At 35.7% G+C, this 113,026-nt stretch carries 139 protein-coding genes and 3 tRNA genes (1 of these 142 running past the window's edge); 67 read left to right on the top strand and 75 right to left on the bottom strand.

Going from position 1 to position 113,026, the window contains the following annotated elements; translation table 11 throughout:
• On the top strand, positions 1 to 27 hold the 3' portion of the coding sequence (locus tag C0Q33_RS04790) for an NAD(P)/FAD-dependent oxidoreductase (protein WP_101477432.1). The gene continues 948 nt to the left of window position 1, outside the view; 27 of the gene's 975 nt are visible here — the last part of the coding sequence; its start codon lies off the left edge, out of view; its stop codon occupies positions 25 to 27.
• A gap of 31 nt (positions 28 to 58) precedes the next feature.
• On the opposite strand, the gene C0Q33_RS04785 is transcribed toward C0Q33_RS04790, so the two are convergent.
• Positions 59 to 1,531 (bottom strand): MFS transporter, encoded by a 1,473-nt coding sequence (locus C0Q33_RS04785; RefSeq protein ID WP_245867321.1) that lies wholly within the window; start codon positions 1,529 to 1,531, stop codon positions 59 to 61.
• Between the two features lie 12 nt (positions 1,532 to 1,543).
• Positions 1,544 to 2,065 carry a MarR family winged helix-turn-helix transcriptional regulator gene (locus tag C0Q33_RS04780; protein ID WP_101477431.1) on the bottom strand — a complete coding sequence of 174 codons (522 nt, stop codon included), beginning with the start codon at positions 2,063 to 2,065 and terminating at the stop codon, positions 1,544 to 1,546.
• A gap of 60 nt (positions 2,066 to 2,125) precedes the next feature.
• Here C0Q33_RS04780 and dps point away from each other — a divergent pair, with 60 nt between their 5' ends.
• Positions 2,126 to 2,701, top strand: coding sequence for a DNA protection during starvation protein (gene dps, locus C0Q33_RS04775; RefSeq protein ID WP_101477430.1), 576 nt, complete (start codon positions 2,126 to 2,128; stop codon positions 2,699 to 2,701).
• 106 nt (positions 2,702 to 2,807) lie between these two features.
• Positions 2,808 to 3,299, top strand: a complete 492-nt coding sequence (locus C0Q33_RS04770; protein WP_165776435.1) for an AAA family ATPase — start codon at positions 2,808 to 2,810, stop codon at positions 3,297 to 3,299.
• An 8-nt stretch (positions 3,300 to 3,307) separates the two neighbouring features.
• On the opposite strand, the gene C0Q33_RS09580 is transcribed toward C0Q33_RS04770, so the two are convergent.
• Entirely contained in the window at positions 3,308 to 3,439 is a 132-nt protein-coding gene (locus C0Q33_RS09580) for a hypothetical protein (RefSeq protein WP_281258822.1), read from the bottom strand.
• A 97-nt stretch (positions 3,440 to 3,536) separates the two neighbouring features.
• Between C0Q33_RS09580 and C0Q33_RS04765 the strand changes: the two genes are divergently transcribed.
• Together C0Q33_RS04765 and C0Q33_RS04760 are read left to right on the top strand one after the other, a co-directional pair.
• Positions 3,537 to 3,887, top strand: coding sequence for a hypothetical protein (locus C0Q33_RS04765; RefSeq protein ID WP_101477428.1), 351 nt, complete (start codon positions 3,537 to 3,539; stop codon positions 3,885 to 3,887).
• 377 nt (positions 3,888 to 4,264) lie between these two features.
• Positions 4,265 to 4,525 (top strand): hypothetical protein, encoded by a 261-nt coding sequence (locus C0Q33_RS04760; protein WP_101477427.1) that lies wholly within the window; start codon positions 4,265 to 4,267, stop codon positions 4,523 to 4,525.
• A gap of 24 nt (positions 4,526 to 4,549) precedes the next feature.
• On the opposite strand, the gene C0Q33_RS04755 is transcribed toward C0Q33_RS04760, so the two are convergent.
• From C0Q33_RS04755 to C0Q33_RS04745, 3 genes are all read right to left on the bottom strand, one after another.
• Entirely contained in the window at positions 4,550 to 5,395 is an 846-nt protein-coding gene (locus tag C0Q33_RS04755; RefSeq protein WP_101477426.1) for a CBS domain-containing protein, read from the bottom strand.
• A gap of 69 nt (positions 5,396 to 5,464) precedes the next feature.
• Positions 5,465 to 5,644, bottom strand: coding sequence for a hypothetical protein (locus C0Q33_RS04750; protein WP_101477425.1), 180 nt, complete (start codon positions 5,642 to 5,644; stop codon positions 5,465 to 5,467).
• Between the two features lie 211 nt (positions 5,645 to 5,855).
• A complete protein-coding gene (locus C0Q33_RS04745) occupies positions 5,856 to 6,266 on the bottom strand; it encodes a response regulator (protein ID WP_101477424.1) in 411 nt (136 codons plus the stop codon).
• A 166-nt stretch (positions 6,267 to 6,432) separates the two neighbouring features.
• Between C0Q33_RS04745 and C0Q33_RS04740 the strand changes: the two genes are divergently transcribed.
• Entirely contained in the window at positions 6,433 to 7,410 is a 978-nt protein-coding gene (locus C0Q33_RS04740; RefSeq protein ID WP_133121013.1) for a hypothetical protein, read from the top strand.
• 9 nt (positions 7,411 to 7,419) lie between these two features.
• Here C0Q33_RS04740 and C0Q33_RS04735 read toward each other — a convergent pair whose 3' ends face one another.
• Positions 7,420 to 8,346 (bottom strand): UbiA prenyltransferase family protein, encoded by a 927-nt coding sequence (locus tag C0Q33_RS04735; protein WP_101477422.1) that lies wholly within the window; start codon positions 8,344 to 8,346, stop codon positions 7,420 to 7,422.
• A 304-nt stretch (positions 8,347 to 8,650) separates the two neighbouring features.
• Between C0Q33_RS04735 and C0Q33_RS04730 the strand changes: the two genes are divergently transcribed.
• Entirely contained in the window at positions 8,651 to 10,129 is a 1,479-nt protein-coding gene (locus C0Q33_RS04730; RefSeq protein ID WP_101477421.1) for a hypothetical protein, read from the top strand.
• 260 nt (positions 10,130 to 10,389) lie between these two features.
• Here C0Q33_RS04730 and mgtA read toward each other — a convergent pair whose 3' ends face one another.
• Positions 10,390 to 12,903: a magnesium-translocating P-type ATPase gene (gene mgtA / locus C0Q33_RS04725; protein ID WP_101477420.1), complete on the bottom strand. Its 2,514-nt coding sequence runs from the start codon at positions 12,901 to 12,903 to the stop codon at positions 10,390 to 10,392.
• Positions 12,904 to 13,053: 150 nt separating this feature from the next.
• Here mgtA and C0Q33_RS04720 point away from each other — a divergent pair, with 150 nt between their 5' ends.
• Positions 13,054 to 13,431: a response regulator gene (locus C0Q33_RS04720; protein WP_101477419.1), complete on the top strand. Its 378-nt coding sequence runs from the start codon at positions 13,054 to 13,056 to the stop codon at positions 13,429 to 13,431.
• 556 nt (positions 13,432 to 13,987) lie between these two features.
• Here the strand turns inward: C0Q33_RS04720 and C0Q33_RS04710 are convergent.
• Positions 13,988 to 14,266 (bottom strand): hypothetical protein, encoded by a 279-nt coding sequence (locus tag C0Q33_RS04710; RefSeq protein ID WP_101477417.1) that lies wholly within the window; start codon positions 14,264 to 14,266, stop codon positions 13,988 to 13,990.
• Positions 14,267 to 14,364: 98 nt separating this feature from the next.
• Between C0Q33_RS04710 and C0Q33_RS04705 the strand changes: the two genes are divergently transcribed.
• The 5 genes from C0Q33_RS04705 (at position 14,365) to C0Q33_RS04690 (ending at position 17,095) form a co-directional block, all read left to right on the top strand.
• Entirely contained in the window at positions 14,365 to 14,592 is a 228-nt protein-coding gene (locus C0Q33_RS04705; protein ID WP_101477416.1) for a hypothetical protein, read from the top strand.
• A gap of 326 nt (positions 14,593 to 14,918) precedes the next feature.
• Positions 14,919 to 15,089 carry a hypothetical protein gene (locus C0Q33_RS09245; RefSeq protein WP_165776434.1) on the top strand — a complete coding sequence of 57 codons (171 nt, stop codon included), beginning with the start codon at positions 14,919 to 14,921 and terminating at the stop codon, positions 15,087 to 15,089.
• 96 nt (positions 15,090 to 15,185) lie between these two features.
• Entirely contained in the window at positions 15,186 to 15,578 is a 393-nt protein-coding gene (locus C0Q33_RS04700; protein ID WP_133121011.1) for a hypothetical protein, read from the top strand.
• Positions 15,575 to 15,781, top strand: coding sequence for a hypothetical protein (locus C0Q33_RS04695; protein ID WP_101477414.1), 207 nt, complete (start codon positions 15,575 to 15,577; stop codon positions 15,779 to 15,781). The genes C0Q33_RS04700 and C0Q33_RS04695 overlap by 4 nt, the downstream gene beginning before the upstream one ends.
• A gap of 597 nt (positions 15,782 to 16,378) precedes the next feature.
• A complete protein-coding gene (locus C0Q33_RS04690) occupies positions 16,379 to 17,095 on the top strand; it encodes a pirin family protein (protein WP_101477413.1) in 717 nt (238 codons plus the stop codon).
• Between the two features lie 19 nt (positions 17,096 to 17,114).
• Here the strand turns inward: C0Q33_RS04690 and C0Q33_RS04685 are convergent, their stop codons facing one another.
• The 4 genes from C0Q33_RS04685 to C0Q33_RS04670 form a co-directional block, all read right to left on the bottom strand.
• Complete coding sequence (locus tag C0Q33_RS04685) at positions 17,115 to 17,462, bottom strand: winged helix-turn-helix transcriptional regulator (RefSeq protein WP_101477412.1); 348 nt, start codon at positions 17,460 to 17,462, stop codon at positions 17,115 to 17,117.
• Positions 17,463 to 17,478: 16 nt separating this feature from the next.
• A complete protein-coding gene (locus C0Q33_RS04680) occupies positions 17,479 to 18,057 on the bottom strand; it encodes an NADPH-dependent FMN reductase (protein ID WP_101477626.1) in 579 nt (192 codons plus the stop codon).
• A gap of 95 nt (positions 18,058 to 18,152) precedes the next feature.
• Positions 18,153 to 18,230 (bottom strand) — tRNA-Arg (locus C0Q33_RS04675).
• Positions 18,231 to 18,286: 56 nt separating this feature from the next.
• Entirely contained in the window at positions 18,287 to 18,994 is a 708-nt protein-coding gene (locus C0Q33_RS04670) for an MIP/aquaporin family protein (protein ID WP_101477411.1), read from the bottom strand.
• Positions 18,995 to 19,082: 88 nt separating this feature from the next.
• Here C0Q33_RS04670 and bcp point away from each other — a divergent pair, with 88 nt between their 5' ends.
• On the top strand, positions 19,083 to 19,541 hold the full coding sequence (gene bcp, locus C0Q33_RS04665; RefSeq protein ID WP_101477410.1) for a thioredoxin-dependent thiol peroxidase: 459 nt from the start codon (positions 19,083 to 19,085) through the stop codon (positions 19,539 to 19,541).
• Here the strand turns inward: bcp and C0Q33_RS04660 are convergent.
• Positions 19,538 to 20,116, bottom strand: coding sequence for a hypothetical protein (locus tag C0Q33_RS04660; RefSeq protein WP_101477409.1), 579 nt, complete (start codon positions 20,114 to 20,116; stop codon positions 19,538 to 19,540). The two genes, bcp and C0Q33_RS04660, sit on opposite strands and share 4 nt — an antisense overlap.
• A 103-nt stretch (positions 20,117 to 20,219) precedes the next feature.
• Between C0Q33_RS04660 and C0Q33_RS04655 the strand changes: the two genes are divergently transcribed.
• Entirely contained in the window at positions 20,220 to 20,597 is a 378-nt protein-coding gene (locus tag C0Q33_RS04655) for a hypothetical protein (RefSeq protein WP_101477408.1), read from the top strand.
• Here the strand turns inward: C0Q33_RS04655 and C0Q33_RS04650 are convergent.
• Positions 20,594 to 20,824 carry a hypothetical protein gene (locus tag C0Q33_RS04650; RefSeq protein WP_101477407.1) on the bottom strand — a complete coding sequence of 77 codons (231 nt, stop codon included), beginning with the start codon at positions 20,822 to 20,824 and terminating at the stop codon, positions 20,594 to 20,596. The two genes, C0Q33_RS04655 and C0Q33_RS04650, sit on opposite strands and share 4 nt — an antisense overlap.
• Positions 20,825 to 20,934: 110 nt before the next feature.
• On the opposite strand from C0Q33_RS04650, the gene C0Q33_RS04645 reads away from it, so the two are divergent.
• Positions 20,935 to 22,377, top strand: a complete 1,443-nt coding sequence (locus C0Q33_RS04645) for a menaquinone biosynthesis decarboxylase (protein WP_101477406.1) — start codon at positions 20,935 to 20,937, stop codon at positions 22,375 to 22,377.
• On the opposite strand, the gene mqnC is transcribed toward C0Q33_RS04645, so the two are convergent.
• Positions 22,374 to 23,492 (bottom strand): cyclic dehypoxanthinyl futalosine synthase, encoded by a 1,119-nt coding sequence (mqnC, locus tag C0Q33_RS04640; RefSeq protein WP_101477405.1) that lies wholly within the window; start codon positions 23,490 to 23,492, stop codon positions 22,374 to 22,376. The genes C0Q33_RS04645 and mqnC overlap by 4 nt on opposite strands.
• Before the next feature lie 232 nt (positions 23,493 to 23,724).
• Here mqnC and C0Q33_RS04635 point away from each other — a divergent pair, with 232 nt between their 5' ends.
• The 3 genes from C0Q33_RS04635 (at position 23,725) to C0Q33_RS09240 (ending at position 25,786) form a co-directional block, all read left to right on the top strand.
• Entirely contained in the window at positions 23,725 to 24,507 is a 783-nt protein-coding gene (locus tag C0Q33_RS04635; RefSeq protein ID WP_101477625.1) for a 2-amino-3,7-dideoxy-D-threo-hept-6-ulosonate synthase, read from the top strand.
• Complete coding sequence (locus tag C0Q33_RS04630; RefSeq protein ID WP_101477404.1) at positions 24,500 to 25,555, top strand: 3-dehydroquinate synthase II; 1,056 nt, start codon at positions 24,500 to 24,502, stop codon at positions 25,553 to 25,555. Before C0Q33_RS04635 ends, C0Q33_RS04630 begins: the two co-directional genes overlap by 8 nt.
• A gap of 69 nt (positions 25,556 to 25,624) precedes the next feature.
• The gene (locus C0Q33_RS09240) at positions 25,625 to 25,786 is read left to right on the top strand and encodes a hypothetical protein (protein ID WP_165776433.1); all 162 of its coding nucleotides are present in this window, start codon (positions 25,625 to 25,627) and stop codon (positions 25,784 to 25,786) included.
• A 36-nt stretch (positions 25,787 to 25,822) separates the two neighbouring features.
• On the opposite strand, the gene C0Q33_RS04625 is transcribed toward C0Q33_RS09240, so the two are convergent.
• From C0Q33_RS04625 to C0Q33_RS04615, 3 genes are all read right to left on the bottom strand, one after another.
• A complete protein-coding gene (locus C0Q33_RS04625) occupies positions 25,823 to 26,047 on the bottom strand; it encodes a hypothetical protein (RefSeq protein WP_245867320.1) in 225 nt (74 codons plus the stop codon).
• A gap of 42 nt (positions 26,048 to 26,089) precedes the next feature.
• The gene (locus C0Q33_RS04620) at positions 26,090 to 26,929 is read right to left on the bottom strand and encodes a DNA-methyltransferase (protein WP_101477402.1); all 840 of its coding nucleotides are present in this window, start codon (positions 26,927 to 26,929) and stop codon (positions 26,090 to 26,092) included.
• Positions 26,930 to 27,042: 113 nt separating this feature from the next.
• On the bottom strand, positions 27,043 to 27,342 hold the full coding sequence (locus tag C0Q33_RS04615) for an AlbA family DNA/RNA-binding protein (protein WP_101477401.1): 300 nt from the start codon (positions 27,340 to 27,342) through the stop codon (positions 27,043 to 27,045).
• Between the two features lie 245 nt (positions 27,343 to 27,587).
• Here C0Q33_RS04615 and C0Q33_RS04610 point away from each other — a divergent pair, with 245 nt between their 5' ends.
• Both C0Q33_RS04610 and aroD read left to right on the top strand, forming a co-directional pair.
• Positions 27,588 to 27,899, top strand: coding sequence for a hypothetical protein (locus C0Q33_RS04610; RefSeq protein WP_101477400.1), 312 nt, complete (start codon positions 27,588 to 27,590; stop codon positions 27,897 to 27,899).
• Positions 27,900 to 27,914: 15 nt separating this feature from the next.
• Positions 27,915 to 28,595 carry a type I 3-dehydroquinate dehydratase gene (gene aroD / locus C0Q33_RS04605; protein WP_101477399.1) on the top strand — a complete coding sequence of 227 codons (681 nt, stop codon included), beginning with the start codon at positions 27,915 to 27,917 and terminating at the stop codon, positions 28,593 to 28,595.
• A gap of 47 nt (positions 28,596 to 28,642) precedes the next feature.
• Here the strand turns inward: aroD and C0Q33_RS04600 are convergent, their stop codons facing one another.
• Entirely contained in the window at positions 28,643 to 28,873 is a 231-nt protein-coding gene (locus C0Q33_RS04600; RefSeq protein WP_101477398.1) for a hypothetical protein, read from the bottom strand.
• 108 nt (positions 28,874 to 28,981) lie between these two features.
• Here C0Q33_RS04600 and C0Q33_RS04595 point away from each other — a divergent pair, with 108 nt between their 5' ends.
• The 8 genes from C0Q33_RS04595 to C0Q33_RS04560 all read left to right on the top strand — a co-directional run bounded on the left by C0Q33_RS04595 (position 28,982) and on the right by C0Q33_RS04560 (position 36,065).
• On the top strand, positions 28,982 to 29,263 hold the full coding sequence (locus C0Q33_RS04595; RefSeq protein WP_133121010.1) for a zinc ribbon domain-containing protein: 282 nt from the start codon (positions 28,982 to 28,984) through the stop codon (positions 29,261 to 29,263).
• 62 nt (positions 29,264 to 29,325) lie between these two features.
• Positions 29,326 to 30,147 (top strand): shikimate dehydrogenase, encoded by an 822-nt coding sequence (gene aroE, locus C0Q33_RS04590; RefSeq protein ID WP_101477624.1) that lies wholly within the window; start codon positions 29,326 to 29,328, stop codon positions 30,145 to 30,147.
• Positions 30,148 to 30,149: 2 nt separating this feature from the next.
• Positions 30,150 to 31,004: a shikimate kinase gene (locus C0Q33_RS04585; protein ID WP_101477396.1), complete on the top strand. Its 855-nt coding sequence runs from the start codon at positions 30,150 to 30,152 to the stop codon at positions 31,002 to 31,004.
• Positions 30,994 to 32,256: a 3-phosphoshikimate 1-carboxyvinyltransferase gene (gene aroA, locus C0Q33_RS04580; protein WP_101477395.1), complete on the top strand. Its 1,263-nt coding sequence runs from the start codon at positions 30,994 to 30,996 to the stop codon at positions 32,254 to 32,256. The genes C0Q33_RS04585 and aroA overlap by 11 nt, the downstream gene beginning before the upstream one ends.
• 81 nt (positions 32,257 to 32,337) lie before the next feature.
• Complete coding sequence (gene aroC / locus C0Q33_RS04575; RefSeq protein WP_177996803.1) at positions 32,338 to 33,435, top strand: chorismate synthase; 1,098 nt, start codon at positions 32,338 to 32,340, stop codon at positions 33,433 to 33,435.
• 3 nt (positions 33,436 to 33,438) lie between these two features.
• Entirely contained in the window at positions 33,439 to 34,809 is a 1,371-nt protein-coding gene (locus C0Q33_RS04570) for an aminotransferase class I/II-fold pyridoxal phosphate-dependent enzyme (RefSeq protein WP_177996802.1), read from the top strand.
• Complete coding sequence (locus tag C0Q33_RS04565) at positions 34,806 to 35,660, top strand: prephenate dehydrogenase/arogenate dehydrogenase family protein (RefSeq protein ID WP_101477393.1); 855 nt, start codon at positions 34,806 to 34,808, stop codon at positions 35,658 to 35,660. Before C0Q33_RS04570 ends, C0Q33_RS04565 begins: the two co-directional genes overlap by 4 nt.
• Positions 35,661 to 36,065, top strand: a complete 405-nt coding sequence (locus C0Q33_RS04560) for an NUDIX domain-containing protein (protein ID WP_101477392.1) — start codon at positions 35,661 to 35,663, stop codon at positions 36,063 to 36,065.
• On the opposite strand, the gene thiC is transcribed toward C0Q33_RS04560, so the two are convergent.
• A complete protein-coding gene (gene thiC / locus C0Q33_RS04555) occupies positions 36,048 to 37,376 on the bottom strand; it encodes a phosphomethylpyrimidine synthase ThiC (protein ID WP_101477391.1) in 1,329 nt (442 codons plus the stop codon). The two genes, C0Q33_RS04560 and thiC, sit on opposite strands and share 18 nt — an antisense overlap.
• Positions 37,377 to 37,431: 55 nt before the next feature.
• On the opposite strand from thiC, the gene thiD reads away from it, so the two are divergent.
• From thiD to C0Q33_RS04540, 3 genes are read left to right on the top strand one after another with little or no spacing between them, the layout of a single operon-like run.
• Positions 37,432 to 38,739 carry a bifunctional hydroxymethylpyrimidine kinase/phosphomethylpyrimidine kinase gene (gene thiD, locus C0Q33_RS04550; RefSeq protein ID WP_101477390.1) on the top strand — a complete coding sequence of 436 codons (1,308 nt, stop codon included), beginning with the start codon at positions 37,432 to 37,434 and terminating at the stop codon, positions 38,737 to 38,739.
• A gap of 48 nt (positions 38,740 to 38,787) precedes the next feature.
• Positions 38,788 to 39,489 carry a nucleotidyltransferase family protein gene (locus C0Q33_RS04545; protein WP_101477389.1) on the top strand — a complete coding sequence of 234 codons (702 nt, stop codon included), beginning with the start codon at positions 38,788 to 38,790 and terminating at the stop codon, positions 39,487 to 39,489.
• A gap of 8 nt (positions 39,490 to 39,497) precedes the next feature.
• A complete protein-coding gene (locus C0Q33_RS04540; protein ID WP_101477388.1) occupies positions 39,498 to 39,944 on the top strand; it encodes a GNAT family N-acetyltransferase in 447 nt (148 codons plus the stop codon).
• Here C0Q33_RS04540 and C0Q33_RS04535 read toward each other — a convergent pair.
• Positions 39,926 to 40,354, bottom strand: coding sequence for a hypothetical protein (locus tag C0Q33_RS04535; RefSeq protein ID WP_101477387.1), 429 nt, complete (start codon positions 40,352 to 40,354; stop codon positions 39,926 to 39,928). The genes C0Q33_RS04540 and C0Q33_RS04535 overlap by 19 nt on opposite strands.
• Positions 40,355 to 40,396: 42 nt before the next feature.
• Entirely contained in the window at positions 40,397 to 41,413 is a 1,017-nt protein-coding gene (locus C0Q33_RS04530; protein WP_101477386.1) for a galactose-1-phosphate uridylyltransferase, read from the bottom strand.
• Between the two features lie 150 nt (positions 41,414 to 41,563).
• Here C0Q33_RS04530 and C0Q33_RS04525 point away from each other — a divergent pair, with 150 nt between their 5' ends.
• The 3 genes from C0Q33_RS04525 to C0Q33_RS04515 all read left to right on the top strand — a co-directional run bounded on the left by C0Q33_RS04525 (position 41,564) and on the right by C0Q33_RS04515 (position 44,098).
• Entirely contained in the window at positions 41,564 to 42,118 is a 555-nt protein-coding gene (locus C0Q33_RS04525) for a hemerythrin domain-containing protein (protein ID WP_101477385.1), read from the top strand.
• A gap of 91 nt (positions 42,119 to 42,209) precedes the next feature.
• A complete protein-coding gene (locus C0Q33_RS04520; RefSeq protein WP_245867319.1) occupies positions 42,210 to 42,659 on the top strand; it encodes an FKBP-type peptidyl-prolyl cis-trans isomerase in 450 nt (149 codons plus the stop codon).
• A gap of 158 nt (positions 42,660 to 42,817) precedes the next feature.
• Complete coding sequence (locus C0Q33_RS04515; RefSeq protein WP_245867318.1) at positions 42,818 to 44,098, top strand: alkaline phosphatase family protein; 1,281 nt, start codon at positions 42,818 to 42,820, stop codon at positions 44,096 to 44,098.
• On the opposite strand, the gene C0Q33_RS04510 is transcribed toward C0Q33_RS04515, so the two are convergent.
• Positions 44,088 to 44,636: a DUF309 domain-containing protein gene (locus C0Q33_RS04510; RefSeq protein WP_245867317.1), complete on the bottom strand. Its 549-nt coding sequence runs from the start codon at positions 44,634 to 44,636 to the stop codon at positions 44,088 to 44,090. The two genes, C0Q33_RS04515 and C0Q33_RS04510, sit on opposite strands and share 11 nt — an antisense overlap.
• A 95-nt stretch (positions 44,637 to 44,731) precedes the next feature.
• Between C0Q33_RS04510 and C0Q33_RS04505 the strand changes: the two genes are divergently transcribed.
• Together C0Q33_RS04505 and C0Q33_RS04500 are read left to right on the top strand one after the other, a co-directional pair.
• A complete protein-coding gene (locus C0Q33_RS04505) occupies positions 44,732 to 45,088 on the top strand; it encodes an eS24 family ribosomal protein (RefSeq protein WP_101477384.1) in 357 nt (118 codons plus the stop codon).
• Positions 45,088 to 45,258 (top strand): 30S ribosomal protein S27ae, encoded by a 171-nt coding sequence (locus C0Q33_RS04500; protein WP_101477383.1) that lies wholly within the window; start codon positions 45,088 to 45,090, stop codon positions 45,256 to 45,258. Before C0Q33_RS04505 ends, C0Q33_RS04500 begins: the two co-directional genes overlap by 1 nt.
• 3 nt (positions 45,259 to 45,261) lie before the next feature.
• Here the strand turns inward: C0Q33_RS04500 and C0Q33_RS04495 are convergent, their stop codons facing one another.
• From C0Q33_RS04495 to C0Q33_RS04465, 7 genes are all read right to left on the bottom strand, one after another.
• Entirely contained in the window at positions 45,262 to 45,969 is a 708-nt protein-coding gene (locus tag C0Q33_RS04495) for a hypothetical protein (RefSeq protein WP_101477382.1), read from the bottom strand.
• Positions 45,970 to 46,075: 106 nt separating this feature from the next.
• Positions 46,076 to 47,239: a tRNA pseudouridine(54/55) synthase Pus10 gene (locus C0Q33_RS04490; RefSeq protein ID WP_165776432.1), complete on the bottom strand. Its 1,164-nt coding sequence runs from the start codon at positions 47,237 to 47,239 to the stop codon at positions 46,076 to 46,078.
• A 46-nt stretch (positions 47,240 to 47,285) separates the two neighbouring features.
• Complete coding sequence (locus C0Q33_RS04485) at positions 47,286 to 47,960, bottom strand: DnaJ domain-containing protein (protein ID WP_133121009.1); 675 nt, start codon at positions 47,958 to 47,960, stop codon at positions 47,286 to 47,288.
• A 58-nt stretch (positions 47,961 to 48,018) separates the two neighbouring features.
• The gene (locus C0Q33_RS04480) at positions 48,019 to 49,344 is read right to left on the bottom strand and encodes a signal recognition particle receptor subunit alpha (RefSeq protein WP_101477379.1); all 1,326 of its coding nucleotides are present in this window, start codon (positions 49,342 to 49,344) and stop codon (positions 48,019 to 48,021) included.
• On the bottom strand, positions 49,338 to 50,027 hold the full coding sequence (locus C0Q33_RS04475) for a diphthine--ammonia ligase (protein ID WP_101477378.1): 690 nt from the start codon (positions 50,025 to 50,027) through the stop codon (positions 49,338 to 49,340). Before C0Q33_RS04475 ends, C0Q33_RS04480 begins: the two co-directional genes overlap by 7 nt.
• A 263-nt stretch (positions 50,028 to 50,290) precedes the next feature.
• A complete protein-coding gene (locus C0Q33_RS04470; protein ID WP_101477620.1) occupies positions 50,291 to 50,698 on the bottom strand; it encodes a translation initiation factor IF-5A in 408 nt (135 codons plus the stop codon).
• Positions 50,699 to 50,784: 86 nt separating this feature from the next.
• A complete protein-coding gene (locus C0Q33_RS04465; protein ID WP_101477377.1) occupies positions 50,785 to 51,381 on the bottom strand; it encodes a hypothetical protein in 597 nt (198 codons plus the stop codon).
• Between the two features lie 145 nt (positions 51,382 to 51,526).
• Here C0Q33_RS04465 and C0Q33_RS04460 point away from each other — a divergent pair.
• Positions 51,527 to 51,650: transfer RNA gene (locus C0Q33_RS04460), tRNA-Tyr, on the top strand.
• A 38-nt stretch (positions 51,651 to 51,688) separates the two neighbouring features.
• A complete protein-coding gene (locus C0Q33_RS04455; RefSeq protein ID WP_101477376.1) occupies positions 51,689 to 52,195 on the top strand; it encodes an Lrp/AsnC family transcriptional regulator in 507 nt (168 codons plus the stop codon).
• On the opposite strand, the gene C0Q33_RS04450 is transcribed toward C0Q33_RS04455, so the two are convergent.
• Positions 52,188 to 52,931 (bottom strand): response regulator, encoded by a 744-nt coding sequence (locus tag C0Q33_RS04450; protein ID WP_165776431.1) that lies wholly within the window; start codon positions 52,929 to 52,931, stop codon positions 52,188 to 52,190. The genes C0Q33_RS04455 and C0Q33_RS04450 overlap by 8 nt on opposite strands.
• Before the next feature lie 121 nt (positions 52,932 to 53,052).
• On the opposite strand from C0Q33_RS04450, the gene C0Q33_RS04445 reads away from it, so the two are divergent.
• The 6 genes from C0Q33_RS04445 (at position 53,053) to C0Q33_RS04420 (ending at position 56,416) form a co-directional block, all read left to right on the top strand.
• Positions 53,053 to 53,712, top strand: a complete 660-nt coding sequence (locus C0Q33_RS04445; protein ID WP_101477374.1) for a chromosome segregation protein ScpA — start codon at positions 53,053 to 53,055, stop codon at positions 53,710 to 53,712.
• Positions 53,713 to 53,782: 70 nt separating this feature from the next.
• Entirely contained in the window at positions 53,783 to 54,364 is a 582-nt protein-coding gene (gene scpB, locus C0Q33_RS04440; RefSeq protein WP_101477373.1) for an SMC-Scp complex subunit ScpB, read from the top strand.
• A gap of 64 nt (positions 54,365 to 54,428) precedes the next feature.
• Entirely contained in the window at positions 54,429 to 54,809 is a 381-nt protein-coding gene (locus tag C0Q33_RS04435; protein WP_101477372.1) for a 30S ribosomal protein S8e, read from the top strand.
• 4 nt (positions 54,810 to 54,813) lie between these two features.
• A complete protein-coding gene (locus tag C0Q33_RS04430) occupies positions 54,814 to 55,113 on the top strand; it encodes a signal recognition particle subunit SRP19/SEC65 family protein (protein ID WP_101477371.1) in 300 nt (99 codons plus the stop codon).
• A 95-nt stretch (positions 55,114 to 55,208) separates the two neighbouring features.
• Positions 55,209 to 55,460 (top strand): H/ACA ribonucleoprotein complex subunit GAR1, encoded by a 252-nt coding sequence (locus tag C0Q33_RS04425; protein ID WP_245867316.1) that lies wholly within the window; start codon positions 55,209 to 55,211, stop codon positions 55,458 to 55,460.
• A gap of 2 nt (positions 55,461 to 55,462) precedes the next feature.
• Positions 55,463 to 56,416: a transcription initiation factor IIB gene (locus tag C0Q33_RS04420; protein ID WP_394336910.1), complete on the top strand. Its 954-nt coding sequence runs from the start codon at positions 55,463 to 55,465 to the stop codon at positions 56,414 to 56,416.
• 40 nt (positions 56,417 to 56,456) lie between these two features.
• Here the strand turns inward: C0Q33_RS04420 and C0Q33_RS09235 are convergent, their stop codons facing one another.
• The 7 genes from C0Q33_RS09235 to pstC form a co-directional block, all read right to left on the bottom strand.
• A complete protein-coding gene (locus C0Q33_RS09235; protein ID WP_101477369.1) occupies positions 56,457 to 56,645 on the bottom strand; it encodes a hypothetical protein in 189 nt (62 codons plus the stop codon).
• A gap of 186 nt (positions 56,646 to 56,831) precedes the next feature.
• Positions 56,832 to 58,037, bottom strand: a complete 1,206-nt coding sequence (pstS, locus tag C0Q33_RS04410) for a phosphate ABC transporter substrate-binding protein PstS (RefSeq protein ID WP_101477368.1) — start codon at positions 58,035 to 58,037, stop codon at positions 56,832 to 56,834.
• Between the two features lie 231 nt (positions 58,038 to 58,268).
• Positions 58,269 to 59,447, bottom strand: a complete 1,179-nt coding sequence (gene pstS / locus C0Q33_RS04405) for a phosphate ABC transporter substrate-binding protein PstS (RefSeq protein WP_101477367.1) — start codon at positions 59,445 to 59,447, stop codon at positions 58,269 to 58,271.
• A gap of 109 nt (positions 59,448 to 59,556) precedes the next feature.
• Positions 59,557 to 60,126, bottom strand: coding sequence for a phosphate signaling complex PhoU family protein (locus C0Q33_RS04400; protein ID WP_245867315.1), 570 nt, complete (start codon positions 60,124 to 60,126; stop codon positions 59,557 to 59,559).
• A 57-nt stretch (positions 60,127 to 60,183) separates the two neighbouring features.
• The gene (pstB, locus tag C0Q33_RS04395) at positions 60,184 to 60,993 is read right to left on the bottom strand and encodes a phosphate ABC transporter ATP-binding protein PstB (protein WP_165776430.1); all 810 of its coding nucleotides are present in this window, start codon (positions 60,991 to 60,993) and stop codon (positions 60,184 to 60,186) included.
• Entirely contained in the window at positions 60,990 to 61,910 is a 921-nt protein-coding gene (gene pstA / locus C0Q33_RS04390) for a phosphate ABC transporter permease PstA (RefSeq protein WP_101477365.1), read from the bottom strand. Before pstA ends, pstB begins: the two co-directional genes overlap by 4 nt.
• Positions 61,907 to 62,920 carry a phosphate ABC transporter permease subunit PstC gene (pstC, locus tag C0Q33_RS04385; protein WP_245867314.1) on the bottom strand — a complete coding sequence of 338 codons (1,014 nt, stop codon included), beginning with the start codon at positions 62,918 to 62,920 and terminating at the stop codon, positions 61,907 to 61,909. Before pstC ends, pstA begins: the two co-directional genes overlap by 4 nt.
• A gap of 94 nt (positions 62,921 to 63,014) precedes the next feature.
• Between pstC and C0Q33_RS04380 the strand changes: the two genes are divergently transcribed.
• The 4 genes from C0Q33_RS04380 to C0Q33_RS04365 all read left to right on the top strand — a co-directional run bounded on the left by C0Q33_RS04380 (position 63,015) and on the right by C0Q33_RS04365 (position 66,716).
• The gene (locus tag C0Q33_RS04380) at positions 63,015 to 64,067 is read left to right on the top strand and encodes a phosphate signaling complex PhoU family protein (protein ID WP_101477364.1); all 1,053 of its coding nucleotides are present in this window, start codon (positions 63,015 to 63,017) and stop codon (positions 64,065 to 64,067) included.
• Positions 64,068 to 64,152: 85 nt separating this feature from the next.
• Positions 64,153 to 64,785 (top strand): DUF47 domain-containing protein, encoded by a 633-nt coding sequence (locus C0Q33_RS04375; RefSeq protein WP_101477363.1) that lies wholly within the window; start codon positions 64,153 to 64,155, stop codon positions 64,783 to 64,785.
• A 9-nt stretch (positions 64,786 to 64,794) separates the two neighbouring features.
• Positions 64,795 to 65,784 carry an inorganic phosphate transporter gene (locus C0Q33_RS04370; RefSeq protein ID WP_101477362.1) on the top strand — a complete coding sequence of 330 codons (990 nt, stop codon included), beginning with the start codon at positions 64,795 to 64,797 and terminating at the stop codon, positions 65,782 to 65,784.
• A gap of 128 nt (positions 65,785 to 65,912) precedes the next feature.
• A complete protein-coding gene (locus C0Q33_RS04365) occupies positions 65,913 to 66,716 on the top strand; it encodes a CHAD domain-containing protein (RefSeq protein ID WP_101477361.1) in 804 nt (267 codons plus the stop codon).
• Here C0Q33_RS04365 and C0Q33_RS04360 read toward each other — a convergent pair whose 3' ends face one another.
• Both C0Q33_RS04360 and sixA read right to left on the bottom strand, forming a co-directional pair.
• Complete coding sequence (locus tag C0Q33_RS04360) at positions 66,717 to 68,186, bottom strand: Ppx/GppA phosphatase family protein (protein WP_165776429.1); 1,470 nt, start codon at positions 68,184 to 68,186, stop codon at positions 66,717 to 66,719.
• Positions 68,187 to 68,321: 135 nt separating this feature from the next.
• Positions 68,322 to 68,813 carry a phosphohistidine phosphatase SixA gene (gene sixA, locus C0Q33_RS04355; RefSeq protein WP_101477359.1) on the bottom strand — a complete coding sequence of 164 codons (492 nt, stop codon included), beginning with the start codon at positions 68,811 to 68,813 and terminating at the stop codon, positions 68,322 to 68,324.
• A 247-nt stretch (positions 68,814 to 69,060) separates the two neighbouring features.
• On the opposite strand from sixA, the gene tmk (C0Q33_RS04350) reads away from it, so the two are divergent.
• Entirely contained in the window at positions 69,061 to 69,732 is a 672-nt protein-coding gene (gene tmk / locus C0Q33_RS04350) for a dTMP kinase (protein ID WP_101477358.1), read from the top strand.
• 3 nt (positions 69,733 to 69,735) lie between these two features.
• A complete protein-coding gene (gene tmk / locus C0Q33_RS04345; RefSeq protein WP_101477357.1) occupies positions 69,736 to 70,467 on the top strand; it encodes a dTMP kinase in 732 nt (243 codons plus the stop codon).
• Positions 70,468 to 70,506: 39 nt separating this feature from the next.
• On the opposite strand, the gene C0Q33_RS04340 is transcribed toward tmk (C0Q33_RS04345), so the two are convergent.
• Positions 70,507 to 70,869 (bottom strand): putative quinol monooxygenase, encoded by a 363-nt coding sequence (locus C0Q33_RS04340; RefSeq protein ID WP_101477356.1) that lies wholly within the window; start codon positions 70,867 to 70,869, stop codon positions 70,507 to 70,509.
• Positions 70,870 to 71,057: 188 nt separating this feature from the next.
• Between C0Q33_RS04340 and C0Q33_RS04335 the strand changes: the two genes are divergently transcribed.
• Entirely contained in the window at positions 71,058 to 71,462 is a 405-nt protein-coding gene (locus C0Q33_RS04335) for a DUF6659 family protein (RefSeq protein WP_101477355.1), read from the top strand.
• Positions 71,463 to 71,785: 323 nt separating this feature from the next.
• Here C0Q33_RS04335 and C0Q33_RS04330 read toward each other — a convergent pair whose 3' ends face one another.
• On the bottom strand, positions 71,786 to 73,120 hold the full coding sequence (locus C0Q33_RS04330) for a hypothetical protein (RefSeq protein ID WP_101477354.1): 1,335 nt from the start codon (positions 73,118 to 73,120) through the stop codon (positions 71,786 to 71,788).
• A 175-nt stretch (positions 73,121 to 73,295) separates the two neighbouring features.
• On the opposite strand from C0Q33_RS04330, the gene C0Q33_RS04325 reads away from it, so the two are divergent.
• Positions 73,296 to 74,486, top strand: coding sequence for an AAA family ATPase (locus C0Q33_RS04325; protein WP_101477353.1), 1,191 nt, complete (start codon positions 73,296 to 73,298; stop codon positions 74,484 to 74,486).
• 90 nt (positions 74,487 to 74,576) lie between these two features.
• A complete protein-coding gene (locus tag C0Q33_RS04320; RefSeq protein ID WP_101477352.1) occupies positions 74,577 to 75,296 on the top strand; it encodes a hypothetical protein in 720 nt (239 codons plus the stop codon).
• 238 nt (positions 75,297 to 75,534) lie between these two features.
• On the opposite strand, the gene C0Q33_RS04315 is transcribed toward C0Q33_RS04320, so the two are convergent.
• The 5 genes from C0Q33_RS04315 to C0Q33_RS04295 all read right to left on the bottom strand — a co-directional run bounded on the left by C0Q33_RS04315 (position 75,535) and on the right by C0Q33_RS04295 (position 80,902).
• Positions 75,535 to 76,776, bottom strand: a complete 1,242-nt coding sequence (locus C0Q33_RS04315) for an ABC transporter permease (protein ID WP_165776428.1) — start codon at positions 76,774 to 76,776, stop codon at positions 75,535 to 75,537.
• Positions 76,766 to 78,982 carry a COG1361 S-layer family protein gene (locus C0Q33_RS04310; protein WP_101477350.1) on the bottom strand — a complete coding sequence of 739 codons (2,217 nt, stop codon included), beginning with the start codon at positions 78,980 to 78,982 and terminating at the stop codon, positions 76,766 to 76,768. The genes C0Q33_RS04315 and C0Q33_RS04310 overlap by 11 nt, the downstream gene beginning before the upstream one ends.
• A complete protein-coding gene (locus C0Q33_RS04305) occupies positions 78,969 to 79,709 on the bottom strand; it encodes an ABC transporter ATP-binding protein (protein WP_101477349.1) in 741 nt (246 codons plus the stop codon). Before C0Q33_RS04305 ends, C0Q33_RS04310 begins: the two co-directional genes overlap by 14 nt.
• 190 nt (positions 79,710 to 79,899) lie before the next feature.
• On the bottom strand, positions 79,900 to 80,061 hold the full coding sequence (locus C0Q33_RS09230; protein WP_165776427.1) for a hypothetical protein: 162 nt from the start codon (positions 80,059 to 80,061) through the stop codon (positions 79,900 to 79,902).
• 418 nt (positions 80,062 to 80,479) lie between these two features.
• Complete coding sequence (locus tag C0Q33_RS04295) at positions 80,480 to 80,902, bottom strand: DUF6659 family protein (protein ID WP_101477347.1); 423 nt, start codon at positions 80,900 to 80,902, stop codon at positions 80,480 to 80,482.
• A 130-nt stretch (positions 80,903 to 81,032) separates the two neighbouring features.
• Here C0Q33_RS04295 and C0Q33_RS04290 point away from each other — a divergent pair, with 130 nt between their 5' ends.
• The 7 genes from C0Q33_RS04290 to C0Q33_RS04260 all read left to right on the top strand — a co-directional run bounded on the left by C0Q33_RS04290 (position 81,033) and on the right by C0Q33_RS04260 (position 86,162).
• On the top strand, positions 81,033 to 81,365 hold the full coding sequence (locus tag C0Q33_RS04290) for a winged helix-turn-helix domain-containing protein (protein WP_245867313.1): 333 nt from the start codon (positions 81,033 to 81,035) through the stop codon (positions 81,363 to 81,365).
• A 37-nt stretch (positions 81,366 to 81,402) separates the two neighbouring features.
• Entirely contained in the window at positions 81,403 to 81,930 is a 528-nt protein-coding gene (locus tag C0Q33_RS04285; protein ID WP_101477345.1) for a hypothetical protein, read from the top strand.
• Between the two features lie 127 nt (positions 81,931 to 82,057).
• Positions 82,058 to 82,804, top strand: coding sequence for a hypothetical protein (locus C0Q33_RS04280; protein ID WP_101477344.1), 747 nt, complete (start codon positions 82,058 to 82,060; stop codon positions 82,802 to 82,804).
• 73 nt (positions 82,805 to 82,877) lie between these two features.
• Positions 82,878 to 83,441: a DnaJ domain-containing protein gene (locus tag C0Q33_RS09575; RefSeq protein ID WP_101477343.1), complete on the top strand. Its 564-nt coding sequence runs from the start codon at positions 82,878 to 82,880 to the stop codon at positions 83,439 to 83,441.
• 208 nt (positions 83,442 to 83,649) lie between these two features.
• On the top strand, positions 83,650 to 84,426 hold the full coding sequence (gene sufC / locus C0Q33_RS04270; protein WP_101477342.1) for a Fe-S cluster assembly ATPase SufC: 777 nt from the start codon (positions 83,650 to 83,652) through the stop codon (positions 84,424 to 84,426).
• Between the two features lie 293 nt (positions 84,427 to 84,719).
• Positions 84,720 to 84,818: transfer RNA gene (locus C0Q33_RS04265), tRNA-Leu, on the top strand.
• A gap of 117 nt (positions 84,819 to 84,935) precedes the next feature.
• The gene (locus tag C0Q33_RS04260; RefSeq protein ID WP_101477341.1) at positions 84,936 to 86,162 is read left to right on the top strand and encodes an aminotransferase class III-fold pyridoxal phosphate-dependent enzyme; all 1,227 of its coding nucleotides are present in this window, start codon (positions 84,936 to 84,938) and stop codon (positions 86,160 to 86,162) included.
• Here the strand turns inward: C0Q33_RS04260 and C0Q33_RS04255 are convergent.
• Both C0Q33_RS04255 and C0Q33_RS09570 read right to left on the bottom strand, forming a co-directional pair.
• Positions 86,159 to 87,412, bottom strand: coding sequence for an acyl-CoA dehydrogenase family protein (locus C0Q33_RS04255; protein WP_101477340.1), 1,254 nt, complete (start codon positions 87,410 to 87,412; stop codon positions 86,159 to 86,161). The genes C0Q33_RS04260 and C0Q33_RS04255 overlap by 4 nt on opposite strands.
• 44 nt (positions 87,413 to 87,456) lie before the next feature.
• A complete protein-coding gene (locus tag C0Q33_RS09570) occupies positions 87,457 to 87,579 on the bottom strand; it encodes a hypothetical protein (protein ID WP_281258821.1) in 123 nt (40 codons plus the stop codon).
• 189 nt (positions 87,580 to 87,768) lie between these two features.
• Between C0Q33_RS09570 and C0Q33_RS04245 the strand changes: the two genes are divergently transcribed.
• A complete protein-coding gene (locus C0Q33_RS04245) occupies positions 87,769 to 88,395 on the top strand; it encodes an HD domain-containing protein (RefSeq protein WP_177996800.1) in 627 nt (208 codons plus the stop codon).
• Here the strand turns inward: C0Q33_RS04245 and C0Q33_RS04240 are convergent.
• From C0Q33_RS04240 to C0Q33_RS04225, 4 genes are read right to left on the bottom strand one after another with little or no spacing between them, the layout of a single operon-like run.
• The gene (locus tag C0Q33_RS04240; RefSeq protein ID WP_101477339.1) at positions 88,392 to 88,703 is read right to left on the bottom strand and encodes a hypothetical protein; all 312 of its coding nucleotides are present in this window, start codon (positions 88,701 to 88,703) and stop codon (positions 88,392 to 88,394) included. The two genes, C0Q33_RS04245 and C0Q33_RS04240, sit on opposite strands and share 4 nt — an antisense overlap.
• Positions 88,700 to 89,680, bottom strand: a complete 981-nt coding sequence (gene hemB / locus C0Q33_RS04235) for a porphobilinogen synthase (protein WP_101477338.1) — start codon at positions 89,678 to 89,680, stop codon at positions 88,700 to 88,702. The genes C0Q33_RS04240 and hemB overlap by 4 nt, the downstream gene beginning before the upstream one ends.
• Before the next feature lie 34 nt (positions 89,681 to 89,714).
• Entirely contained in the window at positions 89,715 to 90,971 is a 1,257-nt protein-coding gene (gene hemA, locus C0Q33_RS04230) for a glutamyl-tRNA reductase (RefSeq protein ID WP_101477337.1), read from the bottom strand.
• Positions 90,968 to 91,621: a precorrin-2 dehydrogenase/sirohydrochlorin ferrochelatase family protein gene (locus C0Q33_RS04225; RefSeq protein ID WP_101477336.1), complete on the bottom strand. Its 654-nt coding sequence runs from the start codon at positions 91,619 to 91,621 to the stop codon at positions 90,968 to 90,970. Before C0Q33_RS04225 ends, hemA begins: the two co-directional genes overlap by 4 nt.
• 88 nt (positions 91,622 to 91,709) lie before the next feature.
• On the opposite strand from C0Q33_RS04225, the gene ahbA reads away from it, so the two are divergent.
• Entirely contained in the window at positions 91,710 to 92,723 is a 1,014-nt protein-coding gene (gene ahbA / locus C0Q33_RS04220; protein ID WP_101477615.1) for a siroheme decarboxylase subunit alpha, read from the top strand.
• A 20-nt stretch (positions 92,724 to 92,743) separates the two neighbouring features.
• Here the strand turns inward: ahbA and C0Q33_RS04215 are convergent, their stop codons facing one another.
• The 5 genes from C0Q33_RS04215 to C0Q33_RS04195 form a co-directional block, all read right to left on the bottom strand.
• Complete coding sequence (locus C0Q33_RS04215; protein ID WP_165776426.1) at positions 92,744 to 92,983, bottom strand: TrmB family transcriptional regulator; 240 nt, start codon at positions 92,981 to 92,983, stop codon at positions 92,744 to 92,746.
• 154 nt (positions 92,984 to 93,137) lie between these two features.
• Positions 93,138 to 93,668: a hypothetical protein gene (locus C0Q33_RS04210; RefSeq protein ID WP_101477334.1), complete on the bottom strand. Its 531-nt coding sequence runs from the start codon at positions 93,666 to 93,668 to the stop codon at positions 93,138 to 93,140.
• Positions 93,669 to 93,728: 60 nt separating this feature from the next.
• A complete protein-coding gene (locus C0Q33_RS04205) occupies positions 93,729 to 94,727 on the bottom strand; it encodes an aldo/keto reductase (RefSeq protein ID WP_101477333.1) in 999 nt (332 codons plus the stop codon).
• Positions 94,724 to 95,269 (bottom strand): DUF1802 family protein, encoded by a 546-nt coding sequence (locus C0Q33_RS04200; protein WP_101477614.1) that lies wholly within the window; start codon positions 95,267 to 95,269, stop codon positions 94,724 to 94,726. Before C0Q33_RS04200 ends, C0Q33_RS04205 begins: the two co-directional genes overlap by 4 nt.
• Positions 95,269 to 95,940, bottom strand: coding sequence for a chlorite dismutase family protein (locus C0Q33_RS04195; protein WP_101477332.1), 672 nt, complete (start codon positions 95,938 to 95,940; stop codon positions 95,269 to 95,271). The genes C0Q33_RS04200 and C0Q33_RS04195 overlap by 1 nt, the downstream gene beginning before the upstream one ends.
• Positions 95,941 to 96,281: 341 nt before the next feature.
• Here C0Q33_RS04195 and C0Q33_RS04190 point away from each other — a divergent pair, with 341 nt between their 5' ends.
• Together C0Q33_RS04190 and C0Q33_RS04185 are read left to right on the top strand one after the other, a co-directional pair.
• The gene (locus C0Q33_RS04190) at positions 96,282 to 96,650 is read left to right on the top strand and encodes a hypothetical protein (RefSeq protein WP_101477331.1); all 369 of its coding nucleotides are present in this window, start codon (positions 96,282 to 96,284) and stop codon (positions 96,648 to 96,650) included.
• An 85-nt stretch (positions 96,651 to 96,735) separates the two neighbouring features.
• A complete protein-coding gene (locus tag C0Q33_RS04185) occupies positions 96,736 to 97,035 on the top strand; it encodes a single stranded DNA-binding domain-containing protein (protein ID WP_101477330.1) in 300 nt (99 codons plus the stop codon).
• On the opposite strand, the gene C0Q33_RS04180 is transcribed toward C0Q33_RS04185, so the two are convergent.
• Positions 97,032 to 97,649 carry a hypothetical protein gene (locus tag C0Q33_RS04180; protein WP_101477329.1) on the bottom strand — a complete coding sequence of 206 codons (618 nt, stop codon included), beginning with the start codon at positions 97,647 to 97,649 and terminating at the stop codon, positions 97,032 to 97,034. The two genes, C0Q33_RS04185 and C0Q33_RS04180, sit on opposite strands and share 4 nt — an antisense overlap.
• Positions 97,650 to 97,813: 164 nt before the next feature.
• Positions 97,814 to 98,551 carry a hypothetical protein gene (locus C0Q33_RS04175; RefSeq protein WP_101477328.1) on the bottom strand — a complete coding sequence of 246 codons (738 nt, stop codon included), beginning with the start codon at positions 98,549 to 98,551 and terminating at the stop codon, positions 97,814 to 97,816.
• A 157-nt stretch (positions 98,552 to 98,708) separates the two neighbouring features.
• Between C0Q33_RS04175 and C0Q33_RS04170 the strand changes: the two genes are divergently transcribed.
• On the top strand, positions 98,709 to 99,020 hold the full coding sequence (locus tag C0Q33_RS04170) for a hypothetical protein (protein ID WP_101477327.1): 312 nt from the start codon (positions 98,709 to 98,711) through the stop codon (positions 99,018 to 99,020).
• Here C0Q33_RS04170 and C0Q33_RS04165 read toward each other — a convergent pair.
• Positions 99,009 to 99,668, bottom strand: a complete 660-nt coding sequence (locus tag C0Q33_RS04165) for a phosphatase PAP2 family protein (RefSeq protein ID WP_101477326.1) — start codon at positions 99,666 to 99,668, stop codon at positions 99,009 to 99,011. The genes C0Q33_RS04170 and C0Q33_RS04165 overlap by 12 nt on opposite strands.
• Before the next feature lie 144 nt (positions 99,669 to 99,812).
• On the opposite strand from C0Q33_RS04165, the gene C0Q33_RS04160 reads away from it, so the two are divergent.
• Complete coding sequence (locus tag C0Q33_RS04160; RefSeq protein WP_101477325.1) at positions 99,813 to 101,021, top strand: phosphoglycerate kinase; 1,209 nt, start codon at positions 99,813 to 99,815, stop codon at positions 101,019 to 101,021.
• Here the strand turns inward: C0Q33_RS04160 and C0Q33_RS04155 are convergent.
• From C0Q33_RS04155 to C0Q33_RS09225, 13 genes are all read right to left on the bottom strand, one after another.
• Positions 101,014 to 101,346: a hypothetical protein gene (locus C0Q33_RS04155; RefSeq protein WP_165776443.1), complete on the bottom strand. Its 333-nt coding sequence runs from the start codon at positions 101,344 to 101,346 to the stop codon at positions 101,014 to 101,016. The two genes, C0Q33_RS04160 and C0Q33_RS04155, sit on opposite strands and share 8 nt — an antisense overlap.
• Before the next feature lie 7 nt (positions 101,347 to 101,353).
• Positions 101,354 to 101,794 (bottom strand): Fe-S cluster assembly sulfur transfer protein SufU, encoded by a 441-nt coding sequence (gene sufU / locus C0Q33_RS04150; RefSeq protein ID WP_101477323.1) that lies wholly within the window; start codon positions 101,792 to 101,794, stop codon positions 101,354 to 101,356.
• Positions 101,791 to 103,035: a SufS family cysteine desulfurase gene (locus C0Q33_RS04145; protein WP_101477322.1), complete on the bottom strand. Its 1,245-nt coding sequence runs from the start codon at positions 103,033 to 103,035 to the stop codon at positions 101,791 to 101,793. The genes sufU and C0Q33_RS04145 overlap by 4 nt, the downstream gene beginning before the upstream one ends.
• Position 103,036: 1 nt before the next feature.
• Positions 103,037 to 103,348 (bottom strand): Rieske (2Fe-2S) protein, encoded by a 312-nt coding sequence (locus C0Q33_RS04140; protein WP_101477613.1) that lies wholly within the window; start codon positions 103,346 to 103,348, stop codon positions 103,037 to 103,039.
• 4 nt (positions 103,349 to 103,352) lie between these two features.
• On the bottom strand, positions 103,353 to 104,753 hold the full coding sequence (gene sufD, locus C0Q33_RS04135) for a Fe-S cluster assembly protein SufD (protein ID WP_101477321.1): 1,401 nt from the start codon (positions 104,751 to 104,753) through the stop codon (positions 103,353 to 103,355).
• A 28-nt stretch (positions 104,754 to 104,781) separates the two neighbouring features.
• Positions 104,782 to 106,182, bottom strand: coding sequence for a Fe-S cluster assembly protein SufB (gene sufB, locus C0Q33_RS04130; RefSeq protein ID WP_101477320.1), 1,401 nt, complete (start codon positions 106,180 to 106,182; stop codon positions 104,782 to 104,784).
• A gap of 227 nt (positions 106,183 to 106,409) precedes the next feature.
• Positions 106,410 to 107,579: a glycosyltransferase gene (locus tag C0Q33_RS04125; protein ID WP_394336913.1), complete on the bottom strand. Its 1,170-nt coding sequence runs from the start codon at positions 107,577 to 107,579 to the stop codon at positions 106,410 to 106,412.
• A gap of 56 nt (positions 107,580 to 107,635) precedes the next feature.
• A complete protein-coding gene (locus tag C0Q33_RS04120) occupies positions 107,636 to 108,430 on the bottom strand; it encodes a uroporphyrinogen-III synthase (RefSeq protein WP_101477612.1) in 795 nt (264 codons plus the stop codon).
• Positions 108,430 to 109,170, bottom strand: coding sequence for a uroporphyrinogen-III C-methyltransferase (gene cobA, locus C0Q33_RS04115; RefSeq protein ID WP_101477318.1), 741 nt, complete (start codon positions 109,168 to 109,170; stop codon positions 108,430 to 108,432). The genes C0Q33_RS04120 and cobA overlap by 1 nt, the downstream gene beginning before the upstream one ends.
• Complete coding sequence (hemC, locus tag C0Q33_RS04110) at positions 109,167 to 110,102, bottom strand: hydroxymethylbilane synthase (RefSeq protein ID WP_101477611.1); 936 nt, start codon at positions 110,100 to 110,102, stop codon at positions 109,167 to 109,169. Before hemC ends, cobA begins: the two co-directional genes overlap by 4 nt.
• Positions 110,102 to 111,376, bottom strand: a complete 1,275-nt coding sequence (gene hemL, locus C0Q33_RS04105) for a glutamate-1-semialdehyde 2,1-aminomutase (RefSeq protein ID WP_101477317.1) — start codon at positions 111,374 to 111,376, stop codon at positions 110,102 to 110,104. Before hemL ends, hemC begins: the two co-directional genes overlap by 1 nt.
• 61 nt (positions 111,377 to 111,437) lie before the next feature.
• Entirely contained in the window at positions 111,438 to 112,274 is an 837-nt protein-coding gene (locus C0Q33_RS04100; RefSeq protein WP_281258825.1) for an HYR domain-containing protein, read from the bottom strand.
• Between the two features lie 407 nt (positions 112,275 to 112,681).
• On the bottom strand, positions 112,682 to 113,026 hold a 345-nt coding region (locus tag C0Q33_RS09225; RefSeq protein ID WP_165776424.1), incomplete at its 5' end, for an HYR domain-containing protein.

Genomic DNA, 113,026 nt, shown 5'->3' with positions numbered 1-113,026 from the left:
ATAGGGGACACAGTATTTCATTACTAGTGACCATATCACGCATGCAACTAATTTTAGATTAATTTTCCCGGATAGGAAATTTAACAAGTTGCCTTCTAAGAGCAAATGCAAGACCTATTGAAACACATGAAATGAGAGCCGCAGTAAAAAATATTAGATTATATGAATCGGCCGTAGGAAAGGAGCCAATAATTCCAGTTATCGTGGTCTTGTGTGTTTGCATATACATTCCAGCCATGGCAGGACCAACAGATGCGCCAATAATTCGAATAAGTGTACTCATTCCAAGGGATACTCCAATATCTTTTCTCGGAGTGGTCAGCATGATCACATTCATTGCACCAACATTTGTCAATGAAAGACCTGTAGACAAGATTGCAAGATTTGCTGAAACTAGAAATTCTGTAGAATGATTAGTGTAAAGACTCACAAATCCAATTGCACTTATTATACTTCCCAATATGATGGGTTTTGTTGATCCAAGTTTTGACACAATAAAACCAGATGTAGGTCCAAAGATCAACAAAACAATTGCAAATGGAAGTTGCACATTACTAGTCATCAGAGGATCTTCGCCAAAGCCCAGAGGTGAAGGGCTTCTAACAAGTACTGGTATTGTCTGAAACACCATGAACATGGACATGCCTACAATCATTATCATTATGTTTGCAGGCAGAATAGTTTTGTTTGCCAGTATTTTCATACTAACAAGTGGAGAGATAGATCTTTTTTCAATGATTGCAAATAATATCAGGTAAACAATTCCAATAACAACAAGACCCATCATAGAAAATGAATTTGAATCATCACCGTTTTCCACCATGGTCAATGCCATCAAAAATGCACTAACAGAAATAGTCAAAGTAATTGCACCCTGAATATCTATTTTATTTCTAGAATTATTTCCGCTCTCATCGATTTTTCCATTAGTAAGTAAATGAGGTTCTTCCACATGTATGAAGCGTGCAATAATTACAAGTAATGCAATCGATACAGGAATTATAGAGTAAAAAGTTGCTTGCCAGCCAAAATTTTGTATCAGATGGCCACCAGAAACAAGACCAATCACGGCTCCGGTTGCAAACATTGATGAGATTATACCCTGACCAATTGCCAGTTTGTTTCGTGGAAATAATTCTCTAATTATACCAAATGCAATTGGGAACATAGACATGCCTATTCCCTGAATGATACGGACTAGGAGCATTTCATAGATATTTGTGACAAATCCTCCTAATGACACTCCAATTACATAAATTGCCATTATTATCAATAGAACTTTTTTTCTTCCATAGATATCAGAGAGTTTACCAGTAATAGGAGTCATGATTGCCCCAGCTATCAGATAAGTTGTAAGAATCCAGGATGACATACCGTATGATATATGAAAATCTTTGATCAAATCAGGAATTGCTGGAATCAGCATGGTTTCAGCATACATTACCATGGTGGCAATCAAACTTAGAATTGCAAGAGTCTTCCAGGCAGAGGCTGAAATTTTTTCTTGAGGGTTATTATTTGATTCTGACATTGTCATAAAAATTTAGACGATCCTTTTGTTTCCTTTAACAGATGAAAATGTTTTTTCTAACTCAAATGAAGTCGCTAGATTTTTTGATATTTTGCGAAGTGTGTCAAGAGTTATCTGGATATCACTTTCTAAAATATTTTTAGTTGAAGATTTTCTTATTTTTAGAGCACATTCAATCATGGACTCCCATAGAGAATCAGCTTTTGATGTAAGATAGATCCTATTTGCTCGCCTATCAGTTAAATCTGGTTTTCTTTTTAGCAGTCCTTCTTTTTCCATTTTATCAATAACTGGAACTAAAGTTGCACCTTCAATCCCCATCTTGTCAGCTATCTCTTTTTGTGTCAGTCCTGGTTGTAATACAAGAGCTCCAACTACGCGCCATTGGCTAAGAGTAACCCCAACATTTCGCCTTAGCTCAATATCAAGGGATCTCTGAAAAGATTTTGCGGTGGTATTAACAACAAACCCCACACTATTTTCAAAATCATATTTTGTCATACTTAGAGTACTAATTATTAGCATACTAATCATTATAAACCTTCATTGAAAAACTAGCGATTTGCTTATATCTTTAGCAAACTTGTACGCATTATGACTAAAGAACCTAATGTAATAGGAGTAAAAGTTCTGGAACAAAATGGTGTCAATGTAAAAGAGCTGATAAAAGCTCTAGTCTACAATGCATCAGTAGAGTTTACAGCTTACTATTACTTTACAAATCTAAGAGCACATTGTGTTGGAATGGAAGGAGAGGCACTCAAAGGAGTAATTGAGGATGCAAGAATGGAAGACCTAAGTCATTTCGAGTCCTGTCTGGCTAGAATTTATGAGCTTGGAGGAAAATTACCAATAAACGCTCAAGATTTCATAAAGATGTCAGGCTGTGAATTTCTACAACTTCCTACAAATCCAATAGATACAAAGGCAATTTTAGAAAAATGCTTAAAGGCAGAACAAGGAGCCATTGTCAATTGGAATAAAGTGTGTCTCATGACACATGGAAAAGATCCAGCTACATACGATGTTGCAAAAGACGTTCTAAGAGAAGAAATAGAACACGAAGCATGGTTTTTGGAATTACTTTATTCAAGACCATCTGGTCACATGAGAAGAAAATTCCCCGGAGAGAGACCTTACACCCATAAGCATTCAAGAGCTTTGGGTTAAACAATTTTTTTAATTTTTGAGTATATCATATTATTGTTCAGGTTTTCATGAAAGGATCAGATAAATATCTATGAACAAATTAAAGACATGATAATCATAATTGATAGTGATAATTTGCGGTTTACCTGGAGTTGGAAAAAGTACTCTTGCAAAAAATCTAGCTCCAATGATTAATGCTACCGTATTATCTTCAGATAAAATTCGAAAGGAATTATTTCCAAATCCCACTTACTCTCCATTTGAGCGAAAGTTAGTTTATGATGCAATGATCATCTTAGCAAAATATCTTAATGAAGTAAGATGTAATTGCATACTTGATGCCACTTTTAACAGAGAAGATTCTAGAGTAGAAATAAAAGAAAAACTACAACTCAATGACAGAGAATTTCAAATCATAGAGTGTTTTTGCCCAGAAGAAGTTGTCATCTCACGCCTAAAATCTCGGAAAGATGACTATTCAGATGCAACTATAGAAGTATATCAAAAAATGAAAAAGATCTATGAGTTGGTAAAAGTTGAACATATCAGTGTAGACACAACACTTGATCCACAAGAAAATTCTCATAGTATCATAGAAGAGATCAAGAGAAAACAATGAGTGCCAATCTATGGCAAGTCTTCAGAATTTGGTGCACAGTGTTTATGAACCCATTTGCCAGCTGGGTTTTTTGCAATCTCTGCGCCAGATTTAATGGGGGCATTGCATTCAGAACAAGTAGTCTTAAATTTTGCTTTCATACAATTACCACATAAGACAGATAGATAAACTATCAAAAATGTAAATAGCAGTCAACCTTAAATTACCTCAATTTGGTTTTTAATCAGACTACAATATATGGTAAAACCAATAGTTTATGGTGTAATTGGAGGAGGAGTTGCAGTGGCCATTGCAGTTATTGTTCTGGTAGTATTTCAGTCCCCAACTCAACAATATGCATTATCAGTCGATCCAAGAACCGAGATGGTCATGGGCGTAGGAAACGTGGTACGCATATATGTACAAAACACAGGTTCGTCACCACTAACTAATGTCACGGTAAACTATGGAACTACTTCTGAACCAGTATTACCGATTTTAAACCCAGGTGAAAAGCAAATGTTTTCACCGCCAGCAGGTACAAAGATGGTTACAGTAACTGCCAATCCAAACATCACTGTAATGAAACCCATCTCAGATTCAATGTAATATAATTAGAATTACATCTAAAAAATCAAAAATTTATTTCATTTCTTAAATCATGTTCACCATCAAAAAGAATTGCGTTTGAGGAGACGATGCTAAAGGCATGCCAAAATATTCAGCGTTATACGTACGCTAGGATTTGGTTTTGTGTATGGTAACCTTTTGGTATTCCTCAGGGTTTTCCTCTTTTAGTCTTTGGAAATAGACCTCTTCGTATGGCATTTCAGCAAGTTTTGCTAAATTTCTATTTAAATAAAAGATTCACAAATTTTGCTAGACTTGGTCAAATTTTTCACAATAAGCGTAGAAATCATAAGATGCAGCTAACATCAAAATAACTGATTTTTAACTGAGCATTTCCTACAAATCTCCTGAGAAAAATGATTGATCATTCAACAATTAAAAAAATCAAAGATAAAATAGACAAAGATGAACACAAACTAAGAAAATCTATAACAGAGGTAGAAAGAATTTGGGAAGATACTGGTCTTGAACCAAAGGACCCAACATATCTCGTTGAAAAGACAATGAGATTTGAGATGGTACATGAAAACATCACCAAAGTTTTTTCATCATTCAACGAAATAATTAATGATTATAAGAAACTCTGTTCCGAGTTAGAAAAATTAGATGAAGAATAATCACTTGTGAAACTAAAGAGTAGGTCAGTCCATAGTCGCGATAGCTTGGACAACATCAGTTTTGCTAATTATGCCAACAAGCGCATTTCTTGCAGATAGCACTCCAACACCGTGGATTTTTTTATCTAACATAATCTTACAAACTTTTGCCAGATCATCGTCATAGTTTACTGAAATTATCTTACCAGTCATAACATCTTGGGCCTTGGTAATCTTTCCAAAACCTGATTCAGAAGCAAACCCTTTCCTAAAAACAGTTACAGAAAGATTAGGTTTTTGTTCTTTTATGATTTTTTTATTTCCAGATTCAAGTGTTGTTTTGAAAAGATCTTTAAATGATAATACTCCTATCGGTTCTTCATTTTCGTCTCTAAGAATTATGCGCGAAATTTTCTTTAGAATCATTTTTGATAATACTTTGTACAGAGGATCATCGGCATACGCCCAGGAATACACCGAGGTCATAAATTCTCCTACTGTTCTTTTACCGACATAATTTTCTGCATAAAACTTTGTCAAATCTGTCTTTGTGATAATCCCTTGAACTTTATCACCAATACTGATTGCAAGAGAACTTATTTTTTCATCAAGCATCGTAGTAGCACATTGTTTGATTGTACTATTTGGACTTGCCATAACAAGACCCTTCATAATTTCTGCTACTGGGATTTCATCCATAGTTCGTTTTGTCTTGTCTTCTAGAAGGAATAAAGCCAAATCTTTTTCAGAGATTATTCCAAGCGGTTTTCCCTTATGAGAGACGATTATTCTGCTAATTTTATAGTCTAGTAGTTTTTTTATAACGTCGATGATTTTCTCATCTTTTTCAATTGTTATTGGAGTATTCATCAAATCCTTTGCTAGTTTCATTAATCATAATGATATAACATGTGAATAAAAGCATCATGGAAGTTATCAGATTTGAATGTGAATAGAAGTTTAGGATGTTTGTGGATCTCTGTTGTTTAGGTCATGGACTTTTTCATTAACTTTGGTAATTGCGGTGTATAATTGAAATAGTAATTCATTACTTGGGTGTGTCGCTTCCAATAGCTTACGGTCTATGCCATATTCTTCTATTTTGTCCCACATTTCATCAAGCGATAATTCAGAATTCAAATACTCCCCATCAAGTTAGCTAATCCGTATTTTTTAAAACTTTCTATAAATAGAATAGACATATAGAATCAATAAGATAAATAGGAAAACTATTAGTTTCCAAAATACGGAAAATTATTTATTAAAAAACAGCAAATCTATAATTACAAGATTTGATCTTCATATCAATTTTAGATTTTATGATACTTTTTCTAATTAAAATAACACAAAATCAGTTGAAGAATCTAATTTGACCAATATTTTCATCAGATTCAAGATCATTTACAATTTTTACAAGGTCGTTGATTTCAAATGGTTTGTAGACTACGGCAGTTGCTTTGAGATCCTCTAGTCGCTTTGCAGTATCCTCAGAAAGATCAGTAGTAATCATTATCACGATAGAGTCTGGGTTAATTTCTCTAATTTGCCTGAGTGCATACAACCCATCAGCATTAGGCATGACAACATCTAAAAATGTAATATCTGGCTTTAGCTTTTGAAACAATTCAACCGCATCCATACCATTACGACCGGTTCCAATCACTTTGAAATCTTTTAACTCCAAGAGTTCGACAAAAAGGGATAGAACATCAGGATTGTCATCAACTACAATAGCAGTTTTTAGACGTCGTTTCTTTTCCATTAATAATTTTTAATGTATTCCCTATTTAAGGTGTTTTTATGATTATATTTGCAAATATAAGAGAACTACTCATGATAGAGAATGGCCAACCATAAAAAACTCGCTAATTGGAAAAATATGAGTAGTATTTACCAAAAATGATATATTCAGTATTATTATTCTTAAATTGAAAGTCGTGAAGACAACCACTGTAAAAAATAGCATTGATTCAGGTACAACAAAAGTAGATGAAACAGTCGGACTTGCTTTAAAAGACGATTCTAAACTTTTATCACAACTAACTGATGTATTATCAGTTTTATCAAAAAATGACGCTTTGACAATTTTCCTCATGGCAGAAGAAGGAATGAGATCAGAATTGGATACACCAATAAAAATTGGTCTCACAAAAAAACAATACTATACCAGATTAAAACAGTTAGTAGATTTTGGATTAGTAGTAAAGCGTGATGAATCCTACACCCAAACTGCGTTTGGAAAAGTTGTATATCAAAAACACATTTTAGGACTAACAAACAATATCAAAAATTCAAAATACTTGCAAATGGTCGATGCTCTAAAAGATAATCCAAAGTTTAATGATAAAGACATTATGGAGTTTATTTCTAAAGTCGAACCACAAATTAATCTTGACTTACAAGAATCCTCAAAGAAAAAATCTACAGTTGTGTCATCGTATGAAGACATGGTTAGAAAAATTTTGGAAATGACAGAATTTGCTCAAAATGAAATACTGCTCATAACTAGATTCCAAAATGATCTTATCATAAATTCAATTTTGAAAAAAGCCAGCTCAGGAGTAACTGTTAAAATTCTTGCAGACATGGGAATGGTAAAAGAATATTTTGAGAAGGAGACTGAAATAAAATTAGATAAGAATAAGACAGAACGTGTTAAAGTGGTTTCAAATCCATTTTATCCTTCAAAAGCAGATAGAAGATACACGCAAGTTCCTTTCTGTCTTCTTGTAGTAGACAACAAACATGTGGGATTAGAAATCACAGATGCAATCGAACCAGGAAAGTTCAAAATGGCAATTTTTGCAGAGGATCAGAGTCTCTCATCATCCATGGTTACCCTTTTTAACAATTTGTGGCAAAAATCAGATGCAAATCCTCCCAGAATAGTCACAAAAACTATCTAAAAATACAATTTACGATGGAGAAACTTTATGCAATATCATACCGACGAGTATAGATATCTGAATTGCAAAGATTCCAAATCTCACAGCTGTTCGGGTTTGACTGAGTTTCTTTTTATTGTCCCATTGTAAAAATAATTTTTTTATTCTAAAGGCAAGAAATATACAGATTATCAATCCCAATGCCAATCCCACTAGATGTAGTCCAAAAAAGTAATAATTTGCAACAAGTATTATCGCCATTGAAGTTATCGCACCAAAAATTACCCCAAATGTCTTTTTTACACCCAAAACAATAGGTATTGTTCGTCTTCCACCTTTTCTATCTCCAGATATATCACCTATATCACCAAGAGGCCCATTTATGAAATACATTAAAAAGAATATGAGTGATGCCGATATTCCAACATATGAAACATTTTGCACTGCAAGAGCCCCCATCAATGAAGCAATAAATCCACCAGCCGCAGTAACTATTGTCTTTACAAGAAATATTTTCTTTAGATGTATCTTGGGGTGAGAATACACAATGGCAAGTCCTAAAAAGGCAAGTGAGCCTATGCCTGTCTGCATGTTAATTGAAAACGCAAGTAATATCGATACTACGAAAAAACCAATTGTCAAGTACAATATTTGATTATAGTTTGTCTTTTTTGAACTATAGTTAGTGTCACGACTATTTACTTTGTCCACGTCATAATCAGTAAGATCATTATAGAGGTATGTTGCAAGAGCAAGAAAAAACACAGATGGGATCAGCCGTACTAGCACTAAGAAATCCGGAATTTTCACATCAGAAGAAATAAGGAATGTACCCGTTGCAGCTAATGCAAAAGCATAGACCAGAATTCTTGATCTTATAATTAAAATAAATATTGAAAAAGACTGAACGATTTTGGCCCCTACATTGGATCCATGCAAGGTAGGAACTAGTGCCATGTAATTGTGCCTATATTTGATTCACATTTTTGAGTAAAATAACTATTATAATTCTCCACATATGGGTAATTATACTACCATATTATAACTTTTTAGATATTATGGCTTAAAAAGTGAAATTAATATATCATTATATTCATTTTTTGTGAAAATTTGTAATATTTTTAAAATTACATCATTATAAAAAATGTAAGTAAACAATAGCATTGCAGTAGACAGAAAACGTGATTTTAGCTAACAAAATTCGTACAAATTTTGAGGCCCACAAAAGACTCAAATTCTTTTTAAAACGATTTTTGTTTAATTGATCTTCAATCCGATTAACAAATATTCTCAAAAAATAATCGGCATTTCACTTTTCACAATACTTGCAATAAACAGCCTATTATTTTTCTCCAGCATGCCACCTGCAAATGCAATGGATCCACTTAATCCCAAAATAGAGCCAGTGGAGCACATCTCATCCAATCCCAATCTGTATGTATCTGCAGAAAATTCTTTATTTAAAAATTATTTTGCAGGACCTCAAGTAATCGAAGTCATAGTGATAGATCCTGACATGAACAGGTTAGACCAAGCATATGGCGAACCAGTTGTAACTGTCAATAGTAAAAGATTAAGGATGGCACAAACCACGGATGGCAGCTGGCATGCATATTTTGCAGATCTGAGTCAAGCACAGTATGCAGATGCTACACAGTTAAACAATTCAGGAAAAGGTCTAGACTTTGGACAATTCTGTTCAGCCGATTCTTCTATAGCAACAGGAGTCTCTTTTTCTGAAACAAAAGGAATTGCGGTGGCAAGACACTTTAGTGGAGCATCAAATGGCACACAAACACTTGGAACTTGTTTACCAGTAAATATAGGAGGTGTGACAAATCTTGCAGGCGGTACGCTACTAAATCATGTTGTCAGACAAAATCAAACTTTGAATAATATTGCACCTGGAAGCAGACTAGGACAAATTGCGAGCAATAATGTGGCATTTTCCAATGCTTGGCCAGTAATACAACTATATGATTTTTCTGGATTTCCACAGGTAGTCACAGTACAATATCAGAAAGCAGGAGGAGTACAATCAGTTGATCTTATTTTTGATAGGATCCCTGGAAATATTATAACGCCGGTGGCCATCAGGGCGGATTATCCTCAGGGGGCACAGGTTCAAGTTGATTTAATCGATCCGCAACTTAACATTGATCCGACATCAGAAGATTCTTGGACATGGGGCACATCACGTACAAACAATACATTATTTTATCAAGCGTTTGACAGAAATGGAAAACCAGATGCAGATGGAACTCTTGGAATGCAAAATGTCATCGGAAATCTTACAACCTTAATGTTTAATCATAATGGCAAATTAACTTTGAATCCAAGCCCTCAAGGTCTCAAAGTAGGAAAGTCGCAAAGCAATGGAATACAAACATTGTTTCAAGGTAGCAATGGACTGCTTAGGACCTCATCAATTAGCGGGGCTTCCATTCCACTAACATTACAAGAAGTTCAACCTAATACAGGAATCTTTGCTGATTATGACAATTCCGGTATAGCAGATATCAAGATACTAGATAACGCACAGAGAGACACATCAATCTTGGCAAAATATAACGACATATCATATAGCGTGGTAGTAAAGTTCCACACTGCACAATTAACAATGGGTTGGCCAAGCACTCAGACTAGTACAAATACAGAATATACAAATCAGCCAAAAGGACAGCCTAGTTTTATTTCGTTTGTGACAGAATATATTTTAAAAAATCTGTTTCTTTATTGAGACTACTTGCATCCCTTGTGGAACCATTGTTCTCCAAATATGATGTCGCCTTCTTCAAATCTCATTTGTGCATGACATTTTGAGCAGATTGGTTTTGACAGGATAATTGGGTGTGTCATAAACGTGTAATCCATATTGCAATAATATAACCATGTGTCTGTTCAAAAACCATACACAGTCAAGAAAGGTCACAGATTTGAAGAATTCAGTACTACGCATTATTCCTTTTTTAAATAGGCAGTAGTGGATATGAGATTATTTTACATTGTAATTTTTCTGTAGAAGAGTCTCTTTGCTATTTCAACAAAGGTGATGTAAATAGCAACAATAATCGTTATCAGTACAAGAATAGAAATAGAAATGGGAGTAAATCCAAATTCTTTACCTAGAATGGTATATGGTATAACAAAGATCATACATATTATTACAAATATGGCAAGAACTAGATATTTCCCTGGTTTTGATTTTATCAAAGGTTTGGTGGTACGAATGGCAAGAACAACAAGTGCTGCTGAAAATACATTTTCAATAAACCAGCCAGTTCTAAATTGATCCGGATTACTACCAAAATAAAGTAAAACACCAAAAGTAGCATAGTCTGCTACCGAATTTAAGAGTCCAAATACTATCATGAATTTTCTTATGAATTTCATGTTGAATTTGTGAGGTTTTGCTATCAATTCTTTATCTACATTGTCAGTTGCAAGGGTCATCTCAGGCATATCTGTAAGTAAATTAGTAAGAAGAATTTGTTTTGGTAATGCTGGAAGAAAAGAAAGAAATGTTGATGCTCCAGCCATGCTAAACATATTGCCAAAATTTGCACTGGTTGCCATAAACACATACTTGATAGTATTGGCAAAAGTTCTCCTTCCTTCTATCACTCCATGAATTAATACTTCAAAATTCTTTTCCAAAAGTACAATATCTGAGGCTTCTTTTGCAACATCTACTGCAGTATCAACAGAGATTCCAACATCAGATGCGTGAAGTGCGGTTGCATCGTTTATTCCATCGCCTATAAAACCTACAACATTTCCAGTCTTTTTCAACGCAACAATTATTCTCTCTTTTTGATTTGGTTCCACCTCTGAAAAAATATCAACCTCGTTTACATTATGAAAAAATGCTTCACTTGTCATCTGTCTCATCTCTTGACCGGTCAAGATTTTTGGATTGATCAGCCCGATCTGTTTGGCAACATTTTCTGCTACAAGCTTGTTGTCTCCTGTAATTATTTTCAAAGATATGCCAAGATCTTTGAGTTGATTTATTGTATCAATTATACCAGCCTTTGGCGGATCATAAAGAACTAGAAACCCTAGAAATATCATGTCAGAATCATCTTCGTTTTTTATGATTGTAGTCATTACACTCTTGTATGATACACCCAATACGCGAAATCCTTGTTGGCTAAGTTCCAAAAACTTTTGTAAAATCTGCTCTCGTACATTCTCCATCTTAACAATCTCTGCTTGAGATTTTGCGTGTGAACATGCTGATAATACATTTGATAATGCACCCTTTGTTATCATGATTTGCTCATTGTCTTTTGATACCAATATTGTGAGTTTTTTTCTAGAAAAATCATATGGAATCTCATCTAGTTTTTTGTAACTAGACACATCTAGGACTTTATAGGAACGAATTGCTTGGTCAATGGGATTGAGAAAACCAGTTTCGTAAACGGCATTCAGATAGGCATAAAAAAATACTTCGTCACTTTCATTTCCGCTTACATCTAGGTTTGATTTTATACGAACAATTCCCTCTGTTAGTGTTCCGGTTTTATCAGAGCATAGTACATTCATGCTACCCAAGTTTTCAATGGAAGATAGACGCTTTACTATGACTTTGCGGTTTGCCATTTGTCTTGCTCCATGAGATAAATTTATGCTAATTATTGCTGGTAGAAGCTGAGGAGTCAAACCAACTGCCAAAGCCAATGAAAATAGAATTGAATCAAAAAATGGCTTGGATAGATAGACATTGATTGCAAATATTGCAATTACAAGAATTAGCGTCACTTGTGTCAAGAAATAACCAAATTTTTTTACGCCTTGTTCAAATTCTGTTTCAGGGGCTCTAAATCTTAGACGATCAGCCACTTTGCCAAACTCTGTCTGAAGCCCAGTTTTTACAACGACTGCTTTTGAATTGCCGCTGATCACATTAGTGCCCATAAATAGCGTATTGGTTTTTTTGGCAGTTGCAAGTTCACTGTAGACTGGATCTGAATTCTTTTCAACAGGGAATGTTTCTCCTGTCAGAACAGCTTCATTTACAAAAAGATCTCTTGATTCAATAATGATACAATCCGCAGGTATCTTGCTTCCAGCCGAAAGCAAAACAATATCCCCAGGTACGATTTCTTCAGATGGAATTTCCTTTTGTACGCCATCTCGAATAACAACAGATGTTATTCTAACCATTTCAAGTAATTTTTTTACTGCATTTGTTGCACGATACTCTTGAAAGAAACCAAGCATGCTACTTACCAAAATTATAACAAATATGATTATCGCATCTGTCGAGTCCTGTAGAAACAAAGACAACGCTGCAGCAAAAAGAAGAAGGAGAATTATCGGACTTTTAAATTGTGAAAGAAAGAGAAAGATTCCTCCAGATCTTTTCTGTTTTTTTAATGAATTAGGACCATAATGTTCAAGCCTATCATCTGCCTCCTTGCTTGATATACCATCAGAAGAAGTATTGAGTTTTTGAAGCAGTTCTGATAGAGGAATTTGCCAGAAATCACTTATTAGATTTATCATAATTTAACACAAATACTAATTTTCGTTGTTATTTTAATAATCTCCAACAAATCATAATTTTCTTTATTACACAACAAGACTCTGTATACATGACAGATTTTAATTAAAAATGAGCAAGTTTGATTAGTTCAAACTGCATATTAGACTCCAATGAAAGTAGAAAGAGTCACCTCCATAGTAATAGATGATGATATTGATTTACGGGATGTTTTTGTAGAGTTACTTGAGATGCACAACATTGACGTCTTAGGTACTGGCAATAATGGCCTCGAGGCATTTGAACTGTATCAAAAATGCCAACCAAACATAGTCTTTTTGGATGAATTTATGCCTGAATTTGATGGGTTTTATGGATTGGAAAAAATTAGGAAATATGATCCGCATGCAAAGATAGTTTTGGTTACTGCAGCTACCGAAAAGGAATTAAAATTTGATAAAAACAACATTACGGCAGTGATAGAAAAGCCAATTGACATAGACCAAGTAGTGTCACTGGTTGATAAAATGATGTTAGGTAAAGTTTTATGATTTTAACAAAATGTTTATAAAATCGCCTATTTCTTCCGTAGCTAAATCGCCCAATTCCAACCTGATTTCATTTATGATAGATTTGTAATCTTCTTTATACACTTCCCGAAGTATAGTCTTCAAATATTCTGGGTGGTCATAGCAATCCCTAATCGTGCAATCATAATGAGACTTGAGTTTGGCCAGCACTAGGTTGTAATTTACATTACCTCTTCTCATCAAGACTACTTCCATACAAGAGATCAAAGCTAACTCATGCTGTTCCAAGTATAGACTCATCAAGGTATACAACATACTTATGTTTTTAAACTTGTCCGGTACTATTTTAAAATAAATAGAACCCCTTTTTGATCGCATGTTCTACATCTAATTAATGAATATTCTAGAACAGTTTAAAAAAATTGGTGTATTTTTGGCATGATCATTCTAAACATACGACATAAGAGCAATATTTCCATCCTTGTCCAGTCTCTCATAGATTGGAACCAGTAAGACTTGCTACAAAACTCCTTTCCTTAATTTTTCCAATTTAGTTTTATCAATTAAAAAACCAAGTCTACTTTCTTTTTGATTTTAAAACAACTGTCATTAATGGTACTCCATACATCATGCTGTTAATTCCGTAAAACAATACCCAATGCATGTCAGTCTTTTGTGTACAATTTTGATTACCATTTAGGCTTGTCTCATGAATATTTGTTGACGTATTTGCTCCTGCGCACTTGAAATTAGTCAGTTGGTCATACCACAAGTACGAAAATGGGACAAATGATGCTACTATTACAATTAGAATCAATGTTTTAACTTGAGGTGATTTTTTAGTTTGTTCCCACATGGAAAATCTCTTGACTTTATCTATCAGGTACCTAGGTTTGATAAATGTTCCAGTATTCAACAGATACCCGTATATCTTAGAATCACGTACTATACCCCATGTCATCATACACTGATTCGTATGAAACAAGAAAACAACATAGCGAATATCTCCCAATAGCAGTGGCAATAATGATTGCTACCTGCTTGGTGACGATATTTGTCATCAATCCCCAAAGTGGAGGATATGGAGGAGGCACAAATCAGCTTGCATTCTGGGAGGGTGCAGGATTGATCTGGGCTGGCGTCCTAATAGGATACATCGCTCTAGTCTTCCGAGCAGTCTAGAATAACTTTCAAAAACTGTACGTATGTATGTCAGATTATACCATGCAATTTTAAATTACTAAATCAGAATGTGTTGGAATGATTTTATGTGTTTAATAAAAAAAATAATTTATGATACTAACGGTCTTCCACATTTCGAGCAGACAACGTGAAACATTTCCATGTACACTTGCTGTTTTGTGTCAACCGCAACACATTGTTTGCCACCTTCTTTGCAAAAATGGCAAAATTCTTTTGTCATGATATAACTACGTGTTTCAAAGATAAAAATATTATCAGAGAAAAATTCTGATCAAGTTAAAATATTTCAAAGTGTATTATATTACATGGTACCAAAATCTCAACGCAGGATGTACGACAAGGCCGAGGCAGACTCGATACCCAGAATTGTTGATAGCGACAATTCTGAAAAGAAATCAATTACTGCACAAGATTACAAAAAGATGTTGCAAAAGAGATTGTATGAACTTGAATCAGAATCTATGCCGGCAACATAGGTTCTCTCACTTTTTGTGCAATCAGATTTTACACCGTAGGAAAATTATGATCAGCCTTATTAAGAAATGACACGTATTACTCCCAGTTGAAATAGTATGTCTCAAAATATCGAAGCCATGCACTTCGATGAACGTATGTTAGGGGATGGAATTGATTTTGTCGGTTTGATTACTAAAAACGGTCGTCTTGTAGACTGTAACAACAAAAACAGCCTTAATTTATCCAAAGAACAAAAGGAGATGTTTTTCATGTCGTGTTCTTTGCAACAAAAGATGAACCAAGATTACGATGATGATCTTGGTCAGGTCAGATATTCAGTAACAGAGAGGGAGAATACCAGAATAATTATAGTTCCGCAAGAATCAGACACGTTAATTTTTGTAATGGATAATGGTGGCGAATTTTTATCATGTGTAAAAAGAGTCTTGGATGCCATAAGACATGCAAGATCCCTGAAACAAGGTCCAAAAAGGTATGATATGACATGAACATATACGATACCAAGAGTATCCATTGTTCAAAGTGTGGCAAGTTCATAGGAGAAATTGAGTTTGACGCAGTTGTGATACTTCCAAAGTGTGGAAAATGTACAGACCCAATTCCGGAAGGAGATGACAAGGTTTCATATCTAAAATCCAGGTATTCAAATTCCCAGTCAGAAAATGCCCTCCGTGAATTGATACTTCAATAAACTACAATTAGAGTTTTTAGAAATTATTCAATTATGTAGGTTACGATTTAAAGAATCTTTAACATTAATGTTAACGTTATAATTGTGTGGAAAAATCAGTTATTACAATACTGATAATTTCAACAATAGTTGGAATAGGAATTTTAATTTCTATTGTACATTTATTCGTAATCCCACACATACCACAAGAACACATTCAATTACATTGTCTACAACACGAAATGGAATCAATTCCACATATGAAATGGAATTGTTATTATTTCACTCATTAAAGTGCAAGTGCAAATCCTGTAAGACTAGAACTATCTTCAGTTCGAGCCATACTTATTTTTGATAACAATTTTGCCAGTATGGTATGGGGTTGTAGTAAGTTTAATTAATTTCCACCAAAGATCCTAAATAATTAGATGAAATTTACTCTAAAATATAGTTTGGAAAAGGTTTCATTCATTTGTGGTATTGAACTAATTTTCATAAACCCATCTAAGACAAATCATGGATATCAGGTTAGTTTACACTTACCTAGTTAGGTCATCAATAACAACTAAGTAATAAATTACTACCAGATTTAAATATAATATTCACGTATACAATAACATGCAAGAATTAATCAAAGCAAATGAACATTACAAAAATGAGATGGATTGGCTCACAACATATCACCATTTCTCATTTGGAGAATACTATAATCCAGAAAAGCACGATTATGGTCCATTGAGGGTATTCAATGACGATACGATAAAAGCAGGTACAGGATTTGAATTTCATCAACATAGAGACATGGAAATTGTAACTTATGTTATTGATGGCGCACTACGTCATAGAGACAATCTAGGAAATGATGGAATAATCGAAGCAGGAGAAATGCAGAGAATGACAGCAGGAACTGGAGTCTTTCATTCAGAATATAATGCTTCCAAAACAAACCCATTACGATTGTTACAGATGTGGGTTTTTCCAGATAAGAAAGGACTCCGCCCATCATGGCAACAAAAGAAATACACTCAAGAAGACAGAAAAAACAAGCTACTTCAAGTCATAGGACCAATAAATAATTCTGGTTCTGAACTTTCAATACATCAAAATGCCTTGTTTTATCTCTCAAGTTTAGATTCTGGAAAAAAAGTAGAACATATCTTAGAATCAGGAAGAAAAGCATACTTGTTTGTAATTGATGGTAAAATATCCATGAATGGTAAGATTATGGAAACGCAAGATGCAGCTAAAATTGAAAATGCCAACACAGTTTCCATAGAGGCTGAAAAAACAACCGAACTAATACTGATTGATCTTCCAGAAAAATACAATCAATAAAAATCCATCAAAAACCAGACTATTTTTTGTTCTTTGTGATAGATTCTCTTTTTTTAATCCATCGTTCTAACTCTTCTAGTACTATTTCCAGATCCTTTGCATCCTTGGTCAAACTATATTCTACTTTCAATGGCACTTGAGCATAGATCTTTTTTATAATTAATTTTTCATGTTCTAATTCCCGTAACCTATCTGCTAAAACAGTATTACTTATTTCAGGAAGTATCTTTTTCAACTCATTAAACCGTATAGCTTCTTTTGTACTTAGATTTTTTAAGATCAAAAGTGACCATGCCTTACCAAGAACTTTCCAGATATCAGATACATCGCATTTTATCATGTTCGGATTTATTTTTGGAGAGTTCATGCAGTATTATATCAAATCAACTAGTTAATTTTATCAACAATTTAGAAACATTAGCACCAATCTTTTTCACTTGCTCTTCTTGTTTTTTATCTTTCAATGCACCATCAGTATCAAAAACTTCATGAGCTTTTGCTATTGCAATCTGCTCAGGAATGACAAGAACACCAATATTTTCAAGAATGGAACGGACATGAACCAATCCACGAAGACCTCCCAGTCCACCAGGAGATGTACTCATGATGCCTGCTACCTTTCCCTTAAAACAAGCCAAAGATTCCTCGCCTTCAGATTGACGAGATGTCCAATCAATCGTATTTTTAAGAACGCCTGTAATAGAGCTGTTATACTCTGGCGATGAAATAAGAAAACCTTGATGTGACTTCATTAGATCCTTAAGATTATGCGTATTTTGAGGAAGTCCATCTCTTTGTTCTAGATCACCGTCATAAAGCGGCATGGCAAAATCTCGAAGATCAATCACGGTAACATCTACACCTGCATCTCTTGCTCCAGCAGATGCGATTTTGACTAATTTTTTATTAAATGAATCAATACGGGTACTTCCTGCAAATGCAAGAATTTTTGGTTTTACCACGTATGAATTTTGTTTGAATAAATTTATACTTTTTCCATTTTCAAAGTTTTCACAAGAAGTTGTAATGAATCCTGTAAGACTCAACAAAATAGTTATGGCGGGCCCGGGGGGATTCGAACCCACGACCTGACGCTCCGCAAGCGTCCGCACTATCCAAGCTATGCTACGGGTCCACAAATAAAATTCAGCAAATGCCTGTTATAATACATTTCAAAAGTTATAAAAAAATCTAGGAAACTTCTTTTTCAGCCTTTTTTACAAAGATGTAATTCATCACCAGTCCTGCAATTACAGCGCCTACTATTGGTCCTGCCCAGTAAATCCAGTGATAATCCCAGTATCCGGATATGAGTGCAGGTCCAAAAGTTCTTGCAGGATTAACACTCGCTCCAGTCAATGGAACACCTATCAAGTGTATCAAAAAGATCATCCCACCAATTGCAAGACCATACATTCCTGCTGCTGCTTTTTTGTGTACCGCAGTCATGAAAATAACAGTTACCAAAAAGAATGTAAGAATAGCTTCAACTGTAAATCCAGATATTGCATTATAATGCAATAGAGCACTTGGTCCACCCTGTGTACCAAAGTTAACCTTTGCTCCAATATCTGGCAGAATTGCCTTGTATGAGGCAGCTGCTGCAATTGCTCCAATTAACTGAAATATTATGTAAGCAATGCCATCTTTGACATTGATTCGTTTTGTTACTAACATCGATATAGTAACAGCAGGATTGATGTGTGCACCTGAAATATGTCCAAACGTGTAAACCATAAGCCCTATCGCTGCACCATGTGCAAGTGCTATCATAACGATTGCAGGAATTGAGAGTCCAGAACCAAATGCAACAACTGCAAGTCCAATTGATACAGGTCCAAAGAAGACAAGACAGTATGTGGCTATTGCTTCTGCAAGCCAAGCACGCGGATTAACCATTGATCACTTTGACCTCTAAATATACAATATAAAAGATTCGAATCAGTCAGGCAAAAAATAAGTAGGGATCATTTGATCCTTTTGTTAGATGATATCGGAAGGAGAGACAGTTCCAGATTTTGCATTAAAAGATGTAGAAGGCAAGACTGTAAAAAAATCAGATCTCAAAGGAAAAAAATATGTTGTGTACTTTTATCCAAAGGATTTCACTCCCGGATGTACAACAGAAGCTGCCGAGTTTGCTCAAGATTACAAGAAATTCAAGACTGCAGGAATTGAGATAATTGGGATTAGCCCGGATGACGAAGAATCTCACAAAAAATTTGGAGAAAAAATGAAAGTGCCTTTCATATTGCTTGCAGATACTGAAAAAGAAGTAGCAAAGAAATTTGGCGTTTGGGGAAAGAAACAGTTCATGGGTCGCGAATACATGGGAGTAAATAGATCAACTTTTTTAATTGATGAAAAAGGAAAAATCTTGAAGGTTTTTGAAAAGGTAAAACCGGCAGGTCATGCACAAGAAGTGCTAGATGCCTTTAAGAATTAAGGCTTGAATCCTGCTGGAAGTGTAGTACGGATTGTAGATTTTGGTTTTGGTGGTTCTGGAGCTGGAGGAGCTGTTGTTGTAGTAGTTGAACTACCAGTGAACTGTTTGTCCATTGGATGATATGATAATCTCTTTCTTGTTGCAAAATACTTGTTACCAGTATATCCTGTTGAGCTAAGCTTAGCATATGCAGGTGCAACTTCTCCTGATCCTGTATCACTAGACACTTCATGCGCTGGTTCTGGTTTTGGTGCTTCTACTGGTTTGAATCCTGCTGGAAGTGTACCATGAGTTGGACCTGATGCTGCAGGTCTTGGTTGTGGTTTTGGCTCTGGTTTTGGAGCTTCAGATGATTTGAATCCTGCTGGTAAAGTACCATGAGTTGGACCTGATGCTGCAGGTCTTGGTTGTGGTTTTGGCTCTGGTTTTGGAGCTTCAGATGACTTTACCTGCGATGATAAATTAGAAAGCTTTGCTTCAAGCTCTGCTATTTTTGCTTCTAGTTCCGCGGTGTTAGATCCTTCTGTAACTTTTTTAATAGAACGTGGTTTTTTTGGTTGCGATTCTTTAGACATATAGTAGTTGTGAGATATAGCAGTTTATTTACATTTTGATCAAGTTCAGATCTGATAGGCTAGTCATAGAAGTTTTATATGAAGCAGGACCGTATTTTAGGCGTTGGACGACTTTGAGAAGGAATATCCAGGCTTTGACTGGAAAAATATTCCAGCATACAAGCACCCAGGAGGAAGAAATTGTCCATGTCCAAAGCATGAGTACATTCGAGAACAAATAGGCGTGGCAAAGACGGTAAGTCAGACATCAAAAGAGCCAAGCAATATCACACTCAAGTTTTGCCCCGATCATTACAACGTATACCTTAAGGAAGTCATTCCATCCATGCCACTAAAATACAGAATTTTGACAAAAATTGCACTCAAAATAGGTGCAATCAAGATAGAGCAACTCAAGTACATGCAATCAGACCAATGTTTTTACTGTAGATTTGGATCTGGAGGACACGATAAGAAGAATGAGCTTCCCCCTATCTTCTAAATTGGACTAATCAAGACTTTGGGTTTATTTGGCGTGTCATGATGACATTTTTTTCCACAAAGTGGGCATGTTATTCTATCAAGAAAGATACATTGACAGATATGAGATTTCATATAGCTGTCAGCAGTTTTAGAAAATTCGCCAGTTCCATTACAAAATGAGCATTGAGTATCAAGAAGGAGAATTTTTCCCTGACCTCCACAAACTGCACATTTTTGTTCGGTCAACTTGATGGCATTCCCTTCAGAGGATAATTAAAGTTCTTTTGTTAGAACTTTTTTTGGGCATCGAGTAAAAATCTAGTTAAGCTTATACAATATACAAATCCAGTAAAGACGTGCCTATTGAAGATCTTTCGGAGTTTGTGGAAAAATTAGAAAAAGCAGGAGAACTTAGAAGAGTAAAAACACAAGTTGATGCAGATCTGGAGATTTCTGAAATTCTAAGCAGAGTGATGTATTCTAATGGTCCAGCTATACTTTTTGAAAATGTCAAAAATCACGATATGCCAGTTCTTGCAAACGCATTTGGTTCTCTGAAGCGACTTGAGATAGGATTAGAGACTTCGGACTTTACAGAAATAGGTCAAAGAATAGTGGACATAACAAAGATGGAGATGCCGACTGGAATTTTTGACAAGTTAAGAAAACTTCCAGAACTTTCAAAGATGGCAGACATTGCACCAAAGTTACAAAAAAATGGTCCCGTCACAGAAGTCATAGAGGACGCACCATCATTTGATAGAATTCCAATTCTTAAAACATGGCCAAAGGATGCAGGTAAGTTTATCACATTTGGGTTAATTGCCACACGTCATCCTGAGACTGGTGTGAGAAATCTCGGAGTGTATAGAATGCAAATTCTCGATGGTACTCATGCACTTATGCATTGGCAAAAACACAAACGCGGTGCACATCATTATGATATCAAGAAAGATTTGGGAAGTAAAATTGAGGTTGCAATAATAATTGGTGGAGATCCTGCAACGGTATTTTCTGCAGTAGCTCCTGTGCCAGAAGGACTTGACAAGTATGTCTTTGCTGGGATTACAAGAAAAACAGGAATCAAGACAGTAAAATGTAAAACAGTTGATCTAGAAGTTCCTGCCAATGCAGAGATAGTATTGGAAGGATATGTTGATCCATCAAATATTAGAATGGAGGGACCTTTTGGAGATCATACTGGATACTATACACCACCTGAACCATATCCAGTATTCACATTAACTGGAATCATGCGAAGACAAAAACCGATTTACCTAACAACAATAGTTGGAAAACCAATACTAGAAGATGCGTTCATTGGAAAGGTAATCGAGCGTTCATTTTTACCACTCATCAAAATGTTCCATCCAGAGGTTGTAGATTTTTCAATGCCAGCTTCAGGATGGTTCCAAGGCATGGCAATAATTTCAATCAAGAAAAGATATCCAGGACAGGCAAAAAAAGTCATGATGGGCCTTTGGGGAATGGGTCAGCTTGCGCTAACCAAGATCTTTGTAGTAGTTGATGAAGATGTAAACGTGCATGACTTGAATGATGTAATTTGGGCAATTACTACAAGGTTCGATGCTGCAAGGGATACTACAATAATTAACAATACTCCAACAGATACACTTGATCCTGCATCTCCCCTAGTAAACTTGGGCTCAAAACTTGGAATTGATGCAACCCAGAAAACAAAAGAAGAAGGATATCAGAGAGACATACAAGAACTTGTAAAATCAGATGAGGTTACAAAGAAGATAGTTGATTCCAAATGGGCCAGCTATGGAATTTAATACGTTCTAACAACATTATAGAAATTATCGCGTTCATCAACGTCATAGCCGATTTGTTTTACAGCTTGAATTATTTTTGCACCAGTAAGTTCAGTAGAACGAGCCCCCGTACAGGATACAACTTCTTCACCAAGAAGCGTCCCACCAAAGTCATCAGCACCATATTGTAAGGCCATTTGTGCCATCGCAACGCCATTTGTAAGCCAAGAAGATTGGATATGAGGAATCAGTTCGTTATACACTATCCTAGATATGGCAATCATCTTCAAAAGTTGAGTTCCACCTGCAGGATATTGTACAGTTTCTTGTTTTTGCATCAAAGTGTTGTTTGGCTCAAAACTCCATGGAATAAATGCCATGAATCCATTTGTCTTTTCCTGTAATCTTGCAATTTTTAGAAAGTGTTCTGCTATGTTATCCTTAGTTTCAACATGTCCATACATCATGGTAGCAGATGCTGGAATCCCAAGGCCATGAGCTTCTTCCATGATTCTAAGCCAGGTATTACTTGAGATCTTTTTTGGACTGATAATTTGTTTTACTTCGTCAACTAGAATTTCAGCACCTGCACCTGGAATGGATTGCATTCCAGATTCTTTTAGTCTGGATAAAACCTCTTTTGTACTTGTGTGCTCAACTTTTGAAATCATATCAATCTCAGATGCAGACAGGCCGTGAACTCCAACTTTGGGGAATTTTTTTCTTATCAGTTTGAACGCATCTTCAAAATATTCAATCTTAAGAGACGGGTTGTGTCCTCCTTGAAACATCACTTGAGTTATACCAAACATTTCCCAAGCGGCTTTTACTCTTGATTCTATTTGATCAAGTGTAACAGTATAAGATTCCTCATGACCTGGAGGTCTGTAAAATGCGCAAAACTTACAATCAGTTATACACACATTTGTATAATTTAAAATCATATTATTTACAAAAGAAGATCGTCGTCCAAACTTCTTTCTTGTCAAGTAACCTGCAACAAGTCCCATAAGATGCACATCATTAGAATCCAATAGTCTCCTACATTCTTCAATGCCAGGTCTTTTACCACCAAGAGAATTTTCTAATATATCACCAATTTCAGAATGATGAAGTTGTTCTGTCAGCTGACTCAATTGACTGTGTTTTCCTTTTATTGTATTTAATCCTTTGAAAATAAAAAAGATTTTGATTCAAAAATAGACGTATTTCATCTTCTCTTAAGCATATTAAATTTTTGACAGTAAAGTTCAATTTCAAAATATTCGGAGAATTCTTATTTTGATCACGGTTTTTATAGTTGTCAAAATTGAAAGCCATTACATTTTCCCGCTATTTTTAAGTAGGGCACATCAACGATTAACTCCAATGGTAACTGGCCACCAGATTCGAATGAATCGCATTCTACGTAATGGCAAAATGCTTTGCATACCAATGGATCATGGAATTTCAAGTGGTCCACTAAAAGGAATTGAGGATCCTTATGCTTTAATTTACAATTGCCAACACTTTGGTCTTACTTCAGTTATAATCAATAAAGGAATTTTTAAGAATTTACCAAAACCCACCAAGATTGGACTCATTGTACATTTTTCAGGTAGTACTTCTCTTTCCATGTCACCAAACAGAAAGATGTTGACAGGCTCTGTTGAAGAGGCGTTACGATTAGGTGCAGATGGAGTTTCACTTCACATCAACATAGGAGGAAAAGAAGAACCAGAAATGATAGAGCAGCTTGGTAGAATTGCAGACGACTGTCATAAGTGGAGTATGCCTCTTTTAGCAATGATGTATCCACGAGGTGAGAATGTCAAGAATCCACATGACCCAGAGATAGTTGGACATGTTGCAAGAATTGGGGCAGAGTGTGGTGCTGACATAGTAAAGACATTGTATACAGGAGATGTAGATTCATTCAAAAAAATTGTCAAGAGCACTCCAGTACCTATTGTAATAGCTGGAGGTCCCAAGGCAAAGACAGACAAGGATGTATTACAAATGACTGAAGAAGCTATGGAAGCTGGAGCCAAGGGAGTAACATATGGTAGAAATATTTTCGAACACAAAGATCCAGGTAAGATGACTCATGCTCTTTCTGCAATAATATTTAGAAAAGAATCAGCAAAGGATGCAGCGAAGTATCTTGAGTAAGAACAGAGAATTAATTATAGCCCCAAAAATTTCAAGGGGTCAGATTGCTAAATTTGTATCAGAGATAGAAAAAGAAGGAATCAAGATTGTCAACATGGATCCTAGCAGCCTTAAAGGAATCAAGACAAAACTTTCTACAATACATACGTCCACAAATGCAGATTATGTCATAGTTGACAAAATCACCAAACTTAGAGGTAAAAAGACTGGAATGAAATTCAAAGTTCTTTCAAATGCAGATATAGAAAAAATACTACAACTTGCAAAGGCAGGATTAGATTTTGTTATAATAGAGGTAAAAGACTGGAAAATTATCCCCCTTGAGAACATCATAGCAAAATTACACAAGATTCACACAAAGGTATTTGCAGTAGCCAATACCCCAGACGAAGTCCGTAAAATGTTTTCTATCTTAGAGATAGGAGTGGATGGAGTCATATTTTCAACCAATTCGTTAAACGAGGTAAAAGAGACACTTGTCTATCTTGGAACAAAGAGTTTTGATCTCAAGTCTGCCAAAATTTTGGAGATAAAGGAGGTAGGAAATGGTGAACGTGTCTGTGTTGATACAGCCTCAATGTTACAACGAGGTGAAGGAATGCTGATTGGCAGTAGATCAAATTTCCTCTTTCTTGTACATAATGAGTCAGTTGGTTCATCATTTACTTCACCAAGGCCTTTTAGAGTAAATGCGGGAGCAGTACATTGTTACACTTTATCCCCAGATGGAACAACAAATTACCTATCAGAATTAGAAACTGGTTCAGAAGTTCTTGTCATAGATTCACATGGTAAAGCTAGAAGAGCTACAGTGGGGCGTTCTAAAATAGAGAGCAGACCCATGCTAATGATTAAAGCACAAATTGGAAATGAAATTGGCGGCATCATTGCACAAAATGCTGAGACCATTCGTTTTGTACGTCCAGATGGCCATCTTATCTCAGTCACACATCTAAAGAAAGGAGATTCAGTTCTCGCATATTCAAAACCTGCAACAGGAAGGCATTTTGGCATGGAAGTAGATGACGAATACATCATAGAAAAATAATTTTTCATACACAATACCAATTTAAAAAAGTTGTAAAATTCTTATACTAAGACATAATAAAATAATCTATTGAATCTTCGTTGTAATGTATGTTCTATAGAGATTGATGAAAAAGAAGTAGATTCCCATATAGGTACGCCTCAGCATTTAGAGAACAAGTCAAAAATTTCTACAAACGGAAAAGGTTTAGACAAGAGTGTTACAGACATGTGGTATAAATCATTAGGCTAGTAAAATATCATATTTTATAAAAATAAAAAAAATGTGTCACTCGAATTTCTTTTTAAGCTGAATTATTTCAGCCATCTCTTCTTTAAGATGTTTTTTCAAAAGAGATTCATGTTCCCTTTTATGTCGCCAGTACAAATTCATGATAGATTGTCTGGATTGGGCATGTTTTAATGCCGCAGTATATTTTCTGTGACTTTTTTCAACAATTCGAAAATACGATTTGCTGTTAGAAGTTACCATAGATGAATTTTCGATTCTCAATAGATAACCTTTCCTATTTAGTAAAATTATTCGCGTAAAAATTTACAATGGTTCTGGCTTTTTCCAGTTAGGAACCAGTTGCATCTTACGAAGAGAGTGAGGTTCCAGGGTTCTTTTCTTAGCAATTTTAACGTATTTTGATGATTTATCTACTCCAATGTATTTTCTGTGAAGGAATCTAGCCATCTTGGTAGTTTGACCGCTCCCAACAAATGGATCAAGTACAAGGTCACCCATATTACTATAAAGCTGAATTAGACGATAAGGTATCTCTTCTGGAAATGCCGCTGGATGAAATCTCCTATAGCTTGGAGGCATTGGAGCTATATGCCAGATTGAATTTGCAATTTCTTTTTTCATCAAATCGTTAAGGACCAGTTTACTTTTTTTGTCTTTGAAGTTATGAAATGGCATTTTTCGCAGAATTATAATTTGTTCATGCATGATATTTGGATAATAATATGTAGGATAAGGATGCTGAACTGTAACTCGAAATCTTTTTTTTCCACCAGTGACTTTGTTCCATATTATTTCTTCAAAGAAACTCCAGCCAATTTCTTTCTTGGTCAACTCTACAAGAAGTAATGCAGGAAGAGGAAGTTTACTTTTTCCTTCAATGATTTCATTTCCTATTACAATACAGCAAAATCCTCCAGGTTTGGTTACACGATAAACTTCAGAAAAAACACTTTTCATCTCTGCAATCCAATCTTCAATAGATATCGCAACAGTTCCACGATACCACTTTTCCGTATCCTGGTGTTCTTGGTAGTTTATCGCATTATGATATGGTGGAGATGTTACAGTTAATGCAACCGTATTATCTTGTAACTGAGAAAGATCTTTTGAATTGCCAATCATTATAGAATTTGGTTTCCACATTACTTTCCTCAATCGTTTTAATATTTAACAGTTGTAAAAATAGAAAAAACATTTTCATGTGAAATTAAAACAAAGAAAATCAGCTAAAACATGTCATTACATGTTTTAGACAATCATGCTGTTTTCTTTACCTCTATTTCTATGGTGGACACATTTCTTGCTCTTCCATCTAATGATTGAAGCTGTTCTGATCCTATTTTGATTTGTCCTATAGAATATCCTCCGGAATTATCAGTCCTTCTCGCAATTATTTGTGCAACGTCTACCGCTCTACCAATGCTAAGCCCTCTTGCTTTTATTGAGACTTGTGGGTTGTTAGCTAGCTGGATGAGTGCAGATGTTACATATGCCATAATGGGCTTTTTTCCGATAAAGACGGTGTCTTTTGATTCGTGTCGTTCGCCTGTACTCATGGATATCTTCTAGAATGATCGTTTCATAAAAGTTTCTTCCGTTAGCAGAGATCTATTAGACACATGATAGATCATCAGCCATGAGGCAGATCTCAATCACAAATAACATCAATACTCGTATCAACTTTTCAAAATAAAGCAGGCAGAATTGGATGAATTTTTAGATAAGATAATGAAAATTCTTTATTAAATTTACGAAGAATTTGATGCTAATCTAAATATAGTAGTGAAATGTAGTTCAACTAATGTCTAACCAACAAATTAAGGTAGGATTGGTTGCAATAGTATTAACAGTAGTATTGGTTTTTGCATCAGCCGCATTACCAGCTGTAAATGCATTAACACCAAGCACGGTATATTGGAAACATTCCCAGAAAACAGATAGAATTCCAGGTGGACAAAACATTTGTGGAGAAACGCTATGTTCTCCAGATGTGTGGGCAAAGATGAAACAATCACTTCATGTAGCACAAAAAAATCCGAATGTGTGTAGTGAGTTGAAAGGATGGAAATACTGTGGCCAACAAATTGTCGCACCAAAGACTTCTACAAATTAAAAAATCTCAAACCCAATGTCGACCAAGGTCTGTGTAACAATTGCAGAATCCAACCCTAGAAAAATTGTCAGAGATATAGAGAGCGCTCTCACAGACTCGAACTATGTAGAGATCAGATTAGATTTTTTAAAACCAAGTCAAATTCCTTTTTGTTTAACTCTTTCAAAAAAACATCTCAATCGTTGCATATGCACAGTAAGGCCAACAACAGAGGGCGGAAAATTTCAAGGTACTGAAAAAGAAAGAATTTCCATATTAAAGTTAATTTCTGAATTTGAACCACACCTTTTAGACGTAGAATACAACACACTAAGGAAAAATCAAGGATTACAAAAATATCTCAAAAGTACAGGAACTAACATACTTGTATCATGGCATGACTTTGTAAAAACTCCAAATGAGCAAACTCTCAGATTAATGCTTCAAAGAATGTCCAAGTTTTCCAACAATATCAAAATTGTTACTACTGCAAAGACGATAAGTGACACCATCAGAGTTCTTTCACTATACAAGAATCATACAAAGAAAATCAACCTAGTTTCCTTTGCCATGGGAGATTACGGTAGAATGTCAAGAATATTGTGTACAAAGCTAGGGAGTCCTTACACTTATGTTTCGCTAGGTAAACCAATAGCTCCAGGTCAATTCAGCCTCAAGGAAATGAAAAGCATATTGGCGTTGGAAGATAAAAATTAGAAAGATCCTCAATTATAACAGCTATATTTTACTGATTAATTATATAATCAATCAGAGTTTTTTTCCAACAATCTTCTAACAAAATCATATTCCGCTTTTTTAATTCTCGTAGAATCAGAAACCTCATGAGCCATATCTACAAGATCATTTTTGGTCAAATCAGTTACCACAACATCTTCTTTTTCAGATTGAAGAGAATAATCTATGTCGTTTAAAATATTCGCATTTTCATCTAGTAGTTTAACACATTCATCAATCATATTGATAAAATCATCCATATCTTCCAATACTGTATCAAAACATATTACATTAATTAATTAATCTGTCACGGTAGGCACCAAAGTCAATGCCACCATTATTATAAAAGAAACAAGAAAAACATGCCAATGAAACTCAAGTCGTCTCAGAATAACACACCACGAAATACAATAATTTTAGCTACAATTGTAACAATCCTATTAGGAATATTCAGATTAGTATTATTTTTGGTACTTGTATGGATAGCTGCATTGGTATTCATCATAATTTATCAATACAGAGCATCTAAATCAAATGCAGGTAATTTTGTTTGTTTAGATTGTGCTACAATCCATCAAGATTTAGCCTGTCCAAAATGCGGATCAAAACTTAAGAAAATATATTCTAAAGATAACAAGTATGGAATTTGACCTGCTGCAGTAACTACAAACGTCCATAATCGCTTAAATCACGATTCGTCGAGTAAAATATGATGACAAAAACCTATGCAGTTATAGGAGATCCGATTGATCATTCATTTTCTCCTGCACTTCACAATGCCGCTTTTTTATTCACGGGCCTTGATTGCACATATATCGCATATAGAATTCCAAAAGGAGAATTAGAATTTGGAATTGAAGCCTTAAAGAAGATAGACATTGCAGGATTCAATGTTACAATACCCCACAAGGTTGACATGATGAAATTTCTTGATGAGATGGATAACGAATGTAAATTAGTAGGAGCTACAAATACAGTAACCAATAATGCAGGATATCTCAAGGGGTACAATACAGATGTAGAAGGGTTCTTAGATCCTATAAAAAAGAGAAAAATTGATTCTAAGGATTCGGATGTTTTACTTATTGGTGCAGGCGGAGCTGCAAGAGCTATAATAGCTGGATTCAGTAAGGAAAAAGTTCGTAAAATCACTATTACAAATAGGACTCGTGAAAGAGCAGATGAATTAATTAAATTTGCCCAAAATCTAGGTTTAGAATCAGATTATTTGGATCTCCAATCAGCTGGCGAGACTGCCAACAAATACAAATTTGTAGTAAATGCAACATCAGTAGGACTAAAAGGAATGGGTTGTCCCATATCTACAAAAAACATTAACCGAGACTCGATAATCTATGACATTGTCTATGTGCCAGTTGAAACTCCTTTAATTGAACAGTCAAAAAATCAAGGTGCGACGATCATATATGGGTGGGAAATGCTTCTTGCTCAAGCAATGAAGTCATTTGAGATTTGGACTAATAGACAGGCACCATACGAAGCCATGAAATTAACCTTACTTGGGAGGTTTTAGAGATGCGCAAGGCAAAAGCAAGCATGCATGGTGCAGTGTCAATAGTAAACGCAATTGCCACAGGAAAGGGTTCCACCCTTGGCATAGCATTGGGCATTGAGGCAGTCGTAGAAACAGAGCCTGGCAAGGGAATAATATTTGAAAATAGAGAATCAAATCTTAGTTCTCGACTCATACGAAATGTCGTTGAAACATCAGTTCCAAAATCTGAACTTGAAAAAAATAAAATAATAATTTCTGTAAAATCAGAAATCCCTTCAGGATATGGACTCAAAAGCTCAAGTGCCATTTCATCTATAATATCACTTGCATGTGCAAAATTATTCAAGCCAAAAGCAACAGATCTTGAAATTTTAAAAGATGGAGTACATGCATCCATAGAATCTAAAGTAAGCATAACAGGAGCTTTTGATGACGCATGTGCATGTTATTTTGGTGGATTTGTTGTAACGGATAATTTGAACATAAAAATAATAAAATCAGAAAAAGCACCAGAAGATCTGTCTGCAATAATATTCATTCCAAAATCTAGAAGAAGAGGCAATGTGAAAAAATTAAAAACTCTAGAGGGGGTTTTTTCACAAGCATGGGATCTTGCTAACAAGTCAGACTATTGGAATGCCATGATACTCAATGGTCTTGCCACATCTGCAATACTAGGATCTGATCCAAAAATCATAACTGATCTCATAGATGGCGGAGCACTTGGTGCATCAGTATCTGGAAATGGACCTTCGATAGCTGCAGTGGTAAAAAATGACAAAATATCAAGTGTAAAAAAAGTATTCTCGTCTTTAGAAGGAGAGACTATAGTTTCTCCAATAAACAATAGGAAGGCAGAAGTTTATGAAATGTAGTGTTGACAAGTCACGTCTTTCTGGCGTCATAAGATGCCCTCCAAACAAGAGTTATTCTCATCGTGCCATTTTTCTGGCTACACTTGCCAATGGAAAAAGTACTTTAAGAAACGTTTTACTTTCTAGAGACACTCTGGCAACAATTAACGCATGCAAGGTTTTTGGGGCCAAAATAGAAATTAACAATTCAACCGTAATAGTCGAAAATAAAGGAGAAATAGTCCCACAGACTCGTGAAATAGACGCATCAAATTCAGGCACTACAATTAGAATTTCAACTGCAATTTCATCTCTTTCAGATAATACAATAATGCTTACGGGAGATTCAAGTCTAAAAAAGAGACCAATGCAACCACTTCTTGATGCATTAGAGCAACTCGGAGTACGATGTACATCAACTGATGGTAAACCACCAGTCACTGTGAAAGGAAAGGCAGTTGGTGGAACCACTCATATTTCTGGTTCAATCTCAAGCCAATTTATTTCTGCACTTTTGATTGCAGGTCCAAAGATGAAGAATGGACTTGCATTAGAAATCGATGGAGATCTAGTATCCAAGCCATATCTGGATTCCACCATTGCTACAATGAAAAAATTTAGTGTTACAGTTAATGTAATTTCTCCATACAAAAAATACAATGTTCCAAATCAAGAATACAAATCCACGGATTTTGTAGTTCCTTCAGATTTCTCAAGTATGGCACTCTTACTTTCTGCAGCAGTATTACTAGGAGAAGACATGTCAATCGAAGCATCAATTGGAGATTTACCCCAAGGAGATCAAGAAATAATATCATATTTAGAAAAATTGGGTGTCAAAATAAACATAGGAGAAAAAATAACCGTAAAATCTCCAAAACTTCTCAATGGAGGAAGATTTGATCTTTCAAACAATCCAGATCTTCTTCCACCAATGGCAATCCTAGCTCTTAAGACATCAAAACCAATTGAGATTTACAATGTAAAACATGCACGATTTAAAGAAACAGATAGAATTGCAATTTTGGCAAAAGAACTTGCAAAGATTGGAATCACAGTAACAGAAAAAGAAGACGGATTAATTCTAGAAGCCCCAAAAATTCTAAAGAGTGCAGAATTAGATTCTTCTGAGGATCACAGACTCTTCATGGCACTTGCTATTGCAGGCATGTTTGTTGGAAATTGCACTGTTACTGATCCTGATTCAGTAGATGTCTCATATCCGACATTTGTAGAAGATATGAAGAAAATTGGCGCAAAAATAATAGTTTAAGAAAAGATAGATTTTTTCAATAATTTCATCCTAAAGAGCCTTTCCTAGAAAGATTATAAACGCGTAAAAGAAAATTTCATCATGTCGTCAAGCTCCATAGGACAGCGTTTTGTTTTCACAAGTTTTGGGGAAAGTCATGGAAGATGTATAGGTGCAACAGTTGATGGATGTCCAGCAGGATTAGAGATTGAAGAAAAAGATATCCAGACTATGCTTGATTTACGTAAACCTGGTCAGTCAATTATTACAACCCAAAGAAAAGAGGATGACAAAGTAGAGATTCTTTCAGGAGTATACAAAGGATATACTACGGGCGCACCAATTACAATGATCATTTGGAATAAAGACCAGCATTCAAGAGATTATGACAATCTAACTCTAAAACCAAGACCTGGTCATTCTGATTATCCAGCATATATCAAGTACAAAGGATTTAACGATGTTAGAGGAGGAGGCAGATTTTCAGGAAGGTTAACAGCTACATTTGTCATGGCAGGAGCCATTGCAAGAAAACTTCTTTTGAAAACTTTAGGAATTGAGACTTTTTCATATACATGTCAAGTCGGAAATATACAAATGAAAGAGCACGCATCGTTAAAAATGAAAAATTCGGTATACAGTAATGAAGTAAGATGTCCAGACCCAAAGATTGCAGAAAAGATGCGTCAAACAATTCTTGCAGCAAGACGTAGTGGAGATTCAGTAGGCGGTGTTATCGAATCATTAACAGTGAATTTACCAGTAGGACTAGGTGAGCCCATTTTTGGCTCCTTAGAATCAGATTTGAGTAAAGCGCTTTTTTCAATCCCCGCTGTAAAAGGGGTAGAATTTGGATCTGGTTTTCATGGTTCCACATTACATGGTTCAGAGAATAATGATGAATTTCTAATTAAAAATGGAAAAATCCAAACCAAAACTAACAATGCGGGAGGAATCCTAGGTGGAATTTCCACAGGAATGCCAATTGTCTTGCGAGTTGCATTCAAGCCAGCATCATCAATATCAAAAAAACAGCACACTGTTGATCTTAAAACAAAGAAACCAGCTTCTTTGATAGTTCAAGGAAGGCATGATCCATGTGTAGTTCCTCGTGCACCCCCGGTAGTAGACTCGTTAGTATCAGTGGTACTTGCTGATCATGCAATCAGGGCAGGTTTCATTCCCATGGTCATTAGATAAGAAATGACAGACATCAACAACTTACGTGATAAAATAGACAAAATAACATTTGACATTCTAAAATTACTTAAGGAAAGAAATGATGTTGCAAAGGAAATTGGTAATTTAAAGAATAATCTAGGCATGGGGGTTACAGATGAAGAAAGAGAAAATCAACTGCGTGTAAGAGTATTGACGTTATGTAAAGAGATAGGACTTGATGAAAAGACTGCCATGATAATGTTAAATTTTCTATTAAACGAATCAGTCAAAATTCAATCTTCAAACAAGCAGACACATTTGTCGATATTTTTGAAAGCAAAGAAAATGGAGCAAGATGGAAAAAAAATAATTCACATGGAAGTGGGTGAACCAGATTTCTTGCCACCAAAGATTGTCAAAGATGCACTCTTTGAAGTGTATGATATGGGATATACAAAATATGGAGATTCAAAGGGAATGCCAGAGTTTAGAGATGCACTTGGAAAGTATGTCACAGAAAAATTCCAAGTCAAAACACCATCACAAAATATTCTTGTTTCCCCCGGAGCACGATTTTCCATATTTCTTGCAATTTCTAGTCTATTGAATCCAGGCAATGAGATCATAGTAATAGAACCAGCTTGGCCTGCATATCGTGATAATGCCCTCAATTCTGGCATAAAGATCAGAACTATTCATACCACACTTGAAGGCAAATGGGAACCAAATATCAAAGACATTGAGAGTGCAATAAATCAAAATACAAAGATGATAGTTCTCAACTATCCAAACAATCCGACTGGTAAGATTCTCCCAGTAGAATTACAAGATCAAATAATGGATTTAGCAGTCAAGAATGATTTGTATGTGTTAAGTGATGAGATTTACTCCACATATGCATACAAACCATGGAAGAGTATACTCACTTATGGGTACAACAAATCCATAATAACACAATCATTTTCAAAATCACATGCTATGACAGGCTTTAGAATTGGGTATGCAATATCCAGCCCTGAGATCATAGAAAAAATGTCAAAGCTTCAGGCTCTTGCATTAACAAATGTATCAGAACCAATCCAATATGTTGCCATGAAAGCATTAGAGGCCGATACAACTAACAATGCTATAACTATCAAAAATAGAGTAGAATCCATATCAAAAAAAGCAAAAACAATGCAATTGGACTTTGTAGAGCCAGATGGTGCCATGTACTTGTTTGTCAAGGTAAGACAAGATAATTTTGATTCAGTAGATTTTACAAACAAACTTTTGGATGCAGGGGTGGCAATAGCACCAGGAGAGGGGTTTGGCAACTATCAGGGATTTGTCAGAATATCAGCCTGCCAGCCAGAAGATACACTTAATCAGGGAATGCAAATAATAGAGGACAGGTTAAAGTGCAAACAATGAAGAAAAAAATTGCCATAATTGGGGCAGAAGGTCAAATGGGAAAATGGTTCTCAAAGTATTTTCTTGAGAAAGATTATGACATAATCGGATATGATTCTGAAAAAGAAATTTTGAATAAATTAGTTACAAAGGCACAGTCACTGGTAGGTGCCATCCTAACAGCCGACTATGTTATTTTATGCATCCCTGTAAAACGTACACCTGAGACGATAAGACTCATTGCAAAAGAGATGAAACGTGACTCTTATTTGATAGACATTTCTTCCCTTAAAACAAAAACTGCCGCCGCACTTTCTAAGATACCAGACAAGGTAAACCCCATTTGTATTCATCCCATGTTTGGTCCTGGAACTAAGAAACTAAAAGGACAAAACATAATCTCTATTCCAATTCGAGACGCAAAAAAAGAGATGGCCGTAACAAAATCATTGTTTGAAGAAGCAAACTTTGTTCAGATAGATGCAGCAGAGCATGACAAGAAAATTGCAATTGTACTTGGAATGCCTCACTTGGTAAATTTGGCACTTGCCAATATATTTGCAAAGGAAGAAAATTTCTCCCTAGTTGAAAAAATGGCTGGAACTACTTTCAAGGCTCAAAAGTATCTCACTACAGGCATAATGACAGAACCTCAAGAACTCATTGAAACAATAATTTCAAATCCTGAGATTAGAAGATACGCAGAAGAATTTTGGAAAGACATAGGTAGGATGCTCATTTTAATTCAAGAGAATAAGACAGAAGAGATGATAAAATACATCTCAAGTGCCAAAGAAAGATTAGCCAAGAATGTAGATTTTGATGAATCATACAAGAAGCTTGTTACAATGGTAAACGCTGTAGAAAAATAATTGAAATCTACTAAAATTGTAACCTCTTTTTTGATTCAGGACGATCAGTATCTAATTTTAAAACGAAGTGACAAAGTCAGGACAATGAAAGATCTGTGGGCAGGCATAAGTGGAATCATAGAAGGTAATGAGGACCCATTATACAGGGCAAAAAAAGAGATACTTGAAGAGACAGGCATTACAGAAAATCAAATTACTCTAGTCAGAGCAGCATCACAAATGAGAATAGATTCACCTCAATATGCAAACCATGAATGGTTGATCTTTCCATTCTTATTTTCTGTAAAAAAACCTCAAATTAGATTGAATTGGGAAAATTCAGAATATCAGTGGATATCTCCATCAGATATGAAAAAATTTGAAACGGTTCCAAGTCTTGAGAAAGTACTAGCTAGTCTGTTGTAATTTTTCTACTTCAGTTGTAGTGAATCTCTGTTGTGGAAGCATAATGTAGACACATGCACCACCGCACATTGTACATGGAACTGTGTTTCCTTTGAGTTGACCAGTTCTTGCATGAATGCGTGCTGCCTCTTCTGGATCAATTGAGAGCGCAATCTGTTTTTCCCAGTTCAATGTTCTTCTTGCTTCAGTCATCTCCATATCCCATTTGATTGCCTTGTCTCTTAATTTGACAAGATCTCCGGCATGAGCTGCAATTCTATATGCAATTAATCCTGCCTTTACCTCTTCGGCATTAGGTAATGCAAGATGTTCTGCAGGTGTTAGATAACATAGCAAATCAACTCCTTCACTTGCAGAGATTGCGGCACCTATCGCACTTGCAATATGATCATGTCCTGAAGCAACATCCGTTACGAGCGGCCCAAGAACATAATACGGAACCTCACCAATTAGTGATTTTGCCAATCTAACATTGGCTGCAACTTCATTGAGTGGTACATGTCCTGGCCCTTCAACCATCACTTGGACATCTTTTTCATGTGCAATTTTAGTAAGTCGTGAAATATTGATCATTTCTTGTACTTGGAGCTCATCATGAGAATCAAGAATAGAACCTGGTCGTAATGCATCTCCCAGACTGAAAGTAACATCATACTTTCTTGCAATCTCTATCAAATAATCAAAATGCTCAAAATATGGATTCTCCTTGTCATACTTTAACATCCATGCAGCTGTGATGGTACCTCCTTTGCTTACAATTCCCCCATGTCTTTTTACTGCAAGAATGCGTTTTGCTATATCCTTAGTTATACCCGAATGAATTGTGGTATAATCGACTCCATCTTTTACATTATGTTCAAAAGCATTTAGAAAATCATCCTCTGTAATATCAAGTGGATTTTTGTGTTTTTCTACGCCATAATTATATGCCTCATAAACAGGAACTGTTCCAAAAGCAATCGGTGCAACTTCAAGTAGTTTTCTTCTATACAATCCTACATCTCCTCCATCGCTAAGATCCATGATGGTATCAGCATGATATTTTATTGCGACCTGAGCTTTCTTGATCTCTTCCTCAAGATTCTGATTTAATGTAGAATTTCCAATGTTTACATTTACCTTAGTCTTCATACCCTTCCCTATTCCAACTACTCTGATCTTTTGGGGGCGAGCATTATTGTGAGGAATTATAATAGAACCATTTGCAATTTTAGGAATAAGCCAATCCAATGTCACATCTTCATCACGTGCAACGGCTTTCATCTCATCTGTGGCAACACCTCTTCGTGCTGCATTCATCTGTGTACTCAATTTACTATTTTTAGCGAGTAATTGGATTTAAACGTGAGTTTCCAAACCTAAGATCATGCATGTGCTATCAATTGCAGGATCCGATCCTTCCTCAGGGGCAGGCATTCAGGGCGATATGAAGACATTCAATTCATTTGGAGCAAATGGCCTAAGTGTAGTTACCGCAATTACGAGTCAGAATACATCAAGATTTTTTGGCGTAGAACCAGTTTCAGTATTACTTGTAAAAAGTCAGATAAGATCAATTCTGGAAGATTTTCACATAGACGCAATCAAGATAGGAATGGTATACGACAAGCAAACTGTTAGAGTAATACATTCAGAACTTGAAAAAATTAAAATTCCCATAATCCTTGATCCCATATTCAAATCTACAACTGGCGGAATTCTGCAAACGGCTAGTGCTTTTTCAGATTTCAAAAAGTTACTAGTTCCCCTTTGTTACATAATCACTCCAAACATTATAGAAGCTGAAAAAATCTCAGACATTAAGATAAAATCGCTAAAGGATATGAAAAATGCAGCAATGAAAATTCAGAAAATGGGAGCAAAAAATGTGATAATAAAAGGCGGACATTTTTTTAAAGGAGACAAGGTTACAGACATGCTCTTAGAGGATAAAAAATTTAGTATTTTTTCTCATGCTAGACTGAAATTTGAAAGTCATGGTGGCGGCTGTACTTTTTCAGCTGCGTTATGTGCAAACATTGCAAGAGGAAAAAAATTATCAGATGCAGTTGATTCCGCACGTCTTTTTACGGTAGAGTCCATTAGAAACGCTACAAAAACAGGAAGAGGTTTAGCGATTATCAAAACATCAAAAGGCGACGCGATTGAAAATCAGCTATCCAAAGCCATTTCAGAGTTTTGCTCAATAGAATCCATAAATGAATACATTCCCGAATGCCAAACAAATTTTGTATATTCAACATCAAATCCATCAACCCTAAAAGATGTAATAGGGTTAGAAGGTAGGATTGTAAGAACTGGAAGATTAGTAACAATAGCAGGTCATCTCAAGTATGGAGGATCAAAGCATGTTGCATCCGCAGTATTAGAAATGACAAGAAAGTTTCCTTCCATGAGATCTAGTTTGAACATAAAGTATGATGAAAAGATAATCAAAAAAGCAGTATCCAAAGGATTGAAAGTTTCATCTTATGATAGAAGAGAAGAACCGCTTGAGATTAGAGAAAAGGAGGGTAGTACCGTGTCATGGGGAATCAAGGCATCTATAACAAATTTGAAAACTCCTCCAGATATCATATTTCACAAAGGTGGTTTTGGAAAAGAAGCCATGGTCCTAATTTTTGGAAAAAATCCAGCCGACGTATTAAGAAAATTTTCGAAGATATCAAGATAGCATTCTTTCATCCTTCAACATAAATACCAGAAATTTAGAATAAAATACATGAAAGCTGTCATTTTAGCTGGTGGCCTTGGTACAAGACTTCAGCCATATACCACATTTCTTCCAAAAGCAATGCTTCCACTGGGGGAAAAACCACTATTAGAGCATCTAATAGAATGGATAAAACTAGGCGGTATAGATTCGTTTGTACTTTGTGTCAGCTATCTGAGAAAGACAATTGAGGATTATTTTGAAGATGGAAGCAGGTTTGGCGTAAAGATAGAATATGCTGTTGCAAACAGGCCTCTTGCCACAGCTGGTCAACTAAAAACTGCAGAAGATCTCATAGATGACACATTTGTTTGCATATATGGAGATTCGATATTTGATTTTAATTTGAAAAGTATGATAGCAGACCATCGTAGGAAAAAATCGTTTGTCACCATGGGATTATTTGAATATAAAACTAAATTACAATATGGATTCATAGAGATGGATAAAGTCAACAAAGTAAAAGCATGGCGTGAAAAACCAGAAGTTAAAGGAAATATCAACATAGGATGTTATGTAATGGAGCCAGGAATATTCAAGTTCATACCACCAAACAAACCATATGGTATGGATGACGTAATACGCAATGCCATTGCAAAGAAGAATAAGATAAGTGGCTTTCTCATAAAGAAAGGATTTCTGGATATAGGAGACAAGACTTCTTACAGACGTGCATACCAGCAGTACATTGCACGATTAGGTCAGATTTAGACCAAAGTATGTCAACTATCAAGATACGTAAATTACAAAGAAGAGACTTTTACAATGGGTTTTTACTTTCACTTGACTCACTTAGGAAATCAAGCCACATCAAACCAAAAAAAGCAAGCATTATTTTCAACAAGATCTCAAAGAATCCAGATCATGTAATTTATGTTGCAATATACGATGGAGAAGTCATAGGTTCAACAACCCTTTTGATCGAACAAAAATTCATCCATGACGGAGGTAAAGTAGGCCACATAGAAGATGTAGTAGTAAGAAAGGAATACCAAGGTAAAGGAGTGGGGAAAAAAATAGTCAATGCACTTTTAAAATATGCCGAAAAAAAAGGCTGCTACAAAACGATTCTTGATTGTTCAGATGATCTTATTCCATTCTATGAGAGTCTAGGGTTTAAGCGACATTCAAATTCATTGAGATTTGATCATCGGTCAAAGAAATAATCTCGTTTAGGTTTAGGTTTCAATCTAAACAATAACGAACCTATAATGATTACAGGAATTGAAGTTGCGATGAATACAAAAGGACCTATTGTAAGTTCCGGTACAAGATAGATATCCTGAATTTGTTTTATCAGAATAGTAACATAATACATTCCAATGATTGTAATTATTCCGCCAGTTATGATAACTGAACCAATAAATCGTGAACCGTATCTTCGTCCCAGCATGTAAGCTGTACCAGATAAAATTATCGCAGGTGCAATGCCAATAGATATGAATTCTTTGATCTCAGATGAAGGATCAATATCTTGTGATGGATGAGCAAGATATACAGAAATTGATATCATCTGAGCTACAAACATAATATACAAGCCAAGACTTGCAACAGATATCCATCTTTCAATTGCCATTACAACCCATCTCTTACTTCAATAAATAAACCAAATGATTGTCTAAACTATTCCGACAAGACCGGCAAGTTCTTTTCTACATGCAGAGCCAAGCTCTTCTGCAGCTTTTTCAGGAGGTATCTTGTTAAGAAATACTCCATACCCTCTTTCAAGTCCAGACCAAGGATCAGCTTGCGGATACACTTCAATATGCCAATGAATTTGCCTATTGTTTTTCTTTTCAGGAGAAAGATGAAAGACCATGTTATATGACAGGCTTTTCATCGTATTTGCAAGTCCGCCTAAAGTAGCACGTAAAATTAGTGACAAATCATTTATCTCTTTTTGAGTTATTTTAGAAAAACTCGTGATGTGTTTTTTTGGATAAATCCAAAATTCGTATGGATGTGATGGAGCCCATGGGCAGAATGCAACAAAACCTTCTGTCTGAAGTATTTGCCTAGGTCCTCCAGTTTCAGTACCCACGGTCTGACACATTGGGCATATTCCTTTTTCATTTAGAATTCTATGTGCGGCTTCAGCCTCTTGTTCTATAACAGGAGGAATTGTGGAAAAAGTTACAACGTTTAGGTGCGCATGATTAGTAGAGCCACCAGCTTCTTTTCCATGATTTACATATATTGAAACATATGTAACACCGCGTTGGGTGTATAGCCATCTAAGCCTATCTTGGATTACAACAAGTACGTTAGACCATTGTTCAGTAGATATACTTGCAAGAGAATCCTTGTGTTTTTCTGAAGCAACAACAACATAATGATATCCGTAAGCAGGTTCGCTGTAAAGTGGTCTATCGCTATAAGAGTTTTCAGAAGTAGTTGTAACAACAGGGTTTTTACTTTCAAATACTCTTACTGACCAATTCTGTACATAGTTATCTTCAGTATCTTGAAGTCTTTGTAACATCCCATCCTTTGCAACCAGAGAAAGTGTCGATGGATTGGTCATAGATTCGTTTCCAGGACAATAAGGACATTTCTTGGAATCGTTTACTGAGTTATTTTCAGGGGAGACGATCACAAATCTATCAATTGAATAATCCTTCCTTAAATCCCCCATACTGCTAGATTTTGAGCTAGCAATTTAAAACCTTTGCAAAGATCGGAAATAACCGCCAATACAGCATAATTTTGACTCCAATAGTCCAAAACAATCATTTTACTAAAAAATTAAACTTAAATTGGAAGATCAGATCTCTAAAATTGTTACATGTCAACAGTATCATTAAGACGAGATCACGACTTGATAGAGAAAGTACTAAAGTCAATGTGGTCTACAATTCCCTTACTACAATCTGGTAAGACCATACCCGAACCAATTCTAAACCAAGTGATTGATTTTTCAATGAACTTCACAGATGTGTGCCATCATGGAAAAGAAGAAAACTCTCTCTTTCCAGAACTTGAAAAAAAAGGAATGTCACGAAGTTCAGGTCCAATAGCTGTTATGCTCATGGAACATGAGGTTACACGCAAACTAGGAGCAAGAATGGAAGCCTCATCAAAAACATACCTGAAAAGTGGTGATGCAGCCCAATTAATTACAGATATGCAAGAATACATCAATCACGTGGTACAGCACGTATGGAAAGAAAACAATAGATTATTTGAAATGGCCGAGATGGCTCTAAGAAATGACGCAGAACACGTGAATAAGAGTTTGCTAGAGGTAGAGAATACAAAACTCAAGGAAATAGGTAAGACAAGAGAAGATTATGAGAAATTTGCAGATGAACTTGCAAAGCAATTTCCATCAAATGACTAGTTCAGGGTTTACTACAATACCAAAGGACTTTTCTAGTACACATTTGTGAGAAAAATATGAAAATAGTAAAACAATATTTTCACATGCAAGCATGGATAGTAAAACCTTGACTGCAAAGATGGGAGACAAGGTCAAGATAGAGTACACTGGAACTCTTGATGACGGAACAGTCTTTGATAGTAATGTGGAGGATGGAAACCTATTAGAATTTGAAATTGGAGGAGGTCAAGTAATAAAGGGATTTGATGATGCCATATTAGGAATGAAAGAAGGAGAAGAAAAACAATTCAGTATTTCTCCAGCAGAGGCATATGGAGAGCACGACCCAACCCTAATTCAAAAGGTACCAAGAGAGATTTTTCCATCAGATGCTGAACTTACTCCTGGATTATTGTTTGAAGCAGGACTTCCCACAGGAGAAAAGGTACCTGCAATCATAACTGTAATAGAAGAAAAAATAGTCTCAGTGGATTTGAATCATCCTCTTGCAGGAAAGAGATTAAACTTTAAGATAAAATTATCCTCTGTCACATCATCTTAATTTTCTTTCCAGTTATCAAGAATTCATTTTCGTCATTATAGGAAATTAATGTTAGAAATATTACCAACAAGTAGAAATTTGTTTCAGAATTTAGATCGCTTAAAAAATCAAGGTTTATGTGTGATATGAAAAAACTGAAGCTTGGGAGATTTAGAAAAATGGACAACTCAGATGTTCACATGATTTACGTTCTTCTTGATGGCATAGGTGACTTACCTCATCCAGATTTGAAGGGTTTAACTCCATTAAGTTATGCAAAAACTCCCAATCTTGATAGACTTGCAAGAAATGGAGCCATAGGAGAAGTTATTTCGGTAGGTAAGGGAATAGCTCCTCAATCAGATATCGCAGTTTTCAATATGCTCGGGTATAGATTTGAGAATACACAATATGTTGGAAGGGGAGTAATTGAGGCAATTGGGGTAGGAATTGATTTTAAAAATGGCGACCTTGCACTTCGTGGAAACTTTGCTACTGTAAACGACGAGAGGATTATCACAGATCGAAGAGCTGGAAGAAACATAGAGAAAGAAGATGCCAATGCAATTGCTCGCGAGATAGAAGAAAAACTCAAGTTTTCAAATCCAAAAGCATCAGTTGTTGTAGCCCCTACAATTGGACATAGATTAATTGTCAGAATAAGATGTGAGGGCATATTTCTTACACCTGATATTAGTAATACCGATCCAGCTTATGCAAGAATAGATGGCATGGGAGTTGCCAAGGCAGTTGGGGATTACATGGAGGTAGAAAGGTCGTTGCCCTTAAACGAGTCTGATGGTGCCAAGCTTTCAGCATTACTTGTAAATGAATTTACAGACAAATCGCTTCAAATTATGAAAGACAGTATAGTAAATAAAAACAGAAAAGAACAAGGTAAGAAGATGGTAAATGCAATCCTATTACGTGATGCAGGAAATAAATTTCCGGATGTTACTCCAATAAACAAGTTACATGAGATGCAGTTTTCATGCATAGTAGATATGCCAGTAGAGATAGGCATTGCAAATGTTTTGAAGATGAAATCATTTAGTGCAGGCGGTCTTACAGATTATGAAGAAAAGGCACGTGTTGCAGCCAAAGCAATGCAGACAGAAAATGCAATTTATGTTCATATCAAGGGACCAGACGAATTTGGTCATGATGGAGATGCAGTAGGCAAGATGCAAAACATAGAAGAAATAGACAAAAGATTCTTTGGGACTTTACTTGATAACATAGACACATCAAAAGTTGCAGTTATCATATCAGGAGATCACTCCACACCATGTATAAACAAAAGCCACAGTGATGATCCAGTACCTGTTTTGATTTCAGGAGATTTTGTCAAAAAAGATGGAACCATGCGATTCACCGAAGAACAGGCAAAGAAAGGTAGAATTGGACTAATCATGGGAGCTGATGTCATCAATACTGCAATAAAGACCATCAAATCATAAATGGCGCTATATTTTTAGAAGAGATCATTTTCTCAGTAGTTTTTCTAAACCTATCCATGTCCATATCATAATATACGCCAGAAGCACTAGAGAGTTTTTCCATTGCCCTCTTCATTATTGAAAGGCATATGTCATTTTCATTTTTTTGATAATGAACTAGTGCTGCTGCAACAAGAATAATTCCTTGAACAAGATCTTTTTCACCTTCATGTGTTTTTTTCCAAACACCTTCAAGGACTTCATGACATTCCCAATATTTTTCATCGTCAAAGTATTGCTTTGCTCTTTTTAATGCATCTTCTTTTTCAATTTTTTCTTCTATAACATGTCTTGCATCATTAAGAGATCCAATGGACTGGAATTTTTTTACAACTTGATCCAGTTCGTCTTTTTTAACAGATACATCAAATTCTAAATATTTAGTTGAGACTCTCATATCTCTTACAATTACATTCATCCCAGAAGTTAATTGATCAGCTTTTGCAAGTAGTGCTTTTGCATCTGTTGGAACATAACCCGAGTTTTTCAGGTGTACCATAAATCTGTCCACAGGCTTGGGATATCATGATTTCATAAATTTGTTGTCTAGTAGCCGTTAAGATTTATATGAACTATTAAAAGGACTTGGATTACATGTCCATGATCGAAATTACACGAGATGTAAAGAATCCCTTACTGTCAAGAAGAGAGATTACTTGTAATTTCAAAGGGCTTTCTGGTAGACTCAAGAAACTAGAAGCAGTAGACATGATCTCAAAAAAATTTAATCTAGAAGGAAAAATTGTAATACCAATACTTTTGAAAAATGAAACTGGAAGACCAGTAGTATCAGGAAGTTTCTACGTATATGAAGATGAAAAACTTGCTAAAGAGCATCTCAAGGCTGCGATTTTTGCAAGAATAGAAAAGGCAAAAGGTGCAGTTGCAAAACCAGAGGGTGCTGAATCCTCAGCCGCGCAAGTAGAAGCACCAAAGGAAGAGAGTAAATAATGGCAGGTAAAAAAGGCTCAAGCCCATTAGTATACAAGTATTACAAGGTGTCTGGTGATAAAGTAGAGAGAACAAAAAAAGAGTGTTCAAGATGTGGTAAGGGTGTATTCATGTCTAACCATAAAAACAGGCGTAGCTGCGGCAAGTGTGGATTTACCGAATTCGTTTAATAATTAATATAGTTTTTTCCTTCTAAGACGAGAAACTTTTTGTTCTATTTGATCTAATTTCTGTAAAAGATGTGGTTCAATCACAGTATTTGCAATCACTGTTGCTGGAATCTTGGCTATGTTGGTATCCATTGTAATATTTATGATAGGAAGTTTCTTTTCTATCCATAATTTTAGAACTTTATCCTCAAGTTTATAGTCTCTAAATCCTTCTGGAAATTTTTTAGTTATATGAGATAGAAGTGTTTTATCATCAAATACGGCCCTTGGTTCAAAAAGTCTGGTAGAATCAGAATAACTACTCTCAAAAAGATTTCCGCTTAGCTCATCAGACACAATATCCATCTTGGATATTCTTCGAATCAATTCTAAATAGTGTAGAAATTCATGTGCCAAGATAGCGTGAATTGTACCTTTGAGGCCATATGCTACAAGCGGGGCAGTGATCTGTATTATGACATTTAATTTATCATTAGAGACAACTGGAATTGTCCTTGCAAACAATATGCCATAATCAAAAGAGCCAGATGGTGGGTGCGATACTACTACTGACGGTTCTACATATGCAAGTGGAAAATTAATTCCTGATGCCTTTTCTATCCTCTGTATTCCAGACAGTGTCACCTCAAACCTCTTAATTATTAACGAGTGAATTTTCTCAGGAATTAGCCCATTTTTGTAAGATTCATGCACTCTAAGTAAAGGATCCAATCGAACAAGATTGAATTAGACTATAATAAAAGCTTGACATAAAATGACAAATTTCATTCATTCAAGGTCAGTTATGAGATTGTCCTGTTTTAATCACATCGTAAATTCAATTGTTAAGTACTATTTTATGAAAATCAAATGTTGTACACTTGCATGAATTTTCAAGAAGCATGCTTATGTTTGGTTCTACATTATTACCAGTCACTAATCTCTTGAGTGGAATTCCACCATCTAATTCTACAAGAATGGTAAATGATCTAGCATCCATTTTCTTGATCTTTACATTATAGATTCTTTTTTGGTTCTTCCAAGAAGTGTTTTCGCTTATTGAAATTGGCATGTCTTTTAGACCTTCTAATACATTCAATGCCCCAGGGGCAAGATCTTTTTCTGTGGATATATCCAACAGAACATCTGTCTTGAATTTGATTTGATCAGTCGGTACCTTTGAAACTGTTCTTAGATGTAAAATAGAGACACCGTCAAGTACAATATTTTCTGGTAAAGTGATTTTTCTTTTATGTGGATTTATCAATTTGGTAAAGAAAGGTCTCCCATTACCAAGAACAAGACTAGATTCATCCTCACCTCCAATCCAGGTCATTTTGGCTTGTTGAGCACCAAATTTTTCAAACAAAAACTTGGCAATCTTACCTTCTATACTATCAAATCCAATTATCCCATGAAAGTCGCAAACAAAACATCCTTTCCCATCACATCTATTGCAAGATTCTTGTTTTTGTGGAATTCCTCGTATATCTTTTGTATATCTTCCTTGCAGTATCAATGCTTTGGGCTTTACGTCGCATTGATCTTTTTTGAAATCAATCGTAAAGACAATATCAGGATTTTGATAATCAACTTTAGTTCTAGTTTTTTTCCCAAATTGTTTTCCCATCTCTCTTGTAATGTCACTTTTTATTCCAGTAATTCCACGAAGCTTGAACTTGGAACGGACAATATCATCCCTATCTAAAATTGAAGGCTTAAGAATAGCACCTATAAGAAATGTTGAAAATTCATATTCTTTTGAAATGTCAAGCATTTTGTTTAAGAAAACATCAAGTTCTGGCATCAGATTTTTGCATAAATAACATGATTTTGGATTATTTTGTTTTATAATTTTCCTAATTTTTTTACCAAGATTTTTGTGAGAAACTAACCCTAGTCTAGTTGCAAACATTCTTCCAAGACAGTAATCACATAAATGATACTCGCGCAGAATTTGTTTGGTTTCCTCAATTACTACATCCATCTTAGTTTTTTTCAACAACATACAAAGCAAATGAGAGGTGTTTTAATCGTAATTATACAATTTACCACGGATATAGCCGTCTACAAGATTCTTTTTCTGAGACACTTATGGCTTTTGTAGGACATGTCTGTGCGGCATCAAGTATTTTTTCTGACTTTGCACCCTGTTCATTAATTACTTTAGATTTTGGATTTACTTTGACATTCTTCTCTACTCTAAACACGGAAGGTGCAATTGTTTCACAGCTACAGCATGCTATACATCTCCCAGGATCAACTTTTACAGATATTGAGACCTCTTGTTCTACTTGTATCGGCTCAGTTTCAGATCTTGTTTCGGATCGTACTTTTTCATAATAATCCCAAAAAGTCTTTTCATAATGCGCCCAAAAATTTTGATATTCATCTTCCGCATATCTTGTATATCTAGTCCAATCCTCTTCAGGATTTCTATCTGATTTTTTTGCACCCCATGAATAAGTCGTGTTAAAATTAGATTTTTCCTTGGAATCTTCATCATGATATTTTTCAGAGGATTTTGTCCCTATCTTATTTTTGTATTCAGTACGAAGTGTCTGATATGCTTCAACAACCATCTTGAATTTTGTACTTTCTTGATCCATCATATTTTTGTCTGGATGAAATTGTAGAGCTAGTTTCCTATAAGCAGATTTTACTTCCTTAATGGAAACCCCTTCTTGGAGACCCAGTGCTTGATAACACTGATAGTTATTCAACAAGATGTTTAGATTATATCATATATGATATTTAGATACATCTCAATTTGAAAAGGTTCTAACCTAATCCCATTTTTCGCAGCATTCCCTGCATCTGTCTTCCTTTAGAAGCCTTCATCATGGTCTTTGAATTTTTGTATGCTTTGAGAAGTTCTTTAACCTCATGCTCTGGCCACCCAGAACCTCGCGCAATTCTTTTCACCCTAGAGGCATTTATCAAATCAGGATCTGATTTTTCATCCTTTGTCATAGACTGGATAATAAAACGCCATTTTTCCATTCGTTGTTCTTGCTGTTCTACTTGGTCTTCCTTTACCATCCCAGAAAAACCAGGCATGTTTTCCAGAATGTTACGCAATCCTCCCGCCTTTGTTGCCTCTTCAATTTGAAAGTAGAAATCTTCCATATTCATTTTTCCATGCGATATTCTCTTTAGTCTATCTTCATTGCCTTCAGTCTCAAGTCTTTTTGCCATGTCAAGCAATGCTTGAATGTCACCCATTCCAAGCATTCTTCCAACAAATCTTGTTGGCGAGAATTTTTCAAGATCATCTATTCTCTCACCTGTTCCAATGTACATTATTTGTGCACCTGTTGCAGCTGCTGCTGCAAGTGCACCACCACCCTTTGCACTACTATCCAATTTTGTGATTATAATTCCTCCCACTGGAACTGTTTTATGAAATGCTTCAGCTTGATTGTAACATTGTTGTCCAATAGTTCCATCAATTATCAATAATGCAAGATCAGGGTTTGCAATTTTACTAATTCTTGTCATTTCGTCAAGAAGATCTTTTTCTTCCTTGTGTCTTCCAGCTGTGTCTATTAAAATGATATCAAAATTTTGTCCCTCAAAATGCTTAAGACCATTTTTTACAACTTCTGGAGAATCTTTGTTTCCTTCATCACCATACACTTCCACATTTGCCTTTTCGCACATTGTCTTAAGTTGCGTAAGTGCTCCAGGTCTGTAAGTATCAGCACCAATAACTGCAACTCTGTAACCTTGTCTTGTCAAGAGCTTGGCAAGTTTTGAAGTTACAGTAGTTTTTCCACTTCCCTGAATTCCTAGCATCAAAACCTTGTTTACTTTACCAGGCTGGAATACGAATTGTTCTTCCGTGCCTAATAATTTAGCAAGTTCATCATATAGAATTTTGACAATGTGATCTTTTCTAGAAAGTCCAGGAGGAGGAGTCTCTTTGATGGATCTCTCTTCCAAGTTTTTAGTAATTTGAAAAACTAGTTTTACATTTACATCAGATTGTAGTAACGCCCTTTGGATATCTTTTGAAAGTTCCTTGATGAGGGCCTCATCAATTCCTGAAGAGTTTACTATTTTCTTTAATGCCGCCCTAAGGCCTGTTTTTAGACCGTCTAACATTGCTTTGCTAAGACCGCTTCGGTTATTTCAAATCTTCCTCTATAGCCATCCCAGATCTTGTTTGCGTTGATTATTTTAATCGGAGAGTAAAAAAGGGGACAATCTATAACAAATGTCTCAGCCTCTCCCCCTTCAAATGTTAAATTAAAACCATGTTTTGCAGACAATAAGATAAGTTGTTCTACATCATCTCTAATTATTTCGTGTCCTAACCATGTTTCATCAAGTCCTGCTGAAGTTACACTTGTTATGATAAACTTGAATTTAGAATCTAACAGTTCGTTCAAATAGTTTTTTTGATCAACATGCCACAAGGGCGATAGCACTTTTAGATTTAGATTAGTTCCAATTGTTTCAAAGCGAATTCTTTGATAATTACTAAACAATCCTCCATGTACTATCCCCTCTATTCCAAAATCCTTCTTTGCTTTTTCTAATAGATTTTGTAATCCCTCAAGTTCAATTTTAGGATCAGTTGATTTTACGCTACTTAGAATTTGAGGTATTTTCATTGCCAGGGATTGTAGCGATGTAACTGAAATGTTTGGATAGTGTAAAAGATAGCTTTCTTCAGATTGTGGAAATATGGAAACAAGACATTCTACGCTATGACCCTCTTGTTTGGCTTTGTATATTGCATATGTGCTATCCTTTCCACCTGAAAAAAGAGACGCTAATTTCAATTTATTGTCATACCTTTAAAGTTAATTATTTTTTTTCCAGTACATTTACTTGCTTCAAGCAATTGGCACATAGTGAAAGATGGCCCCTTAGCATAGTCTCTACATTAGACGCCAGACAAACATGACATAGTCCTTTCACATTGTACCCATACAAGTTGTACTGTATAACTAGTTCTAATATTTGAAAAGCCTGGATGCTTCAATACTCATAATCTTCATCATACCATCAATTGGCTTTTCTAGTCATCATCAGCATCCGAATTTTAATTCTTAATTCTAACTATAATAGTTCTGTCCATAACTTTCCAGTATTCAACGTCTGAACCCTGTGCAACTTTGTCTTTAATTTCGTCTTCAATAAGCTGTGCATCAAATACTTCAAAGGTTTCAGAATCCATTATCTGAGTACTTACAGGTGTTTTTGAAATTATGGAGCCTACTCTTTTATCTATAAGAGGAACTTGAACTTGTGCACTAACTGGTGAGACGTGTGAATATTTTTTCTTGTCAAATATTCCAACTCCCACAATTCTTGCCTTTGCTGCACCGTGTTTACCCGGTTTACTTGTATCATATTCTACAATTCTACATGGCTCTTCATTTGGTCCACCTACTGGAAGTAATATGTAAGAGCCAATTTTTAGCGCACCGAGCTCAGATGGCTTACTCATTACCAAAACAGAATTTGGAAGAGTATATAACTTTTCTATTACTATAGAGTTACAAGTGATCTCTTGAAAAGAGATTCTCAAAAAATCTATTTTATTTTCTCAATTACCGATAGATTAAGAAGATTGGTCATCCCAATTCCTTTTCTTTGTACCTCTTTTCTTGTCTTCTCACAATATTTGTTATCGGCTTGATGTTTGTTATCACTTGAAACCTCAAGAACTACCAAATTTTCCTCATATGGAAAAGTGAATTTTTGGATTTGATTAGTAGATAGTTTAAGATTTCCCATCTCTGCTCTTCGTACTCTGTTACGTTTGGCAACAATAAAGCCAAGTTCAGATAGATCAGATTGAGAATCACCACATTCCAGATAGTAGATCGATAATAAATTCAAATTATTATCCTCCAATCTCTCAAATAATTCATCACTTTTTGTAAAAACAAATGTAGGAGTTTCTTGATTACATTTTTCAACTTCATTCATAATTTGGGAACGATCTTTGAATCTTGCAAGAAGATATGTATTGGAGCGTGATGGAAAATATGCACGACCATCTTCTGAAAAAGTCGCCGTTACAAAATATACATCATCGACAAGATCTGAATTTTCAAAAGTATTCTTTAGTGTAGTGAAGGCATTGTTTTGTAAATATGGTACACATACATATCCACCTTCAGACATATTCGCTCCCGACACATTATCGAAACAATTTATCCTGTTTATATGTAATTTGATCAGTTAAAAAATTTAGTAGTAAGATTAGAATTTTTGAAAATAACGGATTATCGATAGTTATTTAATACGAAAAAACTGCGTGAGAAACAGTCCCACGCTAGCTCAGCCTGGTAGAGCTTCCGGCTGTAGTGGTTGGCCATCGGCTAACTGTCATTCAGCCTATCAGGCTTACAGAAACCGGGTTGTCGCAGGTTCAAATCCTGCGCGTGGGACCATCATAAACTTCAAAAAGTCATCACTCAAATAGAAAACTATGTCAGATGATCAAAACTGGTCTACATTAGATGAGGTTGATCAAAAGATAATCAATATTCTTAACAAGAATGCAAGGACACCATCAAAAGAAATAGCAAGTGAATTAAGAAATTTCGGAGTAGATGTATCAGATAGAACAATTCGAAAAAGAATTGAAAGACTAGAGAAGAATGGAATCATAAAAGGCTACAAGGCGGTATTGAGCGGCATATCTTCAAATGATCAGTTTGAAGCATTATTTCTCAAACTCAAAATAACAAGATCCATGGATACCATAACAGAATCCATAAAAAATTACATCAAGACTTTGCCAAATTATCTATTTGTTGCAACAGTGGATGGAGATTGGAATATGATTACAGTACTTAGGGTAGAAGGAACAGAAAAAACCCCATCAGCTCGAGTAGTGGAAAAATTCTCCGACCAGATAATAGATTACAAGATAAATGGAATTCAAATTAAAGATGTGAATCTACTTAACATGTCAATGTTATTACTTAATTGATTTCAGATAATTTAGTTGCATCTAGAGCATTTTTTAACTCGTTTATTGAAAAGGGTTTTTGAACAAATGCCGTTGAACCATAACCAATAGTACTTCGAACACGTGGTGCTGATTTTTCGTCTGCGGTAATCAATATAATTGAAATATCTGGTTTTGAGTTTAGAAGAGTTTTTGCAATCACGTCTCCTTTTATGTCTGGCAAATCCATATCAAGCAATACAATTGGATTTTGCTTTGATTTTACAAGTGCGGAAACGAGGTTAATTGCAGACTTGCCATTTGTGGCTGTTTGGATATCATCATATCCTAACTGTTGGAGAAAATTTTTGAGTCGCAATAAAATTGCAGGACTGTCATCAACTACAACAATTGGTCTTTTTTCCTCAATTACATTAAGAGTGTACTTTTGAGCAGATTCAAATGCCTTCATTGCGTCATCATAATGTCCAGTCCTTAGAAAACATCTTGCGGCACACTGATAGGCATAATTTGCATTATTGGGATCCTTTTTTGCAATCTTGATATAGAAATTGGCAGCTTCCAAAAGTTCCTCTTTTCTTTCCTTTCCCTGCTTGGATTTACATTCAGATGCCAGTATTAGATAAAGCCCGGCTTTGTAGCTGTTGTTTTTCATCTCTTTTTGAGCAAGAGCAGAAAACAAGTTGTGAGCTGCGGCACTCTGATCATTTTTTAGATAGGTACATGCAAGGTCGAATTTTTCTAAGTCTTTGTCCATTTCTAGAAACATACAAGATCGGCTTATAATATTTGGGATGTGTTAGAGGAAAACTCTTGACTTGAGCTAGGAAAAGAGTAGATAAAACACGTATTATAAACAAAAATGGAGTAGTAAAAGAGTGAGTAAAGAAAATCCAGATGTGGGCATTTCTCAACCTCCAGTGAATATACTATTTAGTCCTCTAGATGTTTCAAAAAAGGATGTATGGAGTATAGATATAATACGCATCCTAGATATTTTGATAAAAATTCTCAGTCAGACAGATAAAAAAGATCTTAGAGTAGCAGGAATTGCTGCCTTGTCTTCAGCCATGATACATAGAATGAAAGTAGAGAGCATTTTTGCACTACAAAAGGCCGCCATGGAGAAAAAACCTCTTACCCAGAGAGAAGATGTGGACATTGAAATAATAAACATGCCATACAGACACGAGTCTACATATCCAGTAACACTAGATGAATTGTTATCAGTTCTTGAGAATCTCATTGGAACAATAGCAAACCCGCGTTCAAGTAGAAGACAACTTGAGTTTGAGCCAGTCCAAGCCCCCAATTTTGATGATTATTTCATCTCCCTTGAGAAGATAATAGGACAATATGAAGAACTGATAATGAACAAAATAAAGGCCACAGGTTTTGGATCCTTTAAGAATATAGTGTCAGAGCTTCAGCTCATTGATGTAATCAGATGTTTCTTTGCCATTCTCTTTTTGGCAAGAGATATGAAAGTAGACCTTGAACAGACAGAAGACGACATAGTGGTCTCTCTGATAAAATAGAAATTTACAAGTAGATCAACAGTCAGTAGGAATTTCATTTAAGTATGCTCTAACCCTAACCTTGTTCTATATGGGAAAGATAGAAGATGACGAGGCAATGGCAAGACTAGAAGCCTCACTATATTCAGCAGGAAGACCCCTAACCATAGAGGAATTGATAAGAGCTTCTGGAACAGAATCCAGAACCAAGACATTGACCTTGATGACAAATCTTGTCAAAAAGACAAAATCAGTATTTAGAGCAATAGAGGTAGCTAGTCTGCCAGATGGGTCATATGTATTTCAACTAAAACCAGAGTTTAACACAGTAATTCGAAAGTATGCATCAAAGCCACTTTTGCCTACTGCCACTCTTAAGACATTATCATATATTGCATACATGCAACCAGTCTCTTCAAAGAGACTAGTAGAAGTAAGAGGATCTGGCGTATACATGCATCTAAAATTATTACAACAGCTGGACTACATCGAACACCAAAATGTTGGAAGATTAAAGATTTACAACACCACAGAAAAATTCCAGAAATATTTCGGCATTCAAGGAGACAAGGATCTTCTCAAACAAAAACTCTTTACAAAAGTAAGAAACCCAAGTCAGGTTACAGTTGCACAAGAATCCATACCTGCTGAACCATTGACTCCAAGCCAATAATCAAACCAAAAATAGCGTCCCATACTGTAAATGGTATAAATTAGAGTTACTTTATCGAATCAACATGAAGAAATCTGTGGAAAATCTTGCTACAAGTAAGATTACTGGTGGAAGAAGATATCCTCTCAGATCAAGACGAAAGTATGAAATCGACAGATATTCCGTAGAAGCAATCAAAGGAGAACAGGTTACCATATCACGAAAGACTCGAGGAGGAAATCAGAAAACATCAGTGAAGACCACAGATGTTGTAAATTTATCAGTCCCAGGTTCCAAGGTCAAGAAATTAAAAATTCTCAAGGTGTTAAAGAATTCATCAAACAAAGATTATGAAAGACGTGGAGTAATTTCTAAAGGAGCAATATTAGAAACAGAAGCAGGTCAGTGCAGAGTGATTTCTAGACCTGGTCAAGATGGCGCAGTAAATGCAATCTTGATAAAGTGATGAGATGAAGGATTACGAACACGTCGTAGTCTGGCTGGATTATTTTAATAAAAATATTACAAAAAAAATGGGTAGACGAGTCTCCCGTGAAAAAAGTATCTTTGATCCATCACTAAATGAACTGATATCGGCTGCCAAGGCTGCAGGGCTTGAGCCAACCGAGACAAATGATCAAGTTAGATTTCCAAGAAGACCATATGTCAGGTCTGGCTACATTACACTTATCAAGGCCCAGCCAAAATCAAAAATAATTTCTGCAATTTCTGAAAAACTAGTTTCAAGAAGAGCCAAACAGACCAAGTAAATAGTGTTTATAGCTTGAAGCTAAAGTAATTTTGACAGAACTCTATTGATAACAGTATTTTGTTGAGAATTCAATTGCAGGAGGTAGGCGAAGTATTGCATCTAGCGAGTAGCGGCAGAGTCATCATTAGGCTCACAAAACATCTAAGAGATAACCAGATAGTCGTAGACAATTCTGGAGTCAAAATCGCCAAAGTATCAGAAATGATAGGTCCTGTTGATGCACCATATGCTTCAGCGGTCCCGCTTACCAACAATATCAAAAAATACATCGGGAAAAAAGTTTTCATCGTCGAAGAAACTCCTGTGATGAGACCCAAAAGATTCAAAGGAAATAGAAGAAGATGACCATGACAGAACTACAAACAAATTGCCCCGAATGTCGTTCCAATTTAATTGACGACATTCATAGTGGGGAGAAGATTTGTTCTGGCTGCGGATTGGTCGCAATGGAACAGATGCCAGATTACGGACATGAATCAAGAGCAACAAATCCAGAAGACAAGATGAAGTTGACACGAGCATCAGGACAGACAAGTTATGCACAACATGACTTGGGAATTAGAACAGAGATCGCCATGGGAACAAAAGACTTCAGTGGAAGAACAATATCAAGTGACATGGCAAATCAGATGTACAATCTAAGAAAATGGCAGACTAGAATCAGAGTTGCATCACCAGAAGAACGAAGACTTGCAAACATTTTAGCAAAGATAGGAGAAACATGTCACGCCCTGTCATTGCCAAGAAATGTAATCGAGTCAGCATCCATGATATACAGAAACTTTCAGGGACAGGCAGACGCAAAAGGCAAGTCAGTTGCATGCATGTCAGCTGCAACAATTTACATGGCATGCAAACAATGCGATGTTGTAAGATCCCTTGATGAAATCTGTGCTGCAACAGGAAGTTCAAAAGAAGAAAAGCTCAATGTCAAACTAACGGCAAAATACTATAGAACACTTGTGATGGAACTAGGTTCTAAAACAGCACCAGTAGTAACTCTTGAAAAATACATATCAAAAATAGCAAATCTGGCAAAACTTGAAGTTCGTGTAGAAAGACTTGCTGCAGAAATTGCAGAAAAAACATCTGATCACAGTCTTGCCGACGGAAAAGCTCCAAACGGATTGGCTGCTGCATATCTATACATAGCATCAACCCTCCTTGGACAGAGCATCCTTCAAAGAGATGTCTCAAGCGTAGCAGGAATAACTGAGGTCACCATAAGAAACAGATGCAAGGAAATTCTCACAGCATACAAGATTAAAGTGACATTACGACAATCATCAGTCAAGAACTAACCCCCTTTTTCTTATTTTTAATCTAGTTCACTAGGATGTTCTATCCAAGTATGGCTATTTTTGTCATGTATCCTTCATTTGAGATATAAGAAAGACAGGTAGTATGTTGTTGCCTTAATGTTTCTCTGGTACATATCTTGCATATTTTTTGTATCGTCTTTCTGCAATGGCCACACCAAAGATGTTTCACAAGTTCTCCTCCGCAGATTCTGCAACTTTCATCAGGCATTATACAACCACACTTGTGATAACTAGATCTTTGCTTTTAGTTGAATGCAAATAGATTTAGTAGTTCACCATATGAATCAGATTTTATTTTATAACAAAGTTCAGTATGATATTGATCAAGACATATGATAGAATATGGTCTATCCTATGAAAAAAATAAAAATAAAAAAGAAAAGGTGGTTGTTCTTTATGGATATGCCCAAATCTGCGTGCCGTCGTATTTTATTTCAGATAGGCCCGTCATGTCCAAGTCTTGTAGTGTACCTGGCAATGGGGCATAACTTAGTTTTGTCGCATATTGTTGGCCGTCTGTTACCATCCAGTAGAGCATGTGGACTAGATCCTGTGCCTTTTGTTGACTCTCACCTTTGATCTGGTCAAGGTTTGGATCCACCAATAGATAGGTGAATGAGACAATCGGATAGGTATTTGGACCCGGCTGATTATTAATCGACACATTACTCCAAACTCCGTCTGCTGTTGGTAGTGAAGATATTCCTTGTGCTGCAGCTGCTTCAACATTTAACACGGTTGGTTGAACAAATGCATTCCCGTCAGCGTTCTGAATATATGCATACGGCATGGAGATTTGGCCTGAGCCTGTTACGCCCGCACCGTTGCCTGTTTTGGATACCATCTTGTTATGTACGGCATATCCCAATTCAACATATCCTAGAGATTCAGAAACTTTCTTGACGATATTTGCGACTCCAGCATTACCTGGGCCTCCCATCCCTGCTGGCCATGGAACAGATGTTGCATGCCCTACCCTACCAGCCCAGTCAGAATTGACTTTGCTGAGATAATCGGTGAAGGCAAATGTTGTGCCAGAGCCATCAGATCTGTGTACAAGAATGATCTTGTTTTTGTCGTCCTTCAATGCTTGTGCAATAGATGGATCTGTTTGAAGACTTACTATAGCATCATCATGCCAGTAAATTATCTGACCCAGATAGATTTTTGCTATTACATCTCCCGTTAGCAAGAGTCCATTTTTCTGAACTCCTGGAAGATTGTAAGTCATAACTATTGCGCCCATTGATTCTGGAATAGTAAGAGTTCCTTGCGGAGCTTTCTTAATATCTGAAGATTGCAATGGTGCATCAGTTCCTGCAAAATCTACTTTCTTTGCTGTAAACAGTTTGATACCAGCTCCACTACCTACAGGCTGATAGTTCAATTTGATTCCAGAGTATAGTTGATTATATTCAACTCTCCATTTATCCATTAATGGATATACGAAAGTTGAACCCCCGGCATTGTAATTGAATTTATCACCATCAGCAGGTGGTGTAGGACCGGGATTTGTTGTTTGTGCATGTGCACTAAGAACAGTTGTTGGTACTAGTAGAATTAACATTAATGTCAATCCTAGTAAGATTTTCTTTGTCATTGACCAAGTATGAAATATTTGTTATATACGTAAGATCGACATAGATCATGTAACTATCTGTATGATATATTGACATATGAAATTCACTTGTAGATCAACATAGGTTATAGAATTACCATATAATGACAGATTAGAAATTAAATTAATTATTGATGCATAATTTTCACTTTACAAAAATAGTTATACGGATAAAAAATCCGTAGGCGGACAAAATTAAAAATAAAAAAGAGTTTAGAATTTTGCACTAAATCTCAATCCAGTCTTTGCAGAAACTGCAATTATTGATACAATTGCAATTGCAAGAACTAGAGCTGCGATTGGACCAAATTCTGGTACTGCTCCACCAGTGAATGTCACTTTAGCAAGTCCATCCTCGCCTATCTTCTTAAGTGAGTCGGGCAAGGGAACATACAACAAGCCGGAGGAATATTGCTGACCATCATTAAGTATCCAGGTGAGGAAATTGACTACCTCAGTTGATTTATCCTGTGTTTCCCCATTTATTGTACTCATGTCCTGATATATCATGACATAAGTCAATGTGGATATTGGGTACGAATTACTTCCCGGTTGGTTAACAATAGATACCTTACTCCAGTCTCCGTCTGCTGCTGGCAAGTTTGCACTAGCTGCTGTGGCGTCTGCTGCAACAGTGTCAAGAGTGGGCTCTACAAAGGAATTTCCATCAGCGTTTTGGACAAAGGCATATGTCATGTTATTTTGAAAAACATACGCAAGTTCTACATATCCAATAGCATACTGTGTAGTTTTCACTATGTTAGCAACACCAGCATTTCCATTTCCTCCCGTACCAACTGGCCAAGGTACTGACTTTCCTTGACCCACTTTGGTCTTCCAGTCAGGACTGACTTTGGAAAGATAATCAGTAAATGCATATGTTGTTCCAGAACCATCAGATCTGTGAGCTACTACAATATTTTGATTAGGTAGAGTTGCCCCCGGATTGAGGTTAGCAATTGCAGGATCATTCCATGAGGTTATGTTCCCCATAAAGATCTGTGCAATTACAGGTCCTGTGAGTTTTAGGCCTTTATCCATTCCAGGAATATTATACGCGATTGTTATTGCGCCTATTGAATCTGGAAAAGTAAGTACTCCTGGTGCTTTTTGTTGATCAGCTGTTGACAATGGTGCATCAGATGCAGCAAAATCTACACTCTTTTGTTCTAAGAGTTTTATTCCTGCTCCACTTCCAATTGACTGGTAGTTAAGTTGAATGTTCTGGTGGATTTTGTTATAATCAACTCTCCATGTGTCCATTAATGGAAACACGAAGGTTGATCCTGCCCCTGTGATCGTGTAACTTGTCTGTGCACTTGCATGCAACGACATTGCTGGCACTATTAGAATTAACATAAATGTTAATCCTAGAATGACTTTGTTTGTCATGTAGATTATGTAAAAAATATCTTATTTACCTTTGACCATCATAGATTTCATACTAATATGAAATCTATATAGATTTGACCTCATAAAATAAATTTTACAAATTAAACTACTAATAGGTTCTTGCGCCAGTGACAATATAGTTTACCGAGTCACCTACAAATGCAGCATGGTCTGCCATTCTCTCCATATATCTTAGAACCAAGGCATCAGCAAGAGCACATTTTACATTGCCCATTGTTATCAACATTGGCAAATGTTTGTTATAATATTTGTCAACAAGGTCTTCATCGGTTCGCAATTCGTGAGCCTTGTCAAGATCAAGAGTCGCAAAACATTCCACAGCAAGTTGTACCATCTGCTTTATTTCTCCAGATAAAGTATAGATCACTTCATTCTTGCAATCAGAAAGATCTCCAAAAGTTTCACGAACCATTGTAATATCATATGCATATCTGCTCAATCGAGTAAATCCATATGAAATCTCAAGTGAGGAACGAATAAGCCTAAAGTCACTCGCTACAGGCTGGTACCTAAGAATCATCTCAAAGGTCAAATCGCCAACTTTGTCATACAAATTCATCATTTGGCTAGAAAGTTCATGAACTTGTTTTCTAGCATTTTGTCCGCCCAAGTAGGAATCAATTGCAAGATTCGCGGACTGGATTGACAAATCAGACATTTGTTTCATCATTTCAGACAAATTTTGTAAATGTGGATCTATAAGACGTGTCATTGCCTATCCAAACTGACCTTGAACATACTTTGCAGTTATCTCATTTCTAGGATTTTCAAATATTTGTTTTGTTTCTCCGAATTCAACCAAGTCTCCAAGATACATAAAGCCAGTATAATCAGAAACTCTAGTTGCTTGTTGCATGTTATGTGTTACAATAATTATGGTATATTCTTTTTTTAGTTCCTGAATCATCTCTTCAATTTTCTGGGTTGCTATAGGATCAAGGGCAGAAGCCGGCTCATCCATTAAAAGAACTTCAGGCTGTATAGCAAGTGCTCTAGCAATGCACAAACGCTGTTGTTGTCCTCCCGAAAGACTCATTCCTGGTTTTTTCAGATCATTCTTTACTTCATTCCAAAGTGATGCCATCTTAAGACATCCTTCCACTACCTCGTCAAGTATTTTTCTGTCTTTGACCCCATTAAGTTTTAGGCCACATGCAACATTATCATAAATAGACATGGTAGGGAACGGATTTGGTTTTTGGAATACCATTCCGATTTTTCTTCGATTTATGATAGGATCAACTTTGGTAGAGTAAAGATCCTCGCCATCAAGTAAAACTTTTCCTGTCAGTGTAGCATTCTTTGTAAGCTCGTGCATTCTGTTTAAACATCTAAGAAATGTTGTCTTTCCACATCCAGATGGTCCTATAAGAGCTGTGACGGCTCTGTCTTGAAATTTCATTGATACATTCTTTACAGCCACTATACCATCATAGCTTGCAGAAATATTTTCTGCAATAAGTTTGTATTTTACATCATCAATTGAAACTCCCTTTACAGGAGTTTTTGTAGCTGTTTCCATCATGATGCTACCCCCATCTTCTTGAACTTTAAAAATGTTTTTTCTTTATTTCTCAAAAATATATACCTCACACCAATGTTGATTGAAAGAACCATAATTATCAAAATAAATGCAGCCCCCCATCCTTGAGTTACAGCACTATCATATGGGAGTGATGAGAGTCTCCATATCCTAAGTGGAAGTGCGTCAATTGGTCCATTAAGGTCAGATATGAATTGGCTACTACCAAGAATTGTAAATACAAGCGGTGCTGTTTCACCAGCTATTCTTGCAACTGCCAACAGAATTCCAGTTACAAGACCATTTTTTGCACTACTAAGTACTATAGTAAAAATTACTCTATATCTTCGAATTCCTAAAGCATGTCCAGCTTCCCTATATGTAACAGGCACTAATTTGAGTGATTCTTCAGTAGTTCGCATTATGATTGGCAACATAACAATAGAGAGTGCAAAGGAACCTGCCCAAACAGAAAAGTTTCCAACTGTTAAAACAATTAAAACAAATGCAAACACACCAATTACAATGGTTGGAAATTCTGCAAGTACATCGTTGAAAAATCTAACTGTTCTACCATATCTGTTGTTACCATATTCTGAGAGAAATATTCCACCCATTACACCAACCGGAACTCCAATAAGACTAGACATTCCAATTAGCACCATAGTTCCTTGAATAGCAGGACCAATTCCTCCCGGGTCATCACTTCCCACAGCTCCAGGTATTTCAGTGAGAAAATTCCATGTTAATGCAGCTGCTCCATTACTAAAGACATTGACCAAGATGGCTACTAGTGGAACAATAGCAACTATCACACATGAAAAGACTACACCCTTAACAATTTTGTCCAGTACAAGTCTCCTACCAACATTATAACGAAAATGTTTTCTAAATTCAGCTCTTTGTTCTGGAGTAATCATGCCAGTACTGCTCCCTCATGTGACTTTACTACTTTAGCAACAAGAAGATGTGCAACTACATTAATGACAAAGGCCATAATGAAAAGAATTAGTCCAATACCAACAAGAGCTGCTAAATGAAGACCTCCTTGAGAGGCTTCAGCAAATTCGTTTGCCATTATAGTAGCCAATGTCTGTCCAGGTTGGAACAATGAGGTTGGAATTGCAGCTGCTCCAGTTGCATTTCCTATCAACATTGTAACTGCCATGGTCTCTCCCACAGCTCTTCCAAGACCCAATATTGTCGCACCGATTAATCCAGATTTTGAATATGGTAACACTGCAAGCCTGAAAGCTTCCCATTTTGTAGCTCCAAGCATATACGCCGCTTCACGTTGACTATTTGGTACTGCCAACATTATTTCTTTTGAAATAGAAGCAATGGTAGGAATTATCATAATAGCTAAAATTATACTTGCTGTAAGAATATCCAGTCCAAAAGGAGTTCCTGCAAATATTATGCTCTGGTCTCCAAAGAGGTTATGAAGTGGGGTCTCTATCCAGTCTTGGATGTAAGCTCTGAATACGAGCAAGCCCCATAATCCGTACACTACACTTGGAATAGCTGCAAGAAGTTCTATGACCATAGCAAGTGGAGTTCTTAGTAGTTTGGGAGAAAGTTCAGAAAGAAACATACCAATTCCAAAGCTTAGAGGCACTGCTATTAGCATGGCAATTCCAGCGTTAACCAGAGTACCCATTATGTAAGGAAATGCCCCATAAGATTCCCTGTCTTCAACAGAATTCCAATCAGAACCTGTAAGAAATGATATTCCCTCTTTCTGCCAAACTGGCGCTGAACCGGTGACAAGATTAATTACAATCATTGCAATAATTACTAGAACATACGTGGCTGCCGCTAACGCAATAATTTTAAAAATTTTATCAACGTGAGGTGACCCTTTCTTCATTTTAATGGTCAGCATTACACATTTTGATGATATTATATTAGATATGAGAGAATCGACCATGATTTCTTAGATCTCATAGTTCAATATAGAACTATATAGTCATATATAGAAATAGGGGGCAAGTTCTTTAATTATAGGATATACAATAAATTCATTGTCCGAAGTACTAAACGATAGAGAGGTTAGAAAACTACAACTTGTTGGTGGCTCCACATACGTTCTATCCCTTCCCAAAAAATGGGTTGATGAACTGAAACTAAAGACAGGAGATTCCGTTTCAATAATTAAAAATGTCAACAAATCTCTCTCAATATTACCAACAACCAATTCCTCAAGTCAAAAGCTTTCAAAATCAAAGACAGTGATTAGTCAAAAAGACAGTGTAGAATCAGTTCAAAGAAAGATCATTGCAATGTACTTGTCAGGTTATCAAATTATAGAAATTCATGCAAAAGGAGGCAGAATTCAATTAGAACACAAACAGGCAATAAGAGATCTTGTAAGAAAAAACATGATCGGAACTGAAATAGTAGAGTCTACCCCCGAATCTCTCACAATCCAGGTTTTAACCAGTCTTCCAGAACTTTCAATAAGTGATGCCCTGAAGAGGATGTTTTTACTCACATCAACGATGCACAGACAGGCAATTGATGCCCTAAAAGAAATGGATGTCGAACTGGGCGAAGAGATTACTCATTTAGATGATGAAGTAGACAGATTCAGTCTATACATACTTAGAAATCTAACACTTGCAGTTGAACATGAAAAAATCCTTCGAGATGTAGGACTTAAAAAACCATCAGATTGCATTAGTTACAGAATAGTTGTAAAGTCAATTGAAAGAATTGCAGACCATGCAGTATCAATTGCAAGTAGGATAAAATTTTTAAAATCAACTTTAGAACCGGCATTAATACAAAAGATAACTCGTCTAAGTGAAGAATCACTCAAAGTCTTCGAGGATTCCATTTTGGCATTAAATAAGAGAGACTATGCCCTTGCAGACAATGTTGCAACCAATGCATGCCGAATAGCTGAAAAAGAAAAAGAGTTTACAGATAGCCTTGAGGAATCAAAGAAATATTCTAGTGTGATCAAATTTGTCTTGGAAGATATTCGTAGAACTGCGGAATATTCCAGTGATATTGCTGAAGCTGTAATTAATGAAACCGTTCAGGATGTAATTTCTGAGAATGTCTCTCCGTAGATAGAAAAACAGGCATATTTTATCTATATAGATCACTTGTCATATATAGGGCAGGTATTTATCTATGAATCTTATGAAACCCCACATGGCAAAATGGTTGTCTTGGATAAAATCAAATGATAAAGAAATTATTGCAATATTAAATGATCTTGCTGGCAAAGCAGAAGAGTCTGCAAAACTACTAGTTGATCTATTTTCAAACTTTAATAAAATAAATGAAAATCAGGCCCAAATTGAAAAACTAGAAAAAGAAGCAGACAAACTTACACATTCCATCTTCGAAGAATTAAACAAGACATTCATTACTCCCCTAGATAGAGAAGACATTTCTAGAATTGCGTCAAAGACAGATGATATCATAGATTACATTGATGGAATAGTGGGAAGAATAATTGGTTTCAAAATAAAAACTCCTCCACCATACATGCTTGAAATGGCAAAAGAAATTCACAATTCTACAAAGGAAATTAATTTAATGATTACAAGATTAAACAAGGTAAAGGCAGACAAATCACTAATTGAACACTGCCGTGTAGTAAATGAACAAGAGCATAACGTTGACGCTATTTTCCGTAAAGCCATAGGAGAATTATTTGAGTCAACAGATGTTATCAATATTATAAAAATGAAAGATACCTATGAAGCACTTGAGAATGCCTCAGATAGATGTCTGGATGTAGCTGATTCCATAGAGGACATTGTTCTCAAATACACATAGGTATTTTCTATGATTGAATTAGCTATAGGTGCAATTGTAGCAGCACTAGTTTTTGATTTCCTTAATGGATTCCATGATGCTGCAAATTCCGTTGCAACTGTGATAGGTACTAGAATCCTAAGACCTCTTCACGCTGTGTCATTAGCAGCAGTTGCCAATTTTATTGGTCCATTTCTCTTCGGAGTTGCAGTTGCAACAACGGTAGGAAAAGGAATCATAAATCCAGACTTTGTTACACTCAACATAATTATCGGTGCTCTAGTTGGTGGCATAGTATGGGACATCATCACATGGCTACTGGGTTTGCCAACGTCTAGCAGTCACGCATTGGTGGGTGGAATCATAGGTGCCGGAATAGCAGGAGCTGGAACCAAGGCAATAGTTGTTGATGGAATACAAAAAGTAGTTATGGGAATTTTAGTCTCCCCCATTGCAGGTTTTGCCGCAGCATTTGTAACTGGATTGGTGATAATGATGATATTTGCAAAAGCAAAACCTCATGCAGTAAACTCTGCCTTTGGAAGACTACAATTAGTTTCAGCTACCTACTTTTCTTTGACCCATGGAGCAAATGACGGACAAAAAACAATGGGAGTCATTGCTTTGATTTTACTAACTCAGGGAGTAATTACAAAATTTAGTGTTCCATACTATGTGATCATAATGGCTGCATTAGCTATAAGTCTTGGAACATTTTTCGGAGGATGGCGCATAGTAAAGACAATGGCAGTAAAGATTACTCAGCTTAGACCCTACCAAGGTTTTGCTGCAGAAACAAGTGCAGCTACTATACTTGCAACTCTCGCATGGTTTGGAATTCCCGCAAGTACAACTCATGCAATCTCTGGAAGCATAATGGGAGTAGGTGCAGTAAGAAGAATGTCAGCAGTAAGGTGGGGCATAGGAAAAAGGATCGTGTGGGCATGGATTATAACCATACCTGCTAGTGCGGCAGTATCATTTGTAATAATGCTATTCATAAAAGCAATATCTCATTAATTACAAAATTTCAATTAGGCTAGAATCAGACATTTAATTAAAGCCAGTATGCAATTTTTTAAATTCTTTTCATGTCATAGAATTGACAGGTCATAACTTAAAAGAAATAGCACATTATCACAAACATAATGAAAGAAATTTTAGATTTGGACAAGAAATTATTCCTTGTGAAGTTTGAAAAAATTCAAGAGAGATTCTATCAGAAATTACTAGATTACATAAAAAATCCAAGCGATGAAAATATCCATGATATAAGAGTTACAATTAGACGTTTAGAGACAGCTTACAAAATTCTGCCAAATAATGTAAGGAAAAAAGAAAAAAATACAAATTATGTAAAACAAGCTAAAACACTTTTCAAATTGAATGCAAAGATAAGGGATTATGATATCATATGTGCAAAAATGGAATCTAAATATCAAGACCAAACATATGAATTAGTAGCTACTTTAAAAAATTTCAGAATTGAAAAACTTCATAGTGCTAATGAAATTGCATTAAAAATCCTACATACGACCACCCCCAAGATCTCTACCAATATTATAAGAGAATCAAAATTGAATAAGAGATATTTTAAAATCTTAGGCAAGATGGAGTTAGACATACAGAAAAATACAATAATTGCACTTGGAGACGAGAAAAAAATAGAAGAACTCCATATGCTAAGAAAAGATTTTAAAAAATTACGATACTCATTTGAATTAGTATCATGTAAAGGAAAAACAGTCCAAATCCTCAAAAATTTAAAAGAAATTCAAGACATGTTAGGTGATATTCATGATAGCGACATAATTATCGATTATCTTAGAAGTATTGAACAAAATTCAAAATATTTAGATATTATAGAATCCGAAGTTTCAGAAAGAAGAAAAAAGTACAACGAGTTTGTATCTGCCTTTAAGAAAATAATACCAAAGGCAGGATATTTCTAGCTATAATTCTAGGATGGAGCTTTGTGAACTTCCCTGATACGGACGGGTCGAGAGAATAACTTTAACATCAAATACAATCTCAAACTTTTTCAAGGCATCTTTGAGTAAAAATTTCTGAGTAGATCGTGATTGAGTGATAGTGATTTCTATTATTCTTGACCCATGTTGTTTTAATTCAATCTTTGACTTGGTTCTTTCAAGAATCTTTCTCAGAGTAATCAATGCTGAAATTTTCTTCATAGATACCTTATCTTGTTGAGATAGAATTGTTCTGTATCGGGCAAATAACCAATCAGATGTTTTAGTATGTCGTGCATGTACTAAAGAAAGTCCCAAGACTAGTTGATCATTATGATCAAGTGGAATATCTTCATCCATGATTGAATAAAATACACTTTGTGGACTGCTAAATGATGATTTCTCTGACATAATTTTTTCGGCATAATCAAGTATCGTTTTCTCTCGTTTAGAAATAAGTTTGATTGATAAAAAATTGTTAAGAAAAGTTTCTTTTTCAGAACTTGTTCTACGTGGTTCATCAAGACCGATTGTTTTTCTAATTTGTTCAGCAGTGAGATATCCATCATGATATGCCTTGGGATCTTCTAAAAATATTGAAAGTGCTCCCTCTCTGAGTCCATGGTTACTCACATACAAATCAGAAAAATCGTATTTTTCCATTAATGTGTTAATCACATAAGATCCTGCAATAATTGTCTCAGCTCTACTAGAACCTAAGACTGAGATCTTTGAAATATCATCCGAACTCATTTTTGCTAGCCCACCAATTGTAGAATCAAGAGATTTATGACTAATTTTATAATTATGAATTTTATCCAGTGGATATAATGAAACTCTTTGCTCATATCTGGCCAAGGCACGCAATGCACCTCCAACTCCAACAAGCTTTACATCTTTACTCATACCCAAATCTTTTTTTCCAGGAAGGAGATTCCAGATGTATCGTTTTAGGTCTCGGAGATTCTTTTCAGTGAATTTACCTTTTCGGCCATCAAATTGATGTGTCAGTCGCAGAGCTCCAAGAGGTAATGAGATTACTTTTTTTATCTTGAATCGTTCTGCGTAAACAATCTCCAAGCTACCACCCCCAATGTCGAAAAATAATGAATCTGGGATATGAAGTGATTTTATAGCACCGACATAGGAGTACAGTGCTTCCTCGCGTTCAGATAGAACTTTGAAATTAAATCCAGTTTCTTTGGAAACAACATTTAGAAAGTCTTCCTTGTTGCGTGCCTCTCTTACTGCACTAGTAGCAATAGGTAGAACTGATTTTATTGGATTTAATTGAATTATATCTCTAAAAACTTGAAGTGTATCTATTGCTCTTGACATGGGTTTTTTTCCCAATTTGCCTTTTTCATCTAGTCCTTCTCCCAGTCTTACTTTGATTCCTTCTTGCTGATAAACATCAAATGAATCATCGTCTTTGACATTATAGATGACCAATTTAGCAGAGTTAAAACCAAGATCGATTACAGATATTTTCAGTTAAACATTACCCACTTTTTTACTAACATGTAACTATTAATCTACTTCTGATTTACATTTTTTCACTAAATGAAAAATATAGGAAACGTAAACCTATGACATTTTCTTCAAAAGTTTTGGAGTGAGCAACCATCTTAGATCTCCTTTGAGTTTAGGGAGTATGGACAGTACTCTTATCCTAGCTAGTCCGGCTTTCTTTAGATCTATTCTACAATCAGATTGAGATATCGCCTCACTTATCATTTCACTCAGATATGGTTCATGCCCTACTACAAGTACTACAGATTCTCGTTTTAACTTTGACAAGGCAGAATAAAATTCTAGCCTGCTACCTTCAGGTTTCAGGACATCTAATTCTTCAATTTTACCTTTGTATTTGAGAGATTTTGCTACAATTTCAGCTGTATTTTTGGCGCGTAAGAGAGGACTAGTAAGGATATAATCCAATTGTACTTCCAAGTGTTTTAGACCATTTGATAGATCTACAATTTCTTGTCGCCCTTCAGCGGTAAGTGTTCTCTTAGAATCTCCTGGCGAGGGAGATCGTTTTCCGGCTTCACCATGTCGTAGTACTAACAAATCCATAGACAAGTCATCAGTTTTTCAAATATTTATGAGTTAAAGAAGGTTTAGCATGGCAATCCATAATGTAGATTTGAAATGAAATGATATCTAAAATTCTAACCATGATTTATTATTTTTTTAGTGTTATGTTTACTATATAGATCATAGTAATTACTTGATGAAATTTTACAAAACACATGACAAATGTAAAAATGACAGTAAAACCTAAAATTGCCGTCATATCACAAAGTAATTCGAGATTATAAAAATGGAAAAGAGAGGAAAACTAATCATAGTTGAAGGCATAGACGGTTCAGGAAAATCAACACAGCTTCATCTTTTAGAAAAGTGGCTTGCATTCAAAGGTGTCAATGTTTTCAAGTCAGAATGGAATTCTTCTGAAATGGTAAAAGAGATCACGTCCAAGGGGAAAAAGAAAGGATTACTCACTCCTACTACATTTAGTTTGTTGCATGCTACAGACTTTGCAGATAGATATGAAAGAAATATTTCACCATTGTTAAGAGCAGGCTATTTTGTTTTGGCAGATAGATTTGTTTACACAGCATTTGCAAGGGATATAGTTAGAGGTTGTAATCCTGCATGGGTCAAGAAAGTTTATGATTTTGCAGTCAAACCAGATGTTGCGTTTTACTTTAAAGTTCCAGTTGATATTGCAGTTGATAGAATTCTCATAGGTAGACCCAAGCTAAAGTATTACGAAGCTGGAATGGATATGAATTTGAGTAACGACCCGTATGAGAGTTATAGAATTTTCCAAGGAAGAATAATCGAGCAATATGACGCACTTGCAGAAAGTGAAGGGTTTACCATAATAGATGGTACATTAAATATCGAAGAACAGCAAAACATTGTAAGAAAAAAGATCATGCCACTTTTAGAGGACATGAAACCAATCAGGGCAAGGACTAGAAGATAAGATATGACGCGAGACAAATACAAGGATCTTGGAACTAGAACTGTAGAATTTTATGGTCACGGAATAAAGAGTTTGCAAGATACTGAAGTCAAGGGAAGGTTGATTGTAATTGAAGGGCCAGATGCATCAGGTCGTAGTACACAGATCCAGTCAATTACTACAAGATTGGAAGCAGATGGTCATGCAGTACTCAATACCGGTCTAAAAAGATCAGAACTTGTGGGGAAAGGGATATTGGAAGCAAAGGAAAATTACACATTAGGTAAGAAAACTCTAGCGTTATACTATGCCGCAGATTTTGCAGACCAATTCGAATACAAGATAATACCAGCATTGCAAGCAGGCTACATTGTACTTGCAGACAGATACATCTACACACTAATAGCAAGAAATTTGGCAAGAGGCTTAGATAAAACTTGGTGTCACAATTTATACGGATTTGCCATCAAGCCAGATGTGGTATTTTATCTAGATGTAGAACCATCAGTCCTGATACATCGAGTTTTTCAAAAGAATTCAACATTAGACTATTATGAATCTGGGGCAGATATGGGGTTATCAAATGACATGTATGAGTCATTTTTAATTTATCAAAAGAGAGTATCACAAGAGTTTCATTTGATGCAAAAAAGATATGGTCTAATACCTATCAATGGCAATAGAACTATGCAGGAGATCCATAATGACCTGCAGAAGAGAATAGATAATTTTCTTCGTCATGTTGGTCACAAATAATTAGAAAACCAACTTATTATACGAGTATAAAAAATTTTATTAAATTGGCTTGTGCGAGGGTACCATATCTTTGGGGGTTTCTTCGGATTTTTCTGGTGATTTGACAAACTTAACCTCCGTCAGAGTAGTATACACAGCTTTTCCTTTTGAGATTGGGACTAGAATTTTTTTCAATTTTTTTAGATGCTCAGTTTTTTCATGTGTTTTCTTGGCATTTTTATCTGCAAAGGACATTATGTGTACAAATGAAGAACTGTCGTCATCATCCTGAAACACTTTGTATTCGATTGTTCCTGATTCATTTTTTTTTACTGCATCCACGTACTCTGACAGTGCATCTTTTGCTTTAGTGAGTTTTTTCTTTTTCACTTTGTATTGTACCGTCATTGTAATTAGTTCCAAAATAATTACCTAAAAAACAAATAATTATTATCAAATAAAAACTTGATCGCAGAGTTTCCCAGAAAATAGGCATGATGAGAATATTTGTAGAAACAATACTATGTAATCTCTTAGTACTATATTGATATCATAGGTAATAACATTCTATACGGCTTATCCTTTTCATCCACCAAATACATCACAATAGTATGACAACAAGTTATTTTGAGAGTCTGTTTGAGTTTGATGTCCTTTGTAGCAACATTGCAAAGATTGACGAGGATATTGAGTTAATTGCAGTGCTAAATAACAAAGGTAGAGCCATAGAAATGATTGCCAAAGAGGAAGGCATTAACAAAGATCTTACTCCACAGAAAAGAGAAATGCTCTTCATGGAATGCGTACTAAAATCTAACATGAATAAGGAACACAATCATGAATTTGGCAATGTCTTTAGTTCCATTCTTGAGAGAGAGAAATTTACAGTTCTATCATTTGAGATGTTAGACTATGTGTTATTAATAATATCAAAACCCAGCATCAATCCAATAGAGATCAAGAACAAAATTTCAGAGACAATAATCAACAGTAGAAAAGTAGAACTAGTACAATAGATTATTCTCGAATATATTTCCATGACACAAATAGATAATTCCGTATTAGGAAAATAACGATTTATAAAAAAAATGAATCCATTTACTCGATCTTATTGATCGTGTGACATACCATGTAACAAACAAGTGGACTATGCTATGATCGAATATACTATAGACAATATTTAGATAAAAATAGTACTCTGTAGATCGGTCTACAGAGATTCCTTTACATGTCAAGGTTTTCTGGATTTTTGTAGACCCTCCCCACAATTACTAGTTCTATTGTTTAGATGACAGGAAATGAAGATAGAATTGACAATACCTTAGAAAGAAATTTTTCTTCACTTTATGATTAGATTTGATTCCTTTTGTTTGATTATCTTTCCTAGTGTTATAGTATCAAGAGTTGAACGAATTTTTCCTTGCTTAATTTTATTATTCCATTCTCGTACTTTGGCAAACTTGTCTCCATCTCCAATTATTTTTGTAGCCAAAACAGGATTGTTTGACCACCATGAAATTGCAGTCTGGATTACATATTGTAAATCATTATCAGATATGATTGGCCAATGCTGACTCAATACATTCTCAAGTGGCAAATCTAAAAGACCTAATCTTTTTTTGATCATAAATAAAATTTCTATAAACCTAGGCGGATCTTCAAGTGCAGATACAGATATTCGTACCATATTTCCATCTTGAGCACTTTTATCATTGTCTACAAATATTATCTTGACCAAACCGCGAGTACCTGAAATAGTCAGTTCGTCTTTTCCAGATTCAATCTTACCACTCATCTCTTTAACAATATCCAGCATGACTTGAAGTCGATCCTTTTGTATCTCTTCAAGTGGTATAGGAGTATCAGATTTTTTATCAGATAATGTAGTTATGGTTTCAGAGGATTTTATCAGATCAATCTTGATACAGCCTAGTACAGTTTTTACCAACTCAAAATCATCACTTTCAAATATCAAAGTATCAGGAATTCTCTTATCCACAGTTGCCAATCTTCGCAAGACATTGAAAATCTCATCTGGTGTATTGGGTAACTGATTTTGTTCAATAAATCCACGTTTACCTTCACCATCAGATTTCCAGGAAGCTGCTATTGGCTGGGCAATTGTAGATACAATATTGTATACCGCACGTTTCTCCATAGGTGCAAGCATTGGAGTTGAATCATTCAGATAAGTACGAAAATAAGTTGTTCCTTCAAAACTTGAACATTTGAGTACGTTGCCAAGATTTACTTTGACATAGAATTTTTCTTTCTTTGTTTCAACTTTTATGGGAGTCCAGTCTCGCGATTTAGGATCAAACTCTTCCCAGGTTTCTGGACTAGGAAGTTCGACTTGTTTTTCTTCCCCAAGTTTTCTTACATCTGGCTTGTAAAGCCTTGTTATAGTTTTTACATGATCTTCTAATGTATGAACCGTAATTGCCATTCCCCACAATGAATCAAGAAATTCCTTTCGTTTTTCAGAATCCATAACAAGTGTCCAACGTTTCTCGACGGATCTGGGTCTAATCTCTAGCCTATTGAGAACTTTATCCAGCCTTGATTTTTGTGAAAATTGTAACGAAATGATTTTTGTAAATTCATTCTTGTATGTCTCACATAGATTCGGTCTTCCTTTCTGAAAGCAAATATCACAAAATTCAAGCGGTTCCAAATTATATCTCAAATAGTAATCATAATTGGGTATTATAATAGATATCAGATAGATAATCAATTAATCAAAAATAAAAGCAAAGAAAAAATCGCTTTAACTAATTTAACTAATAGCACCATACGATTTCACAGTAACGCATACCTTGGAAATCATTGAATGTAATAGTGATATCATCATGAGCGAAGCTGCACTAGCATTAGAAGATGTAGCTGGCAAATATGCAGCTGAGGCAATAAAGCAAGACAACCAAGGTGCTAGAGGCATTGCGATTACTAATTATCAGAGAGCTATTGAGGCACTAACAAGACTAATCCATCTTTTTCCAGATAATACTTTGAATGCCGTTTATCAACAACATTGTGAACAGTACCAGAAGAGAATAGGCGAGTTACAATCTTCGCCTGATAATTCATCTCCAAACGAAAATTCTGGCAACAACGGTTCATCTCAAGGTAACTCCAATCAAACAGTTTCTAACAACAATCTTGAAAACATGATATTAAAAGAAAAACCAAATGTCAGTTGGAAGGAAGTAATAGGCCTAGAGGATGTCAAGACAGCACTACGCGAAGCCATCGTATATCCTGCCAGAAAACCAGAACTCTTCACACTGGGTTGGCCAAGAGGAATTCTTCTATACGGACCTCCAGGATGTGGAAAAACAATGCTTGCTGCAGCAACTGCCAGTGAGATTGCAGGTTATTTCATAAATGTCGATGCAGCTTCAATGATGAGTAAATGGCTAGGTGATGCTGAAAAAAATGTATCCAAGCTATTTCACATGGCACGGGATTCTTCTAAAAAAGAAAATGTACCAGTTATAATGTTAATTGATGAGGTAGACTCGCTCCTTGGAAATTCGCAGAATGAGAACGGTGGAGAGATTAGAGTAAAGAACCAGTTCCTTACAGAAATGGATGGAATAAATGACAAGGGAAAAAATCTTCAAACTTATGTTATTGCAGCTACTAACAAGCCTTGGAAATTAGATTGGGCGTTTCTTAGAAGATTTTCAAAAAGAGTATACATACCACTGCCAGCACTAGAAGCAAGAGAAAGTCTCTTTTCAATATATTTATCAAAACTAAAAAAAGATGCTTCAGTAAATTCATTAGAACTTGGTCAATTAACAGATGGGTATAGTGCAAGTGACGTAAAAGACATCTGTCAATCGGCACAGCTATCTGTAATAGATGAATATTTCAGTGTAGCAGATGCAAAAGGGGATAAAGATCTTACACATGTCAAACTGCGAGATTGTACCATGGATGATTTTAAGAAGATCATTAAAAAAAGAAAACCTAGTGTTAATCAAGGAATGATTCAAGAGTATTCAAACTGGACTAAAGACTTTAGCGCACTATAATTTTATTTTACACATTAATTTTTGATCGTGTTAGTTTCAAGAATCATCAGTAACATTGTTCATTGACAATGTGCCACAATTCTTTATTTAATGAACATCGTAGAAGCTGCAATGAATGCGAAAGGTATGACAAAGAATAAAGCTGTACTTGCCATGATTCTAGGGATAGTCATTTTTACTTCAACGGGATTGTCAGGAGCATATGGTCAGTATCAACAACCACAACAAGGAAACGTGGGAGCTCAAACTCATACACATATCGGTCACCATCATAGAGGAACTCCAATGAGTACCACTGGATACAACATGACTTCATTTAATCATGGTAATAACCAAAGATGGCTTTCTCATAACATGACTTCGTCTAGTCAGAATAATGTTCAAGGAGGATTCCCACAAGGCAATACCAACTATAACATGACATCATTCAATCATGACAATAATCAAAGATGGGTTTCACACAACATGACTGGGTTTAATCATGACAATAATCAAAGTGCATTTTCACAAAATATGACCAGATACAATACAACTAGCAGTAACATCTCCATTCCTTCATGGGTAAAGAGCACTGCAAAGTATTGGTCACAAGGACAGGTTAACGATACGGACTTTGTAGGAGGATTACAATACATGATACATACAGGAGTTATTCAAATACCTACAACACAAGTCAGTTCTGAAAACACTAATCACATTCCTAGCTGGATCAAAAATAATGCAAAATGGTGGGCAATAGGTCAAATGTCAGATGCAGACTTTGTCAAAAGTATCCAATACCTGATTAGTGCTGGCATAATCAAACCATAAAATCACTATTAATATTGATACACTTTAAAAATTCTAATAATTACATATTTTAATTTTCAAGGTTCAAAAGAAAACTTGCCATAAAAATCAAGATTCGAGACTGGTAACAGAATAACCATAGTTTGTCATATAACCTAATCACAATAAGAAAAGAATTTTATGAAAATTTGATTGTGAATAAATTTTAGTTTGTAAAAGTCCTAATCGTTTAGATTAAATTTTAAAAACAAACTAAATTTTATTCTCTTCTTAATGCAACCATTGGAGAAAGCTTTGATGCCTTCCATGCAGGATACATTCCTGCCAAAACACTTAGTCCCAAAGAAAGTAACCAAACTTTAATCAAATCTGTAGGAATATAGATTGGTGGTATGTGAACAGGTGCGCCTCCTCCAGTAGGAGTGGTGGTTGTAAGGATACCTAATAGGACACCTGCAACCATGCCAATTGCCATCCCTGAAGAAGCACCAATTATGCCAATCAGAGCAGCCTCAACTAGGAATAGCGCAAGTATTTCGGCATTCTGAGCCCCTATTGCCTTCATTGTACCTATCTCACGAATTCTTTCTGTAACAGAATTGTATAACGTAGTAACAATACCAACTGCACCTACAACAAGTGCGATAATTCCAACCATTAGAATAAAAGCTGCGTTTCCGCTTGCAGCTTGCTGCCTTACTGCCATAAGTGCTTTAGGAGTTGTAGCACCAAGAGTTTTTCCAAACATACTAGTAATCTCTTGCTGTACAGTATCAACATCATCTGGAGTAGTTGCAGTAATTATTAGTTGATCATACTTGTTTTGTTTGTGCAGTAATTCATTGCCGGCATCGAGATTTATAATGACTGAACGATCAATTCCAGTATTACCAGACGGTTTTAGGATTCCTGAAACTATGTAATTTTTTATTACTGTATGTGATCCACTTGAATCAGAATAAGTTGAAGTTGTCTTGATTGTTTCTCCAAGAGTGACAAAAGCGGTATCTGCACCAGGCGGATTTACTATCGTATCTCCCACTAATGCCGCTGATCGATCTCCTGCACGTATTGTAGAACCATCAATATATTGGACATTTGGCAGTTCGACAGACAATTTTGATGGATCAATTGCAGTAATGGAAGCACGCTGAACGTTTCCCTGTGAATTCATTTGTACAGAACCTGTATACTCAGGTATAACATCCGATACATTTGGAAGGGTCTTGAGTTTTTGTACAATGACATCATTGATGGTTATAGAATTACTTGTGGAAGTTGCATAGGAGCTAAGGGAACGTTGTCCACTACCTACAAAAAGAACATTAGCTGCTAATGTGTTAAATTGTTGTTCTAAGAAGGCAGCCTGACCTGCACTTAGACCATTTAATACCACAACAAGACTGCTACCAAGTACAACCATTAAAATTGTAAGTAGTGTTCTTACCTTTCTATCAACTAGTGCCTCAAATGACAGTAAAAAAAGATCTCTAGGATTCATTTTCTTTCTTTTTGGTATCATCAAATATCGATACTATGTCAGTATCCCCCTGTGTTACCATCTTTAGTTTTTTCTTTGCTAATTTTTTCTTTCTAACCAGGAATGCAATCACTACTGCCACTGCAACAATTATTCCAATAGTTACTGGTTCTGGTAGAGGTATTTGATTAAGTATCGGTATCTGACTGAGTATAGAACCAGAGTGGGTAGCTGTAGGGGTTTGACGAGCTTTTGAAATAGCTACGGTTCCATTTACAATCACAGTGTGAAAGACCTTCAGGTCATCAGCATATACTACCTTGAATGCTACCACATACATTCCAGATGGTATTGAACTAACTCCTCTACTAAGCGGTACACTGATTGGGATTGGCGAATCTGGTGAAAGATCACCTATGAATTGTTGCGATGAACTTGCTGCTCCGCCTCCTCCAGAGCGTCCTGCGCCTCCGCCAGTACCTCCTCCAGAGTATCCTTGTCCACCTGTGCCTCCGGCTCCACTACCTCCAGAGTATCCTTGTCCACCTGTGCCTCCGGCTCCACTACCTCCAGAGTATCCTTGTCCACCTGCGCCTCCTTGTCCAGATGGTGTAGATGAATGAGTTTGATTATTTGTTGAATTTGCAAGTCTTGCAGCTCTCATTGCATCCAAAAGTGGGGATGGTGCAAGTTGAACCGTTGTAAACAATGCAGTTGTACTACCTTGATTGAGCAAGTTACCCACTATGCTAGAAGTTCCACCAGTAGTAGTTGCAGATAGACCATATACTTGGAGCTTGATGTCACCTACAACAAATGCACCCAAGGTAAGGGAATTTGTTTGAGATTGACCTTTTGAAACATAATTAGCAGTTAGTGTAAACGAAGTTGGAGTATTAATTAATGAAGTTGCTGCAAATACCTTAGTTGAGAGTACTTGTCTATCTCCTGGTTGCAAGTTTTGTATTGTCCAAGTAGAAGTTCCAACAATAGAGACAGAAGTTGATTGTGGTACGAGATTTATAATTACATTAGACATTGTATTATTACCATTATTGGATACAGTAAAATCAAGATCATCCAAATTTCCTGAAACAATTACAGGAGTGGATTGATTTCCAAGATATGATAAAGTAATAGATTCTGGTGGATTAGGAGATATGACAAGACCTGTGACAACATCAGCGGTTAAAAGCTTGCCCCATGCATTTTGATAACTGATTAGTAGTTCTACCTGCTGGGTAGATCCACTTGCACCAGTTCCTGGATAAACAGTTGTACTTATCACAGCTTGTGAGTTTGCATGGATGGTTCCAATGTTGAAAGTACTAGGTCCAAGATTAACAATATTTGTGGTAGTTGAAGACAATGTAATTGCTCCTCCGCTAGAAGAACTTCCAGTAGCACCTTTAGACTGTCCAAGATTTGCAATTGTAGCAACAACTCCGGTTGCATCAGCAGAACCCTTGTTTTGAATTACTATATCTATAGGACTTTTAGTTTGTGGTGCAATTTCTGAATTGGTAATTGATGCATCCATTATTACCTTACCAGGAAGAACAAGCGGTACGTTAAGCAGTGCAGAGGTACATTGTTGTCCAACTACTCCCACTTGTACATAATTTGCAACAACAGTTGTAGCATGAGTACCCACCGCGGCAGTAGGTAGTACATTTATGTTAAAATACATAGTAAATGACCCTCCAACTGGTATTTGGCCATAATAATTTGCGATGGCGGGAGTAATTGTAACACGTCCTGCTTGATAGTGTTGTTCAAGCAATTGAGGATTTGCACTTTCTCCTGTAGGTGTAAATCCTGATGGAAGATTAAGATAAGCAGTAACAGATTCTATGGGAAAATTTGAATTTCTGTTTGTCATGACCACCGCAAAAACTGAAGGTCCTTCACCTGGACCTATTTCTTTTTTGACAGGATTGCTAGTAATGTCGGTGGTTGAAGATGTTCCTTGATCTACCCAATACGAGTCTACAACTACAGGGCCTGCATAAGTGGCATCAAGGATAGTAGTAAGAGGTGCAAAACAATCCTGTGTTTGTTGTACTGACAAGCTACCTCCTGTTGCTGCGGTAGTGGTTACCTGTCCATATGCATTAAAAGATGAAATCATAGTAGGTGCAAAAAGCATCAGGATTAAAATTGGAATTACAACTTTGACTGCAAGTTTTCTTGAGAAAAACTTGGTAAAAGATTTAGTGGTAGACATCTTTTTCTATTCTCCCATCTCTTAGTAATATAGATCTATCACTTTTTTCAGCAAGTTCCGGATTGTGAGTAACCATTATTATAGTACGTTTGAATTTGTGTGAAAGATTTTTCAGCATGGCAAACACGTCATCACCAGTCTTTGTATCTAGGTTTCCAGTAGGTTCATCAGCTAAAATTATAGATGGGTTATTTATCAAGGAACGAGCTATAGCAACTCTTTGTTGTTGTCCACCACTAAGATTTACCGGTTTTTGGTCTTTCTTATCATCTATACCAAGTGCTTCTAGAATTTTCATGGCACGAAAGTTTGCAATATCATGTGACATACCAGCAATAAGTCCGGGAAGTTTTACATTTTTCAGGACAGTTGTTCTATTGATAAGATTAAACGATTGGAAAATAAATCCAATTCGTTCATTTCTCAAGGTAGCAATCTCAGAATCATTCATAGAGAACATATCTATACCATCAACAGAGATTTTCCCTCTAGTAGGCCTATCAAGTGCACCAATCATATTAAGAACAGTAGATTTTCCACTTCCAGACGGTCCCACAATTGATACAAATTCACCTTTTTGAATAGTAAAACTCACATTATCCAATGCAACAACTCTTCCTGCAGAAGTATCATAGATCTTTGAAAGATTCTCAACTTTTAGAGCATGTGAATCATCAGATCCGGTTTCAGTATTTTTTTTAGATACTAAATTTTGTTTATTACTCATAATCAATTCCTTTTAGATTCATATCTTAATCCCTCAATATTAATAAATTCATTAAAGTAAATATTTCCAAAGTATGCGATATCATGATATTTTAGTTAATTTTTTTACATAAAACACTTGTCAAACCTTGTTCAAGAACATTGTTAGTGAAGATTAAGATGATTTTCAAATAAGGAAATAAGATATACGCCTAATACGGTTTGAAACATTCCAGATGAAAATATTTTGGAGGTCTTGCTCCAATTCGTAATACCGTGTCGCCTTCCACAAATCCAAGAGCACATTTTCTACACTTGTTATTTCCAAATGTATCAAGTCTTGCAACATCTTTGGGTTCTAGTTTAATCTGCATTATTTTGATCTCCCTTTCTAAAAAGATCGTACAATAAGAAAATTCCTTGATTATAATATAATGTGTCCCCCAAAAAATTTTTAAAAAACATGTATTAATTATCCCAATACCATTTTTGCCTAAATCCATCATGTTTTGTCGGATGTACAACTTTTGAGTGACGCTCTAATCTGATAATATCACTAAATTGCATTTTGTGTATTTTACATTGAAAGTCTTTTTCTTTATGAAACATTATATTTTTCACATCTCATTTGTTAGCAAATTAGTGCGAGTTAGGCAATACCCAGTGTTTTTTAGATCTAATAACAGCATATCAGAAAATACAATTATTCCAAATCGTTTTGTTTTAGTGACCAAATCTATTACCAACATTGAAATTCATAATTGATGATCTGTGGGATTTTTGCATATAATTTTAATCCTTTTTGACAATTTTTTCTTCCAAGAGTTTTAGTATAAAAAACGGAATTTTTAAAAAATCTAAATCTTTTTCGGCGGTGATGCATAACATTTGGGTCTCCAATGGAAAGATTATAGATATTGAGTTTTGCCCATATGAAATTGTGAAATTTACTGGTCCAAGCTGGTCATCGTGTACTCTACGCATACGTACTCCTAATGCAGTTTCCATTAACAAGATCTCTAGGTCTTTGGGATCGATGAAAACTTTCAATCCTTTTCTCTTATTTTCGGCAAGCAGTTTTCCCTTATCAGTAATGATTCCGACAAATCTAATTTTAGGATCTAAATTAAGGATCTCATTGCAAAAAGATTCAAGTCTTTCTTGAGAAAAATTTTTTTGACTAGTGTTTTGAACTGATTGCATATCAAATTCCATATCTAAGAATCATTAATTTCAGATAAAACACTTATCAAACTTTGTTCAGTAACATTGTTACTGAATGGCAAATGCTGCTGAAAATACAACTTTTGGCCCAAATAAAATAATTACGAATAAAGATTAATACTTGACTGATACCGCATCAAACTATAACTTGTCACACGAATATAGAGATAGAATTTACATACGAAAAGACATTATTTTAAAATTAACAGAGCATGGTGAGCTCAATCAGACATCACTTCTCAGCTATTGTGGCTTGAATTTAATGAAACATAAAGACATTCTTGAAAGCCTTGAGAAAAAAGGCTTCATAGATAGGGCCGAGCAGGCATGGGGAAATAAAAAGATAATAAAATACTCAGTGACTCAAAAGGGACGGGAGTTTTTCAAATTAATTTTAGAGCCATATGAGGATATGTTTCCTAGGAAGGAGAGACACGTTGAAGAACAAAGTTAGCGAAGCATTTTTAATGCAAATAGGGGAAATCTAGTAAATGTCAGAGCCTGAGAACAATTCTCCTAAAAAAGAGAAAATGCCAGAAGACAAAGACGAGGGAAGAAAATCTGACAATATTTTAAAAATTTTAGACGAACTTTTAGCTCATACTAACAGGTCAAGACGGTTATTTCTGACTTTTATTGCAACCGCATTATTTTTTGGACCTGCCGCAATAATACTAGGAGGAATTTTACTCGAACATCCTGATTACAGTATAAGACAATTAGAAACACAGCAAGGAAGTGGAAATGAACTTCGTCACATTCCACCAGGAGCACACCTTCAACTAGTTGATCAAAATGGCACGGTCATAAGGGAAGTACCTACAGGGCAAGCAAACCGTACTCATACTACATCCATATTTTTAGGATTACGGGTATTCATAATAATCTCAATAATATTTGCTGTAATCCTATTGCTTATAGCAATTAAGGAGTACAAATTCTTTGTACATTGGAGCAAGCGATTCACCAAATTCAAATCACTCCAAGATAAAGTAGACAAAGAATTAGGCGATGAATAGTACTAAAGACCAAAGACTGTAAAATCATCATAGGAAAAAGGATTAAGCAGTAAGAAAATTGAAAGGTTCTAGCATCAAGAACTTTGTTAACTAATACATAAATATCTCTGAAAAATAATTGAGTATATTGAAACCCATTTTACTTTTAGGATTAATTGCTGTAGTGTTTGTTACAAGTATGATATTTGCGACACAAGCTAGTGCACAATCCCCAGTACAAGGAGGTCAAGGATACCAAGGTGGAAATGGAACTGGAAGTCAACACCAATTCCAGGGTACACATACTCCTGTAAATGGCACTTATACCAATTCTAACTTTGGAGTACAGATAACACTTCCAGATGGATGGAGTGGTTTTGAGATGAAATCAACTTCAGGAAGTACTAGAGTAATGATAGCACCAGGAGGATATCAATCAACGCAGGGAGCCCCACGTCCACCAATTACAATTAGCATGTCCATGACCCCAATTAGTTCAACAACTTCTCAATATACGATGAGAACCATGCAGGGATTAACATGTACTAATTCTACATCAACTAATACTGTCAACGGTTTGAATCTTAACGTGTTAACAAAAGACTGTACAGGGACAGATTCTAATGAGAATCCTATTGAAATGAAATCCAAGGCTGAGACGACTCAAACAGGTTCGGCAAATATCATGCTAAGTTATAGAGCAAACTCTTCTTCAGGGTATGATTCCCAAGTTGCAGCTTTTGACAGCATGGTTAACACTCTTCAGATTTCAAGCCCTTCACAAGCACCCGCCGTACCAGAATTTCCAGTTTCCATCATAGGATTGGTTGTTGCAATAATGGTAGGAGCAGTTGTAGTACTTGGAAGAGTAAAGATGATTCCAAGCAACATCTAAGATTCTAGTTTACAAATATACCAAGAAAAATGCGATCAAACTTTATTAAAACGGATCAAGTAATATCTAATCATTGGACAGTAGTCAGTGTTACAAATTACTTGGCGTGAGCGAAGGCGCACCCATAAATGAGATAAAGGATGCATATCGTAGACTTGCCTTAGAATATCATCCTGACAAAAATACATCTGCAAAAGACGGTGTAAAATTCAAAATGATAGCCGAGGCGTATCATACCCTACGTGTAAAAAATAGCTCATATACCAGGGTAAACGACGCAACAAAATATCACACCATGAATAAAAGTCATCAATATGAAAAAGATAGTTTTCTAGATTGGCTAAATTTTCTTTGCTATAAAATAGATCACAGGTATGTAAAATATGTAAGAATAATCTTCTTTTATTATCTCAAGTACGAACCAACCTTGTTTGAATACAGTGACAAAATAGAGAAAAAGGCATTCGTCTTGACACATCGTTCAATAGAATTTTTCCGACACGAATGTGTAAGAATTATTTTTAGAATCATGGCATTGTCTTCAAAATCAATCCACATACCTTTAACCACAAAGGAGTTTAATTTTTCAGTGATGCTGTTTTCCTTTAAGAATCATCTGAAGACTAAAGAAAGATAGTGTAAACATATTACGCCAAGAATGCCACAACACTTGGAAAACCTCTCCAACATACACCAAATACAAATCATTCAAAGACAATCAGTAGTCAGTAAGATACATTTTGAATCACTTACGTATGATAAGATCATTCTAAATTCTTAGAATTAGAATTAGCGCTAGCTAATTTTTTGTTAGCTTATATATCCAAAATCATCTTGTAAAGATAATGGCAACACTTGAGATTAAAGATCTTCACGTACAAAGAGACGGTAAAGAAATTCTCAAGGGAGTAAATCTCAAAACAGGTCCAGGCGAAGTTCATGCCATCATGGGACCAAACGGATCTGGTAAGAGTACTTTATCATATACGATTTTAGGTCATCCAAAGTATGAAGTTACAAAAGGAGATATTTTACTAGATGGAGAAAGTATACTTGGTCTTTCCCCTGATGAAAGAGCAAAGAAAGGATTGTTCTTGGCATTTCAATATCCAACAGAAGTTTCGGGGGTAGGTTACTCACATTTTCTAAGAACGGCATACAATGCATTAAGCAAGTCACTTGGAGATGAAAAAAGAGAAGTTTTTCTTACAGTCAGAGAATTTCAAAACTATCTGAAGAAAAATCTTGATGAAGTAGGACTAAAACATGATTTCTTATCAAGATACCTCAATGAAGGATTTTCGGGTGGAGAGAAAAAAAGATCAGAGGTTTTACAGATGGCAGTATTACAGCCAAGAATATCCATTCTTGATGAACCAGATTCAGGTTTAGATATTGATGCAGTACAAGCAGTAGCAAAAGCCATCAGTTCAGTCTCAAGAAAAGATGCCACAGTAATTGTCATCACCCATTATGCAAGAATTCTAAAATTCCTAGACAAGCTTGATTTTGTTCATGTAATGGCACAAGGAAAGATGATCAAAGAAGGTCCAAAAGAGCTTGCCGATGAATTGGAACAGAAAGGCTATGCGTGGCTTGGAATTCAAGAAACTACAGAATAAAGAACTTCTTATATTATTAGTCTAAAATTTCTCACATCGGTATACAAACATTATTTTTTTAATCCATACATATGCAGACAAGTAGTCAATCCAAATCAAGTGAGTTTTACACGAATTGTATGAGATATTTTGAAGCATTAAGAAAGACTGGAAAACAGGATTTTGGTTTTGAAGATGAATTTTTCTATACCATGCCTGCCATGTCAGAGAAAATTGCAAGCGAGCAGTAAAAGCAATCAAAAATCAATACAGTCACGGTTTCAGTTATATATTCAGTATAGTGATCTCTCGTTGCAGAGGTACCGAAGCCCGGTCAACCGAGAGGGACTCAAGATCTTCTATAAGATATCCCTTCCCTTAGGGGTTCGTGGGTTCAAATCCCACTCTCTGCATTTTTCTTTTTTTCTCTTCTCTGTCTCTGTTTACGATTTAGTTCATCATATCCTCTGTGATTTTCACCCATGGTGGTACATGCTAGTGTTTATTAGAAAATTTTTCCATATCATGCTATGGAGAAGATAGAGACAAGGGACAAAATACCAGGGCCAAAAGCCAGGCGTATTATTGATACCATGAAAAAGCATGCTTATGATTCAACATTCATGTATTCGTTGGTTGTTTCACATGGACACAATTGTATCATCGAAGATGTAGATGGTAACAAGTATCTTGATTTTACATCCAACATAGGAGCTTGTCCTTTAGGATATTCACATCCAGATATTATAGAAATACTTGCAGCATATTCATCAAATGGGACATACAAGATTGCAGGTCAGGATTTTTACTGCCAAGAACATGCCGATCTTGCAGAAAATATTTCAGCCATATTGCCTGCAGGTTTTAAGACGTTTTTCATAAATAGTGGTGCAGAAGCTGTTGAGAATGCAATAAAGATTGCATATAGAAAGAAAGGTCCACTTCCTGGAATTTCGTGTACCGGTGCATTTCATGGAAGGACATTAGGTGCTCTTAGTTTTACACATAGTAGACCTGTGCAGAAATATAATTTTCCAGAATTTCCATCAAAAAGAATCAAGTTTTGCATAAAAGATGACGATGTAGAAATTGACGCCGCAGAAAATCTATTAAAAGAGAATAAAATTGCATTCATCCTAACTGAAATAATCCAAGGAGAAGGAGGTTACAATGTCGCAAGTAAAAAATTCATTTCAAATCTGAGAAAATTTGCAACAAAGTATGGAGTCCCATTAATATTGGATGAAGTTCAATCTGGAATAGGTCATACTGGCAAGTGGTGGGCCTTTGAGCATTATGGAATCAAACCAGACATCATGAGTACTGCAAAGGCATTACAGATAGGAGCTACTGCATATGACAAAAAGTTTGATCCAGGACAAAGATCAGTGTTATCAAGTACATGGGGAGGAGGAAATAGAATTGACATGGCAGTTGGCTCACGAGTAATAGAGGTAATAAAACGAGACAAGTTATTAGATAATGCAACAAAGATGGGCAACATGCTTAGAAAAGGTTTGACAGAGATGACTGGAAAAAAAGGCGTAGTAGATGTAAGGGGATTAGGCTTGATGGTAGGAGTTGAATTTGATACAACATTACACCGTGACAAAAAACTTACCGAATTATTCAAACATGGTTTGTTGACTCTCGGAGCAGGTCAAAAATCAATGAGAATTATACCTCCACTCATAATTACAAGAGAGCAGATACATGAAGGCCTAGAGATTATGCACCAAGTATTGATGAAAAGCTAGTATGCAGTATATTTGTCACCCATCTCAAGTGATGCTATTTTGAGTTTTAGCACTTCGTTTGCCCCTTCGTAGATTACAATTGCCCTAGAATCAAGAAAATGTCTTGCTACTCTGCTTGTTTTCTGATATCCATAAGAGCCAAAGACCTGAACTGCCCTATTTGCACAGTCAAATGCAGCGTTTGTTGCGTGCAACTTGGCAATAGCGGCAAGCCTATCAACCCTATTTCGCAGTGAAGAATATTCCTTGTTTTCTCGATCAAGTAAAGATAGCCAATTTACATCGTTTTCTTTGAGGTTTTCTACATAATCATGGAGTTTTTGCCTTGCTGCCCCTGCACGATATACTAGCCATCTGGAACTTTCTATGTTTACAATCATTGTAGCAAGGTGTTCCTGAATTAGTTGTTTTTTTGCAAGAACAGAACCATGTTGTTCTCTTTTTTGCGAGTATGTTATTGATTCATCAAGGCAATCTTTCATTACTCCTACAGCGCCTGCAGCTACACTCAATCTTCCATCAATTAATGCACTAAATGCAACACTAAGACCATTTCCAATTTTCCCAAGAAGATTTTGTTTTGGAACTAAACAATTTTCAAAAGTAATCTCTGCATTTTTCACCGTAAGCAATCCCATTTTGTTATGCATCTCTTCTGCGTGAAATCCCTCGGAGTTTGTATCTACTATAAACGCAGAAATTTTTCCGTCAGTTCCTCTCGCATATGTTGTTATAACTTTAGCAAATGTCCCATTTCCCACCCAATGTTTTACTCCATTTAGAACATAATTATCTCCACGTTCTTCAAATTTTGTCGAAGTCTTACCAGGATCACTTCCTGCATCTGGCTCTGTTAGTGCAAAACCCATTATACTATTACCAGTAGTGGCATTTGAAAGATACTTCTTTTTTTGTTCCTCATTTCCCCAGTTTTGTATCACCATTTGACCAATTGATATATGCGCAGAGAAAAAGGTACGAAGTGAATTTCCTTCTTGTCCTATTCTTTCCATCGCAAACAAATATGTTAAAATATCATATCCAAGACCTCCATATTTTTTCGATATAGGACATCCAAGCATACCTATTTCTCCAAATTCAGGAATTACTCGGTCATTTGATTTTTCATCTAGATAACATTTTGTTTCATGATCTCTAATTGATTTACAAACTCTATCTATCTTATCAAGAAAAATTTTTTGCTCTTCTGATACTTCAAAATTCATCTTGGAAATATTTGAGTATGACATTTATCTATCCAGTTATCTCCAAGGATATTATTTCATTTGAGTTTCTATACTTTTACTATTTGAATCTCTCGAACATTATGTTTTGAAAGATCCTCATGTAAAGCAGCGTGGGATTCATCAGTAAAGGTCAAATTGCACCTATAACACTTCCACGCTTTAGTACTCATGGGAACCATACGTGAATTTAATTAATAAGGATATTGGATTATTGTTCTATTTTTTGATATAACAAGGTTTCTAGGATCCAATTACTTGAAATATTTCCCAAATTCAACAACATTTCTTGAATTTTTCTTCACACTATAACTAGAAAGACATTTCGATAACTTCAATTTATAAAAATGTAATTAATTCTAATGACCAAATTGAAATTAGAAAAATTAAAGGAATATGTAAAAAAAGAGATAGAAAATGATACCGCACATGACTTTGAGCATGTTATGAGAGTGCTTAAGAACGCAACAATAATTGCAAGAAAAGAAAAATCAGACATGGTATTGATTACTGCTTCTGTGTTATTGCACGACATAATCTCTTACCCAAAATCTGATCCTCGTTCAAAAAATTCTTCTCTAGAGAGTGCAGAAGAATCAAAAAAGATTTTAAAAAAATACAATTTTACCCATGATGAAATTAAAATCATTTCTGATGCTATTAGAGATCATAGTTTTTCAAGAGGAGTTGTTCCTCAAACAGTGGAAGGTAAAATATTGCAAGATGCTGATAGATTAGATGCATTAGGATCAATAGGAATAGCAAGAGCATTTGCAGTAGGCGGTGCTGAGAACAGACCATTTTACAATAAAGATGATCCATTTTGTAAGAAGCGCTCTCCAGATGACAAGAATTGGACATTAGATCACTTTTACAAGAAACTTTTACTTTTAGAAAAAACAATGAACACGAAGACTGGAAAAATAATGGCAAGAAATAGAATTAAAATAATGAAAAATTTTCTGGATGAATTAAAAAAAGAGATCTAGCCATAGTCGACATATCTTTTGTATCTCGTTTCAATTTCAGGATTATTACCAGTTAGAATTTTTCTAATTTCATCTTCATGCTTTTCTTTGATATAGCCAATTATTTCTTTGAAATTTTCTTCCTCTGGAAATGCGTTAGTAAGGGGAACTAGCATCTTAAAATATTCAGCTACTTTTTCTCTGAATTCTTCTTTTGTAGGTCTTCTTCTCTTGTTCATCCTAAACCAAATTGATGCCCAGCTTGCACCAACTACATGTGGTAGTAGATCATATGCACGAGTTATCTCAAATGATTGGTCTTCTCTCATCTCTGATTAAGTGCTTTTGCTGCACCCTTTGAGAAATATGTTACTATCATATCTGCGCCAGCACGTTTGATTGCAGTAAGAATTTCAAGTGTCACCTCTGTTTCATCAACATATCCTGCCATAGCTGCCGCCTTGACTAGAGCATATTCTCCTGAGACGCTGTATGCAGCTATAGGTATGTTGAATTTTGCTTTAGTCCTATAGATCAAGTCAAGATAGGCAAGTGCGGGTTTTATCATAACAATGTCTACACCTTCTTGTATGTCAGTTTCAACTTCACGCATGGCTTCTTTTGGATTAGTGTATGGTAATTGGTAGGTCTTTCTATCTCCAAACTGTGGAGCAGAATGTGCCATATCTTTGAAAGGAGAATATAATGAAGAGCGATGTTTTGCAGAGTGTGACATTATTGCAACATCGTGAAAACCAGCATCATCCAGACCTTGTCTTATTGCTTTTACTTGTCCATCCATCATAGCAGAAGGAGATACGACATCTACCCCAGATTGAGCTTGACTTACTGCAATTTTTGCCAATGTTTCAAGACTGGAATCATTATCTATCTTATCTCCTTTAACGAGCCCACAATGACCAGAACTAGTATACTGACAAAGACAAACATCAGCCATGATCGCAATATCATTTCCAAGATTCTTTCTAATTTCAGAAATTGTTTTTTGTACGATTCCATTCGGGGTAAAAGCTGATGTACCGTGATCATCTTTCTGAGTAGGTATTCCAAATACCATTACTGCCGGAATTTTCAATTCTGCAATTGAATTTACTTCGTTTGTCACATCAGATAACGCAAGTCTCTCCATGCCAGGCATTGAACTACCAGGGATTTTTGATTTTAGATCCTCTTGGACAAAAATTGGACATATTAGATCCTTTGGGGAAAGTCTTACTTCTTCTAAAAGCTCCCTAATTTTACCAGTTTTTCTAAGACGTCTTAGTCTTAAATTAGGAAAAGACATTAGATAAAATACCTTTTTTTAGCAATATAATTTGTTACTCTCTGGTCTTATAATCAAAGAGTTTTGTGACAGTTTTTAGAATTTCAGAATCACCTTGTTCTGAGGCTTTTCTTAGATTATTCATAGGAATTGACATGATATTTTCAACTATTGCCTGAGTAAGTTGGTCAATAATTCGTATTTTTTGTGCATCTTTTTCGCCTAGCATTTGAAGAGCCTTCTTTAGTTCTTTGACTCGCGCTTGGTCTATCTCCTTGAATACATTAGTGACGATTGGTTCAACTTCAAGTCTCTTCATCGCTGCTTCTACTACAGGAAGCTCTTCATTAATAATTTGTTCTGCTGATGATACAACTCCCATTCTAGTCTGCATATTCTTATCTACCATCTGTGCAATCTGGTCCATGTTCATAACTTTGATTTTATCAATAGTTCCAACCTTATCATCCACAGTTCTAGGATTAGAAAGATCCATTATGAGCATACCATCCTTACCAGATTCCATTGCTTCCTTTACTCTATCATATGTAACAAGAAAATATGGCGCGACTGTGGCTACAAACAGTACATCGATTGATTTGAAATTAGAGGTAGCTTCATCAAATGGTATCGGTATTCCGCCTGCAGTTTCAGCAAAAGCTTTTGAACGTTCAAATGTTCTACTAGTAACAAGAAAATTAATTTCTCGTTTTTTGAGGGATTTTGCAACTAAACTTGCTGCTTCTCCAGTTCCAATTAACAAAATATGTTTTGATTTTAAATCATCAACATTTTCTTCTGCAAGATTTACTGCCATGGAACCAACAGAGATACTACCCTTTCCAATTCCAGTTGCCTGACGTACACGAGAACCAACTCTAATTGCCTTGTCAAACAAAGTATTGAGATTATCTCCAGAGGCCTTTAGTCCGCGAGCAGTGCTGATAGAGTCTTTTATTTGGCCAAGTATCTGTTCCTCCCCTATTACAAGAGAATCAAGTCCAGATGTGAGCTTGAGTAAATGAGCATATGCATCAATTCCTTTGCTTATCTCAAGATTATCTTTAAACGCATTTTCTTCTAGTCCTGCAACAGATGCCCATGTTTTTTTTATTTTTTCAAGATCAGTAGTAACAGTACAACCAAAGAGTTCAACTCTATTACAAGTTTGTAGTATGACGCATTCTTGTAATCCAGAATGTCTCAAAAATGATTCATAAGCAGAATCTACATCTCGAAAAGTGAATCTTTCAAGCATATGAATAGGCGATTTTCTAAAAGTAACTCTAGCGTTGATTACATCACTTGTCAGATTAGATCACCTAGCATTTCCATAACCCGCTTCTGTGCTTTTTTTAGATTTCCATCTTGTATTAATTGTTTAACATGATTGTCATTCATAACACCGTAGAGAAACTTCCTTCTTTCAGGAAAGGTAGAGATCTTTGCTTTGGCGGCTTTTCTGGCAAAATCTTGTAGTTTTATATGGTAAATATCTTCTTTTTTAATTAATTTTTTAAAGACTTGCTCGGCCTGTATTTTTAATTTCCTTGCCATGGCAGGACTTCGACCTCCTGTTGATATTGCGATTTGTACAGTATCAGCGATGTTAATTACAGATCCAAATGCAAAATCACTCACTTCGGGATCATCGGAAGCATATGCATAACAACGCATCGTCTTTGCTTGTACTACAATTTTACGATTAAGTTCTTTATTGTTTGTTGTAGCTAATACCATAAACGGTTTATATTTTTGTAGGAAATTTGCATTATCAAGTTTCATTTGTTTAAAAGATATTTTTTTTTGTTTGACATAGTTTTGGATTTGCCTATTAGTTGAATCACTGATAAGAAGAATTTTGCAATCTTGTGTTAAAAGAGTATTTACTTTTTTTAGGCCCTCATTTCCTCCACCTACTATAATTACCAAATCTCCCCTAAGATTCAGATCAACTATCAATCAATCACGCTGACTTTGGATGATATTTATAGATTCTATGGGAATCTAGGCAACATTTTTAATTGTAATGGTAGACTTTGCATTTATCATGGATAATCTGGACAAAGAGATTCTAAATGAGATCCAGTGGACTTTCCCTTTAACACCAAAACCATATATGGAAATGGCAAAGAAATTTGGATTATCAGATCAGGATATGATGCAGAGACTTCGTGTCCTCAAAGATGCAGGAATAATCAGACAGATTAGCGCAATATTTGATACAAGAAAGTTAGGATACAAGAGTGCATTGGTTGCAATGGCAATCGAGTCAGAAAAATTAGATTATGTTGCAAATCAAGTAAACAGACATCCAGGCGTATCTCACAATTATGAGAGAAATCACGAATACAATCTTTGGTTTACTCTAGCAGTTCCCCCAGGAGCTGATCTAAAAACAGAGATAGATAAATTCTCCAAGTTACCAGGAATTAAAAAAACAAGACTACTTCCTACTATAAAATTATTTAAGATTGGAGTAAAGCTTGAGATGGTAGAAGAAAAGAAATCAGATGTCAAACCATCTGAAGAAAAAAAGAAAATTACAGAAACAAAATTTATTGCAACTGAAGAAGAAAAAAACTACATACGTGAGTTACAAAAAGATTTAGAGATAATTGAAAGACCGTTTTTAAAATCTTCTCAAAAACTTGGAATAACTGAAGAGCAACTCCTCGAAAAGGTAAAAAAATATGAAGAAATAGGAGTCATGCGAAGATTTGCAGCCATTTTACGACATAGGGAAGTAGGCTTTACTGCAAACGGTATGATAGTATGGAAAGTTCCAGATGAAAGAATTGAGGAAGTTGGAGAAAAACTTGGTGCCTTTCCGCAGATAAGTCATTGCTATCAAAGACCAGTATATCCAGACTGGCCATACAGTGTATTTTCCATGGTACATTGTAAATCAATCGCAGATGCAGAAGAGATGGCAAAACAAATCCAGAAGCAGGTAGAGGTTAACGATTACAAGATTCTTTTTAGTTCAAGAGAATTCAAGAAAACAAGAGTAGAATACTTTGTTGAACACGAATTTAACATAGAAGATCCAATTACTGTATAATATATCTATAAGGTAAATTTCTAGGATATCTCAATTATAGGTTCAGGAAAAGAGTTCAATGAAACTTTAATCGAATTTATCTTACTTTGATACATAAAGAATTTTTTACCAGAGGAATTTGTATCCCCCGAAACACGTACAAGCCCAGAGTTGTGAAGTCTGCGAACCCACCTATACACTTGAGTTAGAGGGATTCCAGATTTTGTGCTAATCTCCCATGCAGATTTTGGTGCGTCAGTAGTAGTTCGAAGTATTTGCATGGCTTGGTCATTGGACATAATCTTTAAAATATTGTCCGCGTTTTCCCCTTCAAGAATTCTACCCTGTCGGAGTACCTGCACGCATACATCAACAGACTACAAAAATATAACATGCTCGGTTAGATTGCACTCAGTTGCAAGCATTTGCAATCACCTATTCAGCAAATTTGAACGACATCATACCAACATTATAGTCAAAATCAACCTTTTTCCCTAAAACTTCTCGGAAAATTAATTCAAGCACTGTTGTATGATATAATGACCAGTTCTCACCAAGATCGTGTTTAATGATAAATGTATGAATATTATTTTTCATGTTATGGTTTATCTCGATTGAAGATGCACGCATTCTTGCTTCAAACCAAGTGATGAATGAATCAAGGCCCATATCTCCTTGCATGAACAATGCAGTATCTCTGACTACATTTTTACCAATTCGATTAGCCATGTCTATTGCTTGATCTTTAGTCATCTTTCCAAAGAGTTCAACAATGATCGGTTTTGCAATTGGAACCATGCCCACCTTTGCTTCATACATATCCCACTCTACGTATCTTTTGAATATGTGATTGACAAATGTGTTGAGACTAGTTTCTCGATGTTTTGATTCTGAACGAAGTTTACTTAGGACATCTTCATCAATTCTAAATGTCATAGTGGACGTCTTCTTTGTATTTAGAACCATTACTTTGATTTGTTTTCTTTGAATATAATTTGTTTTATTTTTCTAGAATTTTAGTAGTATCTAAGCAGTTTGAGCTGATGCTTTTAACTCGTATGAAGGCCACTGGTTGAATAATCCAATCACCTCATTCTTGTCATCATCACTCAGGTATTTTCCATCAGACATGGCAGAGAACATCTCAATCTCTTCTTCGCTTACTACAGTAGGAAGTACTGATGAGATAGATTTTTGAGAGAGAATGAATTTAATTGCAAGTTCAGTAATGTTTAATCCATTTCTTTTTGCAATTGGTGTCAACTGATCTACTTTCTTTAGTGCCTCTTTTACCCAGTCTCCAGTTCGTACTGAACGATGATCCTTTTCGCTAATTTTTGTATCTGCATTTACTTTTCCTGTCAATATCCCAGAGGCATCAGGTACTCGAACTAGAATTCCTACATTGTGTTTTTCTGCTTCTGCAATCAGTAAGTTTCCAGGGTTTTGTTCAAGTATATTATAGACAGTTTGTACCGCAGTAGCATTAGTTACCTTCATCGATTCCAAACCTTCTTGTGTCCATCCTATAGCAGGACCCAATGCAATCTGATAACTTTTGATTACACCTTCCTTGATCTTTTTGTCCAAAAAATCAAAGATTTGCTTGTCTTTGATAGTGTAGATTTTTGGATTGTGTAAACCATATACATCAACATAATCTGTTTGTAATCTTTCAAGACTTTTCTTAAGAGCAAAATCTGTAAATTCGGTTGTAAATTTTTGTGGAAGTTCCTTGTGACCTATCTGTTCAGTAGAGTAAATATCATAACCGTATTTTGTTGATAATACTATTTCATTTCTCATTCCAGAAAATACTTCGCCTATTAGCTTCTCGCTTTTTCCTCTTCCGTAGATATCACCAGTTTCAAAATAATTAATGCCTAGATCAAATGCTCGTTTCAGCATTTTTTTAGCCTCATCGTCTTCTATTTTTTTACCCCACCAATCAAGACCTAGAGTCCAAGCTCCAAATCCTATTTCGGATACGTCAATTCCACTTTTACCCAGTTTTCTATATTTCAATTTACAATCCTCCTAAACTCAGATATTTTTTGTTGAAGATCTGATTCATTTAAAACAGCTTTTCCAGCCTCGGTATTGACATTTAATTCTATCCAAGATTTGCATCCATGATATTCTGGAAGAATGGGAATCTCAGTTGAAGGAATCTTGTATACCTTCAAAAAAATTGCAATCATGGGTTTCTGAGGCATCCAGTTCATTCTCGCCACCATATACGAATCACTCCAGATATGAAATTGAGATAAAGCCTCGATTAGGTTCATCGAAGAAACTTCATGCTCTGCAAGTACTTCGGCATATGAGGTTATTCTGTTAAATCCCTCCCTGGGTTTTTGTTCTCGTACATCTGCAAGATATCTATAAAATTGTGATTTTAGAGAAGCATTGTCTTGGTGTTCATATGTTGGAAAGAGTGCAAATTTTTTGTCTTCAATTTTGAAACCAGATGCAGTCTCAAGTATTCCACCTTTTCGTAGAAGAACTGTTTGATCTCCGTTTTCAAGTGCTGTTACAACAGTTGCCCATTCTTTTAGTGCTTTCATCATCCAAGACTCCTAATCAGCGGAACAATGTCTTTTTTGACACAAACAAGCATTGGTGTATCCACTGCAACGTATCCACTGACGCGAGTCTCTCGTAGGTCCATAATTAGATCTTGGAATTTGTCTAGTGTGTCAGTTTCAAAAGCAAGCATGAAATCCTCATCATGAATTCCAAATGAGTAAGTAGTGTTTAATTGCACTTCAGGATATTTGTGTCCAACTTGAATATGTTCTACCATCATCTCTTTTCGTTTTTCAGCTGGTAAAAGATACCATTCTCGTATTTTGATAAAAGGATACACAATGACATATTTTTTCTGGGCTTCGCCTCCAAGCCAGCCACGCAGTGGAGGATTATTTGCATAAATTGACGGTCTTGTGTTTGACAAATAAACATGTGTTGGAATAATATATTTTCCAAAGACGGTGAGGTACAATTTGGATGTAATATCCTGAATTTTTTCAACTGATTCTGATGCAAACCATAGCATAAATTCTGCATCATCTCTTAGCCCCAATGTAGAATATGTCCTGTACATTATCTGAGAATTTTTAAGAACAATATCTACTTCTTTTGCGGATTCCTCTTTTGCAAGATCGGCCATCCAACGCCATTTTGGATCTACTTTGAAGAAGGAGAAATTGAAAAAGGTTCTGGGTGGTTCACTCATAATGAGTTAGTCTAGTATTACCTTATTTAAAATCTAATCAAATTAACCAGGTTTGATAAAACAAAATCTTAGATAATCCATATCATGTAATGATATCTTAAATTAGCTGACTTGCGGCTTACAGAACATGAAGCGAAATGCCAAGATTATAATAGGAATTGGTTCTATTTTTGGCGCATTTACAATCGTGATGATTATTTTGGTTCTACAGTCAAACTCATAAAACTATAACTGACACAGATAAAATTCAAAGGGAAAATTATACCTAATTAATGATAACAATATTAAAAAATTCGATCTAGATCGGATCCATTAAATGATCCAACTATTGCTCTACAAACATGGTCACAATCAGACATCAGCCAATAAATGAAATTATAATACATGAACTTGTCAAAGTCAATAGTATCGAAGATTTTCTCAATATCAAGACCAACAATATTCCCCTAGGTAATTCTGCACCTCCCGCACGTTGGGCCGATGGAATATTATACGAACCACAAGGTTTTCCTCCCACACCTGAAATTATCAAGGATCAGATTGAGGGAAAGATCCATTTTGCAGCAATAGAGTACACAGAGATGCCACAATACAAACCATATCTAAAAAATAGCACCAATAATGTTCTCTTACCAATAATTGACATGTCGCACAACGCTGCAACCAAACAAATTGCACTCTGGTTGAAAGGTCAGATCATTTCCAAGTAGATTTAAAAATTCATTACAACTTGATTAGAGAAAATAGAACTATTCATCAAAACACTTATTATTTGAAGATAGAAAATTTCCTTAAATGCCAAATATAGACCAACTGAGTAGACCACAAAATAAGCTTGAACCAGTTGAAGGAGTAATCGAGAGCATTAGCGAACCAAGAACCGTCAGCCTCAAAACAGGCGGACAAGCTCAGGTTGCAGATGCAATGTTAAAAGATGAAACAGGACAGATTAAGCTTAGTCTATGGGATGCACAGATAAAGATGGTAAAACAAGGTTCCAAGGTCAGAATTGAAAACGGATACATTTCTACATTCAGAGGAGAAAACGCTCTCAATGTTGGAAAATATGGAAAACTAGTAGTACTAGAATTCTAGATATATCTGCTAGACTGATTCTTCCCCTTTCTCCAGTCCATTACGCTAAGTATTATCCCAGCTATTACTACAATAATTCCAACAATCAATAGAAACCCGGCCTCGGCCAAGGGAATTATATTTTTGACAAATGTTGAGTTGGGATCAGTTAATGCTTTTGATTTTTCAGGGTTCTCTGTGAATAACATTACTACAGTTATTGGTTCCTTACCTTTGTTTTCAACATTAAAGTTGTACGTATCAGCTTTTGATACATCAAATGATTTTATGAAAATTGGATCACCTTCAACAAATGAGCCGAATTTATCCCCAAAGATATTCGATATTGATATTCCAATATTATCATTTGGAGTATAATCCACTATGTGAACTCCCCACATCAGAGGTACTCCAGCTGTATTGACAGTATGTGAGAATATATACACATTACCTGCATCAATTGTTACTTTATCAGATACATTATCAAATAGGCTTTCTGGAGAAGGAAAGAAATCACCATTAGTACCTTGTTGCTCTTGTGGTATAATAGAATATGCCACAGATGCAGCCAAGATAATCATTATTGTACCAGTAATCAGAATTATCGGACCGCGTTTTTTCATTTTAATTGACATATCCTAATCTTTTGTCATGTTGTGAAATTGGTAGAGACATATCGCTACAGAAAAATTAATTCAATATTAATTAAGCGTACAATTACTACTTTCGTCTAGATTTAATTTTTCTTTTAGGTACTTTTTTTGTACGAGGTTTTGTTTTACTTTTTGCTACTTTTCTTTTAGTAGGTTTTCTGTTTGTTGGTCCTTTTCTCTTTCTTTTCTGAGCTGCAATTGCTGCCATTCTCTTTCTTTTCTGAGCTGCAATTGCTGATTCTCTTTCTTTTCTGAGCTGCAATTATCGCTAGCTTCTTTTGAACTATTGATAATGCTGCGCTTACCTGGGTTTCAATCTTTTGCAGAGACTCAAATCTTGGTCTCAGGATAGCCTCTTCTTTTGTACCAACCTTTAGTTGTTCAACTAGTGCAGGTTTAGCATGAATTTGTTTCTTTAACTGCTCTTCAATCTTTGCTTTCTCCTTCTCAGTAGATTCTATTTCCTTTTCTAGTCTTATCTGGTTAGATTCCCTTTCTTTTAATTCTGCATGTAATTCTGCTATTTTTTCATCAACATACTTTAGTCTTTGAACTGCATTGATCTTTTCTTCTGGAGCACCATATTCACTTTGTTGTTTTGCCTCATCCTTTGCATTTTCCTCATGTTTTAGTCTCTCCTCAGCTGCAATCTTGAGCCTCTCAATACTTGCTTTTTGGGATAGATGCTGATTAAGAACTTGAACCGCATGGTCCTTTGTCCTGGTTAGATCTTCTTTTTTCTTATCAAGTGCAACAAGTCCAGATGATGATCTTCTTTTTTTAGAAATAGATTCTTTTAGTTTATTTTCAACCTGTTTTCGTAATTTTGATACTTCTGCTTTTTTTATGCCATATGACTTTGAAAGTGCCTCAAGTGATCCCATGCGGTAATGAGCTTTTGTAATCGATTAAGTTTGTGTTATGATCAGTATTTGACATACGAGTTAAAATTTTTAACATATTTTTGATCCATTTCCTAAAATATTAAGGCATAACAAGTATCACCAAGTAGATTTTATTTACCAAATACGTATTGAAGGCATGGAATTTCATCCATCACAGTTACCAATTGTCCATTCTTTCATGATCGAAGATGAACGAAAATCTGGAGACGTGGCGTCACAAATGGTAAGAATGGGTTTTTCAATGCAAAAAGGAGCATTCAAAGTAATCATGACAAAAGAAGAAAAAGTCGCAAAGAAGATCGGATTTACAATCATGAACGAATTAAATTTTGGATTAAGAAAAGCAAAACAAGAACGGGATATCAGATATTGGATATATAGTCATGACAAAGATCATTATGCAATGGTTTTGATAAGCTCCAAAGTCATGCAAGAATTAGGTTTTTGAGTTATCAAAGATAAGTTCGATCTTTAATTTCTTGGATACAATATTGGCAATCAATATTCCAAAGATTACACCGGATAGTACAGTTGACGGATATTCTTGCAATAGGTATAATCTGCTAATTGAGACAACTGCTGGGTAGATCCACAATAGATACCAACCACGAGGAAATCGCCTAGACAGTGCATATCCAATAATGAATGCAAATATTGTAGTTCTCACAGTGGCCCCTGCGGGGAACGTCCCATCAATCTGACATGGTACGCCAACATCTGCTCCCGATTTAATTGGTAGTTGCGCCCCCAAGTACTCAAGCGTTGGTTTTTCGTATCCAGTATAACATCTCATGTAAGCTACAGCCATGCTACCTACCAATAATGAAAGTAGTAGTACTAGACCAAGTCGCCTTGTTCTTTTGATTATAAACAAAATGATGCTAACAAATATGGGATAAAGTACCCATCCCAGTTCTGTAAATACTCCCATAGTAAGATCTATTGTTCTATTGCCTACAAGTTTTGAAATATAACTTTCAAAGCCAGTGTCATACACTAATACTATTTTTGCAACAGCAAGATAAAGTAGAATTAAAAAAGCTACTAATAGTAAGAAAAATGTTCTACTTCTTATATCGAAGATCCAATTCTGCAAAGAAATCTCCTCCCAAGTATTAACATCAGTACTAAGATCGGATATCCTTCCATATTAAAATCAAAGTACTCATCTTTGAAGAGGTTCCCTTTTGATCGTTTTCTGACTAAAAGATTTTAACCACATCTCTAGATAGGATCGACATTGAGGATCCTAACAATAGACGATTTTGATACCAAAGGTAAAACTGTTTTTCTTAGAGTGGACATGAATTGTCCCATTGATCCTGTTACCCTGAATATAATTGAAACAAGTCGAATTAGAGAATCAACAGAGTCTCTCAAAGATCTGGAAGGTGCCAAAGTAGTCATTGGATCACATCAGGGAAGAGTCGGAAACAAAGATTACACCGGAATGGAAAAACATGCAAAGGTACTAGAACAAATTCTAGGACGTAAAATAAAATACATTGAAGATGTAATTGGTGCCGAAGCACAGAGGGAGATTAAAAATATGAAAGATGGCGATATTATACTGCTTGATAATTTAAGATTGTGTGCGGAAGAAAATTATGAGTTTGCAGCTTCTGAAGCATCTAAAACAATAATGGTTCAAAGATTATCAAAGTTATTTGATATCTGTGTCTTAGATTCATTTCCAAGTTCGCACAGATCACATCCATCAATAATTGGCTTTGCACATGTCCTTCCATCTTGCGCCGGTAGATTGGTAGAACGAGAAGTAAGAAAGCTAGATGAGATAATGACTGTTGCCAAGGGACCCCACGTGGTGGTGCTTGGAGGATCCAAAGTGGTAGATAGATTAGAGGCAATAAAAGAATTAATTCAAAATGGCAGAGCTGATCAGGTTCTTCTCACAGGCGTAATTGCCAATGTATTCCTAAGAGCTCAGGGAAGAATCAAGTTCCCGCTAGGAATTAAAAGAGAAGAAGAGGTTGTTTCAAAAGCACATGCATTAATTGGTGAATATCCAGAGGTGTTTTCATTTCCTGTAGATATTGCAGTAGAGAGAAATGGAAAAAGAGTAGAGATGGATGTTCGTGAACTTGTAAAAGGCGAACAAATATTTGATTTGGGACCAAAATCAGTCGATTATTATTTAAAATCAATCCAAGGTGCAGGAACTGTCTTTATGAGTGGCCCTGCAGGATTTTTTGAAAATGAGAATTTCAAGTTTGGAACAGAGTCTTTGCTCAAAGGAGTAGCAAATTCATTTGCAACTACAATTGTAAGCGGCGGTCACTTAACTGCGGCGTTGAAGAGATATGGCCTTGCCGAAAAAATAAATCATATCAGTACTGCAGGAGGAGCTTTGGTATTGTACTTGACAGGCGTAAAGCTTCCAATGATACAGGCCTTAGAAGAAGCAGCTGCGAGATATCGTTCTAAATAGTTGCCTTACACTCAGAGTTAGGACAAACTCGAGGCTCCATTTTTCCCAAGTAAATTTCTAGGTTACATGAATTACATTTTATTTTCTCTACCACATCGAAGAGCTTGTAATGATTAGTAGTAAAGTTCTGAGCAATCTGCCTGATTAAACCACCATCACGTAATTGATTAAAGTATTGTTCTACATCATCAATTGTGAGAGAAGGATCTAGGCCATCTGTTTTAAGCAATTCAAAGATTTCATCGTTTGTAAATCTCAGATTAACGTCATTAAATTTTTCAAAAATAATTTTTCTTATCTGGAGCGGTAGCGCCACACTCGGGATAGCCAATTTAGTAAAGACCTGAGGCTTGTTCTTTTATCTGATCTGCTGATGTAGTATCTTTTAGCTTGTCAACAATATAGGAATAGAGTCCAGACTTGAGAACCTTTAATGATAATAAAGCACATTTTATTCTAGCAGGTCCAAGATCATGAAGTCCTAAATTATCAAGAATATCGTCTTTTGTAAGTTTTTTCACATATTCAAAATCTTTGCCCATAATAAGCTCTGTAAGCATTGATGCACTTGCCTGGCTTATGGCACATCCTTTTCCTGTGAATTTCACGTCTGCAACTTTATCATCTTTTATGTTAATGTGCATTTCTAGTTCATCACCACAAAGAGGATTACTATCTCGTTGAGAAATATCCGGATCTTGTATCTTACCATAATTTCTCGGATTTCTGTAATAATCAAGTATTATCTCTCTGTAAATATCAGCACTACTCATATCCTAAACAATTCCTTTGCTCTGTTAAGGGATTTAACAAAAACATCTATCTCTTCTTTTGTATTATAGATATAAAAGCTTGCGCGAGATGTTGCAGATACATCTAATCTTTCCATCAAGACCTGTGCACAATGATGACCGGAACGTATGGCAATTCCGTCTTCGTCAATTATAGTAGCAAGATCATGTGGGTGTATATCTCCCAAGTTAAAAGAAATAACACCACCTCGTTTTGTTATGTCCTTTGGACCGTATAGAATTATTCCTTTCATTTGAGAAAGTTTATCCAATGCATATTTTGTCAACTCCATTTCATGTTCACGTACCTTGTCCATACCTATTCTATCAAGATAGTCTATCGCTGCAGCAAATCCTATTACATCTGCAATGTTAGGAGTTCCTGCTTCAAACTTGTATGGAAGATCATTCCATGTTGTCTCATACTTGTGAACCTCACGTATCATATCTCCTCCACCGTTGAATGGAACCATCTCTTGAAGTAATTCTTTTCGCGCCCAAAGGATCCCTACTCCAGTAGGACCAAGCATTTTGTGTGCAGAAAAAGCAAAAAAGTCGCAGTCAAGTTTTTGGAGATCAACTTTAAGATGTGGAACAGATTGTGCTCCATCAATTAATACTCGCACACCATATTTTTTGCACCTATTGACAATCTCCTCAGAGTTTGTTATTGTTCCCAGAACATTAGACATTTGACTAAATGTTACAATTTTTACCTTGCCAGTCTGGAGATATTTATCCAGATGATCAAGAATCAGATCCCCGTCGTCATCTACTCCAATGTATTCCAGTTTTGCGCCTTTTTCTTTTGCCAAAAGTTGCCACGGAACTATGTTACTATGATGCTCATATTCCGTAGTTACGATAATGTCATCTTTGTTAACATTCTGTCTTCCCCATGCATAAGCAACAAGATTGATTGCCTCAGTAGTTCCCCTAACAAAGATAATTTCTTCACGATTTTTTGCATTGATGAATTTTGCTACCTTGTCTCTTGTTGCTTCATATGCCAGTGTTGCCTCTTCAGCAAGTTCATGAACTGCCCTGTGTATATTGGAATTGTAAGTTAGGTAATAATTGCTGATGGCATCAATTACTTGAATAGGTTTTTGAGTAGTAGCAGCATTATCAAGATAAACAAGTGGTTTATCCTTGTGCACCTTTCTTTTTAGAATTGGAAAATCATTTCTAATATTTTCAATATTTATAAAACTTGTTTGCAAATTAATTAACCTCGATGTAGATCTCGTTTTGTTCTATTTTAACATTGTAGATTTTTAATGGTATTTCGGCAGGAAGGTTCGCTGGTACACCCGTCTTTAGATTAAAAGTTGAGAGATGTAATGGACATGTTACGCCCTCTTCAGTTAGTATTCCAGTTGAAAGGTCGGCATCTGCATGAGTACATATTCTGTCAGAGGCATATAGCTTTCCGTCTAGATTTGCAAGTAAGATCTTCTTGTCTTCATAATCAAAGTCAATCATCTCACCTTTCTTTAGCTGATTTAATTTGCAAACATTTATCCAATTAGACAAGATCTCACCTGTATTTGTAATGACTTTCAAATGTATCAGTTTCACGATATCTTGTTTCTTCAACTTCAAGCATAGCTTTGAGTTGTTCGTCTGTCTTGATAGTCAAATTGCGTCCTGCCCACTTGGAATCTATTAGGTAACTTATCCATGCACGAACCTGATATGACATTTTTCTCGAAAGAGGTTCAAGAAATCCTTCCACTATAATTTTCTGAGCATCGGATTTGCTCAAGCATCTTGTGGCAAGATAAAAGATCTGTTCCTCATCCATCTGAGCTACTGAGGCAGAGTGTGTCGCCTTGACATCATTTGTAAATATTTCAAGCCCTGGTATAGAATCTGACTTTGCTCCCTTGTCCAATAAGATAGAGTGTCCTGAAAGATAGGATTCTGCATGATGTGCATCTTTCTCAATTCGTATCATTCCCTTAAAGAGGGATTTTGCGGTATCTTTAAGAACAGATTTTTCTAAAACTCTACCAATTGTAGAGGGGGCATTATGAATTAAATTTGAAGCGAGATCGTATGATTGATTCTTGTTTCCAAAAACCACTTCAGTATCTCGTGCAGTTGCTCCAGGACCATTAAGAAAATTATCTATCTTGTATCTTGAAAGATGTGAACCAAACAATCCAAGATACCAGTTCATTCTCCCATCACGCTCTATTCTTGCCACTCTTGAAGAGAAATTAATAGCTGTTTCATCCATTGCTTGGAGTGTAACCAAGTCAAATTGACTATTAGGACTTACTGATATGTCCAACAATTCAAGATACGCTTGTTGTTTTGTGGCCTGTGGAGCATAGATCTCTTGAACAATTGACGCCTTGCTATTTTCCTCTGCCACTATAACATTACGAGATATTGTTGAAGTTTGATCTAGTGAGAGTGAGGACACGACATGAATTGTTTTTTCCAAAATGAGATTTTTTGGAATGTAGATAAAAATTCCAGAATTGAAAAAAGCATTGTTTAGTGCAATATATTTATCTCTCTTTGAATCCGTTTGTTCAAATGATTTTTTTATCTTGTCACCATGATTTTTTATTGCATCCTGGATTGAACATATCACAAGACCCTTGTCCTTTAACTCAGACGGAATAGTAATTTTATGAATATTTGTTCCAATCTGAACTATGCTTGGATTTTCACCAATTTCTAATAATCTGTCTTTTACAAAATCTGGAATAGTACTATCAGAACTTAAAGAAAATGTGATCTGTTCTGGATCCATCTTGTTTGCATCGCTGTACTTGTTGTAAAGAGGAGAGACTTCTTGTGGAAGTTGTTGAAACATTGTAAAAGCACTCTTTCTGTATTCTCTTAACCATGCAGGATCATTATTTACTTCAGAAATTTCTTCTATATGATTAGAGCCAAGTTTAGAGAGAACAAAAGATGACATTTCACATCACAAAGTGACACAATCGGCACTAGCCGACTGAGCCATCCATTTCCATTTTAATTAGTCTGTTAAGCTCTACTGCATATTCCATTGGAAGCTCTTTGGTAAACGGTTCAATGAATCCATTTACAATAAGTGTAAGTGCTTCTTCCTCAGTGAATCCTCTTGTCATAAGATAGAAAATTTGCTCATCGCCAATCTTACCAACAGTTGCCTCATGAGTTACTGTTGCATCCTCCTGATTGATTTCCATATATGGATAAGTATCAGTCTTTGATATGTCATCTAATAGCAAGGCATCACATCTAACGGAGGCCTTGACGTTGGTTGCACCCTTTGCTACATGTAAGAGACCTCGATAGGTAGTTCTTCCATTATTTTTGCTTACGGATTTGGATGTTGTTCTAGATGTTGTATTTGGAGCAAGATGTACCATTTTTGCACCTGTGTCTTGATGTTGATTTTTACCAGCAAATGCAATAGAAAGCGTTTCTCCGTGTGCACGTTGACCTAGAAGATAGATTCCAGGATATTTCATTGTCAATTTACTTCCAATATTTCCATCAATCCATTCTACACGTGCACCTTCGTATGCATATGCTCTCTTTGTAACTAGATTGTAAACATCGTTACTCCAATTCTGAATTGTAGTGTATCTTAATTTTGCGCCCTTCATAGCAATCAATTCTACAACTGCAGAGTGTAAAGATTCTGAAGAATATACAGGAGCGGTACAACCTTCGATGTAATGTACTTCTGCACCTTCATCTGCAATTATAAGAGTTCTTTCAAATTGACCGATATTTTCTTTATTGATTCTAAAGTATGCTTGTAATGGCAGATCTACTTTAACTCCTTTTGGAATATAGATGAAAGATCCTCCACTCCACACTGCACTGTTGAGTGCTGCAAACTTGTTATCTTCAGGTGGTATTACTTTACCAAAATATTTTTTGAAGACTTCAGGATGCTCTTTTAATGCAGTATCAGTATCTAGGAATAGTACACCTTGTTTTGCAAGATCTTCTCTGAGATGATGATAAACAACTTCGGATTCGTATTGAGCACCTACACCTGCTAGGAATTTCTTTTCAGCTTCAGGAATTCCTAATTTATCAAATGTTGCCTTTACTTCAGCTGGAACATTGTCCCAATCCTTTTCTGTTTTTTCAGAAGCTTTTGCATAATAGTAAATATTATTAAAATCAATTTGGCCAAGAGAGCCTCCCCAGTTTGGCATGGGTTTTTTCATAAAGATGTCATATGAACGAAGTCTAAAGTCAAGCATCCATTGTGGTTCGCCTTTCATTCTGCTTATTTCTTCAACGACTTCCTTGGACAGACCCTTTTTACTGGTGTATACATACATCTCAGTAGAGTCTTTGAAATCATATTTACTATAATCCATGTTAAGATTCTCAGAAGTCATATATTTCATAACCCCGTTATATTATAAAAAAGTTACACCACGCTTCACACTCGTATAGCGGAGTAGGCCAAGCTAAACAATATCAAGAAAATAAAAATAGATTAGGACCAGCTAAGAGAATTCATTCTAATAATTTAGAACAAGAAGTTGTTTATACAATAGGATTAAAGAAAAATTAAAAATTATTTTTCGATCATTTTAGACCATTTTATGTAACGGTTGCGTATCTAACTCCAAACTTTTTCTTGGAAGGTCCATTTTTTATTTAGTAAGAAGTTTCCTACTGATGCAATAGCAACTGCTAAGAATAATGCAATAGAGTAATTCAAGTGTCTCAATTCAACTAGACCATAAACCAATAACAATTGAAAGACTGCTCCAATACCACTAAAGCCAAGGAACAATCCATATTGCGCAAGTGTTCTTTTTGTATCAAAGTTTCTATCTTCAAATGTCCAGATCTTGTTGAGAATAAAATTAGAGCTCATTGAGAAAACAATTCCTATCATGGTAGCATAGATATACCAAAGATTGGAAAGTACAGCTCCAAACATAAAAGAGACAAAATAGTTTACCAACAATCCAGAAGCACCGACGGTGTAAAATCTTCCAGCTTTGGATAAGAAATGAACAGATGTACGTCTTTCATTTGTTTTTACAGATTTTCCATATCGATATAGTCTCCATACAGATTGTAAATAATCAACACATATTGAAAAATCCATCTTGCTTGAACCCGTGGTACGGTCGATGAAATTATAAGGAATTTCCTTGACTTTTGCACCTCGTGCTTTTACAAGAATCTCAAGTAGTATTTTATATCCAATTGCATCAAATTTGATATTATTTACAATATGGCGTTTGAATGCAAAAAATCCAGACATGGGATCTTTGATCTTTATTCCAAGTCCATGTTGAGCAATCTTGGTAGCTCCTTTACTGATTAATTTTCTTTTAAATGGCCAACCTGAGACAGAGCCACCTTTCACATATCTTGATGCTACCACTATATCGCAATCAGAATTTTGTAATTCTTCTACCATTTGTGGGATAGTTTGTGGAGGGTGAGATAGATCACTATCCATAACAACTACTGCGTCGCCTTTAGCATGTTCTATACCAGTTACAATAGCAGAGCTTAATCCTCTCTTGTCCTCACGACGAATTATCTGGATAGAATAACTAGGATTTTTGGAGTTTTTTACATACTCTTCAACAGTGTTACTTGTACCGTCAGGAGAATTATCATCAACCACTATTATTTCAGCATTCATTTCTCGTGTTAGTGCTGAACGCAAAGAATCAAGTATTTTTACAATATTTTTAGATTCATTATAGGTAGGAATAACGATGGAAAGAGAACGTTTCCTACTGATTAATACCTCTTTCTGGATTATACTCAAGTTACTTTCTGTCATTTTATGACTATTTGACCGTTATTAAAATTGTCCACCTAACAAAAGCAATTCTTGATTGATTCTACTGCACCATATACTGTATGTACATCTGCAGTGATGGGTTTTACCTCAAATTTCTTAAGCTCATCAGCAGTGAATGGTCCTATTGCAATAATAGTAGTTTTTCCCAAGTGTTGCTTTAGAGTTTTTTCGTCATAATCAGATAACATTATATCAAAAAATGCTCTAACTGATGATGCACTAGTAAAAATAATTCCATCAACTTTATTTTGCGAAAAAAGTTCTTTGAATTCCACCCAATAAGATAATGCACTGGAAGATTTGACATCGTATAGATAGACTTCTTTTACCTTAAGTCCGATCTTTTCTAGCAGTTGTGCAAGAAATGGTGTTGATGCACCACTTCTTGGGATAATTGCTTTTTTTCCTTCAGCATTTAGAGTGGTAAAGACTTCTCCTACTCCAACTGATGAAAACCTATCTGGAACGTGTGATACTCTAATCCCCTCCAATTCTAGAGCAGATTTTGTTTTTGGTCCCACTGCAATCACCGTAGTATTTGCAACAGCAAGCTGAAGTTTCTCATATTTTGAAATTTTCTTTGCAGTATCAAACAAAAGTTTGACTGCCTTTGAGCTCATAAATACAGAATAATCCGGATCATCGATCTTGATAGCATCAAGAAATTCATCTACCATATCATTGCCTTTACTTACCAACTCTATTGTTGGTAGTGATATTGCTTTTGCTTTTGCGTCAGATATTAATTGTGTGAATTCCTCTGAATCATCTTTTGATCTGGTAATAGCAATAACTTTTCCTTGTATCATCATCTCCACCCTATTTTATCAGAGAGATTTACTACCTTGCCTACTATAATAATAGTCGGAGGTTTAATTTTTGCATCACTTACTTTTTTCGATATATTTGAAAGAGTGCCTTTTATCAATCGGTGTTCATCAGTAGTTCCGTTTTGAATTACAGCCACCGGGGTACTTTTGTCAAGTCCTCCACTAATCAATTTCTTTGATATTATCTCAAGTCGTGATAGACCCATCATGATCACTATAGTGTCAACCGCTTTTGCAAGTTTCTTCCAGTCAACTATTCCTTCTTTTTTCTTGGCATCCTCATGACCTGTAACAAACACTACAGAAGATGCATAGTCTCTGTGTGTAAGAGGTATTCCAGAGTATTCGGCAGATCCAATACCAGATGTGATACCAGGAATTATCTCATATTTGACTTTGTGTTGTTTTAGGAATTCTGCCTCTTCGCCTCCTCGTCCAAAGATGAAGGGATCTCCTCCTTTCAATCTCACGACATTTTTATTTTTTTTAGCAAATTTTACCATCAAATCATTTGTTGTATCTTGATGTTTGTAATCGTCGCCAACATCTCTTCCAACATACATTTTTTCGGCCTTTTTTGGAATCATTGCAACTATTTTCTTACTTACTAGCCTATCATACAGAACTACATCTGAGGATTTAATCGCTTCAACAGCTTTTAGTGTGATAAGTTTTGGATCTCCAGGGCCTGCTCCAACAATGAAAACTTTTCCTGTCATTTACTATTCCATTCCTCTACTTTTTCTCTCCAATTTTTTGCAATATCAGAAATTCCCTTTTCTTTAAGTTCTGTTGCAACTTGTCTTCCAAGTTCATTTGCTTGATTTATTTCTGAATCTTTTTCTACCATTATAGATCTGCTCCCATCTACAGAATAGACTATCACTTTTAATCTTAGTCGATCATTATCTTTATGAGCAAATGCTCCAACTGGAAATCTACATCCAGAATCTACAAACTTAGAGAGGGATCTTTCTGCTTCGATTGCGTTTCTAGTCTCAGGATCTTCAATCTGTTGTAACAATTCAATTAATTGTACATTATCTTTTCTTGACACAATGCCAAGTGCACCTTGTCCTGGAGAAGGAGGGAATTCATCCAAGGAGAGTCTCTGAAATTTAACATCTAGCCCTAATCTTGAGATTCCAGCTTGGGCCAATACCACCCCATCAAATTCCCCATCATGCACTTTTCTTATTCTTGTTTCAATATTTCCACGAATTGGTTTTACTATAACATCTGGCCTAAGTCTAATAATCTGAACTGCCCTTCTCAAGCTACTAGTCCCAATAACTGCCCCCTTTTTTATTGTGTCCAACGTACTCCCATCGTTTGCGATAAAGACATCATTTGCCTCTTCTCTTTTTGGAACACTTGCCAATACCAAATCTTCTGGTAGTTCAGCAGGAACATCTTTTAGACTGTGTACTGCAAAGTCAACTTTCTTTTCTGCAACCGCTCTATCGATTTCCTTTTCAAATATTCCTTTTTGATTTATAGTAAAAAGAGGGCGTGCGTCAGTATCACCTTGTGTTTTGATTGTAACTATCTCAAATTCTGTTTGAGGTGACTTATTTTTTATCTTAGATACCACCCAGTTTGTCTGAGTAAGTGAAAGCAAGCTACCCCTAGTACCAATTAGATATTTCATCATTTCACCGCTTTTAGCGCTTTTTCATAAGCAGAAATAGTTTTGTGTATATCATCTTTAGAGTGTTCATACGATAGAAAGACGGTCTCAAATTGAGATGGCGCAATGAAAATTCCATTTTTAAGCAACACTTCAAACAATTTTTTGAATTTTATCATATCTGCTTTTTTTGCAGAAGAATAATCTACAACAGGATCATCGGTAAAAAATATCTGAAACATGGATGAAATAGAATTAATTTGATGTGGAATTTTCATATCTGTTGCTAAATCATGGATTGCTGAAACTAGCTTTGTACAATTCTTTTCAAGTTTAGGATATAATTTGGACTGGAGTTTATTCATGGTTTTTACAGAAGAAACTCCTGCAGAAACAGATATGGGATTTCCTGCATATGTACTAGCTTGATAGACATTACCTTCTGGAGATAGCATATCCATAATCTCATTTTTTCCCCCTACTGCCGCAATTGGAAAACCATTTCCTAGTGCTTTTCCAAGTGTAGTAATATCAGGTTTTATTGTAAAGTATTTTTGGGCACCACCTATAGACATTCTAAATCCTGTAACTACTTCATCAAAAATTAATACAATATCATTTTCTGATGTGATCTTTCGTACCTCATTTAGAAAATTCTTTTCTGGTAGTACAAGACCCATGTTTGCAAGAACTGGCTCTATAATTACTGCAGCCACATCCTTTTCTTTTTCCAGTAATGATTGTAGTTCTTGAGAATTGTTATACTTTACTACAAGTGTATTTTTAGAGACTTCTTCCAAGCTTCCTTCCGAGACTGATATCCCAATATGTGCAGCACCTGAACCAGCTTTTACCAAAACATAATCATGTGCGCCATGATAACAACCCTCAAATTTTATTATTTTTTTCTTTTTTGTAAATCCCCTTGCCAATCTAATTGCAGTCATGGTTGCTTCACTACCAGTATTAACCAAACGTACTTTTTCCATAGATGGAAAATTCTGAGATATCAATTCGGAAAGTTCTACCTCAATTTCAGTAGGCGCACAATACAGAGTACCTTTTTGTAGTTGTTTTTTAACGTCAGAAATGATTTCTTTTCTCCCATGCCCTAAGAGTAATGCGCCATATGCATTACAGTAATCAATGTAATTTTTTCCATCTACATCCCACATCATACTACCTTTGGCTTTTTTGACAAAGAATGGATATGGATCATAATATCGTACCGGGCTGTTAATACCTGACGGGATGATTTTTTTGGCACGTGCAAATAGGTTCTTGGAACTTGCCATTTACCTAGAAAGAGATCGAATGTAATTATAATCTATATGAAAAATAACGTTTATCGAAAAATTAGTGGAGCTGAGACTGGCAATTTACAACGGTATCCTTTGAAGGATTGCCGAGATAACATGTATTCTGTCCACTTCCACCTTGAATTATGTTACTTCCCGTACCGACAAAGACCTGCATGTTTCCAGTTCCTCCTTTTATGATATTATCACCATTGCCTGCATAAATTGTGTTGGTGTCATTTCCAGCGTAAATGATATTGTTACCATCACCAGCAATTACACAGTCTCCAGCAGGACCCTCATGAATCACGTCATTGCCCTCTAATCCAATTATCAAGTTAGGCACCATTGAACCTGTTAGTGTTTCACCGCCATTGGTTCCCATTACCAAGTTATAGTCTGATGATGGTTTTCCACATGCAAGTACTGTAACAGTTTGATCTAGTGCATTTTCATTGCCAAACTTGTCAGTTGCAATCCACTGGATTACTGTTTTACCGATATGAAATAGTCCAGTAGAATTATTAGTTATCTTTGGAGATGTGTCAATAATTCCGGTACCGTTGGCATCTCCTATTACAAGTGGTGTTTCAAACGCTGTTGCGTCAGTTACTATATCCTTAGGAATTGATAATTGAGGTGGCAATTTGTCAACGACTTGAATTATCTGCGTTGTATTTGCAGTATTTCCTGCTTCATCTTTTGCAGTCCACACTACAGTAGTATTCCCGAATTGGAAGAACATAGGAGCATTGTTTGTAATTGTAACTACTTTTACATTATCACTAGCTGTAACATTTCCAATATTCACACTAGTTCCAGTCGAACTTGTGGCGTTTACTATAATATCATGTGGTGCAGTGATCTTTGGTGAAGTGGTATCAACTACATCAATTACTTGAGTAGCATTAGATGTGTTGCCAGATACATCCTTGGCAGTCCATAGTATTGTACTCTTTCCTNNCTGTCCACAAGATAGTGGTCTTTCCTAATGGGAATACCAAGGGAGCATTGCTTGTAATCGTAACTGGCTCTATATCAGATACGGCTGGTTTTACTAGCGATATGGCATTATTGTTAAGCGAAGTGGCCTCAAATGTTATGTTAGATGGAACTGTAAGTTTTGGAGGAGTGGTATGAACTACATTTACAGTCTGAGTGGTATTTGCCTTGTTACCTGATTCGTCAGTTGCCATCCACAGTATTGTACTCTTTCCTAGTGGGAATGTCTTTGATGCGTTGTTGGCAATTGTAACTGGTTGGATGTCAGTTGCAGTTGCATTGCCTATTGGTATTGTGTTATCATTTAATGAATATGTTAGATGGAACTGTAAGTTTTGGAGGAGTTGTATTTTCCACATCAACTATCTGGGTTGCATTTGCCTTGTTGCCTGATTCGTCAGTTGCCATCCATAGTACAGTGGTCTTACCTAGTGAGAATGTCTCTGATGCGTTGTTGGTAAGTGAGATCAACTTGACATTATCAGTGGCAGTTGCATTACCTATTGGTACAACATTATTAGAAATGAATTTTGCCACCATATTAACTTCAGAAGGCGCGGTTATCTTTGGCGGAGTAGTATCAACTACATCAATTACTTGAGTGGCATTAGATGTGTTACCAGATACATCCTTGGCAGTCCATAG

Source organism: Candidatus Nitrosotalea bavarica (assembly GCF_900167955.1).
Classification (GTDB): domain Archaea; phylum Thermoproteota; class Nitrososphaeria; order Nitrososphaerales; family Nitrosopumilaceae; genus Nitrosotalea; species Nitrosotalea bavarica.
This window is presented reverse-complemented; position numbering and strand designations above follow the sequence as displayed.

Bases quoted from the DNA above. Each gene is read 5' to 3' on its own strand.
- C0Q33_RS04195 (WP_101477332.1), bottom strand. From the start codon at position 95,940: ATGAGTGAACCACCCAGAACCTTTTTCAATTTCTCCTTCTTCAAAGTA.
- C0Q33_RS04285 (WP_101477345.1), top strand. From the start codon at position 81,403: ATGTCAGAGCCTGAGAACAATTCTCCTAAAAAAGAGAAAATGCCAGAA.
- hemC (WP_101477611.1), bottom strand. From the start codon at position 110,102: ATGAAATATCTAATTGGTACTAGGGGTAGCTTGCTTTCACTTACTCAG.
- C0Q33_RS04190 (WP_101477331.1), top strand. From the start codon at position 96,282: ATGGTCACAATCAGACATCAGCCAATAAATGAAATTATAATACATGAA.
- C0Q33_RS04245 (WP_177996800.1), top strand. From the start codon at position 87,769: ATGACCAAATTGAAATTAGAAAAATTAAAGGAATATGTAAAAAAAGAG.
- C0Q33_RS04760 (WP_101477427.1), top strand. From the start codon at position 4,265: ATGATTGATCATTCAACAATTAAAAAAATCAAAGATAAAATAGACAAA.
- C0Q33_RS04215 (WP_165776426.1), bottom strand. From the start codon at position 92,983: ATGCAAATACTTCGAACTACTACTGACGCACCAAAATCTGCATGGGAG.
- C0Q33_RS04335 (WP_101477355.1), top strand. From the start codon at position 71,058: ATGACAACAAGTTATTTTGAGAGTCTGTTTGAGTTTGATGTCCTTTGT.
- C0Q33_RS04400 (WP_245867315.1), bottom strand. From the start codon at position 60,126: ATGTCTGATTTGTCAATCCAGTCCGCGAATCTTGCAATTGATTCCTAC.
- C0Q33_RS04535 (WP_101477387.1), bottom strand. From the start codon at position 40,354: ATGGCAATTGAAAGATGGATATCTGTTGCAAGTCTTGGCTTGTATATT.
- hemB (WP_101477338.1), bottom strand. From the start codon at position 89,680: ATGTCTTTTCCTAATTTAAGACTAAGACGTCTTAGAAAAACTGGTAAA.
- C0Q33_RS04430 (WP_101477371.1), top strand. From the start codon at position 54,814: ATGAAGGATTACGAACACGTCGTAGTCTGGCTGGATTATTTTAATAAA.
- C0Q33_RS04585 (WP_101477396.1), top strand. From the start codon at position 30,150: ATGCGCAAGGCAAAAGCAAGCATGCATGGTGCAGTGTCAATAGTAAAC.
- C0Q33_RS04635 (WP_101477625.1), top strand. From the start codon at position 23,725: ATGGTAACTGGCCACCAGATTCGAATGAATCGCATTCTACGTAATGGC.
- C0Q33_RS04295 (WP_101477347.1), bottom strand. From the start codon at position 80,902: ATGGAATTTGATATGCAATCAGTTCAAAACACTAGTCAAAAAAATTTT.
- C0Q33_RS04700 (WP_133121011.1), top strand. From the start codon at position 15,186: ATGTCTCAAAATATCGAAGCCATGCACTTCGATGAACGTATGTTAGGG.
- C0Q33_RS04310 (WP_101477350.1), bottom strand. From the start codon at position 78,982: ATGTCTACCACTAAATCTTTTACCAAGTTTTTCTCAAGAAAACTTGCA.
- C0Q33_RS04565 (WP_101477393.1), top strand. From the start codon at position 34,806: ATGAAGAAAAAAATTGCCATAATTGGGGCAGAAGGTCAAATGGGAAAA.
- pstS (WP_101477368.1), bottom strand. From the start codon at position 58,037: ATGACAAAGAAAATCTTACTAGGATTGACATTAATGTTAATTCTACTA.
- scpB (WP_101477373.1), top strand. From the start codon at position 53,783: ATGGGAAAGATAGAAGATGACGAGGCAATGGCAAGACTAGAAGCCTCA.
- C0Q33_RS04210 (WP_101477334.1), bottom strand. From the start codon at position 93,668: ATGGTTCTAAATACAAAGAAGACGTCCACTATGACATTTAGAATTGAT.
- hemL (WP_101477317.1), bottom strand. From the start codon at position 111,376: ATGGCAAGTTCCAAGAACCTATTTGCACGTGCCAAAAAAATCATCCCG.
- C0Q33_RS04685 (WP_101477412.1), bottom strand. From the start codon at position 17,462: ATGAACTCTCCAAAAATAAATCCGAACATGATAAAATGCGATGTATCT.
- sixA (WP_101477359.1), bottom strand. From the start codon at position 68,813: ATGGATTTGTTAGTACTACGACATGGTGAAGCCGGAAAACGATCTCCC.
- C0Q33_RS04545 (WP_101477389.1), top strand. From the start codon at position 38,788: ATGAAAGCTGTCATTTTAGCTGGTGGCCTTGGTACAAGACTTCAGCCA.
- C0Q33_RS04690 (WP_101477413.1), top strand. From the start codon at position 16,379: ATGCAAGAATTAATCAAAGCAAATGAACATTACAAAAATGAGATGGAT.
- C0Q33_RS04695 (WP_101477414.1), top strand. From the start codon at position 15,575: ATGAACATATACGATACCAAGAGTATCCATTGTTCAAAGTGTGGCAAG.
- C0Q33_RS09570 (WP_281258821.1), bottom strand. From the start codon at position 87,579: ATGAGTACTAAAGCGTGGAAGTGTTATAGGTGCAATTTGACCTTTACT.
- mgtA (WP_101477420.1), bottom strand. From the start codon at position 12,903: ATGATAAATCTAATAAGTGATTTCTGGCAAATTCCTCTATCAGAACTG.
- pstC (WP_245867314.1), bottom strand. From the start codon at position 62,920: ATGGTCGATTCTCTCATATCTAATATAATATCATCAAAATGTGTAATG.
- C0Q33_RS04365 (WP_101477361.1), top strand. From the start codon at position 65,913: ATGAAAGAAATTTTAGATTTGGACAAGAAATTATTCCTTGTGAAGTTT.
- C0Q33_RS04735 (WP_101477422.1), bottom strand. From the start codon at position 8,346: ATGGCACTAGTTCCTACCTTGCATGGATCCAATGTAGGGGCCAAAATC.
- C0Q33_RS04450 (WP_165776431.1), bottom strand. From the start codon at position 52,931: ATGGACAAAGACTTAGAAAAATTCGACCTTGCATGTACCTATCTAAAA.
- sufC (WP_101477342.1), top strand. From the start codon at position 83,650: ATGGCAACACTTGAGATTAAAGATCTTCACGTACAAAGAGACGGTAAA.
- C0Q33_RS04175 (WP_101477328.1), bottom strand. From the start codon at position 98,551: ATGGGATCACTTGAGGCACTTTCAAAGTCATATGGCATAAAAAAAGCA.
- C0Q33_RS04600 (WP_101477398.1), bottom strand. From the start codon at position 28,873: ATGGATGATTTTATCAATATGATTGATGAATGTGTTAAACTACTAGAT.
- C0Q33_RS04505 (WP_101477384.1), top strand. From the start codon at position 44,732: ATGTCCATGATCGAAATTACACGAGATGTAAAGAATCCCTTACTGTCA.
- C0Q33_RS04660 (WP_101477409.1), bottom strand. From the start codon at position 20,116: ATGTCTAAAGAATCGCAACCAAAAAAACCACGTTCTATTAAAAAAGTT.
- sufB (WP_101477320.1), bottom strand. From the start codon at position 106,182: ATGACTTCTGAGAATCTTAACATGGATTATAGTAAATATGATTTCAAA.
- C0Q33_RS04420 (WP_394336910.1), top strand. From the start codon at position 55,463: ATGACAGAACTACAAACAAATTGCCCCGAATGTCGTTCCAATTTAATT.
- C0Q33_RS04170 (WP_101477327.1), top strand. From the start codon at position 98,709: ATGGAATTTCATCCATCACAGTTACCAATTGTCCATTCTTTCATGATC.
- C0Q33_RS04525 (WP_101477385.1), top strand. From the start codon at position 41,564: ATGTCAACAGTATCATTAAGACGAGATCACGACTTGATAGAGAAAGTA.
- C0Q33_RS09230 (WP_165776427.1), bottom strand. From the start codon at position 80,061: ATGCAGATTAAACTAGAACCCAAAGATGTTGCAAGACTTGATACATTT.
- C0Q33_RS04465 (WP_101477377.1), bottom strand. From the start codon at position 51,381: ATGTCTGAAGGTGGATATGTATGTGTACCATATTTACAAAACAATGCC.
- C0Q33_RS09235 (WP_101477369.1), bottom strand. From the start codon at position 56,645: ATGCCTGATGAAAGTTGCAGAATCTGCGGAGGAGAACTTGTGAAACAT.
- C0Q33_RS04780 (WP_101477431.1), bottom strand. From the start codon at position 2,065: ATGATTAGTATGCTAATAATTAGTACTCTAAGTATGACAAAATATGAT.
- C0Q33_RS04520 (WP_245867319.1), top strand. From the start codon at position 42,210: ATGGATAGTAAAACCTTGACTGCAAAGATGGGAGACAAGGTCAAGATA.
- pstS (WP_101477367.1), bottom strand. From the start codon at position 59,447: ATGACAAACAAAGTCATTCTAGGATTAACATTTATGTTAATTCTAATA.
- C0Q33_RS04755 (WP_101477426.1), bottom strand. From the start codon at position 5,395: ATGAAACTAGCAAAGGATTTGATGAATACTCCAATAACAATTGAAAAA.
- pstB (WP_165776430.1), bottom strand. From the start codon at position 60,993: ATGATGGAAACAGCTACAAAAACTCCTGTAAAGGGAGTTTCAATTGAT.
- aroA (WP_101477395.1), top strand. From the start codon at position 30,994: ATGAAATGTAGTGTTGACAAGTCACGTCTTTCTGGCGTCATAAGATGC.
- C0Q33_RS04200 (WP_101477614.1), bottom strand. From the start codon at position 95,269: ATGAAAGCACTAAAAGAATGGGCAACTGTTGTAACAGCACTTGAAAAC.
- C0Q33_RS09245 (WP_165776434.1), top strand. From the start codon at position 14,919: ATGGTACCAAAATCTCAACGCAGGATGTACGACAAGGCCGAGGCAGAC.
- C0Q33_RS04180 (WP_101477329.1), bottom strand. From the start codon at position 97,649: ATGTCAATTAAAATGAAAAAACGCGGTCCGATAATTCTGATTACTGGT.
- C0Q33_RS04510 (WP_245867317.1), bottom strand. From the start codon at position 44,636: ATGGTACACCTGAAAAACTCGGGTTATGTTCCAACAGATGCAAAAGCA.
- tmk (WP_101477358.1), top strand. From the start codon at position 69,061: ATGGAAAAGAGAGGAAAACTAATCATAGTTGAAGGCATAGACGGTTCA.
- C0Q33_RS04620 (WP_101477402.1), bottom strand. From the start codon at position 26,929: ATGTGGAAACCAAATTCTATAATGATTGGCAATTCAAAAGATCTTTCT.
- C0Q33_RS04570 (WP_177996802.1), top strand. From the start codon at position 33,439: ATGACAGACATCAACAACTTACGTGATAAAATAGACAAAATAACATTT.
- ahbA (WP_101477615.1), top strand. From the start codon at position 91,710: ATGGATAATCTGGACAAAGAGATTCTAAATGAGATCCAGTGGACTTTC.
- C0Q33_RS04260 (WP_101477341.1), top strand. From the start codon at position 84,936: ATGGAGAAGATAGAGACAAGGGACAAAATACCAGGGCCAAAAGCCAGG.
- C0Q33_RS04320 (WP_101477352.1), top strand. From the start codon at position 74,577: ATGAACATCGTAGAAGCTGCAATGAATGCGAAAGGTATGACAAAGAAT.
- C0Q33_RS04375 (WP_101477363.1), top strand. From the start codon at position 64,153: ATGGCAAAATGGTTGTCTTGGATAAAATCAAATGATAAAGAAATTATT.
- C0Q33_RS04435 (WP_101477372.1), top strand. From the start codon at position 54,429: ATGAAGAAATCTGTGGAAAATCTTGCTACAAGTAAGATTACTGGTGGA.
- C0Q33_RS04370 (WP_101477362.1), top strand. From the start codon at position 64,795: ATGATTGAATTAGCTATAGGTGCAATTGTAGCAGCACTAGTTTTTGAT.
- aroD (WP_101477399.1), top strand. From the start codon at position 27,915: ATGTCGACCAAGGTCTGTGTAACAATTGCAGAATCCAACCCTAGAAAA.
- C0Q33_RS04670 (WP_101477411.1), bottom strand. From the start codon at position 18,994: ATGGTTAATCCGCGTGCTTGGCTTGCAGAAGCAATAGCCACATACTGT.
- C0Q33_RS04500 (WP_101477383.1), top strand. From the start codon at position 45,088: ATGGCAGGTAAAAAAGGCTCAAGCCCATTAGTATACAAGTATTACAAG.
- C0Q33_RS04530 (WP_101477386.1), bottom strand. From the start codon at position 41,413: ATGGGGGATTTAAGGAAGGATTATTCAATTGATAGATTTGTGATCGTC.
- C0Q33_RS04325 (WP_101477353.1), top strand. From the start codon at position 73,296: ATGAGCGAAGCTGCACTAGCATTAGAAGATGTAGCTGGCAAATATGCA.
- C0Q33_RS04615 (WP_101477401.1), bottom strand. From the start codon at position 27,342: ATGAGTACAGGCGAACGACACGAATCAAAAGACACCGTCTTTATCGGA.
- C0Q33_RS04185 (WP_101477330.1), top strand. From the start codon at position 96,736: ATGCCAAATATAGACCAACTGAGTAGACCACAAAATAAGCTTGAACCA.
- thiD (WP_101477390.1), top strand. From the start codon at position 37,432: ATGCATGTGCTATCAATTGCAGGATCCGATCCTTCCTCAGGGGCAGGC.
- C0Q33_RS04455 (WP_101477376.1), top strand. From the start codon at position 51,689: ATGTCAGATGATCAAAACTGGTCTACATTAGATGAGGTTGATCAAAAG.
- C0Q33_RS04315 (WP_165776428.1), bottom strand. From the start codon at position 76,776: ATGAATCCTAGAGATCTTTTTTTACTGTCATTTGAGGCACTAGTTGAT.
- cobA (WP_101477318.1), bottom strand. From the start codon at position 109,170: ATGACAGGAAAAGTTTTCATTGTTGGAGCAGGCCCTGGAGATCCAAAA.
- sufD (WP_101477321.1), bottom strand. From the start codon at position 104,753: ATGTCATCTTTTGTTCTCTCTAAACTTGGCTCTAATCATATAGAAGAA.
- C0Q33_RS04785 (WP_245867321.1), bottom strand. From the start codon at position 1,531: ATGTCAGAATCAAATAATAACCCTCAAGAAAAAATTTCAGCCTCTGCC.
- C0Q33_RS04595 (WP_133121010.1), top strand. From the start codon at position 28,982: ATGAAACTCAAGTCGTCTCAGAATAACACACCACGAAATACAATAATT.
- aroE (WP_101477624.1), top strand. From the start codon at position 29,326: ATGACAAAAACCTATGCAGTTATAGGAGATCCGATTGATCATTCATTT.
- C0Q33_RS09580 (WP_281258822.1), bottom strand. From the start codon at position 3,439: ATGAAAGCAAAATTTAAGACTACTTGTTCTGAATGCAATGCCCCCATT.
- C0Q33_RS04540 (WP_101477388.1), top strand. From the start codon at position 39,498: ATGTCAACTATCAAGATACGTAAATTACAAAGAAGAGACTTTTACAAT.
- C0Q33_RS04470 (WP_101477620.1), bottom strand. From the start codon at position 50,698: ATGAGTAAGCCATCTGAGCTCGGTGCGCTAAAAATTGGCTCTTACATA.
- C0Q33_RS04610 (WP_101477400.1), top strand. From the start codon at position 27,588: ATGTCTAACCAACAAATTAAGGTAGGATTGGTTGCAATAGTATTAACA.
- sufU (WP_101477323.1), bottom strand. From the start codon at position 101,794: ATGAGTAGTGCTGATATTTACAGAGAGATAATACTTGATTATTACAGA.
- aroC (WP_177996803.1), top strand. From the start codon at position 32,338: ATGTCGTCAAGCTCCATAGGACAGCGTTTTGTTTTCACAAGTTTTGGG.
- C0Q33_RS04515 (WP_245867318.1), top strand. From the start codon at position 42,818: ATGGACAACTCAGATGTTCACATGATTTACGTTCTTCTTGATGGCATA.
- bcp (WP_101477410.1), top strand. From the start codon at position 19,083: ATGATATCGGAAGGAGAGACAGTTCCAGATTTTGCATTAAAAGATGTA.
- tmk (WP_101477357.1), top strand. From the start codon at position 69,736: ATGACGCGAGACAAATACAAGGATCTTGGAACTAGAACTGTAGAATTT.
- C0Q33_RS04710 (WP_101477417.1), bottom strand. From the start codon at position 14,266: ATGTGGGAACAAACTAAAAAATCACCTCAAGTTAAAACATTGATTCTA.
- C0Q33_RS04255 (WP_101477340.1), bottom strand. From the start codon at position 87,412: ATGTCATACTCAAATATTTCCAAGATGAATTTTGAAGTATCAGAAGAG.
- pstA (WP_101477365.1), bottom strand. From the start codon at position 61,910: ATGATTACTCCAGAACAAAGAGCTGAATTTAGAAAACATTTTCGTTAT.
- C0Q33_RS04120 (WP_101477612.1), bottom strand. From the start codon at position 108,430: ATGATACAAGGAAAAGTTATTGCTATTACCAGATCAAAAGATGATTCA.
- C0Q33_RS04305 (WP_101477349.1), bottom strand. From the start codon at position 79,709: ATGAGTAATAAACAAAATTTAGTATCTAAAAAAAATACTGAAACCGGA.
- C0Q33_RS04720 (WP_101477419.1), top strand. From the start codon at position 13,054: ATGAAAGTAGAAAGAGTCACCTCCATAGTAATAGATGATGATATTGAT.
- C0Q33_RS04480 (WP_101477379.1), bottom strand. From the start codon at position 49,344: ATGTTAGACGGTCTAAAAACAGGCCTTAGGGCGGCATTAAAGAAAATA.
- C0Q33_RS04765 (WP_101477428.1), top strand. From the start codon at position 3,537: ATGGTAAAACCAATAGTTTATGGTGTAATTGGAGGAGGAGTTGCAGTG.
- C0Q33_RS04705 (WP_101477416.1), top strand. From the start codon at position 14,365: ATGTCATCATACACTGATTCGTATGAAACAAGAAAACAACATAGCGAA.
- C0Q33_RS04240 (WP_101477339.1), bottom strand. From the start codon at position 88,703: ATGAGAGAAGACCAATCATTTGAGATAACTCGTGCATATGATCTACTA.
- C0Q33_RS04745 (WP_101477424.1), bottom strand. From the start codon at position 6,266: ATGGAAAAGAAACGACGTCTAAAAACTGCTATTGTAGTTGATGACAAT.
- dps (WP_101477430.1), top strand. From the start codon at position 2,126: ATGACTAAAGAACCTAATGTAATAGGAGTAAAAGTTCTGGAACAAAAT.